General features: G+C 68.5%; 108 protein-coding genes (2 of these 108 only partly in view). 52 read left to right on the forward strand and 56 right to left on the reverse strand.

The window, feature by feature from the left end; genetic code table 11:
• Positions 1-586, forward strand: partial view of a beta-L-arabinofuranosidase domain-containing protein gene (locus ACLARN_RS20465; protein WP_409493035.1) — the 3' portion only. The gene continues 1,820 nt to the left of window position 1, outside the view; only the last 586 of its 2,406 coding nucleotides appear in the window; the start codon falls outside the window, past its left edge; its stop codon occupies positions 584-586.
• Positions 587-599: 13 nt separating this feature from the next.
• Here the strand turns inward: ACLARN_RS20465 and glmS are convergent, their stop codons facing one another.
• Both glmS and ACLARN_RS20475 read right to left on the reverse strand, forming a co-directional pair.
• Complete coding sequence (glmS, locus tag ACLARN_RS20470) at positions 600-2,420, reverse strand: glutamine--fructose-6-phosphate transaminase (isomerizing) (protein ID WP_409493036.1); 1,821 nt, start codon at positions 2,418-2,420, stop codon at positions 600-602.
• A 59-nt stretch (positions 2,421-2,479) separates the two neighbouring features.
• On the reverse strand, positions 2,480-2,740 hold the full coding sequence (locus ACLARN_RS20475) for a hypothetical protein (RefSeq protein WP_409493037.1): 261 nt from the start codon (positions 2,738-2,740) through the stop codon (positions 2,480-2,482).
• Positions 2,741-2,920: 180 nt separating this feature from the next.
• Between ACLARN_RS20475 and ACLARN_RS20480 the strand changes: the two genes are divergently transcribed.
• A complete protein-coding gene (locus ACLARN_RS20480) occupies positions 2,921-5,020 on the forward strand; it encodes an ATP-binding protein (RefSeq protein ID WP_409493038.1) in 2,100 nt (699 codons plus the stop codon).
• Here ACLARN_RS20480 and ACLARN_RS20485 read toward each other — a convergent pair.
• Positions 4,986-6,062 carry a M20 family metallopeptidase gene (locus tag ACLARN_RS20485; protein ID WP_409493039.1) on the reverse strand — a complete coding sequence of 359 codons (1,077 nt, stop codon included), beginning with the start codon at positions 6,060-6,062 and terminating at the stop codon, positions 4,986-4,988. The two genes, ACLARN_RS20480 and ACLARN_RS20485, sit on opposite strands and share 35 nt — an antisense overlap.
• A gap of 30 nt (positions 6,063-6,092) precedes the next feature.
• Between ACLARN_RS20485 and ACLARN_RS20490 the strand changes: the two genes are divergently transcribed.
• Together ACLARN_RS20490 and ACLARN_RS20495 are read left to right on the forward strand one after the other, a co-directional pair.
• Positions 6,093-7,280, forward strand: a complete 1,188-nt coding sequence (locus ACLARN_RS20490) for a cytochrome P450 (protein WP_409493040.1) — start codon at positions 6,093-6,095, stop codon at positions 7,278-7,280.
• Positions 7,281-7,314: 34 nt separating this feature from the next.
• On the forward strand, positions 7,315-8,337 hold the full coding sequence (locus ACLARN_RS20495) for an XRE family transcriptional regulator (RefSeq protein ID WP_409493041.1): 1,023 nt from the start codon (positions 7,315-7,317) through the stop codon (positions 8,335-8,337).
• On the opposite strand, the gene ACLARN_RS20500 is transcribed toward ACLARN_RS20495, so the two are convergent.
• The 3 genes from ACLARN_RS20500 to ACLARN_RS20510 all read right to left on the reverse strand — a co-directional run bounded on the left by ACLARN_RS20500 (position 8,324) and on the right by ACLARN_RS20510 (position 11,528).
• Complete coding sequence (locus ACLARN_RS20500) at positions 8,324-9,097, reverse strand: hypothetical protein (RefSeq protein ID WP_409493042.1); 774 nt, start codon at positions 9,095-9,097, stop codon at positions 8,324-8,326. The two genes, ACLARN_RS20495 and ACLARN_RS20500, sit on opposite strands and share 14 nt — an antisense overlap.
• A 9-nt stretch (positions 9,098-9,106) precedes the next feature.
• Complete coding sequence (locus tag ACLARN_RS20505) at positions 9,107-9,778, reverse strand: papain-like cysteine protease family protein (protein WP_409493043.1); 672 nt, start codon at positions 9,776-9,778, stop codon at positions 9,107-9,109.
• Positions 9,779-9,965: 187 nt separating this feature from the next.
• The gene (locus ACLARN_RS20510) at positions 9,966-11,528 is read right to left on the reverse strand and encodes an adenylate/guanylate cyclase domain-containing protein (RefSeq protein ID WP_409493158.1); all 1,563 of its coding nucleotides are present in this window, start codon (positions 11,526-11,528) and stop codon (positions 9,966-9,968) included.
• Between the two features lie 160 nt (positions 11,529-11,688).
• On the opposite strand from ACLARN_RS20510, the gene ACLARN_RS20515 reads away from it, so the two are divergent.
• Together ACLARN_RS20515 and ACLARN_RS20520 are read left to right on the forward strand one after the other, a co-directional pair.
• Complete coding sequence (locus ACLARN_RS20515; RefSeq protein WP_409493044.1) at positions 11,689-11,940, forward strand: hypothetical protein; 252 nt, start codon at positions 11,689-11,691, stop codon at positions 11,938-11,940.
• Between the two features lie 45 nt (positions 11,941-11,985).
• On the forward strand, positions 11,986-12,450 hold the full coding sequence (locus ACLARN_RS20520) for a peroxiredoxin (RefSeq protein WP_409493045.1): 465 nt from the start codon (positions 11,986-11,988) through the stop codon (positions 12,448-12,450).
• Here the strand turns inward: ACLARN_RS20520 and ACLARN_RS20525 are convergent.
• Positions 12,447-13,148 carry a MerR family transcriptional regulator gene (locus tag ACLARN_RS20525; RefSeq protein ID WP_409493046.1) on the reverse strand — a complete coding sequence of 234 codons (702 nt, stop codon included), beginning with the start codon at positions 13,146-13,148 and terminating at the stop codon, positions 12,447-12,449. The two genes, ACLARN_RS20520 and ACLARN_RS20525, sit on opposite strands and share 4 nt — an antisense overlap.
• Before the next feature lie 62 nt (positions 13,149-13,210).
• On the opposite strand from ACLARN_RS20525, the gene ACLARN_RS20530 reads away from it, so the two are divergent.
• A complete protein-coding gene (locus tag ACLARN_RS20530; RefSeq protein ID WP_409493047.1) occupies positions 13,211-13,678 on the forward strand; it encodes a DUF6194 family protein in 468 nt (155 codons plus the stop codon).
• Here ACLARN_RS20530 and ACLARN_RS20535 read toward each other — a convergent pair.
• Entirely contained in the window at positions 13,675-14,223 is a 549-nt protein-coding gene (locus ACLARN_RS20535) for a putative immunity protein (protein ID WP_409493048.1), read from the reverse strand. The two genes, ACLARN_RS20530 and ACLARN_RS20535, sit on opposite strands and share 4 nt — an antisense overlap.
• A 58-nt stretch (positions 14,224-14,281) precedes the next feature.
• On the opposite strand from ACLARN_RS20535, the gene ACLARN_RS20540 reads away from it, so the two are divergent.
• Together ACLARN_RS20540 and ACLARN_RS20545 are read left to right on the forward strand one after the other, a co-directional pair.
• Complete coding sequence (locus ACLARN_RS20540) at positions 14,282-14,995, forward strand: TioE family transcriptional regulator (RefSeq protein WP_409493049.1); 714 nt, start codon at positions 14,282-14,284, stop codon at positions 14,993-14,995.
• A 215-nt stretch (positions 14,996-15,210) separates the two neighbouring features.
• Entirely contained in the window at positions 15,211-16,371 is a 1,161-nt protein-coding gene (locus tag ACLARN_RS20545; RefSeq protein ID WP_409493050.1) for a S1 family peptidase, read from the forward strand.
• A 211-nt stretch (positions 16,372-16,582) separates the two neighbouring features.
• Here ACLARN_RS20545 and ACLARN_RS20550 read toward each other — a convergent pair whose 3' ends face one another.
• The 4 genes from ACLARN_RS20550 to ACLARN_RS20565 all read right to left on the reverse strand — a co-directional run bounded on the left by ACLARN_RS20550 (position 16,583) and on the right by ACLARN_RS20565 (position 19,735).
• Entirely contained in the window at positions 16,583-17,431 is an 849-nt protein-coding gene (locus ACLARN_RS20550; RefSeq protein ID WP_409493051.1) for an SAM-dependent methyltransferase, read from the reverse strand.
• A 264-nt stretch (positions 17,432-17,695) separates the two neighbouring features.
• Positions 17,696-18,667, reverse strand: a complete 972-nt coding sequence (locus ACLARN_RS20555; RefSeq protein ID WP_409493052.1) for an alpha/beta fold hydrolase — start codon at positions 18,665-18,667, stop codon at positions 17,696-17,698.
• Between the two features lie 13 nt (positions 18,668-18,680).
• Positions 18,681-19,145 carry a DinB family protein gene (locus ACLARN_RS20560; protein ID WP_409493053.1) on the reverse strand — a complete coding sequence of 155 codons (465 nt, stop codon included), beginning with the start codon at positions 19,143-19,145 and terminating at the stop codon, positions 18,681-18,683.
• Positions 19,142-19,735: a class I SAM-dependent methyltransferase gene (locus tag ACLARN_RS20565; protein ID WP_409493054.1), complete on the reverse strand. Its 594-nt coding sequence runs from the start codon at positions 19,733-19,735 to the stop codon at positions 19,142-19,144. Before ACLARN_RS20565 ends, ACLARN_RS20560 begins: the two co-directional genes overlap by 4 nt.
• A gap of 68 nt (positions 19,736-19,803) precedes the next feature.
• Between ACLARN_RS20565 and ACLARN_RS20570 the strand changes: the two genes are divergently transcribed.
• A complete protein-coding gene (locus tag ACLARN_RS20570; RefSeq protein ID WP_409493055.1) occupies positions 19,804-20,373 on the forward strand; it encodes a helix-turn-helix domain-containing protein in 570 nt (189 codons plus the stop codon).
• Between the two features lie 22 nt (positions 20,374-20,395).
• On the opposite strand, the gene ACLARN_RS20575 is transcribed toward ACLARN_RS20570, so the two are convergent.
• On the reverse strand, positions 20,396-20,998 hold the full coding sequence (locus ACLARN_RS20575; protein WP_184892688.1) for a response regulator transcription factor: 603 nt from the start codon (positions 20,996-20,998) through the stop codon (positions 20,396-20,398).
• Positions 20,995-22,113 (reverse strand): sensor histidine kinase, encoded by a 1,119-nt coding sequence (locus ACLARN_RS20580; protein WP_409493159.1) that lies wholly within the window; start codon positions 22,111-22,113, stop codon positions 20,995-20,997. Before ACLARN_RS20580 ends, ACLARN_RS20575 begins: the two co-directional genes overlap by 4 nt.
• A gap of 143 nt (positions 22,114-22,256) precedes the next feature.
• On the opposite strand from ACLARN_RS20580, the gene ACLARN_RS20585 reads away from it, so the two are divergent.
• The 3 genes from ACLARN_RS20585 to ACLARN_RS20595 all read left to right on the forward strand — a co-directional run bounded on the left by ACLARN_RS20585 (position 22,257) and on the right by ACLARN_RS20595 (position 25,557).
• Complete coding sequence (locus ACLARN_RS20585; RefSeq protein ID WP_409493056.1) at positions 22,257-23,141, forward strand: ABC transporter ATP-binding protein; 885 nt, start codon at positions 22,257-22,259, stop codon at positions 23,139-23,141.
• A gap of 184 nt (positions 23,142-23,325) precedes the next feature.
• Positions 23,326-24,045, forward strand: coding sequence for an ABC transporter permease (locus ACLARN_RS20590; protein WP_409493057.1), 720 nt, complete (start codon positions 23,326-23,328; stop codon positions 24,043-24,045).
• A 48-nt stretch (positions 24,046-24,093) separates the two neighbouring features.
• Positions 24,094-25,557 (forward strand): alpha/beta hydrolase, encoded by a 1,464-nt coding sequence (locus ACLARN_RS20595; RefSeq protein ID WP_409493058.1) that lies wholly within the window; start codon positions 24,094-24,096, stop codon positions 25,555-25,557.
• A gap of 2 nt (positions 25,558-25,559) precedes the next feature.
• Here ACLARN_RS20595 and ACLARN_RS20600 read toward each other — a convergent pair whose 3' ends face one another.
• Positions 25,560-27,023, reverse strand: a complete 1,464-nt coding sequence (locus ACLARN_RS20600; RefSeq protein WP_409493059.1) for an alpha/beta hydrolase — start codon at positions 27,021-27,023, stop codon at positions 25,560-25,562.
• 48 nt (positions 27,024-27,071) lie between these two features.
• Entirely contained in the window at positions 27,072-27,794 is a 723-nt protein-coding gene (locus ACLARN_RS20605) for a DUF2306 domain-containing protein (protein WP_409493060.1), read from the reverse strand.
• Positions 27,795-27,877: 83 nt separating this feature from the next.
• Between ACLARN_RS20605 and ACLARN_RS20610 the strand changes: the two genes are divergently transcribed.
• Positions 27,878-28,648 carry a TetR/AcrR family transcriptional regulator gene (locus ACLARN_RS20610; protein WP_409493061.1) on the forward strand — a complete coding sequence of 257 codons (771 nt, stop codon included), beginning with the start codon at positions 27,878-27,880 and terminating at the stop codon, positions 28,646-28,648.
• A 133-nt stretch (positions 28,649-28,781) separates the two neighbouring features.
• Here ACLARN_RS20610 and ACLARN_RS20615 read toward each other — a convergent pair whose 3' ends face one another.
• The 5 genes from ACLARN_RS20615 to ACLARN_RS20635 form a co-directional block, all read right to left on the reverse strand.
• A complete protein-coding gene (locus ACLARN_RS20615) occupies positions 28,782-29,570 on the reverse strand; it encodes an ABC transporter permease (protein ID WP_076157578.1) in 789 nt (262 codons plus the stop codon).
• On the reverse strand, positions 29,567-30,517 hold the full coding sequence (locus tag ACLARN_RS20620; RefSeq protein ID WP_409493062.1) for an ATP-binding cassette domain-containing protein: 951 nt from the start codon (positions 30,515-30,517) through the stop codon (positions 29,567-29,569). The genes ACLARN_RS20615 and ACLARN_RS20620 overlap by 4 nt, the downstream gene beginning before the upstream one ends.
• A 32-nt stretch (positions 30,518-30,549) precedes the next feature.
• Positions 30,550-31,395, reverse strand: a complete 846-nt coding sequence (locus tag ACLARN_RS20625) for a DUF4097 family beta strand repeat-containing protein (protein ID WP_409493063.1) — start codon at positions 31,393-31,395, stop codon at positions 30,550-30,552.
• Positions 31,396-31,447: 52 nt separating this feature from the next.
• Positions 31,448-31,966 carry a toxin-antitoxin system HicB family antitoxin gene (locus tag ACLARN_RS20630; RefSeq protein WP_409493064.1) on the reverse strand — a complete coding sequence of 173 codons (519 nt, stop codon included), beginning with the start codon at positions 31,964-31,966 and terminating at the stop codon, positions 31,448-31,450.
• A 130-nt stretch (positions 31,967-32,096) separates the two neighbouring features.
• Positions 32,097-32,519: a hypothetical protein gene (locus tag ACLARN_RS20635; protein WP_409493065.1), complete on the reverse strand. Its 423-nt coding sequence runs from the start codon at positions 32,517-32,519 to the stop codon at positions 32,097-32,099.
• 374 nt (positions 32,520-32,893) lie between these two features.
• Here ACLARN_RS20635 and ACLARN_RS20640 point away from each other — a divergent pair, with 374 nt between their 5' ends.
• Positions 32,894-33,463, forward strand: a complete 570-nt coding sequence (locus tag ACLARN_RS20640) for a response regulator transcription factor (RefSeq protein ID WP_409493160.1) — start codon at positions 32,894-32,896, stop codon at positions 33,461-33,463.
• A 9-nt stretch (positions 33,464-33,472) separates the two neighbouring features.
• On the opposite strand, the gene ACLARN_RS20645 is transcribed toward ACLARN_RS20640, so the two are convergent.
• Entirely contained in the window at positions 33,473-34,105 is a 633-nt protein-coding gene (locus ACLARN_RS20645) for a response regulator transcription factor (RefSeq protein WP_409493066.1), read from the reverse strand.
• Positions 34,106-34,219: 114 nt separating this feature from the next.
• On the opposite strand from ACLARN_RS20645, the gene ACLARN_RS20650 reads away from it, so the two are divergent.
• Positions 34,220-36,454 carry an ATP-binding protein gene (locus tag ACLARN_RS20650; RefSeq protein WP_409493067.1) on the forward strand — a complete coding sequence of 745 codons (2,235 nt, stop codon included), beginning with the start codon at positions 34,220-34,222 and terminating at the stop codon, positions 36,452-36,454.
• 91 nt (positions 36,455-36,545) lie between these two features.
• On the opposite strand, the gene ACLARN_RS20655 is transcribed toward ACLARN_RS20650, so the two are convergent.
• A complete protein-coding gene (locus tag ACLARN_RS20655; protein WP_409493068.1) occupies positions 36,546-37,991 on the reverse strand; it encodes an amidase in 1,446 nt (481 codons plus the stop codon).
• A gap of 173 nt (positions 37,992-38,164) precedes the next feature.
• On the opposite strand from ACLARN_RS20655, the gene ACLARN_RS20660 reads away from it, so the two are divergent.
• From ACLARN_RS20660 to ACLARN_RS20670, 3 genes are all read left to right on the forward strand, one after another.
• Positions 38,165-38,812, forward strand: a complete 648-nt coding sequence (locus ACLARN_RS20660) for a TetR/AcrR family transcriptional regulator (RefSeq protein WP_409493069.1) — start codon at positions 38,165-38,167, stop codon at positions 38,810-38,812.
• Positions 38,813-39,062: 250 nt separating this feature from the next.
• Entirely contained in the window at positions 39,063-39,728 is a 666-nt protein-coding gene (locus ACLARN_RS20665; protein ID WP_409493070.1) for a helix-turn-helix transcriptional regulator, read from the forward strand.
• A 99-nt stretch (positions 39,729-39,827) separates the two neighbouring features.
• Entirely contained in the window at positions 39,828-40,238 is a 411-nt protein-coding gene (locus ACLARN_RS20670) for a LysR substrate-binding domain-containing protein (RefSeq protein WP_409493071.1), read from the forward strand.
• Here the strand turns inward: ACLARN_RS20670 and ACLARN_RS20675 are convergent.
• Positions 40,226-40,807, reverse strand: coding sequence for a TetR/AcrR family transcriptional regulator (locus ACLARN_RS20675; protein WP_409493072.1), 582 nt, complete (start codon positions 40,805-40,807; stop codon positions 40,226-40,228). The genes ACLARN_RS20670 and ACLARN_RS20675 overlap by 13 nt on opposite strands.
• An 87-nt stretch (positions 40,808-40,894) precedes the next feature.
• Between ACLARN_RS20675 and ACLARN_RS20680 the strand changes: the two genes are divergently transcribed.
• Both ACLARN_RS20680 and ACLARN_RS20685 read left to right on the forward strand, forming a co-directional pair.
• Positions 40,895-42,472 carry an MDR family MFS transporter gene (locus tag ACLARN_RS20680; protein WP_409493073.1) on the forward strand — a complete coding sequence of 526 codons (1,578 nt, stop codon included), beginning with the start codon at positions 40,895-40,897 and terminating at the stop codon, positions 42,470-42,472.
• Entirely contained in the window at positions 42,469-42,948 is a 480-nt protein-coding gene (locus tag ACLARN_RS20685; protein WP_409493074.1) for a universal stress protein, read from the forward strand. The genes ACLARN_RS20680 and ACLARN_RS20685 overlap by 4 nt, the downstream gene beginning before the upstream one ends.
• Here the strand turns inward: ACLARN_RS20685 and ACLARN_RS20690 are convergent.
• The gene (locus tag ACLARN_RS20690) at positions 42,862-43,845 is read right to left on the reverse strand and encodes a DMT family transporter (protein WP_409493075.1); all 984 of its coding nucleotides are present in this window, start codon (positions 43,843-43,845) and stop codon (positions 42,862-42,864) included. The two genes, ACLARN_RS20685 and ACLARN_RS20690, sit on opposite strands and share 87 nt — an antisense overlap.
• Positions 43,846-43,917: 72 nt before the next feature.
• Between ACLARN_RS20690 and ACLARN_RS20695 the strand changes: the two genes are divergently transcribed.
• Entirely contained in the window at positions 43,918-44,832 is a 915-nt protein-coding gene (locus ACLARN_RS20695; protein WP_409493076.1) for a LysR family transcriptional regulator, read from the forward strand.
• A gap of 100 nt (positions 44,833-44,932) precedes the next feature.
• On the opposite strand, the gene ACLARN_RS20700 is transcribed toward ACLARN_RS20695, so the two are convergent.
• Together ACLARN_RS20700 and ACLARN_RS20705 are read right to left on the reverse strand one after the other, a co-directional pair.
• Complete coding sequence (locus ACLARN_RS20700) at positions 44,933-46,102, reverse strand: serine hydrolase domain-containing protein (protein WP_409493077.1); 1,170 nt, start codon at positions 46,100-46,102, stop codon at positions 44,933-44,935.
• A gap of 90 nt (positions 46,103-46,192) precedes the next feature.
• A complete protein-coding gene (locus ACLARN_RS20705; protein ID WP_409493078.1) occupies positions 46,193-46,555 on the reverse strand; it encodes a nitroreductase family deazaflavin-dependent oxidoreductase in 363 nt (120 codons plus the stop codon).
• 62 nt (positions 46,556-46,617) lie between these two features.
• Here ACLARN_RS20705 and ACLARN_RS20710 point away from each other — a divergent pair, with 62 nt between their 5' ends.
• Entirely contained in the window at positions 46,618-47,265 is a 648-nt protein-coding gene (locus ACLARN_RS20710; protein ID WP_409493079.1) for a TetR/AcrR family transcriptional regulator, read from the forward strand.
• Position 47,266: 1 nt separating this feature from the next.
• Here the strand turns inward: ACLARN_RS20710 and ACLARN_RS20715 are convergent, their stop codons facing one another.
• On the reverse strand, positions 47,267-47,902 hold the full coding sequence (locus ACLARN_RS20715) for a TetR/AcrR family transcriptional regulator (RefSeq protein ID WP_409493080.1): 636 nt from the start codon (positions 47,900-47,902) through the stop codon (positions 47,267-47,269).
• A gap of 77 nt (positions 47,903-47,979) precedes the next feature.
• On the opposite strand from ACLARN_RS20715, the gene ACLARN_RS20720 reads away from it, so the two are divergent.
• Both ACLARN_RS20720 and ACLARN_RS20725 read left to right on the forward strand, forming a co-directional pair.
• A complete protein-coding gene (locus ACLARN_RS20720) occupies positions 47,980-48,936 on the forward strand; it encodes a zinc-binding dehydrogenase (RefSeq protein ID WP_409493081.1) in 957 nt (318 codons plus the stop codon).
• Positions 48,937-49,041: 105 nt separating this feature from the next.
• On the forward strand, positions 49,042-50,094 hold the full coding sequence (locus ACLARN_RS20725; protein ID WP_409493082.1) for a hypothetical protein: 1,053 nt from the start codon (positions 49,042-49,044) through the stop codon (positions 50,092-50,094).
• A gap of 13 nt (positions 50,095-50,107) precedes the next feature.
• On the opposite strand, the gene ACLARN_RS20730 is transcribed toward ACLARN_RS20725, so the two are convergent.
• The gene (locus tag ACLARN_RS20730; RefSeq protein WP_409493083.1) at positions 50,108-50,701 is read right to left on the reverse strand and encodes a TetR/AcrR family transcriptional regulator; all 594 of its coding nucleotides are present in this window, start codon (positions 50,699-50,701) and stop codon (positions 50,108-50,110) included.
• A gap of 75 nt (positions 50,702-50,776) precedes the next feature.
• On the opposite strand from ACLARN_RS20730, the gene ACLARN_RS20735 reads away from it, so the two are divergent.
• Positions 50,777-51,601 carry an arylamine N-acetyltransferase family protein gene (locus ACLARN_RS20735; protein WP_409493084.1) on the forward strand — a complete coding sequence of 275 codons (825 nt, stop codon included), beginning with the start codon at positions 50,777-50,779 and terminating at the stop codon, positions 51,599-51,601.
• 20 nt (positions 51,602-51,621) lie between these two features.
• Positions 51,622-51,852, forward strand: a complete 231-nt coding sequence (locus ACLARN_RS20740; RefSeq protein WP_409493085.1) for a pyridoxamine 5'-phosphate oxidase family protein — start codon at positions 51,622-51,624, stop codon at positions 51,850-51,852.
• A 792-nt stretch (positions 51,853-52,644) separates the two neighbouring features.
• Here ACLARN_RS20740 and ACLARN_RS20745 read toward each other — a convergent pair.
• Positions 52,645-53,715, reverse strand: coding sequence for a tartrate dehydrogenase (locus tag ACLARN_RS20745; protein WP_409493086.1), 1,071 nt, complete (start codon positions 53,713-53,715; stop codon positions 52,645-52,647).
• Between the two features lie 72 nt (positions 53,716-53,787).
• Positions 53,788-54,666 (reverse strand): LysR family transcriptional regulator, encoded by an 879-nt coding sequence (locus tag ACLARN_RS20750; RefSeq protein WP_409493087.1) that lies wholly within the window; start codon positions 54,664-54,666, stop codon positions 53,788-53,790.
• Between the two features lie 145 nt (positions 54,667-54,811).
• Between ACLARN_RS20750 and ACLARN_RS20755 the strand changes: the two genes are divergently transcribed.
• Positions 54,812-56,158 carry a GntP family permease gene (locus ACLARN_RS20755; RefSeq protein WP_409493088.1) on the forward strand — a complete coding sequence of 449 codons (1,347 nt, stop codon included), beginning with the start codon at positions 54,812-54,814 and terminating at the stop codon, positions 56,156-56,158.
• An 8-nt stretch (positions 56,159-56,166) separates the two neighbouring features.
• Here the strand turns inward: ACLARN_RS20755 and ACLARN_RS20760 are convergent, their stop codons facing one another.
• The 6 genes from ACLARN_RS20760 to ACLARN_RS20785 all read right to left on the reverse strand — a co-directional run bounded on the left by ACLARN_RS20760 (position 56,167) and on the right by ACLARN_RS20785 (position 62,631).
• On the reverse strand, positions 56,167-56,571 hold the full coding sequence (locus tag ACLARN_RS20760) for a hypothetical protein (RefSeq protein WP_409493089.1): 405 nt from the start codon (positions 56,569-56,571) through the stop codon (positions 56,167-56,169).
• Positions 56,572-56,591: 20 nt separating this feature from the next.
• On the reverse strand, positions 56,592-59,705 hold the full coding sequence (locus tag ACLARN_RS20765) for a WXG100 family type VII secretion target (RefSeq protein ID WP_409493090.1): 3,114 nt from the start codon (positions 59,703-59,705) through the stop codon (positions 56,592-56,594).
• Positions 59,705-60,016: a hypothetical protein gene (locus ACLARN_RS20770; protein ID WP_409493091.1), complete on the reverse strand. Its 312-nt coding sequence runs from the start codon at positions 60,014-60,016 to the stop codon at positions 59,705-59,707. Before ACLARN_RS20770 ends, ACLARN_RS20765 begins: the two co-directional genes overlap by 1 nt.
• Before the next feature lie 5 nt (positions 60,017-60,021).
• Complete coding sequence (locus ACLARN_RS20775) at positions 60,022-60,285, reverse strand: acyl carrier protein (RefSeq protein ID WP_409493092.1); 264 nt, start codon at positions 60,283-60,285, stop codon at positions 60,022-60,024.
• Positions 60,278-61,927: a fatty acyl-AMP ligase gene (locus tag ACLARN_RS20780; RefSeq protein ID WP_409493093.1), complete on the reverse strand. Its 1,650-nt coding sequence runs from the start codon at positions 61,925-61,927 to the stop codon at positions 60,278-60,280. Before ACLARN_RS20780 ends, ACLARN_RS20775 begins: the two co-directional genes overlap by 8 nt.
• 161 nt (positions 61,928-62,088) lie before the next feature.
• Positions 62,089-62,631 (reverse strand): DUF6801 domain-containing protein, encoded by a 543-nt coding sequence (locus ACLARN_RS20785; protein WP_409493094.1) that lies wholly within the window; start codon positions 62,629-62,631, stop codon positions 62,089-62,091.
• A 469-nt stretch (positions 62,632-63,100) separates the two neighbouring features.
• On the opposite strand from ACLARN_RS20785, the gene ACLARN_RS20790 reads away from it, so the two are divergent.
• The 7 genes from ACLARN_RS20790 to ACLARN_RS20820 all read left to right on the forward strand — a co-directional run bounded on the left by ACLARN_RS20790 (position 63,101) and on the right by ACLARN_RS20820 (position 70,784).
• On the forward strand, positions 63,101-64,225 hold the full coding sequence (locus ACLARN_RS20790) for a S1 family peptidase (protein WP_409493095.1): 1,125 nt from the start codon (positions 63,101-63,103) through the stop codon (positions 64,223-64,225).
• Between the two features lie 107 nt (positions 64,226-64,332).
• Positions 64,333-65,382: a hypothetical protein gene (locus tag ACLARN_RS20795; protein WP_409493096.1), complete on the forward strand. Its 1,050-nt coding sequence runs from the start codon at positions 64,333-64,335 to the stop codon at positions 65,380-65,382.
• Between the two features lie 178 nt (positions 65,383-65,560).
• On the forward strand, positions 65,561-65,707 hold the full coding sequence (locus ACLARN_RS20800) for a hypothetical protein (RefSeq protein ID WP_409493097.1): 147 nt from the start codon (positions 65,561-65,563) through the stop codon (positions 65,705-65,707).
• Entirely contained in the window at positions 65,704-66,969 is a 1,266-nt protein-coding gene (locus ACLARN_RS20805; protein ID WP_409493098.1) for an MFS transporter, read from the forward strand. Before ACLARN_RS20800 ends, ACLARN_RS20805 begins: the two co-directional genes overlap by 4 nt.
• A complete protein-coding gene (locus tag ACLARN_RS20810) occupies positions 66,966-68,282 on the forward strand; it encodes an ATP-grasp domain-containing protein (protein WP_409493099.1) in 1,317 nt (438 codons plus the stop codon). The genes ACLARN_RS20805 and ACLARN_RS20810 overlap by 4 nt, the downstream gene beginning before the upstream one ends.
• Positions 68,279-69,538, forward strand: a complete 1,260-nt coding sequence (locus ACLARN_RS20815; RefSeq protein WP_409493100.1) for an acyl-CoA dehydrogenase family protein — start codon at positions 68,279-68,281, stop codon at positions 69,536-69,538. The genes ACLARN_RS20810 and ACLARN_RS20815 overlap by 4 nt, the downstream gene beginning before the upstream one ends.
• A complete protein-coding gene (locus ACLARN_RS20820; protein ID WP_409493101.1) occupies positions 69,531-70,784 on the forward strand; it encodes an ATP-grasp domain-containing protein in 1,254 nt (417 codons plus the stop codon). The genes ACLARN_RS20815 and ACLARN_RS20820 overlap by 8 nt, the downstream gene beginning before the upstream one ends.
• A 247-nt stretch (positions 70,785-71,031) precedes the next feature.
• On the opposite strand, the gene ACLARN_RS20825 is transcribed toward ACLARN_RS20820, so the two are convergent.
• Genes ACLARN_RS20825 through ACLARN_RS20840 form a run of 4 tightly spaced genes read right to left on the reverse strand, consistent with a single transcriptional unit; the run spans position 71,032 to position 76,196 of the window.
• Entirely contained in the window at positions 71,032-72,336 is a 1,305-nt protein-coding gene (locus ACLARN_RS20825) for an FAD-dependent oxidoreductase (RefSeq protein WP_409493102.1), read from the reverse strand.
• Positions 72,337-72,355: 19 nt separating this feature from the next.
• Complete coding sequence (locus tag ACLARN_RS20830; protein ID WP_409493103.1) at positions 72,356-73,390, reverse strand: NAD(P)/FAD-dependent oxidoreductase; 1,035 nt, start codon at positions 73,388-73,390, stop codon at positions 72,356-72,358.
• The gene (locus ACLARN_RS20835; RefSeq protein WP_409493104.1) at positions 73,390-74,916 is read right to left on the reverse strand and encodes a class I tRNA ligase family protein; all 1,527 of its coding nucleotides are present in this window, start codon (positions 74,914-74,916) and stop codon (positions 73,390-73,392) included. Before ACLARN_RS20835 ends, ACLARN_RS20830 begins: the two co-directional genes overlap by 1 nt.
• The gene (locus ACLARN_RS20840) at positions 74,916-76,196 is read right to left on the reverse strand and encodes a SidA/IucD/PvdA family monooxygenase (protein WP_409493105.1); all 1,281 of its coding nucleotides are present in this window, start codon (positions 76,194-76,196) and stop codon (positions 74,916-74,918) included. The genes ACLARN_RS20835 and ACLARN_RS20840 overlap by 1 nt, the downstream gene beginning before the upstream one ends.
• A 293-nt stretch (positions 76,197-76,489) precedes the next feature.
• Here ACLARN_RS20840 and ACLARN_RS20845 point away from each other — a divergent pair, with 293 nt between their 5' ends.
• The 6 genes from ACLARN_RS20845 (at position 76,490) to ACLARN_RS20870 (ending at position 80,346) form a co-directional block, all read left to right on the forward strand.
• Positions 76,490-77,254 (forward strand): response regulator, encoded by a 765-nt coding sequence (locus tag ACLARN_RS20845; RefSeq protein WP_409493106.1) that lies wholly within the window; start codon positions 76,490-76,492, stop codon positions 77,252-77,254.
• A 106-nt stretch (positions 77,255-77,360) separates the two neighbouring features.
• Complete coding sequence (locus ACLARN_RS20850) at positions 77,361-77,762, forward strand: cupin domain-containing protein (RefSeq protein ID WP_208619174.1); 402 nt, start codon at positions 77,361-77,363, stop codon at positions 77,760-77,762.
• Positions 77,755-78,078, forward strand: coding sequence for a hypothetical protein (locus ACLARN_RS20855; protein ID WP_409493107.1), 324 nt, complete (start codon positions 77,755-77,757; stop codon positions 78,076-78,078). The genes ACLARN_RS20850 and ACLARN_RS20855 overlap by 8 nt, the downstream gene beginning before the upstream one ends.
• On the forward strand, positions 78,078-79,457 hold the full coding sequence (locus ACLARN_RS20860; protein ID WP_409493108.1) for an FAD-binding oxidoreductase: 1,380 nt from the start codon (positions 78,078-78,080) through the stop codon (positions 79,455-79,457). The genes ACLARN_RS20855 and ACLARN_RS20860 overlap by 1 nt, the downstream gene beginning before the upstream one ends.
• Positions 79,454-80,116, forward strand: coding sequence for a DUF6875 domain-containing protein (locus ACLARN_RS20865; RefSeq protein WP_409493109.1), 663 nt, complete (start codon positions 79,454-79,456; stop codon positions 80,114-80,116). Before ACLARN_RS20860 ends, ACLARN_RS20865 begins: the two co-directional genes overlap by 4 nt.
• Before the next feature lie 17 nt (positions 80,117-80,133).
• Entirely contained in the window at positions 80,134-80,346 is a 213-nt protein-coding gene (locus ACLARN_RS20870) for a hypothetical protein (protein ID WP_409493110.1), read from the forward strand.
• A 92-nt stretch (positions 80,347-80,438) separates the two neighbouring features.
• Here the strand turns inward: ACLARN_RS20870 and ACLARN_RS20875 are convergent, their stop codons facing one another.
• Positions 80,439-81,425, reverse strand: coding sequence for a hypothetical protein (locus tag ACLARN_RS20875; RefSeq protein ID WP_409493111.1), 987 nt, complete (start codon positions 81,423-81,425; stop codon positions 80,439-80,441).
• Positions 81,426-81,637: 212 nt separating this feature from the next.
• Here ACLARN_RS20875 and ACLARN_RS20880 point away from each other — a divergent pair, with 212 nt between their 5' ends.
• Positions 81,638-82,273, forward strand: a complete 636-nt coding sequence (locus ACLARN_RS20880) for a DUF1345 domain-containing protein (protein WP_409493112.1) — start codon at positions 81,638-81,640, stop codon at positions 82,271-82,273.
• 6 nt (positions 82,274-82,279) lie between these two features.
• Here the strand turns inward: ACLARN_RS20880 and ACLARN_RS20885 are convergent, their stop codons facing one another.
• The gene (locus ACLARN_RS20885; protein WP_409493113.1) at positions 82,280-83,143 is read right to left on the reverse strand and encodes a 3-hydroxyacyl-CoA dehydrogenase family protein; all 864 of its coding nucleotides are present in this window, start codon (positions 83,141-83,143) and stop codon (positions 82,280-82,282) included.
• A gap of 157 nt (positions 83,144-83,300) precedes the next feature.
• Between ACLARN_RS20885 and ACLARN_RS20890 the strand changes: the two genes are divergently transcribed.
• Entirely contained in the window at positions 83,301-85,007 is a 1,707-nt protein-coding gene (locus tag ACLARN_RS20890) for a cation:proton antiporter (RefSeq protein WP_409493114.1), read from the forward strand.
• A 221-nt stretch (positions 85,008-85,228) separates the two neighbouring features.
• A complete protein-coding gene (locus ACLARN_RS20895) occupies positions 85,229-85,969 on the forward strand; it encodes an SAM-dependent methyltransferase (RefSeq protein WP_409493115.1) in 741 nt (246 codons plus the stop codon).
• A 32-nt stretch (positions 85,970-86,001) separates the two neighbouring features.
• Here ACLARN_RS20895 and ACLARN_RS20900 read toward each other — a convergent pair whose 3' ends face one another.
• Positions 86,002-86,349 (reverse strand): YceI family protein, encoded by a 348-nt coding sequence (locus ACLARN_RS20900; protein ID WP_409493116.1) that lies wholly within the window; start codon positions 86,347-86,349, stop codon positions 86,002-86,004.
• Here ACLARN_RS20900 and sigJ point away from each other — a divergent pair.
• On the forward strand, positions 86,348-87,256 hold the full coding sequence (sigJ, locus tag ACLARN_RS20905) for an RNA polymerase sigma factor SigJ (RefSeq protein ID WP_409493117.1): 909 nt from the start codon (positions 86,348-86,350) through the stop codon (positions 87,254-87,256). The two genes, ACLARN_RS20900 and sigJ, sit on opposite strands and share 2 nt — an antisense overlap.
• A gap of 3 nt (positions 87,257-87,259) precedes the next feature.
• Here sigJ and ACLARN_RS20910 read toward each other — a convergent pair whose 3' ends face one another.
• The 5 genes from ACLARN_RS20910 to ACLARN_RS20930 form a co-directional block, all read right to left on the reverse strand.
• Positions 87,260-87,694, reverse strand: coding sequence for an ester cyclase (locus ACLARN_RS20910; protein WP_409493118.1), 435 nt, complete (start codon positions 87,692-87,694; stop codon positions 87,260-87,262).
• 17 nt (positions 87,695-87,711) lie between these two features.
• Positions 87,712-88,182: a carboxymuconolactone decarboxylase family protein gene (locus tag ACLARN_RS20915; RefSeq protein WP_409493119.1), complete on the reverse strand. Its 471-nt coding sequence runs from the start codon at positions 88,180-88,182 to the stop codon at positions 87,712-87,714.
• Between the two features lie 84 nt (positions 88,183-88,266).
• Entirely contained in the window at positions 88,267-91,611 is a 3,345-nt protein-coding gene (locus ACLARN_RS20920; protein WP_409493120.1) for a S8 family peptidase, read from the reverse strand.
• 568 nt (positions 91,612-92,179) lie between these two features.
• Complete coding sequence (locus tag ACLARN_RS20925; protein ID WP_409493121.1) at positions 92,180-92,623, reverse strand: GbsR/MarR family transcriptional regulator; 444 nt, start codon at positions 92,621-92,623, stop codon at positions 92,180-92,182.
• Complete coding sequence (locus tag ACLARN_RS20930; protein WP_409493122.1) at positions 92,620-93,426, reverse strand: alpha/beta fold hydrolase; 807 nt, start codon at positions 93,424-93,426, stop codon at positions 92,620-92,622. Before ACLARN_RS20930 ends, ACLARN_RS20925 begins: the two co-directional genes overlap by 4 nt.
• 141 nt (positions 93,427-93,567) lie before the next feature.
• Here ACLARN_RS20930 and ACLARN_RS20935 point away from each other — a divergent pair, with 141 nt between their 5' ends.
• Positions 93,568-93,978: a hypothetical protein gene (locus ACLARN_RS20935; protein ID WP_409493123.1), complete on the forward strand. Its 411-nt coding sequence runs from the start codon at positions 93,568-93,570 to the stop codon at positions 93,976-93,978.
• Positions 93,979-93,993: 15 nt separating this feature from the next.
• Here ACLARN_RS20935 and ACLARN_RS20940 read toward each other — a convergent pair whose 3' ends face one another.
• Positions 93,994-95,205: a peptidoglycan-binding protein gene (locus ACLARN_RS20940; protein WP_409493124.1), complete on the reverse strand. Its 1,212-nt coding sequence runs from the start codon at positions 95,203-95,205 to the stop codon at positions 93,994-93,996.
• 34 nt (positions 95,206-95,239) lie between these two features.
• Positions 95,240-95,554, reverse strand: a complete 315-nt coding sequence (locus tag ACLARN_RS20945; protein WP_409493125.1) for a hypothetical protein — start codon at positions 95,552-95,554, stop codon at positions 95,240-95,242.
• 520 nt (positions 95,555-96,074) lie between these two features.
• Between ACLARN_RS20945 and ACLARN_RS20950 the strand changes: the two genes are divergently transcribed.
• From ACLARN_RS20950 to ACLARN_RS20960, 3 genes are read left to right on the forward strand one after another with little or no spacing between them, the layout of a single operon-like run.
• Positions 96,075-98,363, forward strand: coding sequence for an FdhF/YdeP family oxidoreductase (locus tag ACLARN_RS20950; protein WP_409493126.1), 2,289 nt, complete (start codon positions 96,075-96,077; stop codon positions 98,361-98,363).
• Positions 98,360-98,965: a hypothetical protein gene (locus tag ACLARN_RS20955; RefSeq protein WP_409493127.1), complete on the forward strand. Its 606-nt coding sequence runs from the start codon at positions 98,360-98,362 to the stop codon at positions 98,963-98,965. The genes ACLARN_RS20950 and ACLARN_RS20955 overlap by 4 nt, the downstream gene beginning before the upstream one ends.
• Before the next feature lie 11 nt (positions 98,966-98,976).
• Positions 98,977-99,378 carry a hypothetical protein gene (locus ACLARN_RS20960; protein WP_409493128.1) on the forward strand — a complete coding sequence of 134 codons (402 nt, stop codon included), beginning with the start codon at positions 98,977-98,979 and terminating at the stop codon, positions 99,376-99,378.
• On the opposite strand, the gene ACLARN_RS20965 is transcribed toward ACLARN_RS20960, so the two are convergent.
• The 3 genes from ACLARN_RS20965 to ACLARN_RS20975 all read right to left on the reverse strand — a co-directional run bounded on the left by ACLARN_RS20965 (position 99,362) and on the right by ACLARN_RS20975 (position 103,176).
• Positions 99,362-100,546: a PucR family transcriptional regulator gene (locus ACLARN_RS20965; protein ID WP_409493129.1), complete on the reverse strand. Its 1,185-nt coding sequence runs from the start codon at positions 100,544-100,546 to the stop codon at positions 99,362-99,364. The two genes, ACLARN_RS20960 and ACLARN_RS20965, sit on opposite strands and share 17 nt — an antisense overlap.
• A gap of 59 nt (positions 100,547-100,605) precedes the next feature.
• Complete coding sequence (locus tag ACLARN_RS20970) at positions 100,606-101,214, reverse strand: hypothetical protein (RefSeq protein ID WP_409493130.1); 609 nt, start codon at positions 101,212-101,214, stop codon at positions 100,606-100,608.
• Positions 101,215-101,370: 156 nt separating this feature from the next.
• Positions 101,371-103,176: a serine/threonine-protein kinase gene (locus ACLARN_RS20975; protein ID WP_409493131.1), complete on the reverse strand. Its 1,806-nt coding sequence runs from the start codon at positions 103,174-103,176 to the stop codon at positions 101,371-101,373.
• Positions 103,177-103,542: 366 nt separating this feature from the next.
• On the opposite strand from ACLARN_RS20975, the gene ACLARN_RS20980 reads away from it, so the two are divergent.
• A complete protein-coding gene (locus ACLARN_RS20980; protein WP_409493132.1) occupies positions 103,543-106,524 on the forward strand; it encodes a glycosyltransferase in 2,982 nt (993 codons plus the stop codon).
• Here the strand turns inward: ACLARN_RS20980 and ACLARN_RS20985 are convergent.
• Positions 106,495-108,516, reverse strand: a complete 2,022-nt coding sequence (locus tag ACLARN_RS20985; protein WP_409493133.1) for an NB-ARC domain-containing protein — start codon at positions 108,514-108,516, stop codon at positions 106,495-106,497. The two genes, ACLARN_RS20980 and ACLARN_RS20985, sit on opposite strands and share 30 nt — an antisense overlap.
• 186 nt (positions 108,517-108,702) lie before the next feature.
• On the opposite strand from ACLARN_RS20985, the gene ACLARN_RS20990 reads away from it, so the two are divergent.
• Positions 108,703-109,914: an amidohydrolase family protein gene (locus ACLARN_RS20990; protein ID WP_409493134.1), complete on the forward strand. Its 1,212-nt coding sequence runs from the start codon at positions 108,703-108,705 to the stop codon at positions 109,912-109,914.
• Positions 109,915-109,924: 10 nt separating this feature from the next.
• On the opposite strand, the gene ACLARN_RS20995 is transcribed toward ACLARN_RS20990, so the two are convergent.
• The gene (locus tag ACLARN_RS20995; RefSeq protein WP_409493135.1) at positions 109,925-111,559 is read right to left on the reverse strand and encodes a purine-cytosine permease family protein; all 1,635 of its coding nucleotides are present in this window, start codon (positions 111,557-111,559) and stop codon (positions 109,925-109,927) included.
• Positions 111,560-111,976: 417 nt separating this feature from the next.
• On the opposite strand from ACLARN_RS20995, the gene ACLARN_RS21000 reads away from it, so the two are divergent.
• Positions 111,977-112,687, forward strand: partial view of an FAD-dependent oxidoreductase gene (locus ACLARN_RS21000; protein ID WP_409493136.1) — the start only. 768 nt of this gene lie beyond the right edge of the window; only the first 711 of its 1,479 coding nucleotides appear in the window; the start codon lies at positions 111,977-111,979; its stop codon lies off the right edge, out of view.

A 112,687-nucleotide genomic window follows, 5' to 3' on the forward strand; every position in this document is an offset into this window, starting at 1 on the left:
GCGGATCGACGCCTGGCAGGCGGGCGAGCAGAACGTGATCGACGAACTGGCCGACAGCCCGGTCGCCGTGAACACGCCGGTCCAGCGCGTCACCCTGATCCCTATGGGGGCCGCGCGACTGCGGGTGACGTCGTTCCCTCGGACCGGCGGCTCCCGCCCATGGCGGACCGGCTGGACCCGGATCGAGAACCGCAACTCCGGCAAGCTCCTCGGCGTGGACCGAATGTCCACAGCGGACTCCGCACAGGTCGTGCAGTTCCACGACAACGGAACCGCGGACCATCTGTGGCGCACCGTCGACAACGGCGACGGCTGGTTCCGCGTCAAGAACCGCAACTCCGGCAAAGTCCTCGGCGTTGACCAGATGTCCACCGCGAACTCGGCACGCGTCGTCCAGTTCGACGACAACGGCACCGCGGACCACCTCTGGCGGTTCCTGGACAACGGGGACGGCTGGTTCCGGCTCCAGAACCGCAACTCCGGCAAGGTTCTCGGCGTCGACCAGATGTCCACGGCGGACTCGGCGATCGTCGTGCAGTTCGACGACAACGGGACCGCCGACCACCTGTGGCGCCTGCTCGACTAGCGCGAGTCCAGCCTCACTCCACGGTGACGGACTTCGCGAGGTTCCTCGGCTTGTCGATGTCGTGGCCGAGGAGCAGCGCGGCGTGGTAGGCCAGCAGTTGCAGCGGGATCGTGAGCAGGATCGGGTCGAGTTCCGGCTCCGAACGCGGGACCACGAACCGCGGCACGTCGAGGTCGCCGAAGTCCACGTCGTCGTGGGTGATCGCCAGGACCTGCCCCTTGCGCGCCCTGATCTGCTGCATCGCGGCGAGGTTGCGGTCGGCGAGATCGTCGGACGGCACGATCGCGACCGTCGGCAGCTCTTCGTCGATCAGCGCGAGCGGGCCGTGCTTGAGTTCCGAAGTCTGGTAGGCCTCCGCGTGGCGGTACGAGATCTCCTTGAACTTCTGCGCGCCCTCCCGCGCCACCGGGAAACCCCTGACCCGGCCGATGAAGAACAGGCTCCGCGCGTCCGCGCAGATCTTGGCGTGCTCGGCGATCTCCGCTTCCGCGGCCACGATCTCCGCGACCTGCTTCGGCAGGGCACGGATCGCCGCGACGATCCGCTGTCCGTCCGCATTGGACAGATCGCGGACCCGGCCGAGCGCCAGCGCGATCATCGCGAATCCGACGGCCATGTTGGTGAGCGCCTTGGTCGAGGCGACAGCGATCTCGGGACCCGCGTGCAGGTACAGGCCGCCCTCGCAGGCCCGCGCGATCGTCGAGCCGACGACGTTGACGAGGCCGACCACCCGGCCGCCCTTGCGCTTGACCTCTTCGACGGCGAAGGCGGTGTCCGCGGTCTCGCCGGACTGGCTGACCGCGATGTAGAGAGTGTCCGCTTCGATGATCGGGTTGCGGTAACGGAATTCGGACGCGGCCTCCGCGTCGGCCGGGACCCGCGCCAGGTCCTCGATCATGGTCGCGCCGATCTGGCCCGCGTAGTACGCCGAGCCACAGCCGAGGATCTTCACCCTGGCGAATCCGCGCAGGTCACGGGGAGTCAGGTTCAGACCGTCCAAACGGGACACTCCGAACCGGTCGTCGAGGCGGCCCCGGATCATCCGCTCCAGGCATTCCGGCTGCTCCTGGATCTCCTTGTACATGTAGTGCTGGTGACCGCCGAGATCGAGGTCGTCGGCCTTGATGTCGATCGCGGTCGCGGCCTTGCCGGTGTCGCTCTCGTCGACGGTGAAGGTGCGGTAGCCGGTGGCCGAGACGCTGGCGAACTCGCCGTCGTCGAGGTGCACCACCTGTGAGGTGTGGCGGACCAGCGCGGACAGGTCGCTGGCCACGAACATCTCCCGGTCGCCGACGCCGATGATCAGCGGCGAACCGTTACGCGCGACCACGACGCGGTCGGGGTGCCCGGTGTCGGTCACCGCGATCGCGTAGGTACCGGTGACGCGGGAAACGGCCTCGACGACAGCGTCTTCAAGGGTTTTCGCGGCCGACCGCGCGATGAGGTGGGCGAGCACCTCCGTGTCGGTCTCGGAGGTCAGCGTCACCCCGGCCTGGCTCAGTTGCTCGCGCAGGCTGTCGGCGTTGTCGATGATCCCGTTGTGCACCACGGAGATCCGGCCGTCCTCGGAGACGTGCGGATGGGCGTTCGCCTCGGTCGCCGGGCCGTGCGTCGCCCACCGCGTGTGCCCGATGCCGACCTTGCCCGCGAGTCGCTTGGGCAGGGCAGCCGTCAGATTCCGCACGCGCCCCACGATCCGGTGCACCTGGGCGCCTTTGCCGCCGAGGACGGAGATCCCGGCCGAGTCGTAGCCTCGGTACTCCAGCCGCGTCAGCCCCTCGATCAGGATGGGGGCCGCGTTCTGGCCGCCGATGTAGCCGACGATTCCGCACATGACGAGTCAACCTCACAAAGAAAACGGACGGATTTCACGCGAAGACCGGCGTGGTCTCCTCAGCCGTAGACGATGCGGCGCAGTTGCCGCTCGGACAGATCTGGAGGCGCGACGAGCCGACGGCTCAGTTCCCCGGCGATGAGCGGGAAGATCTCGGGGTTCTTCCTGCCCTCTGCCTGCAACTGGGCGTGCCGCGACCGGACGTAGTGCTCGACCGGTTGCCGGTAGAACGCCAGGACGTCCTCGACGACACGTGCGGCGATGGCCGTCGACAGACCCGTCGACAAGGCCACCTGCTCGACGATGTCCGCGTCCTCCACGCCCTCATCATGCACAGCGAAGGCCTGAAACACCAGTTCTTGCCCGAAATCGGGCAAGAACTGGTGTTTCACCGTCCGGACAACAGAGGTTGTTCGGCACCGAACAGACCTGGTGCTCCATCGGAGTGGCGGTCCCGATCCGTGCTACTGCCGGCGCGTTCTCGCGGCCAGACTGAAGACATGGCCGGTCAGCCCGACTCGCGAAGAGAATCCCGTCGAGGCCTCCTCGCCCCCGCCGAGCCGATGGTGCCGAGGCAGTTACCGCTGGCGGTCCGTGACTTCACCGGCCGCGCCGGCCATGTGGCCGCCCTCGACGCGCTCCTTTCCGAGAACGGACCGGGCAGCAGCACGGAAGCGGTGGTGATATCCGCCTTGGACGGAGCCGCCGGCATCGGCAAGACCTCCTTGGCGGTGCACTGGGCGCACCGGGTCCAAGGCCGTTTCCCCGACGGAACCCTGTATGTGAACATGCGCGGCTACGGCCCCGGTGAACCCGCCAGCCCCGGCGAAGTTCTGGACGGTTTTCTCCGTGCCTTGGGCACCCCGCCCGGTGACCTGCCGCAAGGCGTCGAGGCACAGGCCGGGCTGTACCGATCCCTGCTGGCCCGTCGGCAGATCCTGATCGTGCTGGACAACGTGAACAGCGCGGACCAGGTCCGGCCACTCCTGCCCGCCACCCCCGGCTGTATGGCCGTCGTGACCAGCCGGGACAGTCTCACCGGCCTGGTCGTGACCGAGTCCGCCACCCGGGTCACCTTGGATCTCCTCAGTTTCGCCGAGGCGCTGCAACTGGTGACCGGGATCGTCGGAGCGGGGCGGGCAGCGGCGGAGCCGGTCTCGGTCGCCGAGCTGATCAGACTCTGTGCGCGGCTCCCCCTGGCGTTGAGGATCGCCGCCAGCCGGGTCGGCAGCGACGGACAGACCAAGGTCGCCGACGTCGTCGCCGAATTGACCGATGACCGCGGCCGCCTCGACGTCCTGAGCAACTCCGGGGACGAACGTGCCGCTGTCCGCGCGGTCTTCGACTCGTCGTATCAGCGGCTCACCGCGGACCAGGCGTCGTTGTTCCGGCGATTGGGTCTCCATCCCGGCCCGGACCTGAGCCTGCACGCCGCGGCGGCCATCGGCGAACTCGACCTAAGGGAAACACGCAGACTGCTCGGCGCCCTCGCGGCGGCGCACCTGATCGAACCCTCCGCCGGCAACCGCTACCGTTTCCACGACCTTCTGCGCGCGTACGCCGCGGAACAGGCAATGGCCGTCGACAGCGCCGAAGAGCGCGATGAACTCCTGAAGTCACTGCTCAGGTGGTACGTGCACGCCACCCACACCTGCGACGTCCTCCTCTTCCCTGGTCACCTCAGGCTGCCTCCGCCGTCCGCCACGTCGAGCCCGCGGTTGCCGTTCGATGATCAACAAGGAGCGATGGCCTGGATCGAGGCCGAACGCTTCAACTGTCTCGCCGTCCTCCGGCTCGCCGCGGACACCGAGCTGCATCGGCACGTGATCCACCTCGCCGAAGGGTTCCGATTCCTGCTGCTGCTCGGCAGGCTGGACGAATGGCTCGAATGCGGGATAGCCGGACTGGAGGCCACTCGAAGATCCAACGACAGCGCCGCTGAAATCAGATTGCTACTCAATACCTCCGAGGCGCTCACACTGCTGAAACGCTGGAATGAGGCGCTGATCGAACTCGACAAGGCTATGGCCCTGTCGATCGAATTCGACGACGAGTACAACCGAGCGGCGGTTCTCAATGGGATCGGGTTGCTTTACTACGAGCGAGGACAATTCGACCGTGCGCTAAATCCCCTCTACGAAGCACTGCGCGTGATACCCGATGGCGAACGCATGGAAGGCGTCATCGAAGGCAATATCGGCCGCGCACACGCCGGACTCCAGCAGTATCGACAAGCGTTCGAGCATTGCGAGCGGGGGCTCGCCCTGCGTCGCCGCGTCGGCGACCGGACCGGGGAAGTCGGCGCGCTGAACGGGCTCGCACAGCTGTTGCAGAAAGTCGGCGACCACCGGAAGGCCGTCGAGGTGTGCCGGACCGCCATCGCGCGCGCCAGGGAGATCCGCGCACCACTGTCGATCGCCTATCCGTTGGACACGCTCGCCGATTCCCTTCTGGAGCTGGGCGAGACACCGGAAGCCGTCGAGTGCTTGCACGAGGCCGCCGTGCTCTTCGCCAGGTACGGCAACGAACAACACGCCGACCGAGCGCGTGAGCGCATCAAGAGGATCACCGACCCAGAATCACCTTCACCAGGCCGGTGACCAGATTCGCCCGCTCCGCCATCGACTCGACCAGCAGGTACTCGTGGTCCGCGTGAGCACCGCCGCCGACAGCGCCCAGACCGTCGAGGGTCGGGACGCCGATCGCGGCCGTGAGGTTGCCGTCGCTCCCGCCGCCGACGGCCACCCCGGCGACGCCGGGCAGCAGTCGTTCTGCCACGGCGAAGAGGCTCGCGGCGGCCGACTCGGGCATCGGGGGCCGGTGGATCCCGCCCCGCACGGTGATCTCCGCGCCGTGGAGACGCGGGGTCAGCGCGGCGAATCCCGCCTCGACGCGGTCTTTTTCGGCGGCGGTCTCGACCCGGACATCGACCACGACGGTTGCGGAGGCGGGGACGACATTGCTCGCCGTTCCCGCCGAAGCGACGGTCGGGGTGACGCTCGTCCCGCTCTCGGGCCTGCCGAGCGCCGCGATCTCCAGCACCTGGTGCGCCGCTTCGGTCAACGCGTTCACGCCGGCTTCGGGTTCGAGGCCCGCGTGCGACGCCCGGCCGGTGACGACGACCTCGAACGTGCCGCATCCCTTGCGGCCGATCTTGAGCCCGCCGCCGTCGGCCGCGCCTTCGAACACGAGCACCGTGCCGCACGCGCGGGCGCGTTCCTCGATGAGCGCCCGGGACGCGTGCGAGCCGGTTTCCTCGTCGGCGGTCACCAGGATCTCGACGCCGGTCAGGTCGTCGAGTGCCGCCAGGCCGTGGATCGCCTGCACCAGTCCGCCGAGCATGTCGAACACCCCGGGTCCGCTCACCCGGCCGTCGGCCACCGCGAACGGACGGCGTGCCAGCGTGCCGATCGGGAACACGGTGTCGTGGTGCCCCAGGATCAGCACGCGGGGCTCACCACCGCCGGTCCACCGGACGTGGGGCCCCGCCGCGCTTTCGACCAGGGTCGCCGTTCCGCCGAGGCGGGTCTCGACGAGGGCGGCGACCGCCTCGGCCGATGCCGTCAAAGCCTTGAGGTCACCCGAAGGCGACTCGATTTCGACGAGTGTCCTGAGGTCTTCGATCATCGCGTCGACAGTCATGCGAACAACCTTCGCGCATAAGATCGGGAAATGCTCGAAAACCTGCTCACACCGGAGACCAGGACCGATCCGTACCCGTTCTACCGCCAGGTCTTCGCCCGCGGCCCGGTGGTGAAGGCCGCCGACCGGTTCTTCGTGGTGAGCGGGTTCGAGGAGGCGTCCGCGCTGCTGCGGAACCCCGCGTTCGGGCACCCGGAGCCGGAGGTGCTGCCGGACCCGCACGAGAACGAGCCGGTGGACGATCAGGGCCGGGTGATCCGGTCGTTCCTCGCGCTCGACCCGCCCGACCACACGCGGCTGCGGCGGCTGGTCTCCAAGGCGTTCACGCCGAGGATGGTCGAACAACTCGCCCCGAGGGTCGAGGAACTGGCGAAGGAACTGGTCTCGAAGGCGCTCGAAATGGGCGAATTCGACCTGATGGCCGAGATCGCGAGGCCGCTGCCGGTCGTCATCGTCAGCGAGATGCTCGGCGTACCCCTCGCCGACCGTGACCGGTTCGAGGGATGGTCGCACGCCATGGGACGCGCGCTCGACCCGTCCTTCCTGATCGAGAAGGAGACCGTCGCCGCTGCTGTCGCCGCCCGGCGCGAGTTCGTCGCCTATTTCCGTGAACTGGCGAAGGAACGGCGGAAGCGGCCGACCGGCGATCTGTTCTCCGATCTGGTGTCGGTGTCCGACGAGGGCGACCGGCTCAGCGAGGGCGAACTGGTGATCACCGCGATGCTCCTGCTCGTCGCCGGGCACGAGACGACGACCAATCTGATCGGCAACGGGATGCTCGCGTTGCTGAACCACCCGGAGCAGCACCGGAAACTGGCCGAGGACCGGTCGAAGATCCCGAACGCGGTCGAGGAGATGCTCCGGTACGACTCCCCCGTCCAGCTGACCACGAGGATCGCCCTGCGGGACGCGACCGTCGGCGGCGAATCCGTCGGCGAAGGCGACCAGACGGTGGTGTTGCTGGGAGCGGCCAACCGCGACCCGCGCGCTTACGAGGCCCCGGACCGGTTCGACGTCGACCGCCCTTCGCCGAGGCATCTCGCGCTGGGGCAAGGCATCCACTTCTGCCTCGGCGCCCCATTGGCACGACTGGAGGCCCGGACCCTGTTCGAGACACTGCTCGGCACCGGTCATGCCTTCCACCTGACCGCTGATCCGGTCTGGATGAAGCAGGTGACGCTGCGCGGCCTCGACGGTCTGCGGCTCGAGTTCGCCTGACGGGGCGGAAAGTCCGGTTCTCGACCTTCGACGGTTGCCGTCGGCCGCCGGACTGCGCATGCTGTGCGCCAACCCGGCGTTGGTGGGGGTGCCTATGTACCAGGAACGCAAGGAGCCCGGCACGGCGAACACGGCCCGCCGATCGGTCCCGGACGCCGTCCGGTCCGGCCCCTTCCATCGCGCGCTCTCCGAAGCGGTGGAGCATCGCGGGCTTTCCCTGTCCCGTATTCGCGCGCATCTGGCGGCACGCGGTGTTTCCGTGGCCGAATCGACCTTGAGCTACTGGCAGCGCGGACTCCGGCATCCGTCGACGCCGCGATCGCTCGACATCGTCCGCGCGCTCGAAACGGTGCTCGGACTTCCCGCGGACAGCCTGGTCGTCCTGATCGGCCCGCAGCGAAGATCTCCCGGCGAAGGTGACCGCCGGCCTTCGGTGGCGGAACTGCGGCAAAGCTGGGCCGAAACCTGCTCGCTGCTGGATGAACTGAGCGAGTCACCCGGTGCGGCGGGAAACGCGAAGCTCGACGTCGTGACCGTCGTCGACGTGCTGACCATGACCTCGGAAGGACGGATCGCGGAAATCACCTCGACGATGGTGGTGCGGGCACGGGAGCCCGGCGCGGACGGCTTCGTGGTCACCCATCAGGACGAACCCGGCACCGACATGGAGGCCACGACGGTCTTCGCCGCCGACGGCTGCCGAAGAGGCAGAGTGCGCCGAAGCACCTCTTCGCCGGGAATGGTGTTCGAGCTCCTCTTCGACCGCGGCCTGGCCGAAGGGGAAACACACACCTTCGCGTTCGCCTTGCGCTTGGCCGCGTCTGTCCGTTCGACCTGTTTCCACCGGACAGTGCGGTCTCGCATGTCGGCCTACTTGCTTCGGATACGTTTCGACGTCGACGCGATTCCCGCCAGATGCGTCAAAACCGTGCGGGAGCGCGAAGAACTCGATCCCGTGGTCAGCGAACCACTGCACCCCGGGCCGGGTGCGACGGTCAGCGCCTACTTCGAGGATCTCGGCGTGGGGATCGCGGGGATCGACCTCATCTGGGAGTGAGGCGGCGCTTCCGCGACACCAGGAACACCACGATTCCCAGCCCGGCGATCCCGGCGGCGATCAGGCCGGCCACGATCGAGACGGGCAGGCCGGTGTCGGCGGGCGGAGGCGTGGCCTGCGCGAAGCCGATTCCCTGGTTTCGCTGGTAGTCCGAACCCGGCAGCTTGTCGGCGTAGCGGCCGTGCACTTCTCGCTGATAGTCGGAAAGCGAGAGGAACTTCCCCACCGGTGTCTGGGGAAGACTCGCTTGCAGGAGCACCACACCGTCGGGGCCCAGCTCGTACCAGCCGTTGATCTGCGGCTCGTTGAGCAGGACCGAACCGGGCCGGAGCCGCCCGCTCAGCGTCTCTTCGTCGTTCCCGGAGAACACGCTCGCCGCGACCCACGTTCCCGGACTTTCCGGCATCGCCTGAAGCGTCGCCTTCTGGCCGGAATCCGCGGTGGCCGTCACCGCGACGGATCTCAGCACACCGGCCGGCGCCCCTGCCGTGCCTCTGACGAACTCGGGATTGAGGGTGTAGACGGGGATTCCCTTCTCCCCCATCGTGATCCGTCGCGGTTCGATATGGTCGACCTGCCGGAAGTTCGATTTCGCGAGACCGATCGCGCCCGGTTCGCCCGCGACGCGCACCGCGGCCGCGAGATCGTCGGCCGAGGGCGGGACGACTCCCTCACCGGCCGCGGCGGGCGACGTGGCGGGCAAGAGGACCGCGACGGCCACCACGAGACAACTGGAGAACTTCCGGCAGATCTTGTTCATGACCGCTTCTCAGCCCTTCCGGATGTTGACGATGGTGTCGTTCCAGCGGAACTGGCCGTTGCTGCGGTACTGGTTGTAGTTCCAGGTCTGGTAGCGCTGGTAGGTCGGCCACGGGTCACCGACCATGATCGACTGGTTCGCCGAGTCGTAGCCGTAGATCACCTCGGCGTGGCCGCCGCCGGAGGTCCAGTAGATCCCTGTCAGGTTCAGGATTCCGGCGTCGACCTGGGCGACGACGGAGTTGAAACCGATGGGACCGCCCGCGTCCTGCGCGGAGAAGCCGGTGCCGCGGAAACCGCGGATGATCTCGGGGATCTGGGCGGGTTGATTCGGGCAGTACCCGGCCGACGTGCCCTTGCCCGCCGCGCAGAACTGGGCCTGGGTGGCCGTGCCGCCCTGCGACCGCTCGATGCTCGAACCGTCCGCCGCCCAGCACCACTGGTTGTACTGCTGGACCTGCTGGGTGTAGTTCAGCTGCTTCGAGGCCGCCGTCGCGGCGATCGTCGTCGCGGTCCCGGCCACCGGGGCGATCTCACGCACCTGGGTGTGGGTCTGGGTCTGGATCAGGCCGTTGGGCCGGTCCCCGGCATCGCCGGGCTGCGCGAGAGCGGTGGCGGGCAGCATGCTCAGCGCGAAGACGGCGGCTCCGGTGGCCAGCGCGGCCCTCGAAAGGCTCTTCACAGATGTCTCCTTTGGCATGGGGATGGGGAGATCACCGTGCGCTGACCCGTCTCCGGGGACAACATCCTCAAGGCGCGCCAAAGAAACGCTGTGATCGTTCACAGGAGCCGTGGTGGGGCGGGCGCGGTCTTCGCGCAAGATTCACGGCCCGTTCACAAAGGATGTGAATCCACCACGGGCCGGGTTTTCAGTTCCTTGGTGTCGCGAGTGTGGTGGGCCGGGTGCGGCCCCGCAAGGTGACGTCCTCCGTCGCCTTCCAATGCTCGGCCTCGGTCTCGGCCGCCGACTCGACCGCCGTCCACGAAGCGAGCAATCGGGCTTCGACGTTCTTCGCCAGCTCCGTCAGCCGGGCGGCTTCGTTGACCGGGTCGCCGATCACCGTGTACTCGAACCGCCGTGGGTCGCCGACGTTCCCGGCCACCACTTCGCCCGTCGCCACGCCGATCCCGGCCGGGCATTCCGGCACCTCCGCCGCCAGCCTGCGCCCGATCGCCCGGCCGGCGGACAGCGCGAGGGTCGCATGATCCGCCAGCCGCACCGGTGCGCCGAAGATCGCGAGGGCAGCGTCACCGACGAACTTGTTGACCAGCCCGTGGTTGCGGTCGACCTCGTCGACCACCACCGCGAAGAACCGGTTGAGCAGGCCGACGACCTCCTCGGGCGGACGGCTGGCGGCCAGCGTGGTCGAGCCGATCAGATCGACGAACAACACCGACACCGTCCGCACGGTGCCGCCGAGTTCGGCGGACGTCCGCATCGCCTCGATCGCGACGTCCTCGCCTACATGCCTGCCGAACAGGTCCCGCAAACGTTCGCGTTCGGCGAGACCGGCGGTCATCCCGTTGAAGCCTGCCTGCAGCAGTCCGAGTTCGGTGCCGTCGTAGACCGGGATCTCGACGGCGAAGTCACCGGCCCGGACCCGGCCCAGCGCGTGCTGCACCGACCGGATCGGGTTCACCACGGCGCGGGCGGTGAACACGGTCACCAGCAGGCCGAAGCACAGCACCACCAAACCGAGCGCGATCACCGAGATGGCGAGCTTCGTGGTCGAGACGTCGCCGCGCACCCACGCCAGCACGGCCGTGACGACGAGCCCGGCCACCGGCACTCCGGTGCCGAGGCACCAGAACAACAGCATCCGCAGGTTGACCCCGCCGCTGAGCGGCCGCGCCGGCGAGGTGCCCGACAGGGCCAAAGCCGCGTACGGCCGCAGGATGAACTCTCCGGCCAGGTAAGCGATCGCGCAGACGACGACGCCGGCGAAGGCGACGACGAGCAGTTCGGTCAGCACGACCCGCGGCTGTACCAGCGCGGCCAGCGCGCCGAACACCACGGTCGCGACGCCCCACAGCACCGCCTGCACCAGCGTCAGGCGCAACGGGACCCGCAGGCTGGCGGCGCGTTCCGCGTCGGTCGGCGTCCGGCCGTCGGCCGCCCAGCGCAACGTTCGCAGCGCGCCGCGAGTGCCCCACAGCGCCCCCACGACGACGGCGGAGACCACGTAGACGGGAACCGCGATGGCGGTGACGCGGACGAGGTCGCCGGACATACCGGGAGCGGGCATGAGCAACGCCGCCAGCCCGACCACGACCAGCGCGCCGATGACGTTGGTCGCGATGAGCGTCCCGGTGAGCAATCCCTGGACGCGACGGCGCAACACGGCCGCGTCCTGATCGAGCGGGCCGAGCAGCCAGGAGCCGAACGGCCCTTGCCCGCGGCCCCGCGCAGAAGAGTCCTTGACTGGTCGCACCCGTACCCGCCGTTCACCCGGTTTGAGTGAACGACTGTACACCGAAACTCCTCGAGCCGAAGACCTGGTGCGACGATATCCGTTTTACGACGGACGGCCGCAGCGGCAGCGCCCATCCAGCGGGCGAACCCCGCGGCACTCCGGTTCTAGCGTGGTAGCCATGAGAAAAACATTGCTCGCGCTGCTCGGCGCGGCCGCCATCACCGGCACGATCGCCACTCCCGCTTCCGCGAGTGCCCTGGAGACGAGGGAATTCATCGGCTACGGGTCGAGCGACTTCGGCCTCGAACTCATCTACGCCCGGCATCACGCCAGGAACCAGGCGATTTGGGCCGGTTTCACGGACTGCGTGGAGTACGACAAGATCCTTTCCCCGTACAACGCGAGGGTCTTCTGGCGCTGCACGCGCTGAGCCCCGGGGACCAATCCGGCGTGCGCCATGCTCCGAATGCCGGGTATGGACCAAGGAGACCTCGCCCCGGACTTCACCCTGCCCGACGACAAGGGCCAGGACCGCACGCTGTCGGACTTCCTGTCCTCCGGACCGGTCGCGCTGTTCTTCTACCCGGCCGCGATGACCGGCGGCTGCACTTCGGAGAGCTGCCACTTCCGCGACCTGGCCGCGGAATTCGGCGAAGTCGGCGCACACCGCGTCGGGATCAGCCCCGACGGCATCACCAAACAACGCGAATTCTCCGCCCTGCACGGCTTCGACTACCCGTTGCTGTCCGATGTGGACGGTACCGTCGCCAAGCAGTTCGGCGTCTGGCGCCGGTTCAGCCCGTTGCACGCCAAGCGGCGCACCTTCGTCATCGACACCGACCGCAAGATCATCGAGGTCGTCAAAAGCGAGCTGAAGTTCGACGTCCACGCCGACAAGGCGCTCGCCGCCCTGCGCGAACGCACGACCAAGGACGCCTAAGCGATCAGCGAAAGCGCGGCTGTACCGTCGAAAAGCGCCCGCGAGCGGGCCGTGATGCCGGCGTCCCGGGCGGCGAGCGCGGAGGCGACGTCCTCCAGCCGCCGGGATCGCCGCAACTCCGGCATCAGCGCGCGCAGGGGCTCGACGCGGTACCCGGCCAGCCGCAGCTGACGCACGATCCGGGCGTCCCGCACCTGGGACGGCGTGTACCGCCGTGTCCCCCGCTGATCGCGGCCGGGGACGACGAGCCGTTCCGTGTCCCAGTGCCGCAACGTCGACGGACGCAGTCCGAGGGCCGACGCGAGTTCGGACACGCTCATCGAGTCCGAGCCGCGCACGTCTTCGATCGGTTCGCGGGAGATCATCCGGACGGCTTCCCTCGCCTCCCGCAGATCCGCGCGCTCGGCGTCGAGCCCGGCGTGGGCCGCGTCGAGGAGTGCGAGCACCTCGGCGAACGGGTCCCGGTGAAAGGCCCGGACGATCTTCTTGGCCTCGACCGGCCCCACCCCGGCGGCGAGCGCGCGGTAGGCCAGCGCGGAGCGGAGATGGATCTCCTCGTAGCTCCGGTACCCCGAGGCCGTCCGCGTCGCCGCCGGGAGCACACCGTCGCGTTCGAGGTTGCGCACCTGCTGGACGGAATACCCCGCCCGCCGCGCGATCGCCGCGGTACGCATTCCGGCTGATTTGAGACTTGGCACCTTCACTCCATCGAAAACAGGCTCGAACCCTCCATAAGCACTTTAATGTGACGCTTGAGCACATGACCATCGACGAGATCATCCGTTTCGTGTCCGGCCTCGACGGCGTCCTGGCCCTCACCCCGGCACCCGGCGACGACTGGCCCGAGCTCAGCTGGGGCGACGCGTTCTTCTACTACTCCCCCGACGGCGTCGTCCCGACGAACATCCAGCCCTTCGCGACGGTCGTGACCAAGAACTACCCCGGCGACGAGGCCTCGCGCCTGGACCGGGCGGACACCTTCCGCGTGAACATCCACGCCGGGAAGGACGAGTTCGTCCGGCGACTCGGCCGTACGCCTCGGGAAGCGGCCGAGACCGACGTCGATCCCGGCGCGGCCGACACCGTGCTCGCCCATCCCGTCTACGGGACCGCGGGCTGGCTGGCGGTGGTGAACCCGGCGTCACGGACCGAGACGGTCACCCGCGAACTGCTCGGCACGGCCTATCACCGAGCGCGTGCGCGCTACGAACGACGTGATCGCGATTAGGGCCGCAACAAGACGTCCAGCATCCGCAGCAATTCCCCCGCCCGGCGGCCACCGGCCGGGGCGTCCGGATAGCGCTTCAGGACGTCCGCCACGACGGGACCGGCGAGCCCGGCCATCTTCTCGATGTATCCGGCGCCGACGGCGGGATCGTCGCCGGCGTCGAGTTCGAAGGCGCGGGCCGCGTTGGCAGCGGCACCGAGGATGTGCGGGACCTGGGTCGCTTTCGCCAGCGGGTGCAGATACGCGGACGCTCCCGCGTGACCGGCGGCGCGGGCCGCGTCGAACGCGGCTTCACGACCGTTTTCCCGGGCGACCCGCGCCGCCCGGTGCGCGTCCAGCGCGGTCACCCGCAAGGCCTTCGTCCGCTTGCCCCCGGCCGCGAACCCGCGTGCCTCGTCGAGCACGGCCCGCGGGCGCGGGTCATCCGGGCACTCACGCTCGAAGATCACCAGGGCGGGCTCCGCGCAGGCCACGGAGAAGGCCGTGACCGCACGCAGTTCAGCCAGGTCGAGGTCGATCATGAGGTTCTTGTCCGCCGCCGTCATTCTCTCGACTGTATCGTTGAACCGCCGGTTGGTACTTCAGAGCGATGGTGGCAGGACAGTGGGCCGAAACCTTCAAACCCGTGAGCGGCTCAGGCCGGTCGATCTCGCGCGTGAGCACGGTCTGTCCACCCAGGCTGTCCGCAACTACGAGGCGGACGGGATCCTCCCCGCCGCCGAACGTAGCCCGCATGGATATCGCACCTACACACCGCTGCACGCGCAAGCCCTGCGCGCGTTCCTCGCCCTCGTGCCGGGGCACGGTCACGCGACGGCGTCGTCGATCATGGCGGCGGTCAACCGGGACGCGATCGAGGAGGCGCTCCGGCTCGTCGACGAGAGCCACGCCCAGCTACTCGACGACCGCCGCACCCTCCAAGCCGTCGCTGCCGCGCTCCGCGACCTCGAACCCGTGCCGCAGGAACGGGGCGACCTGTTCGTCGGTCCGCTGGCCCGGAAACTCGGCGTCCGGCCCGCCACCCTGCGCAAATGGGAACGCGCCGGCCTTCTCCGGCCCGAACGTGACCCGCGGACGGGCTACCGCGTCTACAGCGCGGCCGACGTGCGCGACGCCAAACTGACCCATCAGCTCCGGCGGGGCGGCTATCTCCTGGAGCGGATCGCGCCGCTGATCGAGCAGGTCCGCTCGGCCGGCGGCGTCGTGCCGCTGGAGACGACGCTGCACGACTGGCACACCCGGCTCTCGGCAAGGGGCCGCGCCCTGCTCTCCGGCGCCGCCGCTTTGGACGCCTACCTCGGCTCGCAGAATTCCTGACACTTTTGTGACAATGACACTTCCGCGCACTACGCGGGCAATTCACGTTTTACGCCTACGAAAGTAGGAGTGCCCCGGCGGAACCTACTTTCGGCGCTACGGCGCGATAGTCGGCCGCTCGTACTGTTCGTCGCGTCGAGATGAACCGCCCGGTCCCTGCCATTTCCGAACATATTCCGGCGGTTCGTCATTCCTCCTTATCGAAGGAAATTCGCATGCGAATTCGCGGACCCGTCATGCTCACTCTGCTGAGCGTCTGCGCCGGAATCGGCGCGCTCGCCGTCCCGGCGACCGCCGCTCCGGCCGCCGCCTACGACCAGACGATGCTCGAGACTCTCGCGTCCCAGCTCGGGGTCAGCCCCCTTCAGGCCGCGCAGAAGCTGGACCACGAGAAGAACCTGATCTCGTCGCTGGAGAGCATCAGAAACCGTGGCCTCCACACCGACGGCGCGTACTTCGACGACGCCGGCGCCCTCGTGGTGAACGCCGCCGACGCCGGGTCCGCCCAAGCCCTCCGCTCTGCCGGGCTGACGCCGCGCACCGGCGCCCGTGGCGAGAAGGCGCTGAACACCCTGTCCGCCACTGTCGGCAGTGTGATCGGCGCAGATGTCACCCAGGTGCAGTCCTGGGGCCCGGAACTCGCCGTCGACCAGGTCGTCGTCACCGTGCAGCCGGGCGCCGACCGCGCCCTCGTCCAGCGGCTTTCGGCGCTGTCCGGCGTGACCGTCCGGACCGGGGTCGCCAACGGCAACACCACTCAGGCCGACGTCATCCCCGGCCAGATCATGGACCTCGACCCCGGCACCAACTGCTCCCTCGGCTTCCCCGGCACCACCAGCGACGGCGACAACGTGCTGCTCACCGCCGGACACTGCGTCGAAGGCAACCCGGACATCCTCAACCGCAACGGCGTGCACATCGGCCGGGGCGTCGCCACCGAATTCCCGTCGGCCGACATGGGCCTGATGGACATCGACGACGAGGACACCGGCCGCGGCTACGTGGACACCCGCAAGGGCACCACGGTGCGGATCACCGGCAGCTCGAAGGCGCCGGTCGGCACCACGCTGTGCAAGGCGGGCAACACCACCGGCTGGACCTGCGGCAAGATCACCGCCTACAACCAGACCGTGCGCTACAGCGGGGAAAGCGTCGCCACCAGCGGCCTGGCCAAGTCCACTGTCTGCACCGAAGGCGGCGACAGCGGCGGTGCCTACATCGCGGGCAACACCGCGCAGGGCATGACCTCCGGCGGCCCGAACGACGGGCACGACTGCGGCTACAACCAGGGCTCCAACGCCACCGGCTCGTACTCCTACTACCAGCCCGTCGTGGACGCGGCGTACAACTACGGGGTCACGCTGACCCGGTCCTGACGCGTTATGCCGGGGAGCGGCGGTCGCTCCCCGGCCTCGTCGTTTCCGGTCTTGGCATGGACTGTGTGGATTTTGGGATGTTATCGCCTACCTGCTCCGGACCGGCCCGAGGTTGACGAGGCCACCCCGGCGCCGCCTGAGAAATCCGCATCACTGTGGTCGTCGCCACGAAACGGCAAAGGAAGCCTTCGACATATCAACGAACACGACATCAGGGTTTAAGAGCGACGCCCGCCAAACCGCGAGACCCCACCAAACCGTCCAGCTCAGGTAATTCGCTTTCAGACCGCCATTCCGGTAACCACACCAGGCCGGGCTCGACCAGCCGCAGTCCGGTGAAGAACGCGGCGATCTCCTCCCGCCCGCGAAGCGTGACGGCGCTGTTGGTCCGGCGGCGATAGGAATCGACGACGCCCTCAGACCGTTCGTGCAGCGCAGTGTCCTCGGCCGGGACATGGATATGCGAGAGCGCCATGAAGCTGCCGGACGGCAACCGCTCCAGGTATCCGCCGAGGGTGGCGTGCGGAGTGGTGTCGTCGGGCATGAAATGCAGCAACGCCACGGCCAGCAGGCCGATCGGCTGACCGGGATCGATCAGCCCGGTGTCGATCACCTGGTTCCACAACCGTGGGCCGTCGTGGAAATCGCCGTCCAGCGCGGTGTGCCGGGCCGGGTCGGCGGTCTGTTCCAGCAGGATCTCGGCGTGGGCCTGCGCGATCGGTTCGTTGTCGATGTAGACGACCCGGCATTCGCCCGGCGCGGCATCCTCGGCGACTTCGTGCACGTTGCCTTGGGTCGGCAGACCGGAACCGATGTCCACGAATTGCCGGATGCCCTGATCGACCATGTAGCGCACGGCGCGACCGAGAAACGCCCGGTTGGCACGCGCGAAATCCCGCATCGACGGGATCAGCCGTAGCTGTTCCTCGGCGAATCGCTGATCGACGGCGTAGTTGTGCACCCCGCCGAGCAGGTAGTCGTACACCCGGCCGACCGACACCTTGTTCACCGAATCCGCCAGCCGCTGCGCCGCGTCCCGGGCGCTCGCTTTCTCCCCCATGGGCCGAAGATAGCGGATCCGGCGAGAACGGAGTCTCGTGAATGGCAAGGACGGTTGGTGAGGGGAAGGGCAAAGGTGGCGCGCCTGCCCGCGCGGTCGCGACGAGAGCCGCTGCCCCCAATGCCGCATTGGAGACGCTCAGTGGCGGGTAGCGAAGGACTCTTTCACTACCTTCAGGGTAGGCAAGGAGGCCTTCGCGGCCAGGTGAAAGCGCGCGCAGGGGCGGCGGAACACCACCCGCGGCCACTCACGACCACCTTGTGCTCAAGACTTCAGGAACCGGACCAGTTCGGCGCTCACGAACTCCGGGTTCTCCTCGGCGAGCCAGTGCCCGGCCCGCGGCACCTCGACCGCGCGGGCGAGGTTGGCGACGCGGGGTGCCAGCGTCGCCTTTTGTGGTTCGAGCAGTCCTTCGGCGGTCATCAGCAACGTCGGAGTGGTGATGGGCTTCGCGCCGACGTTCGCGGTCGCGTCCTGGCCGAGCGTCCGGTAGAGCTCGAAGCCGCCGTGCAGGACCTCGGGCTTGCTGTAGGTCCTGGCGTATTCGCCGATCTCGGCCTCGTCGAAGGGCGACGGCGCCCCGGGCCCGCCGAAAGCCGTTCCCGAGTAGGCGACTTGGGGATAGAACAGGGAAAGGTACTCGCGGACGTCATCGCCGACGACCGCCTCGGGAACCGTTTTCTGCGAGTGAAAGGCGATGTGCCAGCTCAGGTTCCGGTAGGCCGTCGCGTCAAGCGCGGGGCCCGGCAGCGGGAGGTCGAGATAGGCGAGGTGCGTGAGGTCGCCGGGGAACTGCGCCGCGTACTGGAAGGCGACCGCGGCACCGAGATCGTGGCCGACGATCCGGGCGTCGCGCAGGCCGAGGCGTCCGGCGACGAGGCCGTGCACATAGCGGGCGAGGGTGGCCTTGTCGTAGCTGGGCGGTGCGCCGGTGCTGTCACCGAGGCCGGGGAGATCGAGTGCGTACACCGTGAAGTGTTCAGCCAGCGCGGGCATGACGCGGTGCCAGCCGTACCAGGTCTGCGGCCAGCCGTGCAGCAGGACGAGCGGCGCGCCTTTGCCACCGGTGACGTAGTGCATCTTCACGCCGTCGACGTCGGCGAATTCATGGCGGAACTGGTGCGCGAAACTCGCGTCGCCGCGGGTGATGTTCTCGTAGGGCGGGGCCTCCGGCGGCGAACCGCAGGCCGTCATGAGGACGAGGGCCGCGAGGAGTGCGGCGGCTCGGTGAAGCATGGAAGTCTCCTTTTCAGCGCCCGGTGGCGCCGTCGATCAGTTCGCGCAGGATGTCGGCGTGTCCCGCGTGCCGCGCGGTTTCCTCGATCAGATGAGTCAACGTCCAGCGCCGCGAACCCCGGCGAGGGCCCGCTTCGGCGAGGTCGTCCCATGACGCGATTTCGTCGTTCGCTTCGGCGATGGTTTCCCGGTAGGCGGCGAGAAGCGACGCCGTCGTGTCGTCCGGGGCGGGATGGAACGTCGCTTTCCAGTCGGCGACGTCGTGGCCGAGCAGCCAATGGCGTTCCACATGGGTCAGGTGTTTGACCAGGCCGAGCAGATTCGTGCCGGAGGGCACGCCGGGGACCCGGGCTCGATCCTCCGGCACCCCTTCGGCTTTGGCCGCGACGGCGGCACGCAGGTAGTCGAGGAAACCGGCGAGCACGTCCTTCTCGCCTGCTCCTGTCGACGGCGGCCCGGCGTCGCGTTTCCACCTCATCGCTCCCCCCGCCAAAGCACCAGGATGTGGTCGACGACGGTCGCGGTCCGGCCACCGGGGCCGGTGGCGCGCCGTTCCGAAGCCTCCGCGCGCTCGACCGACCACTCCACGGGATCGAGGGCCAGCTCAGCGGCCACTTCGAGTGGTGTGGGGTACCGAGCATCCTGGTCCCACGACCACGGTGCGGCCGAGCCGTGATCGACGACGACCAGCCGTCCACCGGGGTTCACCGACTTCGCGGCGGTCCGCAGCACGCTGGCCCGGTCCAGCGCGAAAGGCGTGTGGAAGTACTGCGCGGACACCAGATCGAAGGAGCCGCCGGGGAAGTCTTCGGCGAGATCGACGCGGAGGGCCGTAATCGGCTCACCGCGCGCTTGGAGCGAGCGCACGGCCGCGCCGGAGATGTCGACCGCGGTCACTCGCCACCCTCGAGCGGCCAGCCACATCGCGTCTCCCCCGCCGCCGCAGCCGAGATCGAGCGCCGCGCCAGGGGCCAGCGGGCCGGCTATCTCGGCCAGTCTCGCGTTCACCTCCGGCGTTCCGGCGGAACGCCGCTCGTAGAGCCCGTCCCAGAATTTCGTTGCGTTCATGGTCGCCACTGTCGCCTCGGGCGACGCGAACTGGCACGGAAACTTGCCGACCTGGCAAGATCGACGGCATGGCGGACGAGACGGACGAGGTACTGGAGGCGGTGGGGCCCCGGCTGCGCGTCTTGCGCAAACACCGTGGGCTGACCTTGGCCGAGTTGTCGGCGGCGACCGGGATCTCGGAAAGTACCCTGTCTCGGCTGGAAAGCGGCGGACGGCGGCCCACCTTGGAACTACTGCTGCCGCTGGCCCGCGTGCACGGCGTACCACTCGACGACCTCGTCGGCGCCCCTCGGACCGGCGACCCGCGGATCCATCTGGAGCCGATCCACCGGCACGGCATGACCTTCCTGCCGCTCACCCGCCGCGCCGGCGGGGTGCAGGCGTTCAAGATGCTCATTCCCAGCCGTCCGGAACCGGCGGAACCCACTCCGCAGACCCACGGCGGCTACGAATGGGTGTATGTCCTCAATGGACGGCTGCGGCTGGTGGTCGGCGACCGTGACCTGGTCCTGCCGCCCGGGGAGGCCGCCGAATTCGACACCGCGCTGCCGCATTGGCTCGGCTCGGCCGACGGTCGCGTCGTCGAGACGCTGGTCCTTTTCGGACCGCAGGGCGAACGCGCCCACGTCCGGCGCTAGTTCGTGCGCTGAAGCAGGAGCGCTAGAGCCAGTCGTGTTCGCGGGCGTACCTCGCCGCCTCGTGCCGGGTCTGGGTCTGCGTCTTCTGCATGGCGTTGGACAGGTAGTTGCGCACCGTGCCCTGCGCGAGGTGGAGCTGGGCGGCGATCTCGGCGACGGAATACCCCTCTCCGGTCACCCGCAGGACCTCGAGTTCACGCTCGGTGAGCGGACAGTCGTCGACGACGGCGAGTGCCGAGACGTCCGGGTCGATCCAGCGTTTGCCCTGGTGCAGTGCGGCGATGACGAACGTGATGTGCGAAGGTTCGGCCGCCTTGCTGACGAAACCCTGGACGCCGAGTTTGAGGGCTTTGCGGAGCACCCCGGGTTTCGCGTGCCGGGTCAGCATGAGGATGACCTGGTTCGGCCGGGTACGGCGAATTTCGGCGACCGCGCCGAGCCCGTCCACACCGGGCATTTCGAGGTCGATGACGAGGACGTCGGGCTCGTGCCTCAGCGTTGCCTCGACGGCCTCCTCACCGTTCTCCGCCTCGGCGAGCACGGTGATCTCGCCCTCGAGCGGGAGCAGCGCGGCCATCGCCTTGCGGAGCAGGGCCTCGTCGTCGGCGAGCACCACCGTGGTCATCGTTTCTCCAGTGCTTCGGAACGCCTGTGCGGGAAGGCCGCGGCCGTCAGGAACTGCCCGTCCTCCTGCTCGACCGTCAGTTCACCGCCGTCCGCGACGACGCGTTGTTCGAGCGCGGCCAGCCCCCGGAGCTCGGGCAGCGGCGCTCGCTGGGCGCCGTCGTTGACGATGGTGATACTCCACTCCGACAGCGTGATCCGCACCCGGGTCGCCTGCGCGTGGCGCAGGATGTTGGTCGTGGTCTCGCGGAGAACCTGGCCGAGCACCCTGCCCGCCCCCGGATCGACGTCACCCTCTCGGTTGATGCGCACGCGGATGCCCGCGGCTTCGAAGAGGTTCCTGGCGTTTTCCAGTTCGGCGGAGAGGTTGAGTCGCCGCTGCGCGTAGGCGAGTTCCTTCGTCTGGGTGATCGTGTCGCTGACGAGCGCGTGGATCTCCCCCAGTTCCTGCTTCGCCCGCTCGGCGTCGATGTCCACCAGCTTCCTGGCGAGCGCGGTCTTCAGTTTCACCACGTGGAGGGTGTGGCCCTGGATGTCGTGCAGGTCGCTCGCGAACCGGACGCGTTCCCGGATGACGGCCAATTCCGCCTCCCGCTCCCGCGACTCCTCGAGTTCGTGGACGACGTCGTAGAACCTCTTGTTGGGGAACATGAGCCCGAGCACGATGGCGGTGAGCGCGGCCGGGACGAAGACGAACTTGACCAGCTCTTCGGACACGTCTTCTTGCGTGACCAGCAGTCTCGTCGCGCCCACCGCCGCGATGTACGCGACGAGCGTGATCGCGGCCGCGATCCGGTGACGGGGAAGTTGGGGAACGACGAAAGAGCCCACGATAAGGATCCCGAAGAACGCCGAACCGCCGCCGACCACCAGCACGGAGAACGGCCACACGAGGGCCGTGACGACCAGGCACGGGATCGCGACCCGCATGAGCTCACCCGACGTCCACCGCACGAAGGCGACCATGGCCGCCAGCACGCTCGCGCTCAGGACGACCACGTGCCACCAGGTCCGCGCGTCCGACGCCACCACGATCACCCCGGCGACGGTGAACAGCGGGAGGAACATGGTGAGGTTGAGCTTGCGCAGCTTTCCCCGCGCCGGCTCGGTGTCCACATCAGACATGGACCCAGTATCGGCCCTCCAGTGCGGCGGGCAACAGTGACACCGCGTCATGGGTTCACCCCAACGAATGTCATGGGTCGATCATGACGTGACCGCACTGGCCGGGAAGTGCCCGAGACGTTGTGATTCAAGGCATGACTTCGACACCAGTGATCGACGTTGACCGCCTCAACCTGAAGTACGGCGACTTCCACGCCGTGAAGGATCTGTCCTTCCAGGTCGGGCGAGGCGAATTCTACGCCCTGCTCGGCACGAACGGGGCAGGCAAGACCTCGACCCTGGAAACCCTTGAAGGACACCGGACTCCGACGTCCGGCACGGTCCGCGTCCTGGGGAAGAGCCCGCGAGACCGCGCCGCCGTGCGGCCCAAGATGGGCATCATGTTGCAGGAGAGCGGGTTCGCGCCGGATCTGACGGTGAAGGAATCGATCCGCCTGATCGGGGCGCTGACCCAGCGCACGGACCGGCTCGAACGCGTGCTCGGCGTCGTGGATCTGACGCGCAAGGCGACCACGAAAGTGTCACAGCTGTCCGGCGGAGAGAAGCGGCGGCTGGACTTCGCGACCGCGGTGTACGGCTCGCCCGAGCTGGTGTTCCTAGACGAGCCGACGACCGGTCTGGACATCCAGTCGCGGGACGCGCTGTGGGACGCGGTCGACAAATTGCGCGAGGACGGTTCGACGATCGTGCTCACCACGCACTACCTGGAGGAAGCCCAGCAGCGCGCCGACCGCATCGGCCTGATGCACCGGGGCACCTTCCACCAGGAGGGCACGGTCGCCGAGCTGACCAGGACGCTGCCGGCCGTGATCCGGTTCAGCCTGCCGCCCTCGGCTCCGGCGCTGCCGTTGCAAGGCAAGCGGGAGCACGACGGGAAGTTCGTCATCGAGACCTTCGGCTTGCAGAAGGACCTGCACACGCTGCTGCGGTGGGCGCAGGACAACGCGATCGAACTGCGGGACCTGGAGGCGGGCCCGACCCGGCTCGACGACGTGTTCCGCGCCATCGACAACGACTAGTTACGCGTGATCAGGCGGCGATCTCGCGTGATCAGGCGGCGGTTACGCGTGATTGGACGGAGATCTCGCGTGAAGGCGTGAGATCTCCGCCCAATCACGCGAGATCGCCGTCCAGTCACGGGTAAGACCCGCAGGATCACGCGACGACTAGCCCACCTTTCCCTTTACGCAAAGGAATCCAGTCATGCTTTCGATAGCCCGTAGCGAGCTGATCCAGATCTTCCGGAACCGCTCGGTCCTGATCACCAGTTTCGTGATGCCCATCGCGATCTGCGCGTTCTTCGTCTATCAGCACGAAATCTTCGCGAAGATCGGCAGTCTCGGCTATATCGCGGCGATCGTGATGTTCACCGTGTGCGCCTTCGGCCTCTACACCAGCGCGGTGACCACGCTGGCGTCACGCCGCCAGAACCTGTTCCTCAAGCGGCTGCGCTCCACCGCCGCCGGTGACGCCTCCATCCTGACCGGGCTGGTCCTGCCGGTCACCGCCATCGCGCTCGTCCAGGTGGCCGTGATCATGACCGTGCTGGGCGTCGTCACCGGTTCACCCGCCAACATCGGCCTGCTGGTGCTGGCCGTCCTCGCCACCGTCGCGATGATGATCGGGCTCGGCCTCGCCACCGCCGGACTGACCAACTCCCCCGAGCACGCCCAGGTCACCACGCTGCCGGTGACCCTCGGCGTCATCGCGGTCGCCTCCTGGGTCGGTATCTCGGGCACCGACGACCTCACCTTGCTCAAGCGCCTGCTGCCGGGCGGGTCGGCCACCGAACTCGTCGTCAACGCCTGGAACGGCGGCGTCGCCGTCTCCGAATCGCTGCTCCTGCTCGCCCCGACCCTGGCCTGGGTCGTCGTCGCCGTGGCGCTGGCCTCCCGGCTCTTCCGCTGGGAACCGCGCCGGTGACCGTCCGAAGTGGACTTCCGTTTTCGTTGACCCGAGGAGGAAAACCCCATGCGTAAAGCCTTGCTTCCCGTTATCGCGGCCGCGTTGGTGACCGCGGCGACACCGGCGGTGGCCGCGGCGTCGCCCCCGCCGAAGTGGGGGCCGTGCCCGGCGGAGGCGGCCGGTCTCGGGCTGGAGTGCGGCACCCTCGACGTCCCGCTGGACTACCGTGACCCCGGCGGGAAGACCATCGAGATCGCGATCTCGCGCCTGGCGAGCGCCAAGCCGGAGAAGCGCCGCGGTGTGCTGCTGACCAACACCGGCGGCCCCGGCGGTGAAGGACTGGCCTATCCGGACATCCTCAAGAAGCTGAAGATCCCGCAGGAAGTGCTGGACAGCTACGACGTGATCGGGATGGACCCGCGCGGTGTCCACAACAGCACCCCGGTGACCTGCGGGCTGACCGTCGCGGAGCATCCGTCCAACATCCCGAGGTACGCCCGGAACTCCGCCGACGTCACGAGCGAGGCCCAGCGCGTCGCCGCCGCCGCCGCGAAATGCGGCTCGTCGGCCACGGCGTCGCTCCTGCCGCACATCACCACCGCCAACACCGCCCGCGACATGGACCGGGTCCGCGAGGCGCTGGGCGAGAAGAAGATCAACTACTTCGGGATCTCGTACGGCACCTACCTCGGTTCGGTGTACACCTCGCTGTTCCCCGAGCGCAGCGACCGGTTCCTGATCGACAGCGCGACCGGCCCCGGCGGCTGGGACGCCTCCTTCTCGCGGTTGTTCGGGCAGGGCGTTGAAGACCGGTTCCCGGACTTCGCGAAGTTCGCCGCCGCGAAGCCCGAATACGGACTGGGCCGGACACCCGCGCAGGTGACCGCGAAGTACTTCGAACTCGCCGCGCGACTGGACAAGACGCCGAGGCCGGACGGCTACAACGGCCAGATGTTCCGCCACGTCACATTCGCCGATCTCTACTACGACAGGAACCTGCCGAAGCTGGCCGAGACGTGGCGCGCGCTCGACACCGGGAAGCCCGTGCCGCAGCCCGCGTCCACCGGGCAGCCGCCCGCCGGGTCTCCGTACCCGACGGACAACTACATCGCCAGCCAGCTGCACGTGATCTGCAACGACTCCGACTGGCCGGAGGACGTCGGGACGTACCGGCGCAACGTGGCGATCGACCGGTTCCGGCACCCGCTGTTCGGCGCGGCGGCCGCGAACATCACACCGTGCGCGTTCTGGCCGTCCGAGCCGGTCGAACCGCCGGTGAAGATCACCGACCGCGGCCCGTCGAACGTGCTGATCGTGCAGAACCTCCGCGACCCGGCGACGCCGCTGGCGGGCGCACGGAAGCTGCGTGAGGCCTTCGGCGACCGCGCCAGGATGGTCACCGTGGATCAGGGCGGGCATCTGGCCTACCTGTTCAAGGACAACAAGTGCGCCAACGACCTCGCGACGGATTTCCTGGTCACCGGCGCGCGGCCGCGACACGATCTCGCCTGCGGGGCCCAAACCTCCTGAGGTCAGCGGCAGGTCCGATCCGCGGGGAGTTCACCGCTCAGCAGGTAATCCCGCACCGCCGCGTCGACGCACCCGTCGCCCTTCAGGAACACGGCGTGCCGGAACGCTCCCGCCACGGTCACCAGGCGGGAACCGGCGAGCGCCCTACGCATGGCGAGTTGCCCCGCGTAGGGCGTCGCGGGGTCGCCTGTCGAGCCGAGGAGCAGGGCCGGCGAGGTGTTGTGGATCCGGGTGGCGGGTTCGGCGGGCGCCACCGGCCAGAACGCGCACGGCGTGATGTTGCGGGCCAGCGGACCGAAGAGCGGCTCGGCGGCGCGATGGTCCTGAATGTCCCGGTAGTACGTCGCCGGGTCGCGGGAGGCCGCGCGATCGGCGCAGACGACCGGCGTCCCGGCCCGGTCGGTCGCGGCACCGGATCCGGTCGTCAAGCCATCGAGGAGCGCGGCCAGTGAGGGCGAAGGCGTGACGTGACGGCCTGCTGCGGCGTCCCGGAGTGTCCGCATGACGCCGACGAACTCGGCTTGCGAAGCGGGTCGATCGTCATAGAGGTTCGCGAAGAACAGATACGGCGCCATGTGACCGTCCACTGTGTACTGACCGACGCGCAACGGCCGCCGTTCGGCCGACCGCGCGACGTCCCGCACGGTCGCCAGGACCTCGTCCACGGTCTCCCCCAGCCCTTGCCCCGTGGCGGTTCTCGCCCAGTTCCGCAACGCCGCATCGAGCGCCGGAGCGGTCGGGCGGAGCAGACCCGGCCCGAACACCCTGGGATCCACGGACGAATCGAGGACGAACCGATCGGCCCTCGGGCCGAACATCTGGAGATACACCGCGCCGAGGTAGGTCCCGTACGACGCGCCGAGGTACGAGATCTTCCGCTCACCGAGCGCGGCACGCACGACGTCCATGTCCCTGGCGGTGTTGCGGGTCGACGCGGCGCGTAGCAACTCGTGATCGTTGCCCGAGCAGCCGCGCGCCAGCTCCTTCGCGAACGCCACGCTCTCGCCGAACGTCCTGAGGTCCGGCCCTGCCGAGCGGGCGAACGTGTCGGTCTTCCAGTCGCAGCTCAGCGGCGAACTGCGGCCGACGAACCGGGGATCCATTCCGACGAGGTCGTACCGGGCCGCGATCTCCGGCATGAGCGACCCGGCCAGCACCAACTCCCTGGCCGGACCGCCAGGCCCGCCCGGATTGAGCATCAGCGTGCCGCGCCGGCGCGCGGGGTCGGTGGCCTTCATCCGAGCCAGCGCGACGGTGATCTCGCGCCCCCTCGGACGACGGTAGTCGACCGGCACGACGACGTCGCCGCATTGCGCACCGGCCTTGTCCAACTCCGCGCCCAGGCCGTCTCCCGGACCGGTCGCGCAGCCGTGCCAGGTGAGCGACGGGGTCGCGGCGGCGGGCGTCGCCGGTATCAACGCCCCGGCGACGAGCAGCGCCACCGCGATGGCTGTTTTCCTTGGCAAGACGAACTCCCTGATATCAAAGGTTTTCTCGATATCAGGCTAGGGGCGTTACACCCGCGAGGGCGTCCGTCTCCGGTCGGACGCGTCTACCCCACTGGGGGGCTTTTTCGGGGTTTTGCGCCGCTCCAGCACCAAATCCGCGATGACCAACATGAGCAAGGGACCGAGCCAGGCCCCGATACTCACGGCGCTGTACCGCAAGAGCACTTCGTTACCGCCGAAAGTGGTGTCGAGCTGCGGTGTCAGGACGATCGTGGCCACGACGTTGATCACGCGGCTCAGCGCGATCGACATCGTGAGCGCGAAACTGCGGGACATCCACCGGCGATGGTCGGCGTAACGACGTTGCCGCGCCATCCGGATCCCGATGATCGTGATCGTGATCCACAGCACCGAACCGACGAGGTTGGCCACCCGCACGGACGGACCGGCCGGGGTGTTCCAGCCGATGTACAGGCCGAGCAGCCCTGCCGGGAGCGCTCCGGCGAAGACGTAGATCCGGCCGGTGATCCGGTGCCCGCGCCGGTAGCGGGCGCGGAACGCTGGCCAGATCTGGAAGCAGGCGGTGACCATGGCGACCGTGCCGAAGAGGACGTGCCCCACGAGCAGCGGGTAGTAGAGATCGTTCCCCGGCGGCGGTTCCAGCCGGGATTCAGCCGGGTCGAGCGTCAGATACGGCGGTACGGAAAAGGCCAGGAAGGCCACCGCCACCAGCATCAACGGCACGATCCAGGGGCGCCGCCACCAGCGGGGCGCATTCGACGAGGTCATGGTGATCCGTTCAGGAGAGACGACCAGAAACTATTTACACCATACACATAAACGTATGACGTACATAGTTTTAGGATGGTCAGATGGCGACACGCGACAGCAAGGACCCGGATCTCCAGCGCAGCCTCACGCTGCTGTGGGCCGGGCGCACCCCCGGTAGGCGAGGGCCACGACCGCAGCTCACCGTGGAGCGCATCGCCATGGCCGCGATCGAAGTCGCGGACACCGACGGCCTGGACGCGCTCTCCATGCAGCGCGTCGCGACCGAACTCGGCTACTCGACGATGTCGATCTACAACCACATCCCGAGCAAGGACCTGCTCCTCGAAGTGATGGCCGACTTCGCAGCCGCGAAACCGCCCGAACTCGACGACACGGACGACTTCCGCCACGCGGTCCGGCAATGGGCCTGCGCGCTCTGGGCCGGTTTCCAGACCCGTCCCTGGCTGCTGCGCGTCCCGCTCGACCACTCCCCGATCGGCCCCAACCACCTCGCCTGGCTGGACCGGCTGCTCCGGCCCCTGCTCCGAGCCGGACTCGCCCCCGGCGAGGCGAGGGCCGCGGCCTTGCACCTGACCGCCGTCATCCGCGGCGCGGCGCAGATCGGCATGGACATGAACAGCGCGCACAAGACCGACGGCGGCCGCCCGCGCACGGAAACCGAACTGGCGCAAGCGCTGGCCGAGCTCGTCGACCCGGCCGAATACCCGGCGCTGGCCGCCGTCCACGCCGCCGAGAGCACTGTCCAATCAGGACACGAGCTGTCCAGCGGCGGGACACTGCCCGCCGATCTCGGCTTCGGCGTGGACAGGTTCCTGGACGGCATCGACGCGTGGGTGGCGAAGAACGGCTGAGGGACTCGCTCAGGACACGAGAGAACGCGCGAGCGAGGTGGCCCCCACGCCACCTCGCCCTCTACACAACGTCCCGGGCCGGAACGGCGAGGCGTTCCGGCCCGGGACGACCCCCAGTCGCGTCGACCTCAGGTCACCGGTCGCGTTCCTTGGCGAACAAGGACTTCGACCACAGGTACCCCACGATCGAGAGCACGGCGCACCAGCCGACCGCGAGCCAGCCGCTGTTGCCGATCGGGGTACCGAGCAGCAGGCCTCGGATCGTTTCGATGACCGGGGTGAACGGCTGATACTCGGCGAACCAGCGCAGCCAGGCCGGCATCGAGTCGGTGGGCACGAAACCGCTGCCCAGGAAGGGAAGCAGCATGAAGACCATCGGGGTGTTGCTCGCCGTCTCGACACTCTTGGCGGCCAGCCCGAGCGCCACCGACAACCAGGTGAGCGCGATGGTCAGCAGCGCCAGCACGCCGACGGTCGCGAACCACTCGCCGACGCCCGCCGTCGGCGAGAAACCGACGAGCAGCGCGACCCCGAACACGACGGCCAGCGCGAACGCCGTCTGGATGAACGCGCCGACGACATGGCCGGTCAGCACGGAGGCCTTGCTGATCGCCATGGTGCGGAACCGGGCGATGATGCCCTCGGTCATGTCCGTCGCGACGGAGATGGCGGTGCCGAGGGCGGCACTGCACACGGTGATCAGCAGGATGGCGGGCGTGACGTAGCCGACGTACTCGGCGCGGCCGCCCGCGCCGCCGAGCCCGTTCCCGAGGGTGCCGCCGAAGACGTAGACGAACAGCAGCAGGAACACGATCGGCTGGCCGACCAGCATCAGGGTGAGCGACGGATACCGTTGCATATGCCGGATGTTGCGGCGCAGCATGGTCGCCGAGTCGCGCATCGACAGGGCAAGGGTGCTCATCGGGCCATCTCCTTGGTCGCTTCGGTCCGGTGACCGGTGAGGCTGAGGAACACGTCGTCGAGGTCCGGGGTGTGCACGGTGAGGCTGTCGACCGCGACGGCTTCGGCGTCGAGCCGGTCCAGCACCGCGCGAACGGCGGCGACGGTGCCGTCGGTCGGCACGCGGAGCGCCAGGCTCTCTTCGTCCGAAGTGGACACTTGAAGCACACGGGTCGCGTCACGCAGCGAGACCGCGTCGGTGAACTTCAGCTGCATGTGCCCGCCGGGCACGCGTCGCTTCAGTTCGTCGGGCGTGCCCAGTGCGACGACCCGGCCGCCGTCGAGCACGGCGACCCGGTCGGCGAGCTGGTCGGCCTCCTCCAGGTACTGCGTGGTGAGGAAGATCGTCACCCCGCCGGAGACGAGGTCCCGGATGATCTGCCACATCGTGCGGCGGCTGCGCGGGTCGAGACCGGTCGTCGGCTCGTCGAGGAAGATGACCTCGGGGTCGCCGATCAGCGTCATCGCCAGATCGAGTTTGCGGCGCATGCCGCCCGAGAAGGTGGCCGGTGTCTTCTTCGCGGCGTCGGCCAGTTCGAACCGTTCCAGCAGTTCGGCGGCGCGTTTGCGCCCCTCCCGGCGCGGCAGATGGTGCAGATCCGCCATGAGGAACAGGTTCTCCTCACCGGTGAGGAGATTGTCGACCGCGGAGAACTGACCGGTGAGACCGATCGCGGCGCGGACGCCGTCCGGGTCGGTGGCCAGGTCGGCACCGGCGACGGTCGCGCCTCCGGCGTCCGGGCTGACCAAAGTGGACAGGATGTTGACCGTGGTGGTCTTGCCGGCGCCGTTGGGGCCGAGCAACGAGAAGACGGTGCCGGGCGGGACGTGCAGGTCGATGCCGTCCAGTACGACCTTGTCGCCGTAGGACTTGCGCAGTCCGGTCGCGGAGATGGCCGGGTGTCTCATGTGGGTTCCCCTGGTGTGTAAGGACTTGCGAGTCAGGAACGGTGGACGGTGATGTCGCCGAGGGAGGTGCTGGCGCGCACTTCGAGCTTGTCGGTCGTGGCGCCGGGTTCGGCGGCGGAGTCCATGTCGTTGACGACGCGGCCGAAGGTGGTGTTCACGTCGAGCCAGGCCGCGGTGCCCTGACGGATGCCGACCTCGATGTCGCCCATGGCGGTCTCGAGGGTGAGCGTGCCCCTCGCGGCGTCGAGCACACGGACCGAACCGTTGGCGGTCTTGGCTTCCACCCCGTCCTCGGCCTGGTCGACGGTGATGTCGCCGTTGGCCGCGCGGACGCGGAGCGCGTCGCCCACCGTCCCGATCGTGGTGGCGCCGTTGGAGTTCTTGACCACGCCGGTGCCCGTGATCGCACCGATGTGCACCCGGCCGGAGCTCGTGCTGATCTCGGCGTTGCCTTCGACGTGGTCGACGATGATGTTCCCGGCCGCGGTGTTCAGGTTCAGCTCGCCGACGTGGTCGAGCTGGACGCTCCCGGCGCCGGACTTGAAGCGGCAGTCGCCGAGCCGCCCGGTCACCCGGAGGTCGCCGAGACCGGTCTTCCCCTGCAACCGCGAGCCGGCGGGCAGTTCGATGGTCACGTCGATCGACCTGGTCCGCTTGGAGAAGTCGAACAGGCGCATTTTCGGCGCCTGGACCGACAGCGTGCCGCCGGAGAACTCGACGACGGTCCGCGCCGCGGCCTGGACGTCGGAGTCGTCGTTCTTGTCGGACGGAGCGACCTCCACGACCGTGTCGGCCCGGTCCCCGGCGACGATACGGACGTCGCCGACGACGGGGTCGATGTCCACGAGAATGGGTTCCGGAGTGGCGAAAGTAGGCATGGTTGTCCCCTCAAAGGTGTGATGATCGGTGTTTGTACTGGTCAGGTAAGTGCTATTGGACCCAGCCGGTGTAGCGCTGCGCGACGCGATGACCGCCGTTCGCCGGGGCGGCCCGGCCGGCGGGCTCCGACGGCCGCAGTGCGGCGGACGCGGCACGCACGAGCCACGCGTTGACCGAACGGCCTTGCGCGGCCGCGGCCTCTTCGACGCGTGCCTTGAGCTGCTCCGGCAGCCGGAAGTTGATCCGGGCCGTCGCTCCCTCTTCGTCCGGCAGCACCGGCTCCGGGGGCTCCGGCACCGAAGCCGTGACGGGCCCGGCCGCCTCGACCGTGGGAACCGTGACGGCGAAACTGGCTTCCCCGGCACGCAGCCGGACCTCGACCGAACCGGGCGCGAGGTCCCGTGTGATCTCGTCCGACGCGGCGGACAACGCGTCCAGCAGCGCGAGACGGATGGCCGACGCGAGCGGCGCGGTCAGTCGTTCGGCGAGGGCGCTCGCCTCGGCTCCACCCGCCTCGGCGGCGACGGCGAGTTCCCGGCGAACGTTGTCCACAAAGGGCGTCAAATCCATGATGCCATCATGGCACCACGATGGCGCCACCGCAAGTGCCAGTTGGCGCCACATGGTGCCAAAGTGGCGTTTGAGCAGCTCAGGGCCCTGAAGGTGGCGCCTGTTGTCCCCAATGTCGCATTCGAGACGCTCAGCGACTCAGAGACGACATTGGGAACAAGGACCGGGGTTGCTCCACCGACGGGCACGAGAGCCCCTTCTTCGGCGCTTCCCCGCACAGGTGCGGAGACGGGAGCCGCCAGTCACCGCACCAGATCGACGGCGCCGAGCGATTCACCGGCTCGGGCGCCTTGCGCGCCGAAGCCGATACGGCGCCCACTCCGTCCCGGAAACGCTTCAGCTCTTGGCCGAGATGGCGCCAATCCGCCAGATTGGTGAGAGAGAAGTACAGCTGTGTCGTCATGTCGTGGAAATCGAACTTCACGTCCGTTCCCGGATAGACAAGGGTGTCTTCCTTGGCTTTCTCACGAAGTTCGCCGTAGACCTTCGCGGCCCCCCGCCCGTGCAACGCAACGGTGACCGCGCCGAGAAGGAGAACCCTGCGAACACTCATACGCTGCGGGTCCGTTTCTCTCGAACGACAGCGGAGACGGAAGTGCCCATTCGGCCATTCTCCGCTGGCGGGGAAACCAGGACCCGGTCGAATACGTTGCCGCTGCTTTTCCGGCGGACGAGAATGCCAGGAGCCGCACAAAAAAGGGAGCGACCCACTGTCGGTGTGGGGGTCACCGAAGTAGGTCGCTACCCGATACCACCGTACAAGAAGCCCGCTGGAGCAAGCGGGCAAGGCTTTCTGTCCTGGCGGCTCTTGACAATCGAGGATCCACAGTGGACACGAATCCCTTCCGGCCGCCACCGGCAAGAGAGGTACGCAGGCGAGCGGTCCGGGTGAGCGTATGCGCGCTCGACCCCATCACGAAGGCCGGAATGGCCGACCTCCTCGAGGCACGGGCGTCGGTGCAGGTGGTCGACGGCCGGGCGCGCTTCGAAACCGAGGTCGTCGTCGCCGCCTTCGACCGGCTTTCGCCCGACGCGGTCACCGAGTTGCGTGGCGTCACCGCCGAACTCGGCAAACCGATCGTGCTGGTGACCGACCGGATCGAGGAAGGCGGGCTCGCGGTCGCGGTCGAGTGCCGGGTGGTCGCCATCCTGCCGAGGTCGGCGGCGACCGACAACCGGGTCGCCGACAGCGTCCGTTTCGCCGCGTCAGGTGGGGTGAGCCCGCCGTCCGACCTGCTCGCCAGGCTGACCGAGCACGCGGAGCGGCTCCACCGGGAGATACTCGAGCCGAGCGAGCCCGCCGGTGCCGGTCTTTCCTCGCGTGAGATCGACGTCCTGCGCCTGATGGCCGACGGGCTCGACACCCAGGAGATCGCCGCCGAACTGTCCTATTCGGAGCGGACGGTGAAGAACATCATCTACGCCGTCACCGACCGGCTGCGCCTGCGGAACCGGTCGCACGCGGTGGCCTACGCGATACGCGAGGGGGTCATCTGAGAACGCGCGTCAGATGAGGCCCTCACGGAGCGCGTACGCCACGACATGTGTGCGGTTGCGCAGGCCGAACCGGCTGAGCAGGCCGTGGAGGATGTTCTTCACGGTCCGGTCGGAGTAGGCCACCCGCCGGGCGATCTCACCGGTGTCGTAGCCCTCCGCGAGCAGCCGGAGCACTTCGGTCTCGCGGGGTGACAGTCCGCTGAGCGTGAGTTCGCGCGGCTCGAGAACTTCCTTGTGCAGCCGCGAAATCCCGCGGAGCAGGCTGCCGAGCTGGTCGGCTGGCAGATCGCCTCGACCGGCGTGGGCGTCGAAAACCGCGCGCAGCAGCCTTCCGGGGGTCGCCTCGGAACGCGCGACGACGACGGCGAGCCCGCGTTCCACCGCGGCCCACAGCTCGGCCTGGTTGGGCTCGTCGGCGACCAGCACCAGCCGGGCGGGCCCGGCCGGGATCCGGTGCGGGTCGTTCCCCGCGACCGCGACGAGGACGTCGGCCGATCCCGGGTCGTCCCGCAGCGCGATGCCTTGGCCGGCACCGAGCGCGCTGCGCAAGCCCGCTCGAACGAGCGGGTCGCCGGCGTACACGGCGACCTGGATCTCCCGTCGCTCCTCGGTCCGGACGACCGGCCGGAGGGGCGTCGTCATGATCGTCGACATGCCTTCCAGATAACCGGCTGCGGAGAAGGCGGGACAAGCGGAAGCAGGGGGCAGCTTTTCGCCACCGGAAGCCTGCCGGTTGAATGGACCGCGGTGGAGCCGGTGGAGGAGAACGAGAAGCGGTCGGTGTTCGGCAAGCTCCTGCTCGAACACCGGCGAGCCGCGGGCTGGACGCAGGAACGGCTGGCCGAGGCCTCCGGGCTCAGCGTCCGTGCCCTGCGCGAGCTGGAACGCGGCCGCGCGCGAGCGGCCCAGCAGCGCTCCGCCGAAGTGCTCGCGGACGCGCTCGGCCTGACCGGCGGCGACCGGGAGTTCTTCCTGACCGTCGCCAAACAGGGACGGCGCCGGAATCCGGCGCTGGCCGCCCACGTCGCGGCGACCTGCGCGCTGCCCGCGCCCCTCACGGATCTGTCCGGCCGGGAAAGCGAGCTGGAACAGCTGTCCGTGAAGATCACCGAGGGTGGCGGCGTGGTCGCGATCGTCGGGCAGGCCGGGGTCGGGAAGACCGCGCTCGCGGTGACGGCGGCGGACCGGTGGCGCACGGATTACCCGGATGGCTGCTTCGCCGTCGACCTGCGGGGGATGGACGAAGAACCCGTGAGCGCCCGAACCGCGCTCGACCGGCTGCTGCGCGCGCTGGACGTCGCACCAGGGCAGGTACCCGCCTCCGAAGGTGATCGGTCCGCGTTGCTGCGGATGCTGCTCGAAGGCCGGAAGATCCTGCTGCTGCTCGACAACGCCGCCGACGAGGCGCAGGTCCGGCCGCTGCTGGTCACCGGGCCCGGTTGCCTCACCCTGATCACCTGCCGCCGCACGCTCGCCGGGCTCGAAGGCGCCCGCTGGCTGAGTCTCGAACCGCTTTCGGACGGTGGCGCGACCGGTCTGCTCGCCAAGATCGTCGGCGAGGACCGCGTCCGCGCGGAGCCCGCCGCCGCGCGGGAACTCGTCGAGCTGTGCGGGTATCTGCCGCTCGCGGTCCGGATCGCGGGCAACCGGCTCGCCACCCGGCCGCAGTGGTCACTCGCCCAGCTGGCCGACCGGCTGCGCGACGAAAGCACCCGGTTGCGCGCGCTCGCGGCGGGCGATCTGCAACTGCGTTCGGCGTTCGACCTGTCCTATCGCGGGGTTTCGGCGGGGGCACGGCGGCTCTTCCGGCGGCTGGCGACCGTGCCGGGCGCCGACTTCGGCCTCGAACTCGCGGCCGTCGTGTCCGGCGCCTCCGACGCCGACGTCCGCGAGCACCTCGACGAACTCTTCGACGCCAGTCTCGTTCAGTCCACGGCCGTGCCGGAACGCCACCAGTTCCATGACCTGATCCGCCTGTTCGCCGAGGAACGGTTCGAGGCGGAAGAAGACCCTGCGGCGCGCGACACCGTGCTCGCCCATCTGCTCGACAAGGCGGCCGAGGCGGCGCGGCTGTTCTATCCCAAGGCACCGGAGTCCGGGCGCTTCGGCTCGCGGGACGAGAACGCGCGCTGGCTGGACGTCGAAGGCGACAACTGGGTCGCCGCGCAGCGAGTGGCGGCGCGGAAGGGCTGGCACCGGGAGGTCAGCGGCCTCGCCGTCGCGCTGCACTGGTACTCCGACGGGCGGAGCGGGCAGCGGCCGTGGTGGGAGATCTTCTCCCTCGGCGCGGCCGCGGCGAACGCGCTCGGCAACGCCGCGGACGAGGCCAAGCTGCTCAACTTCGTCGGCTGGGCCAGCAGTGTCTGTTTCAACGACGACGAAGGTGCCGTCGAGGCGCACCGCCGCGCACTGGACATCGCCACCCGGATCGGCGACCGCACCCAGCAAACGTGGGCGTCCATCTACCTCGGCCAGGTGCTGCGCTACGTCGGGCGGGAAGCCGAAGCGTTCGAATACGCGGAACGCGGATACGAATCGGCGGGCGAACTGCCGTTCTGGGACGGACAGAGCTCGGCCCGGAACGTCTACGGGCACACACTTCTCGCGGCCGGGCGGCATTCCGAAGCGCTCGCCGTCCACCGCGCCGTCCTCGCCGACGCCGAACGGCTGGCCGACGAGACGTACCCCGGTCTCTACCGGATGCTGAGAGCGCTGGCCCTGCGTGCCATCGGCGACGTACTCGCGGATCTCGCCGAATGGCGGGAAGCGGCGGGCTACTACCGCACCAGCCGGTGGCTTTCGTGGGAAGGCGGCTTCGGCGTCATGGAAGCGATCTGCGCGCTTCGCGAAGGGCGGGCGTGGCGGGAAGCGGGCGCCTTCGAGGAGGCCAGGGAGTGCCTCACGCTGGCCGTCGAACTCTCCTCCGCGCCGGCGTTCAGCGCGAGGCGGAAACAGGCGCTGGCGGAACTGGCGCTGCTGCCTTCTTCGTAAGTGGACGGCTGCCTGACCGCCCGGTGGCCGTGTCGCGAAAGCCACTTTCGGGACATCAGACGTCCCGAAAGTGGCTTTCGCGACACCCCACTCACGAGACCGATTTGGGGTGCCGATCCGACCAAGGCGCCGCTTCTTCGAGCTGAGCGGCGAGCCGGATGAGGACGTCCTCCCGGTTCTGGGCGGCGACGAGCTGGACGCCGATCGGCAGTCCCTCGGCGTTCCAGCACAACGGCAAGGAGATCGCGGGCTGTCCGGTGATGTTGAACGGCGCCGTGAACGCCGCGCCGACCGCGATTCCGGCGGCCAGTTCCTCGGGGGACTTCGCGTCCGGGGCCAGTTCGCCGAGTTCGGCGGGCGGCGCGGGCGAGGTCGGGGTGAGGAGGACGTCCAGTTCGTCCTCCCAGAGCGCCGCCACACCGCGGGCCCATCGCTGCGACGAGAGAGAGGCGGCGACCCACTGCACGGCGGTGACCGATCGGCCCGCTTCGGCGAGCATCGCGTTCATCGGTTCCAGGACGGACGAGGGCAACTGTTCGCCGAGGCGCTCGGACCAGGCGTCGAGTTCCCAGGTGACCACGGCCGCGAGCAGCGCGGGCATGGTGTCGAACATGCCGGGCGCGTCCAGTGCGGCCGCCGCGCTGGGAGTGACCTGGTGGCCAAGAGATTCGAGCACACGGGCGGTCCGCTCGACCGCGGCGACGCAGTCGGCGTGCGCGGTTTCGCAGGTGCCCGGCGCGGTGATCCGGAATCCGATCCGCAGGCTGCCGGGATCGGCGCCGACCTCTGTCCGATAAGGACGGTCCGGAGGCGGTGCGCGGTAAGGGTCTCCTGGCGCGGCACCCGCCGTGACGTCGAGCACCGCCGCCGTGTCCCGGACCGACCGGGTGAGGACGTGTTCGTGGGTGACCTGGCCCCAGTATTCGCCGAACTCCGGCCCGAGGCTGGTCCGCGCGCGGGTCGGCTTCAGCCCGACCAGCCCGCAGGCGGCCGCGGGGATCCGGATCGAGCCCGCCATGTCGTTGCCGTGGGCGACGGGGACCATGCCCGCGGCCACCGCGGCGGCCGACCCGCCACTCGACCCGCCGGGCGACCGCGCCAGGTCCCATGGGTTCCGCGTCGCGCCTTGTGCGAGGGGTTCGGTGGTGATGCTCGTCGCCAGTTCCGGCGTGTTCGTCCTGCCGCAGAACAGGAAACCCGCGTCCCGCAGCCGCGCGGCGAGATAGGAGTCCGACGGCGCCCGCCAATCCCGGTCCCGCAGAACCCGCATGCCGCCGTACACCGGATCGCCCGCGGTGTGACAGAGGAAGTCCTTCAGCAGCATCGGCACGCCACGGAACGGTCCTTGCCCGCGCGCCGTCACCGCCTCGCGCCGCGCCTGCTCGAACCGCGTACTGACCACGGCGTTGAGTTCGCCGTCGAGCTTTTCGATGCGCGCGATCGCCGCGTCCAGCAGCTCCAGCGGTGACACCTGTCCCCGGCGGACCAGTTCCGCCTGCGCCGTCGCGTCCAGCCAGGTGAAATCATCGCCAGCCATCCGGCACGCCCTCCCCCGCTCAGAGATCCAACGACGTCATTGTCGATCACCCGCGGCCGGGCTTCCGGCGATTCCAGTGGATCAGGGCGGTTCGCGCAACGGATCATGCCCCTTCGATTCCTCATCGCCGGGAGCTGCAACTAAGCTTCGGGCCGACGGAGGCGGGAGGGCCGATGACGAACGCGGACGGGCAGAGCCCGCGGGAACGTTACCGCGACCAGGTGCGCGCGGAGATCAAGCAGCGCGCGTGGGAGCAGATCGCCACCGCCGGGGTCCCCGCGCTGTCGCTCAACGCGATCGCCAAACAGGTGGGCATGAGCGGCCCGGCGCTGTACCGGTACTTCGCCAGTCGCGACGACCTCATCACCGCGCTCATCCGCGACGCCTACCGAAGCCTCGCCGACACCGTCCGTGCGGCGTTCGACTCCGGTGCCGATCTGTCCGGGCTCGCCGTCACCATCCGGGACTGGGCACGGAGCGACCCTCAGCGCTACTTCCTCATCTACGGCACGCCCGTCCCCGGCTATCACGCGCCCGACGACACCACCGCCATCTCGCGCGAAGTCATGGCGGTGCTGCTGGAGGCGTGCCACAGGATCACCGTGGACAAGCCGGAAACCCCGTTCGACGAGCATCTGGACAGCCACCGCGAGTGGGCGGGCGACCATCCCGCCACCTCCGCGACCCTGCACCGCGCGCTCACCTTCTGGACCCGCCTGCACGGCGTGCTGTCGCTCGAACTCGCCGGTCAGTTCACCGGTATGAAGTTCGACCCCGATCTGCTGATCGCGGACGAGATGGACGACCTCACGACGCGGTGACCGGCCTTTTCCCGAGACCGATCACGTTCGCACTGAACCTTTCACGTACTTCGGGCGTCTTGCCCTGTGACGCCGCCGTCATCCGTGGGAAGCAGGATCTCCGCAGTTGACATACAACGTTGTAACGTTATAGCTTCTAAGTAAAGCGAGAGCCAATTACAGGCAGAGGGATCGGCCGCCACCGACGGCAGCCGTCCGATCCTCCTGCCCGATTCCGGGTTTCCGAACGCTTCGGGAGGGGGCTTCGATCATGAACCGCGGAGGGAAGAGCACCAGAGGACTCGATCGTGTCCGGGTCGCCGTACACGCCCCGGATCTACTGGCAGGACTCGGCACGACGAGCATTCTCGGTGCCGACGAGCGACTGAAAGTACTGTCCGAGACCGACCTCGGGCTGGCCGAGGTGATCGTGACGGTCGGGGATTCGATCGGCGACGGGGTTTTCACGTTCCTGCGCCAGGTTCGTGCCGCGTCGACGCTCAAGGCGCCACCCCGGTGCGTGATCGTCACCGACCATTTCCCGGTCCAGGTCCTGATGACGGCGATCGAATGCGGCATGGCCGCGTTGCTGCCACGACGCGACCTCGACAGCGAGCACCTGGTGCGGACGATTCTCGCGGTCAGCCAGGGAGCCGGCGCCCTGCCGCCCCGTTTGCAGGGCAGCCTGCTTTCCCAGCTCGAGCGCATCCAGGAAGATCTGCTGGCGCCCAACGGTCTCGCCCTGTCCGGACTGTCCGACCGGGAACGGGAAGTCCTCCGCCTGCTGGCCGACGGCCACGGTACGGAGGAGATCGCGGCCAAGCTCGCCTACTCCGAAAGCACAGTGAAGAACGTGCTCCATCGGGTGATGACACGCTACGGGCTCCACAACCGCACACACGCTGTCGCCTACGCACTGCGCACCGGCTCGATCTGAACGCGAGATCCGCCTCCAAGCACGCGAGTCACGCCTCCAAGCACGCGAGTCACGTCTCCGAGCACGCGAGTTCGGCGAACGGGGTCACCGTGCTTGCCCATGTACGACCGGCTTGAGCACCTCCTCGCACCACTGACGGAAGCTCGTCGGCGTCGTTGCCTCCGGGGTCCGCGGCTCGGCGTTGTCGAGGCCCGCTTCCTTGGCGGCCATCATGTCGACCAGGGCCCCTCGACCGGTCCGCCCGCCGCCGTGGTGCCCTACGGTCCGGTCTCGGATCTGACACAGATCCTCAAACTGGTCGAACTGGGCAGCGTCGTCTGTTTCCTGCCCGTGTCGGTGGCGGATCGCTACCGCAGGCCGGGCATCGCGTATCTGCCCGTCGACCATCTGGAGCCCACGACACTCGCCGTGATGTGGCCGCAGGATTCCCGTTCACCGGCCGTCGCCGCCTTCGTCCGCGCGGCCACCACGGTGGTGACGTCCCTTTACGCCCTCGGTCAGCGGAGCTGAACGCGGCTCAGCACCCGGTCCACGACGTCGGGAAGCGGCTGATCCTCCGGACCTTCCAGCCACAGCACGTTCCCGGTCCGCAAGGTGGCGAGGAAGGTCGCCGCGGTGAGCCTGGCCAGCTCCTGATCGAGGCCGTGGCCCCGGGCGAGCAGCACCGCGATCAGGTCACGTTCGAGCGCGATCTGGTCGCCTGCCTGCCGCGCGAGCAGCGACGGATGCCGCCGCAGCAGCCGTAGCTGCGCCACCCATTCGCGATCGGGGACGGGATGCGCCCGGTACAGCTCCCGGCACGCCGCGCGCAGCGCCTGCCACGGTTTCTCACCCGGCGGCCTGCCTTCGACCAGCGACACCAGCAGCCCGGTCCGCTCACGGTCGGCGTGCAGGATCGCGTCTTCCTTGTTCGCGAAGTAGTTCGAGAACGTCCGCCGGGACACCCCCACCGCGTCGGCGATGTCCTCGACCGTCACGCCGTCGAGACCGTGCTCCATCGCCAGCCGAAGCGCGGCCTCGTGCAGCGATTGCCGCGTCGCCGCCTTCTTGCGGGTGCGGAGCGTGTCGAGGGTGTCCACCAGGACAGCGTAGCGAGGGGAATAAAGTTCTCACTGTGCAAGTTTGCACAATGGGCAATAATTGCCGGGAACGCTCGAAGGGACGCCATGAAGACCGATGGAACGACGGTGGCGGCGCCGTCCGGCGCGATGGGGCACCGCCAGGTGCTCGAGTCGCTGTCCGGACTGCTGCTCGCGCTGCTCGTGGCGATGATCAGCTCGACGGTCGTGTCGACCGCCCTGCCGTTGATCATCGGCTCGCTGAACGGCTCGCAGACGCAGTACACGTGGGTGGTCACGGCCACCCTGCTGGCGGCGACGGCCACCACCCCGATCTGGGGCAAGCTCGCCGACCTGTTCAACAAGAAGACGCTGGTCCAGATCGCGATCGTGATCTTCGTGATCGGGTCGATGATCAGCGGGTTCAGCCAGAACACCGGACAGCTGATCGCCGCCCGCGCGTTCCAGGGCATCGGCGTCGGCGGCTTGCAGGCGCTGGTCCAGGTCGTGATCGCGGCGATCATCCCGCCGCGTGAACGCGGCCGTTACAACGGCTACCTCGGCGCCGTCATGGCGGTCGCGACGGTCGGCGGTCCCCTGCTCGGCGGCCTGATCGTGGACGTGCCGTGGCTGGGCTGGCGCTGGTGCTTCTTCGTCGGCGTGCCGATCGCGGTGGCGGCCTTCATCGTGTTGCAGCGGACCCTGAAGCTCGAAACCGTGCGCCGCGAGAACGTCAAGGTCGACTACCTCGGCGCCGGTCTCATCGCGGCGGGCGTGAGTGTCCTGCTGATCTGGGTCTCGTTCGTCGGCAACACCTTCGACTGGCTGTCGTGGCAGACGGCCGTCATGGTGGCGGGTGGCGTCGTGCTCCTCGCGCTCGCGCTGATGGTGGAACGGAAGGTCCGCGAACCCGTCGTCCCACTGCACATCATCACCCAGCGCACCCCCGCGCTGGCGATCGTCGCGAGCCTCGCGGTCGGCATGGCGATGTTCGGCGGCGCGGTGTTCCTCGGCCAGTACTTCCAGGTCGGGCGCGGCTACTCCCCCACCGAGGCCGGTCTGCTGACCATCCCGCTGATGGCGGGTGTGCTCGTTTCCTCGACCGTGTCCGGGCGGCTGATCAGCCGCACCGGCCGGATCAAGCCGTACATCGTGGCGGGCACCATCACCCTGGTGATCGGTTTCCTCGGACTGGGCACCGTCGACCACGCGTCGCCGCTGTGGCTGGTCGGCATCGCGATGGCGATCGTCGGCATCGGCGTCGGTATGACGATGCAGAACCTCGTGCTGGCCGTGCAGAACACCGTGCCGTTGCGGGATCTGGGCGCGGCGAGCGCTTCGGTCACGTTCTTCCGGTCGCTCGGCGGCACCATCGGGGTCTCGGTGCTGGGCGCGGTGCTCGCGAACCGCGTCACCGCCGACCTGTCCACCGCACTGCACGTGCCGGCGGGCCAGGCGTCGACGGGAAGCGTCAGCGCGCTGAACCTCAAGGCGCTGCCGCCGGAGGTGCAGACGATCGTGCACACCGTGTACGGCGACGCGACCGCGCACATCTTCCTGATCTCCGCGGCGGTGGGCGTCGTGGGCGTGATCGCGGCACTGCTGCTCAAACCGCTCACCCTGCGCACCACCCTCGACGTGGAGACGAAGACGGAAACCCCGGCGTCCGACCCGGTCGCGGGATGAGCACACCTGGGGCTTTCGAGTCCACTGTGGAGCGTTTCGGCCCGCCCCGGAGGAATTCGGGGCGGGCCATCCTGGCCGGGGTCGACGGCTCCGACACGGCGATGCGGGCGGCCGCCTTCGCCTTCGGAATGGCACGACGCGAAGGCGGCAGGCTGATCGTCGCCTTCGTCGTATCCCGCACCGCACTGACGAACCTCGGGCCGGCGGTCGCGACGACTGTGGAGCACGACACGACACTTCAGCTGTACGCCGAACTTCGCGAGCAGATCCGGGAGGCGGCCGACGAACTGGAAGTGCCGGTCAGTTTCCTGAAGACCTACGGCGATCCGTACACCGCGCTCCGCGACACCGCCGACCGCAGCCAGGTCGACACGGTGGTGGTCGGCGCGTCACAGAAGGCGGGACACCGGTTCGCGGGGTCGGTCGCGACGAAGCTCATCAAGACCGGGCACTGGCCGGTGCTCGTCGTTCCCTGAAGACCAGCTCCGTGACGGCCTGCCGCCCAGGAACGAAACGGCCCCGGCCACCACGACGACGAGCGCGCATCCCGCCAGCTGCACCGGGGTCGGCCACTGACCGAGCAGGGCGGCCCCGAAGAGGATCGCGGCGGCGGGTTGCAGCATGAGCACGGCGGATCCGCCGCTCGCCGGGAGCGCGGACAGGGCCTTGCCGATCAGCAGCCAGCCGATCACCTGCCCGGTCACGGCCAGTACGAGCAGCCACAGCAGCGCCGAAGCCGTCGGCGTGACGTCGAGGTTTCCCGCCACCAGCCCGGACAGGCCGCCCACACTCGCGGAGGCCGCGGTCGCCGTCGCGAGCATCGTCGTGCGGCCGCCGCCCTCGGTTCCGGCGCGGCGCAACAGAATGAGGTAACCGGCGTAGGCGACCCCCGCCAGCACCGCCATGACGGTGCCGTACCAGGGATCGCTGCCCGCGGCCCCGCCGTCCGCCAGTCCGCCCGCCAAGGCCGTCCCCGCCAGCATGAGCGGGATCGACAGCCAGAAGAGCCGCGACGGCCGTTCCCCGAACCACAGCAGTCCGGCCAGCGGGACCAGCACGACCTGGACGTTGACCAGCGCCGTGGCGACACCCGCGCCGACGGACAGGATCGCTTCGCTCCACAGCACCATGTCGATCCCGAGCAGGACGCCTGCCAGGATGTGCCGTCCGCGCGCGACCAGGCTCGGGCGGTGTCCTCGTTCCCGCGTCCGCGCCAGCACGACGAGGATCGGCAACGCGAACAGACAGCGGAAGAACGTCGCCGTCGTCGAGCTCACGCCGGACAGCGCGACGAGCGGGGCGGACAGGGCGATCGCGAGGGCGCCGAGCACTCCCTGCGCGCGAGGACCGGCGAGAATTCCGTGGTGGGCCATGGGTTCGATTCGACCGTACGGCGACGGGGAGGACCAGCGAGATCCTCTTACCACGACGGTTAAGCTCGGCTAATGAGTGGCGAACTGTCCAATGTGGAGCGGCTGCGGATGCTGCACGCGGTGTGGCGGCGGGGATCGCTCGCCGCGGCGGCCGAACTGCTGCACGTGACGCCGTCGGCGATCTCCCAGCAGCTGACCAAACTGGAACGGGAAGCGGGCACCGAACTCCTCGTGCGGCACGGTCGCGGCGTCCGGCTGACCCCGGCGGGACTACTGCTCGCGCAACGTTCGGACCGGGTCCTCGCCGAACTCCGGGCGGCGCGCGCCGATCTGGACTCCCTCACCGGCGAGATGACCGGCGTCGTCGAGATCGGCGCCATCCCGTCCGGGGTGCACACGTTCATCACCCCCGCGCTCACCGGCCTCGCCGTCCGCCACCCCGGTATCGAAGCCCGGCTGCACGAGGTCGAACCGGAAGAGGCCCTGCCCGCGCTCGCCGACGGCGTCTTCGACGTCGTGGTCGTCGAGAGCTGGGAGAACCTGCCGCTCACCCGGCCGCCCAAGACTCGCTGGACCGTCCTGCGCGACGACTCGGCGATGATCGTGCTCCCGGCCGGGCACCCGCTGGCCGGCGCGGACTCGGTGCCCGCCGAAGACCTGGCGGACGAGATCTGGGTCGCCTGGGCGCGGCCAACCCTGGCGAACACCTGGCTCCGCCAGACCCTGCGCGAGCGCGGCATCGAACCGACGGTGCGGCACACGGTCAGCGGCTTCGGCACCCAGTTCGCCGTCGTCGCCGGGCTCGGCGCTGTCACGCTGGTGCCGAGCATGGCCACCACCATCGCGCCGCCGACCGTGGTGTGCACCGCGCTCGAACCCGCCCTGCACCGGCAGCTCTACGCCGTACAGCCTCAGGGCGAAACCCGGCCCGCCGTCGCCGAATGCGTCACGGCGATGGTCGAGTCCGCTCGCGCCTGGGGTGGCTGAGCGGTCACCGTTTCCGGTGCCGCCCTTGTCCGCCTGAAGTACATGAAGGCCCCCTTCCTTGCGCCTAGGTACAGGAAGGGGTCCTTCATGTACTTGGGCCTCAGCCGCGACCGCAGAGGGCGTGGTCGATCACCGGGTCCATTGGGTTCCCCTCCGGCAGTTCGGCGCCGGGGTTGTACGGCGTACGGGTGTTCAGCGACACCATCACGCTGCGCTTGCCGTCCTCGGTGACGCCGTTGCCCGTCAGGTAGCCGGGCAGCGCACCGCCGTGGCCCCAGTAGTCGCCGCACGAGCTGCTCTGCCGCGTGAGACCCAGTCCGTACGCCCCGAGGCCCGGCGCGGGCACGGTCTTCTTCATTTCAGCCAGCAACGCGGGGGCCAGCACCTTGCCACCCAACAGCGCCTGGAGGAATTTGTTGCCGTCCTCGGTGGTGCTGTTGATCGAACCGTCCGCACCCCCGCCCGCCGACGGATTCATCAGCGTGACGTCCACGCGCCGTCCGAGCTGAGGCGGGTTCGAGCCGTCCACGACGAACCGGTCGTAGCCCCGGGCGTGCGGGGCGGGGATGAACGGCGACGTGTAGGGCAGTGAGGTTTCCCGCAGGCCCAGCGGGCGGATGATCCGCTCGGTGATCTCCTTCTGCCAGTCCCTGCCGGTCACCTTCTCGGTCACCATCCCGGCGAGGACGTAGTTGGTGTTGGAGTAACCCCAGCTCGTCCCCGGCGCGAACTCCGGCGCCTTCCCGACCGCCAGCTTCACCGCCTCGGACGCGCTGAGCTTGTCGAAGCGATGGCGCAGAAAGCCTTCCTCGGTGAAGATATCGAGCTCCGCCATGTAGTCGTGCAGGCCGCTGGTGTGCTGCAACAACTGCCGGACGGTGATCGTGCGGCCGTCGTTGCCGTTGCCGCTCACCACGCCGGGCAACCACCGGTCCACCTTGTCCTCCAAGGAAAGCCTGCCCTCGCCGACAAGCTGGAGCATCGTCGCCGACAGGAAGGTCTTGCTGAAGCTGGCGATCCGGAAGTGCCCGTTCCACGGTACCGGGGTCTTGGCCCGCAGATCGCCATGGCCGCTGCGCACCTTGACGCTGCCCTTGGCCGTGCTCAGCTCCACGAGAACTCCCGGCGAACCTCCCGCCACGAGCGCGTCGGCGTCACGCTGAAGAGTTCGCCGCACCGGGTCTTGCGCTTGTGGCGTCGCGGACGCGACCGTCGGGGAAACGAGCGTAGCCGCGCAAAATACGGCGATGACCGCTGAAGTTCGTTTCATATCGGCAAAACTACGAAGCATCGCTACCCACTGGCATCGGCTTCAAGGACCACACCCAGCTACCTCCAAGGTATTAGCCAGGCTCAGGGTTCACCCTGGGACGAGATCCATCCGGAGGAATCCGGTGATGCGGAGCAGCTTCGGCGGACGGGTCACGGTACTGGGCAGGTCGTCCTCTCCGACGAGCCGCGGGGCGGCGAGTTCCACCTCCTTCCCGTCGATCCGGAGCCGCGCTCCCCGTGCCGCCAGCACGTTCCGCACCCAGTCCGATTCCGGGCCGTACACCAGGACGAACAGGTAGCCGCCGTCGACAGGATGCGCGTCGAGCGGCGTGCGGTAGGTCGTTCCCGAGGTGCGGCCGACGTGGATCAGCACCGGGTACTTCCCTCCCGCGATCGCACGGGGGTTGAACACCCGTTTGTTGAGGTGTCCCCACCATCTCGGCATCGGCATCGAACTCTCCTCTCGATAGCCTTACGCTCGTAAGGCTGACTTACGCCTGTAAGGTTGTCAATATGCCGCCTCGCCGCTCGCTCACCAGGGAACGCGTAGTGCAGGCCGCGATCCAGGTCGCGGATCGCGGTGGCGTGGAGGCGATGACGATGCGGCGGGTGGCGCAGCACCTCGGCGTGGAGGCCATGTCCCTGTACCACCACGTGCCGAACAAGGACGCGATCCTCGACGGCGCCGTCGACGCGGTCTTCGCGGCGATCGAGCTGCCCGACGCGGGAAACGACGATTGGCGCGAGGCGATCCGCGCACGCGCTGTGTCCGCACGCACGGTTCTGTCGCGGCACAGCTGGGCTCTGGGGCTCATGGATTCCCGCCGTAATCCGGGAAAGGCGACGCTACGCCACCACGACGCCGTCCTGGGAGTCCTGCGGCGAGCGGGTTTTTCACTCCCGATGGCCGTGCACGCCGTCTCGCTCATCGACAGCTACATCGGCGGGTTCGTCCTCCAGGAGTCGAACCTCCCGGCGAGCACCCGGAAGGACGTCGAACAGGTGGCGGGCGATCTCCTCGAACACCTGCCACCGGACGAATTCCCTTATCTCACCGAGGTGATCGCAGACCACGCCCTGCGGCCGGGCTACGACCACACGAGCGAATTCGCCTACGGCCTCGACCTCATCCTGGACGGCCTCGAAGCCCGCCGGAAGTGACTCAAAGCGTCATACCCGGCATCACCAGCGCCAGCCGGGCCACCGGTGGCAACGGCGCTTGTTCCGGCGCGGCTTGGAAAGCCTGGATCACGAACGCGGCGAACCGCCGGGACGCGGCGACCTGCGCGGCGGGCGAACTGGCTTGGATCCCGTTGTTGGCCATGAGCATGAGGACCAGGTCGTCGAGGACGAAGTCGGAGCGCAGTTTCCCGGCGTCCTTGGCCCGGCCCGCCAGTTCGGCGATCGCCTTGAGCGCGTAGTCGCGGTCCGCGGTGAAATCCACCGCCCTGGGGAAGGTCGACACGAAGGCCGCGGTGAAACCCCGATCGCGTGAGTGCAGCTCGCAGATTCTCTCGATCACGGAACAGAAGCCATGCCAGGGATCCGGGTCGGCGAGCCCCTCGTCGACGACGTCGTGGCACACCCGCATCTGGTCGGCGAAGGCCTCCGTCGCCAGGATCTCCTTGGTCGGGAAGTGCCGGTACAGGGTGGCGGGGCCGACATCGGCACGCCGCGCGACCTCCCTCAGCGGCACGTTCAGGCCTTCGGTGGCGAACAGCGCGCGAGCCGCTTCGAGGATGCGTTCGCGGTTGTCTAGGGCGTCGGAGCGCGGGATCCGAGACAAACGACTGGTCACCACTCTCACTTTAGCGAAACGGACGGGGGCGTCCGTTAGCGTCCGCCTGGCCGAAGATCAACGACAAGGGAGACGAAATGCGAGCAGTTGAGATCCGGAAGTTCGGTGCACCAGAAGGCCTGGCGGTCATCGACCTTCCCGCCCCCGTTCCCGCCGCGGGCGAAGTGCTGATCGACGTCGAAGCGATCGGCGTCGGCGGTGTCGACACCGTGATCCGGAGCGGCGCGCTCGCCGGCTTCGGTTTCCAGGAAGGACATATTCCCGGCAATGAGGTGGCGGGCACCGTCACGTCGGTCGGCGACGGCGTCGACCCGGCCTGGACCGGGCGGCGTGTCTGGGCGTTCACCGGTGAGAGCGGCGGCTACGTCGAGCGGACGACCGCCTCCGCCGAGAAGATCGTGCCCCTCCCCGAAAACCTGTCCACCGCCGACGCGGTGGCCATCGGGACTTCCGGCATGGTGGCCCATTTCGCCCTCGCCCATGCCCACTTCGCTCCCGGCGAGTCGGTGCTGGTGCGCGGGGCGGCGGGCAGCATCGGGATCATGACGGTGCAGCTCGCGGCGGCCGGTGGCGCGAGCGCCGTGGCGGTCACGACGTCGTCCGCCGAACGCGGCGACCGGCTGCGCGCACTGGGCGCGACCCACGTACTCGACCGCTCCGGAGACGGCGACGGTCCCGCGGGATACGACGTCGTCATCGACGTCGTCGCCGGTGCGGACCTGCCGTCCTTCTTCGACAAACTCACTCCGAACGGCCGCATGGTGACCGTCGGCGTGGTCGCGGGCATGCCACCGGTGGACTTCAGCGCGAAGGTGATGGCGTCGTTCCGGAAGTCCCTGTCGTTCGCGGCCTTCAGCGCGGACTCGGTGCCCGAAGCCGATCGACGGACGGTGGTGGCGGCGCAGTTCTCCGCCGCGGCCCGCGGCGAACTGCGCGCGGTGGTCCATGAACTGCTGCCACTGGAGAAAGCCGTGCTGGCGCACCGGAAGATGGACGACGGCGAGGTGGTCGGCCGGATCGTGCTGACTCCGTAGCGGGTCCTTTGTGGAGCGGGCGTCCGGCTCCGATGAGGACACTGCTTCACCCGGTCAGTGCAACTTTCCCCGCCGCAAGCGATCCTCGCACTAGGCTGCGCTCTCGTGCCCGATCCGATGCCTGGCTTCACCGCGGTCGACCTACGGCCGCTCGCCGGCGGTGAGGGCACGAGCGCCTACTGCGTGAACGACGCCGGGGTGATCATGGGCGAGTCGGGGTCGCGGCCGGTGCGCTGGGATCGTGAAGGCCGCCCCACTCCCTTGCCGATCGTCGACGGCTATTCCGGCGGCCGTGCCGTCAGCGGCAACTCCGCGGGTGTCATCGCCGGCACGCTCTACACCGGCGAAAGTCTCCGGCCCGTGTGCTGGAAACCCGACGGCCGGGTGCACGTGCTCGAACTCCCCACCGGCATGCTCTCCGGCACGGCGAGCCGGGTGAACGAACGCGGGTCGATACTGGGGAACGCGATGCGGCCGGGCTACCGCTGGCGGGCGTTGCGCTGGGAACCCGGCGGCGAAGCGGTGGAACTCGACACCCTGCCCGGCGATGGCGAGACCCAGGGGCACGATCTGAACGGGCTGGACGAGGTCGTCGGCTCCGCCAAGGACGGCACGGGTGCGCGGACCGCCGTGCGCTGGACCCCCTCGGGGCGGATCTGCAAACTGCCGCCGCCCCGCCGCGCGACCGCCTGCGGTATCACCGACTCCGGCGCCATCCTCGGCGACGGCGTCGTATGGGACCGCGACCGGGGAACCACTCTGCTGACCGGCGAACCGGAGTTCACCGCGGGGCAGGTCGTCCGGATCACCGGACAGGGTGTCGCCATCGGCTGGGGCGTGACCCCGGACCGGCGCGACACCTGCGCGCGGTGGGATCGCGACGGGCGGCCGACCGTGCTCCGGCCGCTGCCCTCGGACGTCGCCAGTACGTGTTTCGACATCGATGACGCGGGGACGGTCGTCGGCGAGTCCGTGAGCCACGGAACCGTGCGGCCCGTCCGCTGGGACGTCGACGCGACACCGTTCCCGCTCCCGTCTCCTCGCGGCCTCAACGCGATCGTGGCCCAGCACATCAACGCGAGCGGCGCCGTCATCATCGGCTACGGCTATGCCCCGGACAGCTCAACTTATCGCGGGATCGCCTGGCACCGCTCGTGAAGACGACGGTTCGTCAGGCCGTCACGAGATCGATCGATCGCCGCATCGCGTCGTCGAGTGGAATCCCCTTGCGCACGGCCGTTTGAGCGGCGGCGAAGACGGCACCGGTGACGGCGCCGACGAGCGCCGCGGCGTCGATCTCGTCCAGTTCGCCGTCGCAGGCCTGGCACAGCGCGGCCGAAAGCCGCTGCTGAGCGTCGAACGCCCGCTGTAGTGCCGTCGCGCGCAAGGACGGCACCGACGTGATCAGCTCCAGGCGGATTCGCTCCGGCTCGGCCGCCGGGTCGCGGATCCCGGCCCCCGCCTCGGCCAGCATCCTGTGCATCGCGCGCCGCAGAAGCCCCGCCACCGCCTCGCCGTCCTCGCGCGCCGCGAGCACGTCGAGCCCGGCGCGCAGGATGTGCTCGCCGTCGTCGGTGAGGAGGAGGTCTTCCTTCGTCGCGAAGTGATTGAAGAACGTCGCGGTGGACACCTCGGCGGCCGCGGCGATCTCGGCGGTGGTCGTCCGGTCGTAACCCTGCTGCTCGAAGAGCCGGTACGCCGTCTCGATCAACGCCTTCCTGGTGCGCCACTTCTTCCGTTCCCGCAAGCCCACCGGTTCGGTCATGGGCTCAGCGTACTGGATCCGCACCACAATTACAGCTACTCTAATTTTAGAGTCACTCTATTAAATGGAGGCACCATGACGCTCGACGCGTTCCTCGCCCGGGTGGAGTACCGCGAGCCCGTCCGGCCGGATCTGGCCACGCTGCGAAACCTGCATCGGGCGTGGCGGCTGCGGGTCCCCTACGAGAACCTCGACATCCAGCTCGGCAGGCCGATCCTGCTCACCCCGGACGCGCTGCTCGACAAGTTCACGCGTCGCGGCCGCGGCGGGCTCTGCTACGAAATGAACGGCGCACTCACCCTCCTGCTTCGGGCGGCCGGTTTCACGGTGACGATCGTGGAGGCCGCGGTGCTGCGCGCGACCCGCGGCGATGGTCAATGGGGCAACCACATCGCCCTGCTGGTCGACGTCGACGGCGAGTCCTGGCTCGCCGACACCGGCATCGGGGACGCGTTCCTCGAACCGCTGCCGTTACGGGAAGGCACGCACTGGCAAGGAAAACTGCCCTACCGGATGGAACGCCTCGACGCAGGCACCTGGCGGGTGCACCACCATCCGAACGGCACGATTTCCTCCTGCGACTTCCGCACCAAGCCCCGCGAACTCGCCGAATTCGCCGAACGGGCCCTGCTCAGGGATCCGGCCTCCCCGCTCAACAGAGTGCTTGTGGCGCAACACCATCGCTACGGTCAAGAGCTGGCCCTTCGCGCGCGCACGGTCACCCGCGACGGCACCGATCGCCGCACACTGTCCACTCTCGACGAGTTCGCCGAGGCGCTGACGGAATTCCGCGTCCCGCTGGAAGACATCGGCGCCGACGAACTGGCGGCGCTCTGGGAAAAAACGGAGGAGCAGCACGAAACCTGGCTGGCCATCCAGGCCAGGGTCGCGCGGACGTGAGCGTCGCTTAGCCTGGCGCGGTGGACCACAGCGAGATGATCGAATACGTGCGCGCGCAACGGACGGGCGTCGTGTCGACGCTCGGCCCCGGCGGTGCGCCCCAGGCCGCCTACCTCCCACTCGCGGTGACCGATCGCGGTGAACTCGTGTCCGACGCGAAGCCGGATTCCCGCAAGGTCGCGAACCTGCGACGCGACGGACGGATCGCGATCGTCATCGGCGGAGCGGACGGCACGACACTGCAATGCTAAGGGATCGCGGACGTCCCGGGCGGCGACGACCTCGAGCGGTGCACGGCCGCCTACCTCGCGGCCTTCCCGGAGTTCGCTGACTCGATCGGCGGCGGGGGTGTCGTCGTGCTGCGCGTCGCGCTCAACTGGGCGAGGTACGGCGACTTCCGTGACGGGGCCTCGGAACTGCGGGAGATCCGGCTTCGGGCTTCGGCTGGTCGTGGGTCCGGTCCGTGAAGGCCTCCTTCCCTACCCTGAAGGTCAGGGTCCCGGCAAAGTCGCAGAGCTGCTGGTCAGCGCTGCTTTTGGTAATCCGGGCTTGATATCGCTAGTGCCCGCAAGGGTCGAGCGGGGAGGATTCCGGACGTTCAACGTCCGGAATCCTCCCCGCTCAGGGGGCTCCGCAACCGGTGTGCCCGCTGACGGTGAATAGCCACCTGACCTGCAAGATCTCGACTTTGCCTGGCCCCTGACTCTGAAGGTAGGAAGGAGGCCTTCACGGACCAACCAGTCTCCCCTGTGCCTCAGCAACATCACCAGTCACAACGATGGCGCGTGAAGGCCCCCTTCCCTCGGCTCAGCCGAGGAAACGCGACCTTCACACCTTCCCCAGTACGTGAAGGCCCCTTCCTTGCGCTAGGCACAGGGTCCCGGCAAAGTCGCAGAGCTGCTGGTCAGCGCTGCTCTTGGTAATCCAGACTTGACATCGCTAGCGCCCGCAAGGGCCGAGCGGGGAGGATTCCGGACGTTCAACGTCCGAAATCCTCCCCGCTCAGGGGACTCCGCAGGCCACCAACGCAACCCCACGCCTCACTAACCGCCCGCGTCGGCCGGGGAACCAACCCGGTCCAGCACCGCGCGCGTGTACTCGGCCGTGTCCGCCGTTCCGCCGAGATCGGCGGTGCTGACGCCGTCGGCCAGCGCGCCGAAAGCGGCGGCCAGCACTTCCTCGCCCGCTTCGGGATGACCCAGGTGGTCGAGCATCATGGCCGCGGACCACAGTGCGCCCAACGGGTTCGCTTTGCCCTGTCCGGCGATGTCGGGTGCGGAGCCGTGCACCGGCTCGAACATCGACGGGAACTCCCGTTCGGGGTTGAGGTTCGCCGACGGGGCGACACCGATGCTCCCGGCCACCGCTGCGGCCAGGTCGCTGAGGATGTCACCGAAGAGGTTGGAGCCGACGATCACGTCGAACCGTTCCGGCGACAGCACGAGCTTGGCGGCGAGCGCGTCGATGTGCTCCTTGTCGGTGCGCACGTCCTCGTGCCGCCGCGCCGCCGCTTCCACCAGTTCGTCCCAGAACGGCATCGTGTGGACGATCCCGTTGCTCTTCGTCGCCGACGTCACGTGGTTCCGGCGGGTCGCGGCCAGCGTGTAGGCGTATTCGACGACGCGGGTGACTCCCTTGCGGGTGAACACCGCCTCCTGCACGGCCAGTTCGTCTTCGGTGCCCCGCCCGAGCCGCCCGCCGATCTCGGAGTACTCGCCCTCGACGTTCTCCCGCACCACGACGAGGTCGACGTCCCCGGCGGAGCGCAGCGGGCTGGGCACCCCGTCGAGCACCTTGACCGGACGCAGGTTGACGTACTGCCGGAAGCCGCGCCGGATGGGGATCAGCAGCCCCCACAACGACACATGGTCCGGCACTCCCGGCCAGCCGACCGCGCCCAGCAGCACGGCGTCGTGCCGCCGGATCCGGTCGAGGCCGTCGGCCGGCATCATCGCGCCCTCGGCCAGGTATCGCTCGCAGGACCAGTCGAAGGAGTCGTAGGTGAACTCGATCCCGTGCCGCCTGCCGACGGCGTCGAGTACCGCCTGTGCCGGGGGCAGCACCTCGGTGCCGATGCCGTCGCCGGGGATGAGCGCGATGCGGTAGCTGGTCATGGGTCCAGTGGACGTCGAGCCTGCCCGGTACGTCCAAGACCCAGTTCTTGCCGCGCTGAAAGGCTGCGCCTATCAGCCGGATTCCGCCAAGTCGTGGAAGGCCGCCGCGGCCGGGCTCAGCCGCCCCTGCCGAGACACCAGGGACACTTCCAGGGAGTCGGCGCAGTCCAGCGCCCGGACGGCGGCGCCCGCCGATCTCGCCAGCGCGCGCCAGGAGTCGCTGACCACCGCGATGCCCACCCCGGCCAGGACGAGGGGCAGGACGGCTTCCCGGTGTTCCACCTCGACCACGAACCGGCTGCCCGGCGCTTCCCGGAGCACGACGTCGGCCACGCCGCGCATGCCCGTGCCCTGCTGGCCGACGATGAGCGCGGCACCGGCGAGGTCGGCCGGGCGGACCGGATCCCCGGCGGGAAGTGCCGCCTCGTCGCGGCCCAGCACGGCGAAGCGCTGGGTCTCCAGATGCAGCGCCCGCAAACCGGGCTGCGCCGCGGCCGACGGAGAAGCCGCCACCACGCCGAGTTCGGCGTCGCCGGTCGTGAGCATCTTCCGGACGTCGGCGGGGGTGTTCGCCGCTCGCACGGAAATCCGCACGAGCGGGTTGACGGCGGCGAAAGCGGCGATCAGGCCGGTGAGCGGACTGACCGATTGCGACGGCATCGAGGCGATGACCAGTTCCCCACCGAGGAGACCGTCGACCGCCTCGACCGTGGCCCTCGCCAGGTCCAGCCCGCGCATGACCTCGCGGGCGGGCTCCACGAGAGCGTGTCCCGCGGCGGTCAGCACCAGACGGCGGCCGGTCCGGTGGAACAGCAGGCTCCCCAGATCCCGCTCGAGCGTGCGCACGGCCTGGGAAACCGAGGGCTGGGCGACAAAGAGCAGCTCGGCGGCCCGGTGGACGCTTCCGGCGTCCACGACGGCCAGGAAGTACTTCAACTGACGGGCGTCCACTCCGAGCCTCCTGCTGGCCGATAGCCGATGCCTATCACCTTGCCAGCAACCCGGTCTTGGACCGGCGCCCCGCCGACGGGGCTTACTGGGTCGCTACGAGGGACGGCAACGGCGCCGGCCCGCCGCGAGTCCCGAGGAGGGCACCGTGTCCGATGCCTGGCTCCTTGCCCACACCGGTATCGCCATCGTGGGCATCGTCGTGCTGATCACCTGGCTCAAGACGCCGCCGATCTTCGGCCTGCTGATCGGCGCCACCTACCTGGGGCTGGCGACGGGGCTCGGGGCGGGCGGCACGACCGAAGCGCTGGCCGCCGGATTCGGGGACGTGCTGGCCGAGATCGGCATGCTCATCACGTTCGGCGTCGTCATCGGCTCACTGCTCACCGCCACGAACACCCTGCATCGCGTACTGGAACGACTGTTGGGCGTCTTCGGGGAGAAGCGTGTGCCGATGGTGTTCGCCGTCTCGCTGTCGACGGTGTTCACCTCCATCTATTCCGATGTGGTCCTGGTGCTCACCGCGCCGCTGGCCCGGCGCCTCGGCACCCGGCTGGGCACCCGGGGCGTCGCGCTCATGGGCGGCGCGCTGACCGCCGGGATCGAGGTCGGCCTGGTCTTCGTCGTCCCCGGGGTCGCCGCGCTCGCCGTCGCGGGGCTGCTCCGCGTGCCACTCGGCGAGATGTTCCTGTTCGGCCTGGCCGTCGGCCTGCCCACCGCCGTGCTCACCACGCTGGTCTTCACCGTGCTGCTGCGACGGCTGCTGCGCTGGAACCCGGCCGCCGACGAACTGGAGCGCGATCACTCCGAAGAGGACGTGGTCGTCCTGGCACCGGACGAAAAGACCCAGCGGCTACCCCTGGCGCTGGCCGTCTCACCGGTGCTGCTGACGCTGTCGCTGATCGCCCTCGGCGCGCTCTCCAACGCCTTCCGCTTCCCGTTGGGGCCGGTGTCGCTGCTGAGTGAGCCGGTGATCGCCATGGCGATCGGCGCCGGCCTCGCGCATTTACTGGCCCGGCGCGTCCTCCCCCGGCACGAGGTCAACGCGGCGGTGGGCAAGGCGCTGGCACTGGCCGGACCCATTCTCGTGCTGTCCGGGCTCTCCGGCTCGGTCGCCGAGGTGATCGGGAAGTCGGGACTGCGAGACGTGCTGGCCGGCTCGTTCGGCACCGGATTCCTGCCGCCCCTGGTACTCGTCTGGCTGATCGCGGCCATCCTGCACATCGCGATGGGGTCCATCTCGATCTCCGCGATCACCGCGGCCGGCATCCTCGCGCCGATCGCGGGCTCACTCGGCGTCCCGGTGGTACTGGTCGCCCTCGCCGCCTGCTCGGGCGCCCTGTTCCTCCCTCACGTCAGCAGCAACTTCTTCTGGATGTTCCAGTCCCTGCTCGGGTTGAGCACCCGGGGCACGTTCAAGACCCACACCGTCGCCATGTCACTGGCCTCGGTGATCTCGCTCCCGATCGTGCTGCTGCTCGACATCGCCGTCTGACCGCGAGGTCACTCTCGCCAGCGGTTGTTGAGGAAGGCGTCGTCTTCGTCGTCCACCGGCGCCGGACGGGAACGAGGGGCACGACGGGGTGTTTCTCGTCCTGGCCGGGCGGACGGCTCCGGGGTGAACGCCGGAGCGCCGTCGTCGAAGCCCGGCGTTTCCTCGAACGCCGACGCGTTGCCCGGCTCCGCGTGCGACCTGTCGGTGCTCCAGCCGGACTTCGTCTTGCGCTGCCCCAGTTCCCGCCGGTGCTCGACGTAGCGCTCAGCGGTGTGGACCTGCTTGGTCATGAACTCCTGCGCGCTGGCCTTGATCTCCTTCACGCGCTGGTCCCGCAGGCCTCGGCGCTCCGCCTGCTCGCGGACGAGGCTGTCCAGGGTGGTCCTCATACTCGAGGTGTCGTCGGCACTCATACGTTCTCCCCTACCCTGGCTCACCGCTTGCGGGTGACCGACTGTTCCTCATCGTCCAGCAGCGAACCGGTGATCCGGCCGGTGGGTTCGTTGATCTGGTCGAACACCTCGCCCTCGATCCGGTACGCGCGGTTGGTCCGCTCCTGATCACCGCCACCTGCACCGCCCGCGCCACCGCCGCCCATGCCACCCATCGGTGGCATCGCGCCGCCACCCGCGAACGACTGACCGGCCGGTCCACCCATCGGTGCGGACGGGGCACCGGAAGCCACGGGTTGCGGCTGATGCATCCCACCGCCGGTGTGCACGCCTTCGGTCAACGGCTGGCCGGCCGCGGGAGTCGCGGTTTCGAAGGGGGTCGCGATCCCCGAGCCACCGCCACCTCCGATGCCGCCGCCTCCGCCACTGATACCGCCACCGCCGGTATTGGTCCCGCCACTGCCGAAACCGTCGGGAACGGTGCCGCCGCCACCGTGGTGCGGGGTGAGACGGGGCTCCGGCTGCACGGTCCCGGTGACGGGAGTGAGCGGGTGCGCCGCCTTGTCCGTGCTGGGTTTGTCCTCGCCGAGGGTGTACGTGGTCGGCTTCCCGGTGCCGTCGTCGACGGTGACCGTCGTCGGGCCGTTCGGACCGTCGGGACGTTCTGCGGTGATCTTCAGATCGCCGTCCTGGATGTGGATCTTGCCGTCCGGACCGGGGCGGTGGACACCGTCCTTGCCCGGCTGGCCGTCCTCCGTCCCCGGGGTGGAGCCCAGCTTGGACTCGTCACCGTCGCCGGTCCAGTCGAGCTTGAAGTCCTTGGCCGGTCCGGAACCGTCACCGACCTTGATGCCCATCTCGCCGTCTTTGTCCGGCTCGGTCATCTCGAAGGTCGTGTCGCCCTGCTTGACCTTGAGGGTTTCGCGTTCGCCGTCCTCGGCCTTGTCGCCGTCTTCGCCGGGCTTGTCGCCGACCAGCTTGTCGTCGTCCCCGCCGGGCTGGTCTTCACCCAGCTTGTCCAGCGCTTCGGAGGCCTTTTTCTTCGCGTCTTCGGAAGCCTTCTCGGCTTCGTCTTTCGCGTCGTCATCCTTACCCCCAAGAGGGGCGTCGCCCATCTTGTCCAACGCTTCCGCAGCCTGCTTCTTCGCGTCTTCGGTGGCTCGCTCGGCCGCCGCCTTGGCCTCGTTGGCGGCGTCCGTGCCGCCGCCCCCTGAGCCACCGCCGATACCGCCACCGGTACTTCCGCCAGTGCCGGAGCCGCCACCGACGTCACCGCCGGGAACGTCACCCATCTTGTTCAGCGCTTCGGTAGCCTGCTTCTTCGCGTTCTCGGCAGCCGCGGCGGCTTGTTTCTTCGCCTCTTCGGCGGCCGCTCGCTGCTCGTCACCGGACGACGACGAGCCCGAAGGCGACGTTCCGTCCTTGGTCGAGTCCGGCCCGGAGCCCGAACCGCCCGACGCTCCCCCACCGGAGCCGCCTTCGGGGATGGAGATGTCCGGGACCGGCGGGGGCTTGTACTGACCGCCGCCCGCGCCGGAACCGCCCGAACCCGAGCCGCCGCCAGTACCCGAACCGCCGCCGGTCCCCGAACCGCCGGTGGAGCCTGAGCCGCCACCCGCGCCATCGCCGGATCCACCACCCGGACCGGAGCCACCCGAACCCGAGCCGCCCTCGGGGATCGAGACGTCCGGAATCGGCGGCGGCTTGTACTGACCGCCACCCGAACCGGAACCGCCCGAACCCGAGCCACCGCCGGAACCACCGGTGCCGGAACCATCCGGACCGCCGCCGGAACCACCGGAGCCGCTGCCGGAACCGCCCTGGCCACCGCCGTAGTTCCCTTGGCCGCCACCGTTACCCGAGCCGCCGCCGTTACCCGAGCCGCCTCCTGTGCCGGAGCCATCACCGGAGCCCGAGCCACCGCCAGGTCCTCCACCGGTACCGCCACCGGCGCCACCGCCCGGTCCACCCGGTCCGCCGTCGCCGCCCTTGTCCGCGCCTTCGAACTCGTTCTTGACCTTGCCCATCATCTTGTCGAGTTCGTCGTAGGCCTGGTCGACGAACTCCTTGGTGTCCTTGCAGCTCTTGGCGAACTTCTCGTAGATGCCGTCCCACATCTCCGGGATGAACTGCCGCTGCACCCACTGCTTGGCGAGGTTCTGGCCCGCCTTCTTGAACTCGTCGTCGTCGCAGCAGCCGTCGTTGTTGAGGCTCTGGACCAGGTTGGAGCCGAAGTTGGCGTCCATCCAGCCCGCGATCGCGCCGAGGTCCTCTTTGCCGCTCTTCTCGCCGCTGGCGATGGCGATGACCTTCTGCGCCATCGGGAAGTCGGCGCGGCCGACGATCTCCTTGTACAGGTCGATGACCTCGTCGGCCTTGCCTTTGCACAGTTTGAACACCGCGGCGCTGGTGCTCAACGTCGTTTCGCTCGCGTGGTTCAGCGTTTCCGCGAGTTTTTTGGCCTTGGGCAGGATTTTCTCGTTGTAGTTGTCCGACGAGGCGTCCGCGGCGTCGCCGGTCCAGGTCCCGTAGAGGCCGTTCAGCTCGGAGCCGGTTTCCTGGATGGTCCTGTCGACGGTCTTCGAGCCGGTCTTGAAATGGGCGGCGTCGTCGACGAAGTTCTTGAAGCTGATGCCGCGCTGCTCGTCGAAAGGCTTCTTGATGTCCTTCTCGAAATCGAGCGCGCGAGTGGTCCCGCGGCAGTCCTCCGGGAGCTTCGCCAGCAGCGAGCCGAAGGTCTGGAAGACCTTGAGCGCGGGTTCGGCGGCGTCGAAGATCTCGTCCGACGTCTTGGTCCCGGCGCCCTCCGCGGTGGGCTCCTTCGTGCCGTCGAGCTTCTTGTTGCCCTCGTCGACGGCCTTCTTCTCTTGCTTCGTGTTGTAGCTGGCCTGATCGCCGGCGGCCTTCGCGCCCCCGTAGACCTTTTTGGTGTCGTCGTCGTAGGGCATGAACGGCAAGGCGTTGAAGGTTTCCGCGTATTTCGCGGCTTCCTTGCGCTTCTGCTTGATCTCCTCCGGCTCCTGGTCCGCCGTCCAAGGCGGCGGCGCCGGATGCGTCTTGATCCACGAGCCGATGAGCGCGGTCTTGTTCTCGGGCGGCACGCTCGGGTTGTCGAGGACGGCCTTGACGTCGGTCCAGGTGAGTTCGTCGGCCACTAGCGCATCCCCGTCTTGGTGATCTTGTTCTTCTGCTCGTCCTCGTTGGCGCCGTAGGTGGTGCCCGCCGTGCCGAGGTTCGTCCCGAACGCGCCGAGAGTGGAGCTGTAGCCCTGGACCGAGGCCCACAGCGCCGTCACTCCGGCGGTGTACTTCGCCGCGTGGGCGCCGTGTGCCTGCCCGAAACCGGCCGCGTTCACCGGTGTGCTCGACAGATCCGGGTTGTCGTCCAGCAACCGTTCCGTCAGCTTTCCGACGTTCTTCGACGCCGATGAAAGCGCATCGGTCGCCGCGGTGAAGCCCCCGCTCATTCTTTTCAGCGCCTTTCGTCGGATCCGTCGGCCTTATCGCCGAGTGCCTCGCCGAGCACTTCGGCCACCGACTCGATGTCGGTGAACCGGTCCAGCTGGTCAAGGTCAATTCTCACGTCGTGGTAGATCTCCAGCGCGGACAGGAGTTTTATCCGTCCCTTGGAGTCGATACCCAGCTCTTCGAGCGTTGCGTCGGACTCGATTTCGGCGGGATCAAGCCGAAAAGTCTCGCTGACGACCTTCACGACCTCCGCGCGGTGATCACCCACGGCGCCGACTATAACGCGCCTTCGCGGCCGCCCGCGCAACCTTGCCACTGGAAGTGCGCGGAAGGTCACCGGAGGGAACCAGATGGACAGATCGCAACGTCAGATCATGTTCGCGTGACACCGCGCGTAATACCACCCGGGTGACTTCTTTGACATCCGCTTCGGCGTTCTTTGCCCATTCGGCTACCAACATCGCCCCTTCACCCTCTTTGTCCGTCACACCGAAAGCGGCGACGCGGTCGCGGCGGATCGCCGGATGCGCTTCACCCGCCACCGCTTCGATGTCCTGTGGGTGGAAGTTACGGCCGTCGATGACGATGAGATCCTTGAGCCTGCCGGTGATGTAGAGGTCGCCGCGGTGGAACACGCCGAGGTCACCGGTGCGCAGCCAGCCGCCGACACCGTCGAGTTCTCCCCCGAAGGCGGCGGCGTCGCCACGGCCCCAGTAGCCCGCCGCGACGTTCGGGCCATGGACCCAGATCTCCCCGGCCAGGCCGTCGGGCTGTGCCACCCCGTCACGGACGATCCGCACCCGCTGCCCGAGCGGACGGCCGACCGACACGAGTCCCTGGCCGTCCGGCACCTCGACCGCCCGGCCCTGCGCGAGGGCTTCCCGGTCGAACACCGCGCCGCGCGGTCCTTCCGCACCCGCGCTCGCCACGTACACGGTGGCCTCGGCCAGGCCGTAGGACGGGCGGTGGGCCTCCGGCCGGAACCCGTGCGGACCGAAGACCTCCTGGAACCGCGCGACCGTGCGCGGCTGTACCGGCTCGGCGCCATTGAGGGCGACACGGACGTCAGAGAGGTCGAGGTCGTCCCCTGCCTCTCCGGCGGCGTCGGCGGCCAGGTCGAACGCGAAGTTCGGCGCGGCGGTGAACACGGCCGGGTGATCCGCCAGCTGACGCAGCCACCTCGCGGGCCGGTGCACGAACTCGGCGGGTGACATGAACACCGACCGCGCGCCCGCGAAGACCGGCAGGCACAGGAGCTGGATCAGGCCCATGTCGTGGAAGAACGGGATCCAGCCCGCACAGGTCGTCCCCTCGTCGACCGCGTAGGCCTGGCTCGCCTGCCAGCAGGCCGCGGCGACCGCCCGGTGCGGGATCACGGCACCGGCGGGCTCCCGCGTCGACCCGGACGTGTATTGCAGATAAGCGGCGCTCTCCGGCGTGACCGGGAGCGGATCGACGCCCGGCCCGGAAAGTTCATCGACCAGGACCAGATGGTCGGGTGTCCCGGCCTCGCGCGTTTTCGCGGCGGCGGCCGAGGACGTCAGCCAGACGCGTGCACCGCAGTCCGCCAGCACACCGGCGAGCCTGCCTCGCTGGGAATGGCTGCCGGGCGCCATCAGCGGCACGGCCACCAGGCCGGCGGCGAGTGCGCCGAAGAACGCGAGGGGGTAGTTCAGGTCCTGACCGGTGAGCACGGCGACGCGATCACCCGGCCGTGTGATCGGGCGCAGCGCCCCCGCGACCTGCCGCACCCGGGAGACGAACTCCGCCCAGGTGACCGTGTCGTCGACGCCGGCACTGTGGTCCTGATGCGTGAACAGCGGTCGCGGGTCGGTTTGGCGAGCGAACAACCGCTCGACGATCGAGGTGCGCAGCACCTGCTCCGGAACATCCACCGGCGACGCGGTCATGTCCGGCAACCTACTGGAACCGCCGAGCGGCCGCTTACCGCCCCGGATGGGTCGCGAGGGGCGCCTCAATTCACTGTCCCCAATGCGACATTGGAGACAGTGAGCGTCTCCAATGTCGCGTTGGGGACATCAGGCACGCGGGCCCGCGAGGCCGGCTCGGGTCAGTTCACCGTCACGGTCGCGAGCGCGGCGTCCTGGCCGGGATCCATACCGCACGGCAGGTCGAACGTGCCGAGATCCGTCGGCGTACCGTCCGCGCGCTTCGGCGTGACCTTCCCGACGAAGCTTCCGCCCACGGTGAAGGCGACCGAGCCGGGCTTCTTCACGGTGAGGCCGGGGATCGGGCCGGTGATGACGATCGCCAGCGGGCCGTCCTGCGGCACGGGGGTGACCGGGAAGCCGAGGCCGTTGAGCGTGACGCCGAGTTCGGTGCCGTTGTAGTCGACGTCGACGTTCGCCGACGCGGTGCCCTCGATCGTCGCGGCGCCGATCAAATTCAGCGCGGTGACGGTGTCCCCGTCGAGGGAGACGTTCACGGAAAAGCCGGTGACGTCGATCGGGGAACCGGCGGTCACCGCTTCGGGAAAGGTCGCGGTCACCGTCGCGGCGACCTGCTGCGCTCCGATGAGCGGCATTTCGCAGGTGAAGGTCAGGTTCTTGGTCACCGGCCCGGCGAGGGGAACGGCGCTCGCGGTGGCGGGCACGGCCGCGACGGTTCCGGCGAAAACAAGTGCGGTGGCAATCCAGGCAAGGGGTCTCAAAGGCGAAACGCGCGTCATGGAATCCTCCGGTCGGGAATTCGAGAAAAGGAACGGCGAAAGCCGGAAAAATTGGTTCTTTGGGAACATTACGACGCCGTGAACCGGCTAACAACACGCCACCGTGCTCGGATCGATTCAGGCGACCGGGTCCCGATTCTTTTTGTCATTCGGCGACGATTCCCCGGCCGAGTTCTTCGCCTGATCACGCGAGTTCTCCACCTGATCACGCGTGATGCCCGTTCGGACACGCGAGTTGCCCTTTTTGACACGCAAAAGCAGGCCCTGGCGGGACAAAGTCGTTCACTCTCGGGAATTTCGGACAGAAGACCGGACATTTCTCGCCTACCCGCGAGCCTTGGCCGCACACTCGGCGGGCAGTGTGTTTCTTTCCCCCGGCCTTGGAGGAGTCACCATGCGTCGAAGAATCGCCCTGGCACTCGGCGGCGCCGCCGTCCTGACCGCGAGCCTCGCTTCCGCCGCCCTCGCCCCTGTCGCACAGGCTTCCCCCGGACTGATCGCCGCCATGCAGCGAGACCTGGGACTCACCGCCGCGCAGGCCTCGACTCGCCTCACCCAGGAAATGACGGCGACGCGCGTGATGCCCGCCGCCCAGCAGGCGGCCGGTGCGGCCTTCGGCGGCGCCTGGTTCGACCCGGCACGCGGCAAACTCGTCGTCGGGGTGACCGACCCCGCGGCGGCGTCCGCCGTCCGGCAGGCCGGTGCCGAACCCACCGCCGTCGCGATCAGCGCGGCGCGACTCGACGCCGCGAAGGCGGAAATCGACTTGTCGGCCAAGACCCGGCCCGCCCCAGCGGCCGTCAGCGGCTGGCGCGCCGACCCACGCGGCGGCAGCGTCGTGGTCGCCGTGCGGCCAGGCGCGTCCGGTCCCGACATCGACGACTTCCTCACCAGGGCACGGAAAGCCGGCCCGGTCACGGTGGTCACCGCACCGACGGCCGCCCCGTTCGCGGCGGGCACCGTCGGCGGCGACCCGTACTACATCAACGGGAACACCCGCTGCTCGATCGGGTTCTCCGTCCACGGCGGATTCGTCAGCGCCGGTCACTGCGGCGGCTCCGGCAGCTCGGTCGTCGGCTGGGACGGCTCGGCGATGGGCAGCTTCGCCGGATCTTCCTTCCCCGGCAACGACTACGCGTTCATCCGGATCGGCAACGGCTGGTGGACCGCGCCGGTCGTCCTCGGCTGGGGCACGGTGAGCGACGCCCTCGTGCGGGGATCGTGGGTCGCGCCGGTCGGCACCTCGGTATGCCGGTCGGGCTCGACGACACACTGGCACTGCGGCACCGTGCTGGGACACAACGAGACCGTCAACTACTCGCAGGGCGCGGTCCACCAGATGACCCGCACCAACGTCTGCGCGGAACCCGGCGACTCCGGCGGTTCCTTCATCACCGGTGACCAGGCACAGGGCGTCACGTCCGGCGGCTGGGGCAACTGCCGTTCCGGCGGCGAGACCTGGTTCCAGCCGGTGAACGAGATCTTGCAGACCTACGGCCTGTCACTCGTCACCGCTTGACATCTACTGAAACAGCTTGCTCAACGGAAGATCGGGGACGTCGAGTGTCCTCGATCCTCCGTTGATCAGGGACCGGTCCCGACCGACCTCGGCTATACACCCCTACCGTGACTCGACATGGTGTGCTGTGGCTCGCGCTGTGCGCCGCGGTCTTGGCCGGATGCGGGGACTCAGCCCCGACACAGCCCGAATCGCGACCACCGGAGCCGACGGTGGGCGTGGCCGACTTCGAGCAGCGGCTCATCGAGCACGTCCGCCGCTTCGGCGACGCGGTGTTCGAGCCGGAGGCCGACGTCGCGCCGCCGACCGTGACCACGACGGCCGGCTGTCCCGGCGGACCGGCCTGGGGTGTCGTGCCGCACGCCGAGTCCACCGTGAAGGCCGCCGCCCCGCCGCGAAAGCAGCTGCAAGACCTGGTGAACTGGTTGCTGCGCAACGATTTCGACCAGGATATCGACACGAAGAGCACCGTGCCGCCGGATGTGGACCGCACGCTCGTGCACCCTGACGGCACTCGCCTGCACCTGACGGTTCCGCAAGGCGAACCCCCGCTCACCATGGCGCTGACCGGTCCGTGTTCTTGGCCGGCCGACCGGCCGGGTGGTCCGGCTCCCGGCAGTCTCAAGCCGTTGCGCGCGCCGTCCGGTCCGATGAGCGCGGGGCCCCACGAGGTGTGTTCCTCACCGCGCAACTACGTCTACAACCGGGACGCGCCGGCGTTCGCCGGACCTGGTCCGCACCCGATCGCGTTGATCGATCTGGACGACAAGGAGGGTCCGGAAAAGCCCGGATACCCGTTGTTGCCCGGTTGGGAGCCTCGACGTCCGGGAAAGCCGGACATCGAGACGGCCAAGGTGCAGCTGATCGCCTGCGTGCACAGTAAGGAACTGCCTGAAGGCGCACAGGAGGTCACCTGCCGGTTCGACGAAGGCCCGCTCACCTTCACCCTGCTCGAGGCCACCTATCAGGTCACCGTCCGGGAAGCGCGTACCGGCAACGAAGTCGCCGCTGTCACCCTCCGCGGAACGCAGACCGGCGCCCAAAGCTGCCCGGCGGCGGTGATCTACCGCAAGGGCGTCACTCCCCGGCTGCTCCGCGGCATAGACGTCGCGGGTTTCCGAGGCACACTCCGTCCCCTGATCGAAGGATCTCGTTAGTTTTCAAGAGATTCCCGAGCCGACGGGAATAGTTCCCCTACCTACCGGGAAAGCGCCGAACCTAGCCTTTGGGCCACCGGTCGGCCATGTCGGCGACGCTCGCTGCCACACCATGGACTGGGCCCGCGCCGGTGCGCTTCGTGAACCACCGCGGGTATCCGAAAATGGAGGTGGATGTGTGACTGAGCAAGAAACCGGCGAACAGGCGATCGACACTGAGCCGAACAGCCAGAGCGACCGCGCGGAAAAGGACGATTCTTCCCCGGGGCGCGCTGTACCGGCCGAGGCGTGGCCGCGGGCGTCGATGAGGGACGTGGTCGGATGACCGGCGTCAAGAGGACCGGTGTCTTCGCCGTGCTGCGGGAGACCCCGGCCCCGGTCAGGTACCTGCTCGGCGGCATGCTCGTCAACCAGCTGGGCGCGTTCGTCCAGACCTTCCTGATCCTCTACCTGACCTTCCGGGGTACCTCGGTCGGCTTCGCCGGGATCTGCCTCGCCGCGTACAGCGTGGGAGCGATCTTCGGCGCCATGCTCGGCGGCGAACTGACCCACCGGTTCGGCGGCCGGGCGACGATCGTGACGGTGATGACGTGCGCGGCGCCGCTCATCGCGTCCATTCCGCTGGTCTGGGGCATGCCTTTGGTACTGCTCGTGGTGATCGCGCTTTCGGGGCTGTCGATCCAGGCGTACCGGCCGGCGGCGGCGGTGCTGCTCGCCGAGCTCATGCCGGAAGAGCACAAGGTCATGGGTTTCTCGATGATGCGCATCGCGCTGAACATCGGCGCCGCCGTGGCGCCGCTGCTCGCGGCCGTACTCATCCAGATCAACTGGGACCTGCTGTTCTGGCTGGACGGCGCGACCGCGGCACTGTGGGCGTTGCTGGCGTTCGTGTTGCTGCCGAAGCGGGTCGCGACTCCGCACAGTGCCGAGTCCGATGGCGCGTCCGTGCCCGCTATGAGTGCCCGCGCGGTGTACGGGACGCTGGTCCGCGACACCCGTTTCCTGTGCTACCTGGTGGCGGGCGTGTTCGGCATGATGGTCTACGCCGGGTCGATCGCGGTGCTGCCGTTGAACATCGTGTCCGCCGGTTACCCGGTCGGGTTGTACAGCACGGTGCTGGTGATCTCCTCGGTCGTGCTGATCACCTGCGAACTGAAGATCACCACGTACATCGTGCGGATTCCGAAGTATCTCGCCGGTTTGTTCGGCAACCTGGTCAGCGGGCTCGGATTCGTCCTTTATGGACTGATTGCCGAGCATCCATTCTTCGTGGTGGCGGGCGCGTTGCTGGCGGTGTCCGGGCTGATGATCCACGGACCGAGTACGGCCGCCCATCCGGCCACTTTCCCGGTGGAGCTGAGAAGCCGCTACATCGCGACGAAGGAGACGTTGTCCGGCCTGGCCGCGACGATCGGCCCGATCCTCGGACTGTTCCTCTGGAGCACTTTCGGCGGGCCGGTGTTCTGGGGCTTCTGCGCGCTGCTGTCCTTCATCGCCGGATCGATGCACATCTACGGCCTCGGGCAGCCGCCCGTGCCGGTTCCGGTGGCCGAGCCCGAACCGGAAGTCGTGGGAGAGCGACCATGAACGAAGCCAACGGTGTGCTGCTGGTCATCGGCAGCGGGCTGAAGCTGTATCGCGAGTACCTCGTCTCGTCCATCCACCGGTGCGCCCGCGCGGCCGGTCTCGGCCTCGTGCTGCTGAACAATCTCAAACCCACCTGGCAGCACGCCTACTTCGACGAGATCGTCCACACCGACGTGTTCGACGCGGACGAGATGCTCGCCGCCGCCCGCGAAGTCGCCGGACGGCACCGGATCGCCGGCCTGATGTGCTGGGACGAACCGGTCGTGCTCGCCGCGGGCGAACTCGCCGCCGAACTCGGGGTCCCCGGATTGAGCGTGGACGGTGTCCGCGGCTGCCGCGACAAGAACCGCACCCGGACCGTGCTGACCGCCGAAGGACTGCCGCAACCGGGTTACGCCCTGACCACTTCTCTCGACGAGGCCCGCGCCGCGGCCGCCCGGATCGGGTACCCGGTGGTGCTCAAGCCGAGGGCCATGGGCGCGAGCATCGGCGTGGTCTTCGCCGCCGACGAGTCCGAAGTGGACGCCGCGTTCGGCGTCGCCATGGGCGCGGCCACCGTCGACCAGAGCCGCTACGGCGGGGGCGCGATCGTGGAGGGCTACGTCTCCGGTCCGGAGATCAGCATCGACGCCGCCGTGCACAAGGGCGAGTACCTGCCGATGTTCGTCGCCCGCAAGCAAACCGGCGACCAGCCGTACTTCGAGGAGGTCGGGCACGTCGTCGACGCCGACGATCCACTGCTGCACGACACCGAACTGATGGACGTCCTCACGCGGGCGCACCACGCGCTCGGCGTGGCGGACGGCATCACCCACACCGAGGTCCGGCTGACCGACCGCGGCCCGCTGATCATCGAGGTCAACGGCCGACTCGGCGGCGACCTGATCCCGTTCCTCGGCCGGACCGCCACCGGTATCGACCCCGGCGAGATCCTGTTCGCCGTCACGACCGGACAGCGCCCGGTCGTCACCCTGACCCGGCACGCGGTCGCCGGCATCCGGTTCGGCTACCCGGACCACGACTGCCTGGTCCACGAGGTCACGGTCCCGGACGAAGCACCCGGTCTGGTCCTCGCGTCGCCGATGATCGACCCGGGTAGCACCTTGCGACTGCCGCCCGGCGGCTATCTGGCCAGGCACTCGTTCGTGGTGTGCGAGGCAGGCGACCGGGAAACCTGCGCGCAGCGACTGGACACGGCCGCCGCCCTGGTGCGGATCGACGCCGATCCGGTGGACCCACCAGCACCCGGTACCGCCTTCGAGATGCCCGCCGGGCTGCTCGACGTCGACGAACACGAGGGAGTTTCCGCATGACCATGACCGAGCCCGTCCGCACCGATGTGCCGCTGACCGGCGCGCAGATCCTCGCGAACGCCAAGGCACTCGCGCCGATCCTGCGTGAGCGGGCCGCGGAGATCGAAAAGAACCGGAGCCTGCCCGCGGACGTGGTCCAGTTGCTGCGCGACGCCGGTGTCTTCCGCATCGGCTTCAGCCGCGACTGGGGCGGGCCCCACATGACCTCGATGGAGCAGACCGAGGTGATCGAGGCGCTTTCGCACGGCGACGCGTCCGTCGGCTGGTGCGCCAAACTCGGCTCGGACATCGGCCTGCACGCCAACTTCATCGACCAGGACGAGGCGCGCCGGATGTTCACCAGCCTCGACATGCACTCCGCGGGGGTGCTCCCGGTGACCGGGCGCGCGGAACGGGTTCCCGGTGGCTACCGGCTCACCGGCCGGTGGGGGTTCGGCAGCGGCTCGACCCACGCCGACTGGGTCGCCTCCGGCGCCATGGTGTTCGAAAACGGTGAGCCCTATGCCAGCCCGGACGGCAGCAACCCGCACGAGTCGCGCCTGTTCATGGTGCCGGGCGACCAGATCGAGTCCGTGGACAACTGGTACACCCTGGGCCTGTGCGGCTCCGGCAGCAGCGACTACACGATTACGGACGTTTTCGTTCCGGAGAACCATTCCCTGACCTTCGACAACCCGAAGGTCCCCAATGGACCGCTGGTGCAGCCGGACGTGATCCAGCGCAGCATGTGCGGCGTCCCGCTCGGCGTGGCGAGAGCCGCGCTGGACTACGTCCGCGGTCTCACCATCGAGCGGGTCGACATGCTGAAGGGCTCGCCGTGGCGGATGAGCGGGATCGCCTGGAAGGACAACGAACACATCCAGATCACGCTGGCCGAATGCGAGGCGGACTACAGCACGACCCGCGCCGGGGTGTACCGGGCGCTGGAGCGGCAGTGGGAGGTCACCGCCGACGGGATCGGCACGCTGGACGATCTCACGCCCGACGAGCGGGTCGCCCCGGCGCTGACCGGCTGGCAGGCGTTCCAGATGTCCAAGCGGGTGGTGCAGCGGCTCGCCGATCTCCTCGGCACCGCGGCGATCCGGTCGGGCGACCCGATGAACCGGTGGCTGCGGGACTCGATGACCATGGCCATGCATCCGACCGCGCGGGACCGCGTCACCCAGACGGTCGGCGCGCATCTGGTCGGTGCCAGGCCTTCCATGCGGTTCATGCTCGGCATCGTGGACAAGCCCAAGACAGAGTCCGATGAGTGAGCGGCCCATCCTGGTCGTCGGGTTCGTGACGCCGGTGCTGCGGGCACTGATCGGTGTCGAACCCGACGGCTCGGTCATCCTCGTCGAAGAGCCGGACGTGATCCGCAAACGGGACATACGCGCGAAACTGGCCGGGTCTCCGCTCGTCCGTGAACTGATCGAGTGGGAGCACAGCAAACCCGGCACGGCCGACGCGTTCCACGCCACCCACCGCGACCTGAACCCGGTCGCGGTGGTCCCGCTCATCGAGTACGCCACCCCGTTCGCCGCCCGGCTCGCCGAACGTTACGGCGTGCCGGGCGCGAGCCTTGGCGCCGCGCTGACCTTGCGGGACAAGGCTTTGCTGCGGCAGGTCAGCGCGGCCGCCGGGGTGCCGAACCCGGAAAGCGCCACGGTGACCTGCCCGGCGGACGTGCTGGCGTTCATGCGTGCCCGTCCCGGCCCGGTGGTGCTCAAGCCGTCGAACCGGCAGGCCGCCGTGGGCACCCAGATCGTCCAGGACCCGGCCGAGGTCGAGCAGGCCTGGGCGAACTGTGTCGAGCAGGACGAGGGCGTCTTCGTCCCCGACCGGCCGATGGAACTGCGCATGCTGGCCGAGCGGTACGTGCCCGGACCCGAGTACAGCGTCGAAATGCTCGTCCGCGATGGACGGCAGTTGTTCGCCAACGTCACCGGCAAACAGCTCTACCCCGGCCCGCGGCCGGTGGAGCTGGCGCATATCGTGCCCGCCGACATTCCCGACGACCTCACCGAGACACTGGCGGAAGTGACCCGTCAGGTCGTCGCGGCCGTCGGGTTCGTCGACGGAATCCTTCACTGCGAATGGATCGTCGCCGACGGCGTGCCGTTCCTCGTCGAATGCGCGGGCCGGATCGCCGGGGACGGCATCCTGGAGATCATCGACCACGCCTACCCGATCAAGCTGCTCCGTTCGTACTTCGCCATGATGCGCGGCGAAACCCTGCCCGAGCTGCCCCGCCGCGCCACCGGCGGCGCGGCCGTGCGGTTCGTTCCGATGGAGCCCGGGGTGATCGACGCCGTGCTGGGCATCGAGCAGGCCCGTCAGGTGGAAGGCGTGTTCCTCGTCGACCTCCAGGTTGGCCCCGGCCACCGGTCCACCGCGCTGCGCAGCTCATGGGACCGCTCGGGCCTCGTCATGGCGGAGGCGGACACCCCGGCCGAGGCCCTGCAACGCGCCGAGAAGGCCGCGGGCCTGGTCCGGATCGAGGTCCGTCCCGAGCCCTGAAGCACGTGAAGGCCCCCTTCCTGGTGCCGGGAAGGGGGCCTTCACGTACTTCAACCCGGATCTCGCGTGCTTGGACGCGTAACTCGCGTGTTTAGACGGAGATCACGCGTGTTTAGACGGAGAACTCACGTGATTGGACGGAGAACTCACGTGGCGGGGCCAACCACTCGAGATCTCCGTCCAATCACGCGTGATCTCCGTCCAAGCACGTGAGATCGCCATTCAAGCACGTGAGTTACGGGTTTGGTCAGCGGCGGAGCAGGCGGAACGCGGCGGTGGTGAGCGCAGCGAGCGCGGAGGCGCCCGCGTACTTGAGGATGCGGTGCTGTCGGGTGGCACGGTGCTGGGCCTGGGCGTACGGGATGGTGGTGTTGGTGACCATGGCGTGGAGCGGCATCCAGCGGTGGCGGAGCACCTTCTCCAGGAGGGTGTCGCAGGCCCGCTCGAGGCGGACCGCCGGGGAGCGCACGGTGTCGCGGAGTTCGGCGAAGTTGCGGTGGGACATGGCGGCCAGTGCGTCGGTGTTCGGCTTGCGGCGGGTGTAGTAGCGAACCAGCGCCGCCGGCGTGTCACCGGTGTGGTGGGTGAGGCTGTCCGTCAGTTCCAACGCGTCCTCGAAGGCCGAGTTCATGCCCTGCGCCAAGAACGGGTAGACGGCGTGGCAGGCGTCACCGATCAGTACCACCTTGCCCTCGTGGATCCACGGGGCGGTGCTGACGGTGACGAGGTTGAAGGTGGGTTGCCGCAGGAACGTCTCGCCGAGGTCGGGGACCAGCGACAGGACGTCGGGAAAGTACTCGCGGAACAAGGATTCCACGTCCGACGGCGTCCGCAGCGAGTCGAAGCCGTGGGTGCCGTGGAACGGGAGGACGCAGGAACAGGTGAAGGAGCCGTCGCGGTTGGGGTGGGCGAACATCATGATGTCGCCGCGGGGCCAGAGGTGGAAGACGTCGTCGGCCATGCGGTGGGTGCCGTCGGCGGCCGCCGGGATGTGGAGTTCGCGCCAGCCCCATTCGAGGTAGTTCTGCGAGAACTCCGCGCGTTGATCGTGGTGCATGGACCGGCGGACGGCCGAGAACGCGCCGTCCGCGCCCACCACGACATCCGGCTTCACCACGAGACTCCGCCCATCAGGGTCCACAAAGGACACCGACGGCAGATCCCGGTCCACGCCCGTGCACCGCGTGTCGAACACGAACCGCACACCCGGGACCCGGCAGGCCGCGTCCACCAGCAGCGCACTGAGGTCCTGGCGCTGGATGGCCAGGATGCCGCCCTCGCCGTAGGCCGAGAACCGCAGTCCGCCGTCGAGGTTGTGCAGCATCCGCCCGTGCATCGGCACGACGAGCCGCTTCACCTCCTCCGACAACCCCAGGCTGTCCAACGCGGCCAGGCCCCGCCGGGACAGCCCCAGGTTCATGGACGTCACCGCGCTGGCCGTCTCGCGCGGATCCGGCCTGCGGTCGTACACCGTCACCGCGTGGCCTTGCCTGCCCAGCGAAAGCGCCAGGAACGCGCCCGCCATGCCGGCACCCACAATCGTGAACTCCACTACTCACTCTCCTTGTCGTTCACGCACTGACCTCCATGACAGCGCCGAGGACTTCCTTGGCGACAAGTGGTGCGGTGCCGAAGCCGGACCCTCCGCAAGCCGGCCGGGACCACACCGACGGGTGGACCCGGGTGAGCACCGGGCCGCCGGTGCCGGGATCGGTCGCGTAGTGGCAGTCCCGTACGGCGACCACGGTGTAGTCCGCGGCGTCGGTGAGGATCGGCTCGGCGAGCAGCCGGTCGGCCCACGGCTCGCGGTCCGGGTCCACAGTGGACTCGACCGCTCGGCACACCGCGTCCGAGCTGATCTTGAGCAGGGTGCCGCCGCCAGGAGGCAGCAGCCAGGCCCGGCGGTCGGCACCGATCCGGCCGACCCCTGGGGCCGACGCCCACCAATCGGCCAGGTGCCGCGGCGGGCGCAGGTAGACCATCGTCTGGCGGTGCAGCGCAACGGGCGGACCGGTCAGCTCGGTGGCCCACGGCCCGGCCGCGACCAGCACGAGGTCCGCGCCGAGGACGCTGCCGCCGGCCAGCGCCACCCGGTGGTCGTCGACGGCGTCGACGACACAGCCCGGCCGCAGCACCACCGCGGGATGCGCGGCGAGCCACTCGGCGGCCGCGCGCAGGAACCGATCGGCCAGCAGTACCCCGGCGCCGGCATCGCGCACCCCGCGGTTCCCAGCCGGGAACACCACGGGCGGCAAGGCGTCCGGCGTAACGACGGTCGCGGCCACCCCCGCCCGCCGCGCGGTGTCGAGTGCCCGCCCGAGCTCGTCCGGGGTGCCCGCGGTGACCACGCCGACCGGCCGGAAGATCCTGGTCCGCAGCAACGCTTCCAGCTCCAGCCACCGGCGGCGGGCCTCGGCCATCCGCAGGGTGCCGTCGACGTCGTCCGGCCGCAGCACCCGCAGCACCCGGTGCTGGTCGGACGACGTCGACGCGGGATTCGGGACGGGACCGCGATCGAGCACGGTGACGCGGTGGCCCGCCCGTGCGCAAGCGATCGCGGTCACCAGTCCGGTCACCCCCGCCCCCACGACGACGACCGTGGCCATCAGCCGGTCAGCCGGGGCAGCCGCTTCGGGGTGACCGTCTCGACGTCCATCTGTCCGGGCAACGACGTGTCGGGCAGCGCTGCCGCGGCGAGATCGATCAGGATCGGCGCGGCACAGCGCAGGAACACGTCCACCTGATGGCAAAGATCGCCCGCGGTCTCGGCGGTCACGGTGGCGGCCAGCCGGTCCAGCCTGCCGAGTTGTTCGGCGAGGGTCGACGCCACGGCCGTCACACTGAAGCGTCGCAGCTCGTATCCGTCGGCGAACCGGTCGGCCATCCGCAGCGCTGTTCTCCTGGCTTCCTCGGAGACCGGCAGCGGACCACGGTCCACCCAGGCGTCGACCACCGCCGCGACCCGGTTCCACGGTCCCGTCAGCCGTGTCTCGCTGACCCGGAGCAGGGCCTCGTGGGTGAAGTCGGTGCGCTGGTACTCGGGGCTGGTGGCGCAGAGGTGGAAGCGGATGAGATCGCGTGGCACCTCGGTGGCCAGCTCACGGCCGGACACGACGTGCCCGCGGCTGGTGGAGAACTTCTCGTTGGCCAGCTCGTAGAACTCGTTGGTGACGTACCGAGACGGCAGCACGTGGCCGCCCAGCGCGGTGAGCATCGCCGTACCCACGATCGCGAACGGGTAAGTCGCGTCCAGGCCGAGGAAGTACACCACGGTCGAACCGGAATCCGTCTGCCACAGTTCGTCGTCGGCGGTCAGCACCGCGCCGCGTTTCTCGGCGGCGAGGGCGGTGGTGAACATGCTCCACGGCATGCCTTCCATATGCGGGTAGATCACCTGCCCCGGCACTTCGGGGAACGGCGCCGGGATACCCCACGACGTCGGCTGGGTGATCGGGAAGTCCGGCAGAGGCCCCGCGAGCGCGGACTCGATGAGCTGGGCCATACCGGGCCGCATCGGCGTGCGGGCGAAGTACGCCTCTAGCTCCGCGCGGTACCGCTCCACCGGGAAGACGAGGATGTCCGCCTCCCGGTATTCCAGCGGCTCGTCCGGACGCAGCGTCGAACGCGGGCCGATCAGATCGCCGGGCGCGACCGGCAGACCGCAGCTCTCGCAGATCCCGGCGTACCCGTCGGCGAGGCAGAACGGGCACCCACCGGTGACGTAAGCGTCCATCAGATACTCGCCGGTGCTTGGCAGGTAAGGGAAACGGGCCGTCCGCAGCTCCAGCGCGCCCATGCCGTGCAGGCGGTCGTAGAAGTCGATGACCAGTTTGGTGAACCGGTCACCGATGCAACCGAACCCGTCGACCTCGATCCCCATCGCGGCCAAGGTCTGCTGGACCTGTTCCGCGGAACGCTCCCGCAGTTCTTCCGGTGCCACGCCGAGACGCGCGGCCGCGGTGACGATGTAGTTCTGGGTGAAGTGCATACCGGTGCCGTACAAGGCTTCCCGGCCGGTCGCGCGGGCGTACCGGGTGCAGACGTCCGCGGCGAGGAAGGGCCCGGCGAGGTGGCCGAGGTGCAGGTCACCGTTCGCCGTCGGGGCAGGCGAGATCACCACCAGCCGGTTCATCAGGCGGTCCTCGGCTCGACGGCGCCGCGGCGGGCGAGCAGGTCGCCGACGATGTCTCGGGACCGGTGGGCCAGCACGCTGATCAGCGAGTCGGCGATACCGTGCGTTGCTTCGTTGATGCCCTGCAGATACACCGCGCCCCAGGCGGAATCGCCGAGGTCGACCCGGTAGCAGCGGCTGACCGAGACCTCCGACAGGCCGACGCGGTCGGCCAGGTCGCGAACCATCGCGGGCATCCGCTGGTCGAAGCCGGTGCCGAGGAGCACCAGGTCGCAGTGCAGCGGCTCGACCTTGCCGCTGGTCCGGTCGCGCAGATCGAGGACGACCTCGTCGTCTTCGACCCTGGCGCCGACGACCTCGGTCAGGGTCCGCACCTCCGAACGCTGCTGGCCGATGCCGCGCTGCTGATAGAGCGTGGTGTAGATGTGGTCGAGGAACGGCGGGGCGGCGCCGGCGTAGTTCGTCAGGCGCATCTCGTCCAGCACCTGCTGGCGAATCTCGGGCGGGCTGTCGTAGAAGCGGTCGACGAACGACGGGAAGAACAGCTCGTTGACGAACTTGCTGGTCTGATAGTTCTGCGGGCCGATGGACCGCACGATCATGGTCCGGGTGCTGTTGGGCAGATTGTCGTGCAGTGCCATGAACATCTCGGCCGCGCTCTGCGCCCCGCCCACCACGACGGCGCGCAGCGGCGCGTCCGCGGGCAGCTGCGCGATCCGGCGCCGGTACTGGGCACTGTGGATGAGCCTGTCGGACGGCAAACCGGCGAAGACGTCGGGGACATGTGTGTCACGGCCGCCACCGACGACCAGGTCACGGCAGCGGATCGTGTCCCCGTCGGTGAGCGTGGCGACCCAGCCGGTGATCGACCCGTCGGCGCCACGCGCGGGCTCGATACTCTGAACCCTTGCGTCGTAACGGATGCGGACCTGATCCAGCGACTTCGCGACCCATTGCAGGTAGTCGGAGAACTCCCACCGGAACGGGTGGAAGGTGCCGAGGTTGACGAACTCGTCAAGCCGGTTCTGGTCGTACAGGAAGTTGAGGAACGAGAACTTGCTGCGCGGATTGCGCAGGGTCACCAGATCCTTCAAGAAGGAGACCTGGCTGCGCGCCCACGGCATCAGCAGATCACGTTGCCATTTGATGTCCGGACTCTGCTCCAGCAGCAGCGTCTGCTCGGCCAGCTCCGGGTTCCCGGACTCTTCGATGGCCACCGCGAGCGCCAGGTTCGCCGGTCCGGCCCCGATTGCCAGCAAACCCACCTGTATTTCAGTCACAGATACACCCCGTTCGTCCAGAATAGGGTGCCGATACTAAGGACCGGCTTTTCCCCGGCGACAGGGTCGGTTTTCCCGAAGGCCGGGGAACCTCACTGATAATTCCCCGCGAAGAGGGTAATTTTACCCTTGCCGACAGGGAAACCCGCCGGACCACGACCTAGCCGCCATTGATCGGGTACTCCACCGTTCAGCGGCTTAATTGATCGCGATCAATTTCCCATAACGGTCATACGGATCCGTTCGATATGCAGGACATACGCTCACCTTCAGCGGTAGGCATAAGGGGAAAGATGAATCATCACGCCCGTAACGGCAACACCGCTCGTTTATGGCCGGTCGAACGCCCTGACCAGCGGCACACCGCGATCCTGCTGCCCGATCACACCACGAGTGAAGAAAACGGCGACCCCGCGCCGCTGACCGTTCTGATCGCCGACAACCAGCCCTCGGTCCGCCATCAGGTCCGATCCGCGCTCGAACTCGTCGGCGGCATCGACGTCGTCGGTGAGACGGCGACGGCGAACGCCACGATCGCCGAAGTCTTCCGGCACCAGCCGGACGTGCTGGTCATCGATCCACAGCTCGGCGAGTTCGCGAACGTCGACGTGCTCAGCCGGGTTTCGCGAGTCGCACCGGAAACCAAGGTATTGGTACTGAGCGCCGTCGATGACGACACCGCCATCAGGGCGGCCATTCAGGCGGGCGCGCGCGGCTATCTGATCAAAGACGCCGATCCGGACCAGGTTGTCCGCGGCGTACAGGTCGTGGGGGCGGGTGAAGCGATCGTCGGGAAGGCGATCGCCGTCCGGTTCAGTGCCTTGATGCGGTCGGCCGCCGGACCGGAGCCGTACCCGTTTCCTCAGCTGACGACCAGGGAACGGGAAGTGCTCGACCGCATCGCCGCCGGCAAGTCGAACTCGGCCATCGCGCGCGAGCTCGCACTCGCGCCGAAGACCATCAGCAATCGCGTTTCCGCGGTGTTCGGCAAACTCGGGGTGGCCGATCGCGCACAGGCGATCGTGCTGGCCAGGGACGCCGGTCTCGGGCGCGGCTGATTCACCGCCGATCGGGAATAGTTCCCCTATACCCGGGAAACCGGCCGAATATAGCCTCGATCAGCACCGAACGCCCGGCAAGAAAGCACGCTGATCGGAGTGGGATGTGACTGACCTAGACCAAGCTGTCGTGGACATCCGCAGGCTGGAGCACGAGAACCTGACGCGGGCCTACGGATTGGACATGAAGCTGCTCTATCCGTGGGCCGGTTTGACCGCACCGTTTCGAGGAGCCTGGTGCGTGCTGCGTCCTGGTGACGTATCGGTTTCCCACGCTCATCACGAACACGAGATCTTCATCGGAATGGCCGGGAGCGCCGACGTGGTCGTCGAGGGCGAACGGCACGAGTTCGTGGCCGGGGACCTCGTGTTCTTGAAGCCGGGGATCGAACACAACCTCGTCAATGACCACGACGAGGACTTCTCCTACTACGCGATCTGGTGGGACCGTGCGATGTCGGACGAGTTCATCGCCGCCGAGACCGGCCGGGCCGAGTCCCATGATTGATTACGACGGGCGGAAATTCCGGAAAGCGGGCGGCGACGCCAACGCGATCGCCGTTTACCGGCAAGAAGGCGACGTCGTCTGGGCCGAGTTCGCCGGCGGTGACGTGCGACGCGGATCGATCGCGGGCACCCAGCGGGAAAACGGGGCCCTCGATCTGGGTTACACGATCGTGCTCGCCACCGGTGAGGTGATCTGCGGGCGCACGGTGAACACGCCGGAGGTGGCCGAAGACGGCCGCCTCCGATTGCGAGAGGCGTGGGAACGCTACGGCCCGCACGCCGCCACCGGCGTTTCCTACCTCGACGAGGTGAGCTAGTGTCCCGCAGCCCATCCGACGCGGACTGGCGACGCCTCGACCACGCCGTGGCAGGCCGCGTACGGCGATCCGGCGAGGCCGGGTTCCGCGAAGCCAGTGTGCCGTTCAACAAGAGGTTCGCCGGGATCACCCCCACCGGTGTCGTGTCCGTGACGAACACCGCGGACGTGCGGATCGCCATCGAGTGGGCACGCGATACCGGCGTCGACATCGTCGTGCGTAGCGGAGGGCACAGCTACGCGGGACATTCGGTCAACACCGGCCTCGTCATCGACCTCAGCGCGCTGAACACCGTGTCCGCCAACGGTTCGACCGGACTCGTGACAGCTGAGGGCGGCGCGCGGATGGCGGACGTCTACGCCGCCATCCAGCCCCACGAGATGGCGTTCGCGCTGGGCAACGGTGCCTCGGTCGGCATCTCGGGTCTCACTCTCGGAGGCGGCTGCGGCGCCACCTCACGCGTACTCGGGCTCACCGCGGACGCGCTGGTGGCGACCACGGTCGTGACCGCGGACGGACGACTGCTGCACTGCGACGCGAACACCAACGCCGACCTGTTCTGGGCTTGCCGCGGTGGCGGCGGCGGGAACTTCGGCGTCAACGTTTCCTTCACCTACCAGGCGACACCGGTCACCGACTGCGCCAGCTACTTGCTGCTGTGGGACCGCGCGGACGCGCCGAAGGTCTTTTCGGTGCTGCAGGAGATCGTGCGGCAGGCACCGGACGAGTTCGCGACCAGGATCGGCGTCAGCAGCGCCGGTGGGTCGGAGCCCGTCGTGTCGGCCATCGGACAGTACTTCGGTCCTGCCAAGAAGTTGCGGGAGATTCTCGACCCCGTCCTGTCCGTCGCCAAGCCGATCCGGATGGACATCGCCGACCGGACCTACTGGCAGGCCCAGGACGACATGCTGCACGAGACGGCCGAAGGCGCGTTCGCGGTACGGACCAACATCGTCACCCAGCCGCTGCCCGACGAGGCCATCGCCACGCTGCTGTCGGCCGTCGATCGCCTGCCCAGCAGCGGAAACCCGGACGGTGGCGGCGCGGCCCTGTTCTCCTGGGGCGGCGCGATCAACCGGATGGGCGCGACCGAAACCGCGTTCGCCCACCGGAACGCGATGTTCCTGCTGTCCATGGACACCTCGTGGGCCGAGAACGACGAGCCCGCCGTGGTCGACGCCAATCTCCGCTGGCTGGCGGAACTGGGGAACGAGATGTCTCCGTATGTGACCGATGGCGCTTTTCAGAACTTCATCGACCCTGACCTTCCGGACTGGCGCACCGCCTATTACGGCGTCAACTATCCGCGGTTGAAGGAGATCAAAAAGCGGGTCGACCCGGACGGTGTCTTCACCTTCGCGCAAAGCATCGGATCATGATCGGCGACAACAAGGTTCTCATCTGGACGGCGGCCGAGGTCGAGAACGGCGCCACCCCGGCCGAGCATCTACCGTATGTCCGGGAAATCCTGGCCTGGGCCGGCCGCTACCTGGTCTCCCCGAACCCGGAACTGGGTCGCAACGGCCCAGTGTGCCCGTACGCTCAGCCTTCACTCCACAAAGGACTCTTTCATCTGGCGTCCCTGACCGCCACGAACGGCGAGACGGACGTACGAGACGCGATCCAGAGCCTGCGTTCGTGGTACGAACGGCTGTCGAACAGGATTTCGCCGTCGGACCGGGAACTGCTGACGATCCTGCTCGTGCTGCCGCAGCTGGACTATCAGGACTCGACGGCGTTGGACGAATTGCAGCGCGAGGCGAAGGACGAGTTCGTCGCCGACGGTCTGATGATCGGGCAGTTCCATCCGGTCTGCGACCAGCCCGGCCTGTGGAACGAGAAGTTCAAGGCACTGCGCGCCCCGGTACCGTTGCTGGCCATCCGCAAGCTGGTCGTCTTCGACCTGCCGTTCCTGATGGACAACGCGGTGCACGCCGAGAGCTACTTCCGGCGGTTCGCCCCGGACATCCCGCCCCGCATCCGCGGCCAGCTGGTCAAACGGCTGGCGGGTAACGAAAAGTCCCTCCAGACGGCCTGATCACCTCGGGAGTACACATGCGGCACTATCTCATGGTCAGGCCGAGTCATTTCGACGCCGAGTACTCGATCAACCCGTGGATGGATCCCGGCAAACCCACCGACACCCAGCTCGCGATCGCCCAGTGGGAATGGCTGCGCGACCTTCACGTCGAACTGGGCCATCCCCGCTGCCCCCGGACACTGACCGCGGGACGTTCCCGTGTCACCGAGAGTCACAACGGCGGGTAGCGAAGGCCTCCTTCCCTACCTTCAGGGTAGGCAAGGAGGCCTTCACGGCCAGGTGAACGCGTGCACGGGGCGACCACCCGCCGCGATCCCGATCAGACGTCGGTGTACCAGTGCACGGCGATCGTGCCGCGGTTCGCGACCCGGTGCTGTGCCTCGACCCCGACCCAGCCGCGGAACCTGCCCGAATCGTCGATCACCTGGAGCTGCGGCTTGAGGTGCGAGCCGCCGTTGTAGCACTTGCTGTCACCCTGCAGCAGACAGGTGCAGAAGTGCTCGTAGAAGTTCTTCCGCCCGCCCTCGGAGGCCATGTAGTACCGGATGGCCCTCTTCTCACCGGGTTTGCAGGCCGTGCAGGCGGTCGAATTCGGATCGGTGATCTCGACGGCCGCGCTCAGGCAGTTGTCGTTGCACTCCTTCCACTGCGGCAGCGAGAGGTTGATCCCGGAGGTCCCGGTGCCGGAATACAGCTTCCCCGTCTTCACGTCATAGGCGTTGTACGCGTAGCGGCCCGGGTAGTACTTCTTCGGCATTTCCTTCAGCGGCACGGAAACGGTGGTACGGACGTTGCTGCCGTAACCCTGGCCCACGTTCGCGCCGTAGCTCGAACCGGTCAGGGAGATCACGGCGATCCCGGTCTCCGGGCTGGCGACCGTCCAGGCCTCGGTGGAGCCGTTGTCCCAGGTGATGGCGAGCTTGGAGCCGGTGGTGGTGTACTTCCCCCTCAGCTCCTTGACCTCGGCGCCGGCCTGGAACCCGCCGGCGGTGTGGATCGCGCAGTTGTCACAGCCCGCCGACGTGCTGCGGATGGTCGCCGCCGGGTATCCGATGCTCCAGCTCCAGAACCAGAAAGCCTCCCGGACGGTGCCGTCGGGGTCGAAGTAGTACATCGCCAGCCGCGAGAACTCCTTGCCCGTGGGCGTGGTTCCGGTCGGCGCCACCTGTCCGATCGTGACCGCGTAACTCTCCTTGCCGCCTGGCCTCTCCACCACCGCCGACGCGGTGCCGGGCAGCGCCACCGCGGTCAACGCGAGAATCCCCAGTACGACGAGCCATGACCGCAGCGACCTGCGTTTCGACACCGTCCCTCCCGATGCCCCCGCACGCGCCGCTTGCCGAGTGACGTTCATGGCTCCCCTCTCGTTACCGGCGTGGCCCGGCCGGTCCGGACCTGCCCGCGACTACCACGCCCGGCGCATCGCCCCGCGTTGCCGTTCGATCACCCCTATCACCCGAATGGGCCCCGAAGGCGGGCCCCGGGTGCCTTCCGCCCGCCCCGGCTACGGTGTGGCTCATGAAGAGTCGGAGGCCTCTGTCGGCGGTCACGCGGCTCGCTGTCGCCGTGGTCGTCGGAGCCGCGATCGGCGCGCTCGTCGGCGTGGTGACGCATGGATCGCTGGGCGTCCTGGTGGGAATCGCCGTCGCGGCGGCGGCCTTCGTCATCGCGGGCTGGACGGTGCTGTGGCCGCTGGACGCCACCGCCACCCGGCGGAACGCCCACCGTGAGGACTTCCGCCCCGTCACCGAAGAACTCGTCATCGTCGGGGCGGCCCTCAGTGGACTGGTCGGCGTGGTGGGGCTGCTGGTCTTCGGGGAGTCCAGCAGCGGGGACGCGACCGCGGCGACCGCACTGGGTGGCGTGTTCATGGCCTGGGCGGGGCTTCACCTGATGTACGCCACCCGCTACGCGCACCTCTACTACTCGACGCCCGAAGGCGGAATCGATTTCAATTCGGACGATCTCCCTACCTATCGGGACTTCCTCTACTTCAGCTACAACCTCGGCATGACCTACCAGGTGTCGGACACCGCCGTCTCGAGTTCGACGATCCGAGCGGTCGTACTGCGCCACACCCTGCTGTCCTACCTGTTCGGCACCGTCATCCTGGCGACCACGATCAACCTGGTGGCCGGGGTCGTCACCGGCTGAAGTCCGTTATGGATAGAGGTAGAAGCCCTCGCCGGTCTTGACGCCGAGTTTGCCGCCGTCGACGTATTCATGCAGCAGTTCCCGGGGGCCCGCGGGCAGGTCGGGGTTTTCCTCCGCGTAGTGGTTTTCGATGTCGAGCACGACATCCAAACCGACCTGGTCCATCATCTGGAACGGCCCGACGGGCATATGCCAGTTGATCCGGAACATCCCGTCCACGTCCTCGGGGCGGGCGACGCCCTCGGCGACGACCGCCAGCGATTCCCGTTTGATGGCCGCCCAAATGCGGTTGAAGATGAACCCCACGCTTTCCTTGCGCGCCTCGAACGGGTGAATGTCGAACTCGGGAAGCACCGACAGCAAGGTGTCCAGCAGGCCGCGGTCGGTCTCGCCGTCGGACATGAGATCGACGGCCGGGGAGCCGGGCGGCATGTAGAAGTGCATATTGCACAGCCTGGACCTGTCCCGCACCTTCTCGGCCATCGTCCGCGACGGGTAGGACGACGAGTTGGTGGCGAAGATCGTGTCCGCGGGCGCCGCCTTGTCGATCTGACCCCACAGGGGGATTTTGATGTCCAGCCGTTCCGGCACCGCTTCGACGACCAGCCAGGCGTCTTCGAGGGCCGCTTCCACCGAGGTCACGGCTTCCGCGCGGCCGACCTCGCCGTGGCCACGCTCGGCCACCACGTCCGGCAGGGTCCGCGCCACGTAGTCGACCGCCGCGGCGCCCTGCTCGGCACTCGGGTCGTAGATCCGCACCGTCCCACCCCTGGACGCGAACATCAGCGCGATCCGCCGTCCCAGCGTCCCCGCCCCGAACACCGCCACCGGACGATCGCGGATGTCGTCGAACTCGTGTGTGTACGCCATGCCGATCCGGCCTTTCGTTCCTTGGTCAGTCACTGCCTGCCGGTTGATCATCCGATACGAACCTCCCGCCATCGGCTAGAACGCGCGCGACCGGCCGAGTTCGGGCAAGCTGCACCCGATCGGTGAACCCTCAGTGCCAGGAAGGCGAGATACGGGCATGCAGGAACTGGCGTTGCTCGCCGTGGTGGCGGTGCTGATCATCGTCGTGGTTTCGTACGCCGCCCCGAAACTCGGGGTCGCGGCACCGGTGCTGCTGGTGATCGTGGGGATGGTGTGCAGCCTGATCCCCGGTGCTCCGGAGCTGTCGGTCGACCCCGATCTGATCCTCGTGCTCGTGCTGCCGCCGATCCTCTACGCGACAGCGGTGAACGTGCCGGTCATGGACTTCCGCCGGGATCTCGGCACGATCGGGGCGCTGTCGGTGCTGCTGGTCGTCGTGTCCGCGTTCGGCACCGGACTGCTGATCTGGTGGCTGATCCCCGACATCGGCTTCGCCACCGCCGTCGCCCTCGGCGCGGTCATCAGCCCGCCGGACGCGGTCGCCGCGACCTCGATCGGCAAACGCCTCGGACTACCGCCCCGGCTCGTCACGATTCTCGAAGGCGAGGGGCTGGTCAACGACGCCACCGCGCTGGTGCTGCTGCGGACCGCGGTCGCCGCGATCGCGGGCACCGTCTCCTTCTGGGGCGCGCTCGGTGACTTCGCCTTCGCCGTGTTCGTCGCCATCGCGGTCGGGGCGGTCGTCGGTTTCGTGTCGGTCCGGGTCCGCTCCCGGATCCGCGACCAAGCCGTCCTGACGACCGCGATCTCCTTCGTGGTCCCGTTCCTGGCCTTCATCCCGGCGGAGGAACTGCATGCCTCCGGCGTCATCGCGGTCGTGACGACCGGGCTCATCACCGGCCACCAGAGCGCGAAACGCTTCACCGCGCACGACCGCATCTCCGAACGCACCAACTGGCGGACGATCCAGCTGCTCCTGGAAAACGGCGTCTTCCTCCTGGTGGGGTTCGAGATCACCGCGGTCGTCGCGGACGTCCACGCGTCGGGTCAGGGGGTGTGGGCCACGGTCGGTCTCGGCCTGCTCGCGACGCTCACCCTCATCGTCCTGCGTGCCACGTTCGTCGTCCCGCTCATCGCGGCCCTGCGACGGCAACAGCGTGGGGCGGGCGAGCTCGGCGACCGGATCGAGGCGGCGCTGGACGGGCTCAGCGAACGAGGTCCCCACCCCGGCAAGCAACGCCGGTACGCGACGGCGAACCGGGTCCTCCGCCGTCGCCACGCCGACTCCGCGTTCTACGCCAGTGAAGGACTCGGCTGGCGTGGCGGCGGCGTCCTCGCCTGGTCCGGGATGCGGGGCGTCGTCACCGTGGCCGCCGCGCAGTCGCTCCCCAGCGACGTGCCCCACCGGGCCGAACTGGTGCTGATCGCCTTCACCGTCGCGATCGTCACCCTGCTCCTGCAAGGCGGCACGCTCCCGATCCTGGTGAAACGGCTCGGCATCCAAGGCACCGACGCCGAACACGAACACCGCGAATTCGCCCGGCTGGCCATCGAGATCCAGGACGCCGCGCAGGCGCTGCTCGACAGCCCGGCCCTGCGCCGCGAAAACGGCGAGCCCTTCGACGAGACGATCCTCGACCGGACCCGCGAACGCGTGCTCGCCACCGCCGAGGCCATCGAGAAGATGCTGAACGAACGCGACCCCGACAGCCCACTGCACCAACGGCGGGAACTGCAACGCCTCCTCATCGACGCGCAACAGAACGCGCTCCTCGACGCCCGCTCCGGCGGCACCTACAGCTCACACACCCTCGAACGCGCGCAGAACCTCATCGACAACCAGGCGGCCCGGTTCACCTCGTGACTCGCGTGGATAAGGGTTTGCCCGTGCGGACGCCGGGCGGCTACAGTCGCCCGGCCGCCGCGAGGGCAGGCCCCATCGTCGAGGAGGTGTACGGCACATGCGCACAGAAGCCGAGCTGTCGAACCAGGTTCCAGCCCCTGTCCCGCCGCACCTCACCGATCGGTCCTGACGACACGCCGGTGAGGGCGGCAGGCGCTTCTGTCCTCGAAAGGCACCATCACTTGAACCGCGAACAGATCTCCCGTATCGCCCATACCGAACACCCGATCAAAGCGCCGATCGACAACGCTTCCGTCGATCGGCTCCTGGCCCGGGGGCTTCCCCGGGGTGACGAGCGCGTCCTGGACCTTGGTTGCGGGAGCGGGGAATGGCTTCTGCGTGCTCTGGCCGCGCGACCGCACCTTCGAGCCGAAGGCGTTGACGTCTCCGAGGACGCCTTGGCACAGGCTAGGCACGCGGCGAACGACCGCGGTGTCGCGGACCGTCTCGTCCTCCACCACCAGGAAGCCGACGCTTTCGTCTCGGCCCATCGGTTCGGCCTGGTGATCAGCGTCGGCGCCTCCCATGCCTTCGGCGGCCTGCTGCCGACACTGGCCGCGGCTCGCCGTCACCTGGCTCCCGGAGGCCGTGTCCTGATCGGAGACGGATTCTGGGAGCGGACCCCTTCGCCGGAAGCCATCGAGATGCTCGGTGACCACACCGACCTGGCGACCACGATGGACCGGGTGGCCGCCGACGGGTGGACCCCGGTCCACGGACACGTCAGCACGCGCCACGAACTGGACGACTACGAATGGTCGTGCTGGGGGTCATTGGCCTCGTGGGCGCTCGACCGGCCCACCGATCCGGACAGCGCGGCAGCGCTCTCGACGGCGGGCCTCCGCCGGACCGAATGGTTGCGCGGCTACCGGGACTCCTTCGGCTTCGTGTCCCTGGTCCTCGGACGGACCCCTGGTCACTGACGCTCAGGTCAGCCCGGCGGTGAACCGCAAGGTCACTTTCGGGCTGACCCGGCGGGCCTGCCGCCGACCTCGAACCGGGTGCCGCCGAGATGGCGGACCCCGGTCGAGACGAAGGTGATGACGGGGTGGTTTTCGACGTCGAGGAACGCCGCGCGCAGATGGTCGTCGCGCCGCTGGTTGCCGGTGACGATGCTCGCGGCCTTGACGGTGAACCGGACACTGGACCGCGACGGGTCGTCCCCGTCGAGGTGGGCGCTGCCCTCGAACTCGTCGAAATGGCCGGACACCCGGCTGGCCATGGTGAGGCGCGAGACGACCTCACATCCGGCGGTGGTGTCTCGTCGTACCCGGGACAGCACGCGAGCAGGAGGCAGTCCCATGAACGATCCGTCCGAGCCCGGCCTGAGCGCGATCATGAAAGAACGTCGTCAGCTGATCGGGCTCGCGTATCGCCTGGTCGGTTCCCTTTCGGAGGCCGAGGACGTGGTGCAGGAGACCTACACCCGCTGGTACGCCATGTCCCCCGCCGCGCGGGAGGCGATCGACTCCCCCGGCGCCTGGCTGACCACGGTCGCCAGCCGCATCTGCCTCGACCTGCTCGGCTCGGCACGCGCGAGGCGGGAACGCTACGTCGGCGAGTGGATCCCCGAACCGTTGCCGGGGCAGGTCGAGTGGACGACCGGCCGCCCGTCCGCCGGCGACCCCGCCGACCGGATCACCCTCGACGAGTCGATCAACATGGCGTTTCTCGTCGTGCTCGAGTCGCTGACCCCGGCCGAACGGGTCGCGTTCGTCCTGCACGACGTCTTCCGTTACGCCTTCGCCGAAGTGGCGGAGATCGTCGGCCGCACTCCCGCGGCCTGCCGCCAGCTGGCCTCCTCCGCGCGCCGCCGCATCCGCGCGACACAGGTTTCCCCTGCCCCGATCACCCGTCAGGCCGTCCTCGTCAAGGACTTCAAGAAGGCGTGGGAAGCCAAGGACATCGAAGCGCTCATCAGTCTCCTCGACCCCGACGTCAAGGCGGTCGGCGACGGCGGCGGACTCGTCAAAGCCGCGCTCCACCCCTTCGAAGGCAGCGAGCAGGTCGCGTCCTACCTCTTGGAGGTGGCGGACAAGACGTCCGAACTCGAGCTGCTGGAGCGGACCGTCAACGGACGGCCCGGCCTCGTGCTCCAGCAGGCCGGGCTGACCGTCGCGGTGTTCGCGTTCGACGTCGCCGACGACCGCATCCGGCGCATCTGGGGTGTGCGGAACCCCGAGAAACTCCGGTCGTGGACGGACGCCTGACCGCTACGCCGGGAGGGCGCCGAGTTGCCGCAGCTGGGTGAGGACGTCGACGACACCCCAGATCTCGGTGATCCGCCCTCCGGCGAACCGGAAAATGAAGATCTCGCTGTAGGAAACCGTCTTTCCGGTGGCCGGGAGGCCCCTGAACTCACCCCGGTGGGTGCCGGTGACGGTGTTCCGGCAGACGACCTTGTCCCCGTCCGCGAGTACGTCCTCGGCCGTGACCCGCAGGTCGGGGAACGCGCGAAGCAGCACTTGCCACACTTGTTTGAGGGCCTGTGCCCCCGTCGTGTCCATCGGCACCGGGGCGTGGAACACCACGTCCGGTTCGACGACCTCGTCGATCATCGCCGTGATGGCCTCGACGCTGCCGGTGTTGGTCGCGTCGTGAAAGCGGGCGAACGCCGTCCGATTGCGCGCTGTTTCGGTGGTGGACATGATTTCTCCTCCAGTGGTCAGGCGAACTGCCCGGCCCGGTAGTCGCCCGCGGGGTTCTGGACCATCACGTTCACCCGGTTGAAGGCGTTGATCAGCGAGATCACCGCCACCAGCGCGGCGAGCTGGTCCTCGTCGAAGTGCTTGGCGACGTTCGCCCACGCCTCGTCGGTGACTCCGCCGCCGTCGGCCATCCGGCAGGCCTGCTCGGTCAGCTCCAACGCGGCGCGCTCGGCTTCGGTGAAGACCGTCGCCTCCCGCCACGCCGCGACCAGGTTGACCCGGACGTCCGACTCACCCGCGGCGGCGGCTTCCTTGGTGTGGATGTCCAGGCATACGGTGCATCCGTTGATCTGGCTCGCGCGCATCCGCACCAGTTCCTGGACCGTCACCGACAGCGGTGAGCCGGCCAGCGCCCTCCCCGCCGAGATGATGGTCTTCATGAATTTTCCCCCGACCGGGTTGCCGAAGTAGTCGAGCCGGGCTTCCATCGCGATCTCCTTTGTCGTAGTGGGTGTTCTGCCCAACCGACGACGCAGCCCCGCGAGATGTGAGCCCGGCCCGGCTACCGGCGCTCACCGCAGGCGGTAGGCGTTCGTGATCGTCTGTGTCACCGAGCCTCCGCCGAAGTCCTCGGCGGAAAGTCGCAGCGACACAAAGGGGGACGGGCTGTACAGCGGCGCCACGACATAGGCCTGCCAGTGCTCGCGGGCCCCGGCGACGAACTGCCGGTGCCAGGTCTTACCGCCGTCGAACGACGCTTCGGCGGTGACCTGACGGACGGTGCCCGTCGTTCCGGCGGAGCGCTCGATCCCGATCGGCACGGCGAGCGGGAGCAGGCGCCAGGCGTCGTTGGCCGGGCCGAGTGCCGGGGTGGCCCGGAGGACCATCAACGGTAGTGGCGCCTCCCCTTCCGCTCGCTGCGAGCGGAAGTTCCACGAAGTGACCACCTTGCCGGACAACTCGGCGTTGCTGTCCGCCGGCCGTTTCGCGTCGATGGTCAGCGTGTAGTTCCCTGCCTCCGCCGGAACGGTGAAGGCCACCGGGCCGGCAGGCCACAGGTGACCGGGAACCTTCGGCACGGAACCGATCTCCTGGCCGTTTCGCGCGAGCCGGGTGGTGCCCTCCACCGCCGTCAGGCTGACATGGTCCCCACTCGCCGCCAGCACCGGCAACTGGACATTCAAGGTGTCGCCGGTGCGCACCGTCTTGGCCGTTCTCGCCAGCGACGGGCCGACGACCGCACGATTCCAGTCCTCTTTGGACCGCTGTCCGGCGTGGTATTGGACGCCTGCCGCACTTTCCTGGGTATCGCTCCAAGTCCCGTTGGTGCCCGCCCGGTCCACGAACAACCGCTTCAGCCAGCGGACCTTCCCCGTGCTGTAGAACTCCTCCCGGGTGGCGGGCAGCTGGGCCTGTGCGGTGAGGAACCAGGCGTTGCCGAGGTCGGCCTCGTTGTCGTAGGGCGACGGCAGCACGTGCAGGTTGCCCCATTGCTTGCCGGTGGCGGCATAGGTGGCGTTCACCTTGGCCAGTTCGTGGTCCCGCACCTGATACCGGGAGACGTCGGGAACCTTGCCGTTACTGGGGAACTGCAGGTTGTAGAGGTACGGGCTGTTCTCCGACCTGCCGTCGTCGGTCTGCTTGCTCAGCATGGTCGTGACGAGGAAATCGAAGTCGGGCACGTCGGTGCGGGTGGGGGCGACGTAGGAGTACTGGTTGTCGTTGAAGAGCCTCGGCTCGTACCACGAATGGCTCGTGACGCCCCGGCCCGCGACCTTTTCGTAGAAGGCGACGATCTGGCCGTTCGACCGCGCGTCCCGGCGATCGGTCCGCACCTTCACCGGTTTCGCCAAGCGCCCGTCCAGCACCACTTCCCGGTCCCGATCCAGGACGAACTCGGGCTCAGTGACCAAACTCGCCCCGGCACGGTCGGGGCTCGGTGCTTCGTCGATCTGCGCGACGAACAGATACCGGCCGCGTGGCAGCCGAATCTCGCCACCGCCGCCGGTCCCGTCGTAGATCTTCATGTCGCCGGTGTCCACATTGGTCACGATCAGGATGCCGCTCGGTCCGCTCGGACCGGGTCCGTTGCCCTTTCGGTCGAAAAGCTTGACATCGGCCGTGTAGATCTCGCGTTCGAGGTCGGCTCCGACCAGACTGCGTACCGCGACACCGGTGGCGGACGTGGCGAGCAGGGTGCCACCGTAGGCGGCGCGGGGGTTTTGCCCGGGATTCACCGTGATCACGGCGGTCGCGGTCGCGCCGGCGGGCACCGTGACCTTGGGCCGGTCCACTGTGAACAGACCGTCGGCCGCGGGCTTCCCGGTCTCGTCGCGGACATCCAGCCGCAGGTCGAGGTCGACGGGGGCGTCACCGCTGTTGCGGTAGGTGATCTCCCGGGTCAGCGGTTTCGGGTCGGTCCTCGGGATCGTGCCGAAGGCCACCGTGGTGACGTCCGCGCTCACGCGCTGGACCGCTGCTTTGGCGACGTCGACCCGTCCCGCTCCTTGCTGGAAGACGGTCAACCCTTCGGCAGGCTTCGCGCTGCTGGTGAGCCCGGACTTGATCTGCTCGGGCCGCCAATCGGGATGCTGCTGGACGAGCAGTGCCGCCGCGCCCGCGACATGCGGTGTCGCCATCGAGGTGCCCGACATCGGCTGGTACGGCTCGGCGGGCGCACCGCCCGCCTTCGCCGCCACGATCCCCACGCCCGGCGCGGTGATCTCCGGCTTGACCGCGTTGTCGCCCAGCCGTGGTCCCTTTCCGGAGAACGACGCCAGTGCGTCGGCCCGGTCGACCGCGCCGACGGTGAGTGCCGCGTCGGCGCTACCCGGCGAACCCACCGTGCCCGCGCCGCGCTCGCCGTCGTTGCCTGCCGCGATCACGAACAACACGCCGTTGTCCTTGGTGAGACGGTTCACCGCCGCTTCCAACGGGTTGACACCCTCGTCGTCCGCGCCGCCGAGGCTCAGGTTGATCACCTTGGCGCCCTCGGCGACCGCCCATTCCATCCCGCTGATGATCTCCGACCAGCCGCCGCTGCCGTCGTCTCCGAGCACCTTGCCCGCGAGCAATCCGGCGTCGGGCGCGACACCCTTGAGCCGCCCGGCGGACGCCGCGCCGGAGCCGAGGATGGTCGAGGCCACGTGCGTGCCGTGGCCGTGCCGGTCGGTGGCGTCCTGCCCACCCGAGAAATCCTTGGCAGCGAGCACTTTGCCCGCCAGGTCCGGGTGACCGGCGTCGACACCGGTGTCCAGCACCGCGACCTTCACGCCCTTGCCGGTGAACCCGCTCCGCCAGACCTCCGGCGCGCCGATCTGCGGCACACTCCGGTCGAGACTCACCTTGACCTCGCGGTCGAGCCACACCTTCCGCAGTCCCGTCGCCCGGGGACCGGCCAAAGTGGACCAGAACTCGCCCGCGCGTTCCTTGGGCTGGGCGAACGCGGTCGCGCCGACACTGTCCAGCCGCCGCACCGCGGTCGCGCCCGCCCCGGCGATCGCCACGTGCCCGGCGTCCTGCTGCACGATCAGCGGGAGGGTCGACCGCGCGCCGTCGTCATACCCGTCGGCGAGCAGGCGATCGATCCGGAAGAGCCGTTCGTCCAGTACGCCCTTCGCCACCAACGGCAAGGCGTCGGCGGGGAAGACCGACCAGCCGTCCTTTCCTTGGCTGCGCTGGAAACCCATTCGCTCACGGCCGGGCCCCGGCTCGACCGAAAGGGCAGGCACGTTGCCCTTTCTCGCCTGCACGGTGATCCGGTCGCCGGTGATCAGGGTGAGGGTGCGCGGGCCAGGCATCCCCGCGGCACTCTCCTGTGGTGCCGGGCCGGCAGCGGCCTGCGCGGCGGGCGCGTTCGCCACCCCGACGACGGCCACCACGAGCAAACCGGCCAAGGCATGTGCTCTTCGGCGCATGCAACACTCTCCCTATGCTGTTTTTCGATGAATGACAACGTTGACAATGCGCGCGACGGATCCGTTCGGGAATTTCCGCGACGAGCGGCGGTCATCAGAAAGTCGACGATCGAAAGAGGTGAATGGGATCCGTCGGGAAACGTGCCAACCGGGTTGAGCGTAGGGCATCCCCGCACCCCCGGAACCGACCGAGTGGATCAAGATCAAGCGTCCGTTCGGCCCAGTCCCGCCCTCGGTGACGGCAGGTCATGGGGACACTCGCCAGTGCTGCCGGTGACGAAGGCGCCCCGGTGGCCGAGATTCTCGTCGTCCACCGGCGCGATCGGCAATGATCAGTGCCCAGGGCGGATCCGGCTGATTCTCGCTTTGCCTGTTCGGCCAAGGGAAGGTGATCGATCAGGCAACGGTGACGTCGGGTGAGGGGTGTGTGGAAATAGGGACGTTGAATGTCCCTATTTCCACACAACCCCCGATCCGGTCGTCACAGGGACTTCCGTGCGGGACTGGGTGGATTTCGGGTCATCCAACGCACCAAAATCCACACAGTGGGTGGCCGCGGACTTGGGCTTCAGGGATCGCGCCGACTTCGCAACATCTGCTCCCCCGCGTCCACATAGGACTCGAAGAAGTCGGCGACCTCCGAAAGCCGGGCCTCGGCGTACTCGTCCTCGGCGGATCGCGTTCCGCTCCGGAGCACCCGGATGAACGCGCGAGTCCGTTCGTGGCTGGCGGCGAGGAGTTGCTCGAACCCGCCCACCGCCTCGACGAGCAGGCGGCGGCTGCCGGGTTGCGGGATGGTTCGAGCGAGTCCCCAGGAGACCAGTTCACGGACGGCCACGCTCACCGCCCCTTTGCTGAGGCCGAGTGCCGCGCCGAGGGTGTCCAGTGACGCGGGGCTGGAGTCGAGCAGAAGCTGCCCGTAGACACGCCCTGTCGCGCGCGACAGGTTCCACGACGCGAGGAAGTCACCCATTGCCGTGACGAACACGGCGCGGTCGTCGCCGGTCGTCACGCCGCGTCCCAGCCGTCGATGATGCCCCTGATCGCCTTCGTGGTCGCGTCCGCCGCATCGACGGTGACCACGTGTCCGGCATCGGGAACGACGTGCTCGGTCACCCCTTCGGCTCGTGCCCAGCGGGGCATCGCGACCGCGATGTTGCCGGTCCGGTCGCGGTCGCCGCGAATGAGGCCGAGCGGAACAGGCGTGCGGTAGCCCGGTTGCGGGTCGACGAGCGACACGGTGGCTCGCCAGACGTCGAGGAAGACGCGTTTGGGCATCCGCGCGAACGTCGCCTCGCACTCGGCGATCCCGTCCGGCGTCACCGCCGAAGCACGGGCCATGATGCCTGGAAGCCGCGAGGCGGGGATGAGCGCCAGCGACGGGGCGGCGAGTCTCAGCAGGAGCCGCTCCGCCGCGGTGAGCGGGCCGGCGTTCCAGGTGGAGTCCACGACGATGAGGCCGTATGCGCGCTCGGGAAGGCGACGGACGAGTGCCTGCACGAGGTTTCCGCCGAGCGAGTGTCCGACGAGGATCGGCCGGTCGAGGCCGAGGTGATCGAGGAGAGCGATCAGGTCGTCGAGCGCGCTCGACGCCGTGAACCGGGCGCCCGGTTCGAGACTCGACTCGCCGTGTCCGCGCTGATCCCAGCTGACGACCCGGTGGCCCGCCTCGTGCAGGGCGACCGCTTGCGCGTCGAACATGCGGTGATCCAGACCGGCGCCGTGGGTGAGGACGACTGGGCGCCGCTCCCCCGCGAGGTCGCCGTAGCGCAGCTCACCACCGTCCCGCTCGAGCACCAGGCTCATATTTACCATATTCTAAATATAGCGTAGATAAACCACGGCGGGCCTGCCCGAAGTCAGGACTGGGCTCACCACAGGCGGTAGCATCACCGGGGCCAGCTGGTCCGGTCACCGCCGTCGACCGGATCGCTGCCCGCTATTGGGAGGTAGCTGATGTACACCCCGTCCACACGGTCCTTTCCGGTGTCGCTGAACCCCGGTGACCCGGTCCGGGAAGCGGCGCTCCAGGCCGCCACCGCACGACTCGACGAGTTCTTCGGCGATCGTGTCCGGGTCGAGGTGGAACGTCTCGACCGCATCGGGCCCTGGGTGTTCCTGCAAGGGACGATGCGCACCACGGATGCCGGCCGTCCGTACTACGCCGGGACCGTCTACGAGGCACGCCGCGCCGACGGCGTCATGTCCGACGTCTACGTCGCCCTGCTCAAGAAGGCCGACGAAAAGGGTGCCGACAACGACGCGCGGTCCTGGCGCTTGTCCAACTACGCCGTCGGCCCGACTGACGTGGCCTGGCTGACGTGGCCGGACGAGCACGAGGCACCGCGCGCGTTGTTCGGCTTCTGACCCCTGCTAACCGGCTCAGGTCGGCGGGGTGAGGATCTTGACGAGGCCTCCCCCGCCACCCATGCTGATCTTCTGCGAACCGTCGGGATTGACGTTGTTCGATCCGATGAACTGACCGTCTCCCGCGTACAGCACGACGTGTCCGCCGCCGTTCGAGATCACCACGTCGCCGGGCTTCGCCTCGGAGAGCGGGACGGACTTCCAGCCGTCCGCCTCGAGGTTGGCCGACAGACCCGCGACCGAGGCGCTGGCCTGGCTCTTGTCGATCAGGCCGGACGCCTCCAGGCAGCCGGAGACGAAGTTCGCGCAGTTGACGTTGTTGGGCACCCATGACTGCATCGCGGGCAGCTCACCGCTGCCCTTGAGGTCACCGGCGTTGCGGCCGAGGAACTGCTCGGCGATCTTGGCCGGGTTGTCGCCCTGGGCGTCGATCGGCTTGGCGGGCCTGCCGTCGCCTTGGACCCCGGCGACCCCACCGCCACCGCCGCCGCCTCCACCGCCGCCGCCGTCCCCGCCACCACCGTGATTGACGGGTCCCCCGACCCGGGAATCGACCGGAGCGGCGTTGACGCTGGACGCCGTGGTCTGGCCGGTGTCGGCGGGCACCAGCTCCAGGAAGCCGCCCTCGATTTCCAGGCCGAGCGGCTTGAGAAGGTCGTCGATCTGCTTCTCGGCGTCATTCAACGCCCGCTCGATCTCGTCCTTCTTGCCGTTGGAGTCCTTCTCGTTCAGCTGCCGGAGCCGTTCGATGTCGGACGCGGCCGCGGCGATCTCGTTCTCGTCCTCGGAACTGTTCTTCCGCTTCCGCGCCGCGCCGATCAGGGCGCGGTTGTCCGCGTCCTTGTCGTTCGCCTCCTGCGCGAGTTGCGCGACCTTCTTCTTGACGTCGTCCAGGATCTCGGACACGCGCTGAAGGATGTTCTTGGCCGCCTCGGCCTTGTCGCTGACCTTGTAACTCGCCTTGACGAGCTTTTCGAGGTGCTCGGCGACGGCGTCGGCGTCTTTGCCGTCCCATTCACGCAGGACGTCGTCGCGGAAGACCTTGAGATCGTCTCCGAGATCGTTGGACCGGGTGGCGGCTCCGCCGACCTTCACCGCCTGGTCGTTGACCGCGCTCGAGTTGAGCTTCTGCGCCTGTTGGGCGTGTTTGTCGATGGCGTCCAGCGACTTCGGACGGTCACGCGACGGGTCGTCAAGCTCACCCAGATTGGGTTCTGTGGTGGTCATCGGTAATTCCCCTGGTCCCCGTCCTCAGTCCGAATCAATCCCGCTCGCGGTTGCCGTTACCGAGGACGTGCACGCCCTCGGCCTCATCGTTCCGCATGCGCTCGGCGGCGTTGGCCAGCGCTTGCGAAGCGGCGTCGACGAGTTTCGCGGCGGCCGCCATCTCGGCGTTCACGCTGCTGTAGAACTTCTGGGTCGTCTTGCCCGAGTTGGCCGCGTTGCCCAGGTCGCCGTACGCGCCTCCGGGATCACCGTTACCCAAGTCCGTGCTCGTCTTGCTGTAGCCGTCCTTGAGCCCGCCGACCTTCTTGGCCAGCGCGGCGATCTGCTCTGGATCGAATCGGCGAGTCATTGAGTGATCCCTCCAGTCTCGGCGTCTGCGCCCGTGCTTTACCCGACCATGCTGCCCTACCCGCACAGCCTATGAGTTCGCAGCCACCCGTGCGCACGTTTCGCGAAACGCGATGACGACGTTTCGTGTACACCGACGCACCCGGCCGCGCCTCGGTTCCCCCAAGTCGGACACAACCCAGGAGAGACCCTGGCGAGCGCATCACCCACATGGGTGGTCGGCGTTGATCGCCGCGATGCAGACGCTGCCGCCCGTCCAGCGGGTCGTGCTGCCGCTGCGGGACGCGCTGGCCGACGTCGATGCTCGACCACCGTGCTCCGTGCGGACTCCACGCTCGTACCGCGCCTCGACTGAGTCGACTCGAATTCGCCTCTCGGGAATTGTGGAGTAACACTTTCCTACGCCCATTGTGGGACGCCACAGAAATGTTTGTCACCCGGTGACAACACGCCGTTCGCAATTCGACTCCGTGATGCCCGGCGGCGGCTTCCGTGTTTCAATCGACACCAGGAACAGCGGTATGGCCGAGAGGGTGACGGTGAACGAGCGACACGGGGACGGGCCGGAGTTCGAGCCCTACCACCATCCGGCCGCGGGCTGGGGTGCGGCGAGGAGCGTGACGAAGTTCCTTGTGCAAGAAAGGGAACTGCTGGCCGGCCCGCGCGCGATCCTGCGGATGAACCACGAGAACGGCGGCTTCGACTGCCCTGGCTGCGCGTGGCCGGACGACACCAAGGGTCTCCACCTGGACATCTGCGAGAACGGCATCAAGCATGTCGCGTGGGAAATGACCAGGAAACGGGTCGGCCGGGAATTCTTCGCCGCGCATACGGTAACGGAGCTCCGGGAATGGAGCGATACCGATCTCGAAGCGCAGGGGCGGCTGACCGAGCCGATGCGCTACGACGCCGAAACCGACCGATACGTCCCCACTTCGTGGCAAGAGGCGTTCGACCTCGTCGGCTGTACGCTGCGCGGGCTGGATTCCCCGGACAGGGCGGCGTTCTACACCTCCGGGCGGCTCGGCAACGAGGCCACGTTCCTGTACCAGTTGTGGGTGCGGGAGTACGGCACGAACAACCTCCCGGACTGCTCGAACATGTGCCACGAGGCCAGCGGGCGGGCGCTGCAGGCCGCGATCGGCACGGGCAAGGGCACCGTCGACATCGGCGACTGGGACGAGGCCGACGCGCTGTTCATCCTCGGCGTCAACGCCGCCTCGAACGCGCCGCGGATGCTCACCGCGCTGGCCGAGGCGTACCGCCGGGGCGCGCAGGTCGTGCACGTCAACCCGCTCGTCGAGGCGGGCGCGACCCGCACGATCATCCCGCACGACTTCGCCAGGATGGCCACGTTCCGCGCCACCCCGACGTCCACCCTGAACCTGCAGCCGCGGATCGGCGGCGACATGGCGCTGCTGCGCGGGATGGCGAAAGCGCTGCTGGAGCTGGCCGAAACCGATCCGGAGGCGCTCGACACCGAGTTCATCGAGACCTACACGTCCGGATTCGAGAAGTACCGCGCCGCCTGCGAGGGGATCTCCTGGGCGGAACTGGAACGGCAGTCGGGCCTGCCCGAGTCCCGGATCCGGGCCGCGGCCGGGATCTACCGCTCGGCCGGGCGTTCGATCATCAGCTGGTGCCTTGGCGTGACGCAGCACGAGCACGGCGTGGACACCGTACGCGAGATCGTGAACCTGTTGCTGCTGCGCGGCAACATCGGCCGCCCGGGTGCCGGGCCGTCGCCGGTGCGCGGGCACAGCAACGTCCAGGGCAACCGGACGTGCGGCATCGACCACCGGCCGGCCGCGGAGTTCCTGGACCGGCTGGCCGAGGTCTGCGGGATCACGCCGCCGCGGCACCACGGTCTCGACACCGTGAACACGATCGAGGGGATGCACCGCGGCGAGGTGACGGTGTTCGTCGGCATGGGCGGCAATTTCGTGCTCGCCGCGCCGGACACCCCGTACACCGCCGCCGGGCTGCGCGAATGCGAGCTGACGGTGCAGGTCAGCACGAAACTCAACCGCAGCCACCTCGAACACGGTAAGCAGGCGCTGATCCTCCCCTGCCTCGGCCGGACCGAGAGGGACATCCAGGTGGCAGGGCCGCAGGCAACGTCGGTCGAGGACGCGATGAGCATGGTGCACCTGTCCGTCGGCAAACGGCAGCCCGCGTCACCGCGGCTGCTGTCCGAACCGGCGATCATCGCCGGGATGGCCCGCGCGACGCTGCCGGAGAGCGGCACGCCATGGGAGGACTACGTCGGGGACTACGACCGGGTGCGCGACACGATGGAGCAGGTGCTCGACGGGTTCGAGAACTTCAACGAGCGGGTGCGGGAGCCGCTCGGGTTCCGCCTCCACCAGCCCGCCAGGGAACGGGTCTTCCTCACCCCGTCGAGCCGGGCGGAGTTCTCCACCGCGGACGTCCCGGACGTCGTCCCGGCCCCGGGAATGCTCGCGCTCGGCACGATGCGCTCGCACGATCAGTGGAACACCACGATCTACTCGGACAACGACCGCTACCGCGGCATCAAGAACCTGCGCACGCTGGTGTTCCTGAACGCTGAGGACATGCGGGACCGCGGCCTCGCCGAGTTCGACGAGGTCGACATCACGAGCACCGCCATGGACGGTACGACCCGTTCGGTGCACCGTTACCTCGCGGTGCCGTACGACATCCCGCCCGGCTGCGCGGCCGGGTACATGCCGGAGATGAACGTGTTGTGCGCGATCGGGGACTACAGCACGCAGAGTGATCAGCCGCTGATGAAGCACCTGAAAGTGACGGTCGAGCGGTCCGCATGAACGAACTCCACCGGTCGCGGAACGATGACGAAGCACTGCTGAGACGAATCGAAATCCTGTCCATCTGGACGAGCTGCCTGCAAAGCGAACTCAGCCGGATGCGAGAACTCAACGTGCGTCTGCGCCGCCAGCTGTCCATCGGGAACGCCGGATTCCCCGGTGACGAGGGAAGTCACCACCCGCACCTTTCCCTCCGCTTCGCCGATCTCCTGCAAAAGTCCGGCCTTCGCCTGATCGCGGCGTCGCTCACCAGGAACGGCGTGACACCCGGCTCGGAGCAGATCGCCGTCGAACTGAGCAAGATGACCCGGATCCTCCTGTCCAGCGCCGCCTCACCCGCCGACCTGTGCGATCACCTCGACCTTGACTTCGAAACGCACGGACCCGAACTCGCCGACCTGCTCGGCCGGATAGCGGGCCTCGCCGACAGACTGCCGAGCGCGCGGTGGGACTTCCAGGCGACCATCGGCGCCCGGCTCGACGCCCTTTCCCAAGAACCATGGGAATCCTGTGATCCGGGAGCACCGGTGAAGTTCGTCGTGACCCCTTCCTGGCGCTCCGCCCGGCATGTCCACATCAAGCAGACCGTCTTCACGGGCTGACGCTTTCGCTGGTGAGGATTCAGGCTGACCGCGTCGCTCCGGCGCCGGGCGACTGGCCGCACGCGTGCCGGGTCGCGATCGGGCTGCTCGTCCCCGGGCTGGCCTTGGTCGCCGCCGGGCATCCGGAACTGATCATCTCCACCGTGGTCGCGTTCGCCTTCGCCGGGGCGCTGATGACCCTCCGGCTCGACCTCACTCCCCGCGGGCCCTTCTTCGGGATCTTCGCGCTCGGCGCCACGGCCACGGTCCCGAGCCGGGTCCCACCTCAGTGCGACGTCGCTGGCCGTGATCGTGATGGTGCTGCTGTTCCCCACCGAGTTGTTCATGAGCAGGCATTACGGGCTGGCGCTGGGTTTCTCGTCCGCGGGCCTTGCCGATCGACCTTCCGGCGAGGGCCTATCGCGGACGGCTGAGGCTCAGCGCCTGTACCGCGGTCACCAGTTCCGCCTGCTCATGGGGGTCGGTCAGGGACTTGCCGGTGAGCTCGCGGATCCGGCGCAGCCGGTACCGGACGGTGTTGGCGTGGCAGTGCAGGGCTTGGGCGGCGCGGTCCGTCGAACCGCCGTGCCCGAAATAGGCACGCAGGGTTTCCAGCAGCATGTCGCGTTCCTCCGGTGGGAGGTCGAGTACGGCGCCGAACACCTCGGCGGCGAGGCGGCGTCCCTCGTCCGGGTCATAGGCGACGAACGCGGCGAGCGGGCTGGAGCCGAACGCGCGCACGTTGGGTTCACCGGGTGGTAGTCCGGCGAGCGCGGTCCTGGCGAGGTGCAGGGCACGCGGGGTCTCGGCCAGTGACCGGTACAGCGGGCTCACCCCGGTGCGGGTCACCGCCACGTCCTTCACGATCGACATCATCGCGGCGTGCTGCTCGTCGCGTACGGAGACCACACCCGTTTGCATCGTGGGCGTGAGCTGCCACGCCGAGACCATTCCGACTTCGGCGAGCCGCTGCTCGACGCCGTGCAGACTCTCCTCGGCCAGGCCACGGGTCTCCGCGGCCACCACGACCAGCTGCCCGTCCACGGCCAGGCCGAGGAGCCTGCCCGCTTCCCACGCCCCGGTGTCGAACGCCCGTTGACCAGTGAACAGCGCTTCGGCCAACGCCGACCGGCGCCGCTGCTGCACGACCAGCAACTCCGCGCTGGCCGCCCGGTACGCCTCGGTCAGCCGCACCGCGTGCTCATCGGCGACCCGCCACAACTGACTCGCCACGTCGACGAGGCCGTCGGTCGTGTCGAGACCGCCCCCGTCCCTGGCGTGCTCCACCAGAAGGTCCCAGAGCGTCGCGCAACCGATCCGGTAGACCTGTAGTACCTCCGGCAGCGGCGCTCCCTGGCGGGCGCGACGGCGGCCCGTCTCGCCGGGTGCCGCCTCTTCGATCGTCCTGGCGGGATCGCCGAGCGCGCCGACCATGAACCGCAGGTTGACCGCGATCGAATGGTGCAGATCGTCCCGCGGCACGATGTTCTCGTCACGGTAGAGCCCGATGCGGTCACGAACGGCGGCGAAGACCTCGTCGATCAGCCGGGGCAACTGCGTTTCGACCCAGGCGACGAGTTCGGCGAACGCCGGGTTCCTCATGACACGACCCCTCACGATTGCTGCGACCGCGACAGCGTAGTCGAAAGAGAAATCGGTGCTCAGTAAGCGTCACGAATGCTGAATGTGGTGATGCAGAACTCGTCGGCGTCTTTGCGATCCGCGATCATCGTGCCTTTGACCGCCCGGCCTTCGGCGGTTCCGGTGACGTCGGCCAGTACGAACCTGGATGTTCCGCTGGTCTTGGTGATCTCGACCCGCGAGCCCAGTGGCAGCAGGGAATCGATCTTGTCGTCCATGAACCTCTTCTGCTGTTCACAGGCCAAGCCGATCGCGCCCACCCGGTCGCTGCCCGCGATCTTGCCGAGGAAGTCCTTGATCACCTGGACTCCCTTCTCGGGAGCCTGAGGGGCGGGGCGCCTGGTCACGGTCCTCGGGCGACTCGACCTGGTGGTGCTCATGCTGCTCGTGGACGCGGAGGTCGGCGCCGGACTGGACGACGGGACCGGTGCCACGATTTCGCCACTCTTGCCGAGCAAGAACCCCGGAGCGGCGAAGCCGGTGACGCAGAAAGCGATCAGCGCGACCACGGCGATCAAGATCCCCACGGCCAGTCCGGTCCTGCCGTTGGCGGGTGGCGCCTGCCGCGGATACGGCTGCCATTCGCCCGGTTGCCGAGGATTCTGTTCTGACGAACCTGGATAGACCATCGGATTCACCTTCCACGCTGGGCCTGGAACTGAAGGTGCGACGGGCACCGGAAGGTACGGGTTCCGACCTTTCGGTGATATTACGGATACTCGAATCCCATTCCCAAATAGGGACCAGTGTGTTCGGAACCGCGAAACCGGCTACGAGAACTCGACTCAGAGCGGCGGCAGCCTGCCGGCCATCGAGTTGGCCAGGCCGACGGCCAGGTCGCAAAGTCTTTCCGCGCTGATGTTCTCCTTGGTCTCCACGGTCACGTCGGCCACCTCGACCCGCTCGCCGTTCACCGGGTCCGCCACCCGATAGGACCGGTGGACGATCGTGATCTCGCAGCCGGTGTCGCCGTCTCCCTCTTTTTGGCCTGGTTCGACGAAGGCATCCCGGGAACCGGCTTTGATCCGATTACCGTCCGGTCCTTCGACCTGGGGGCGACTGCGAAAGAATTCGACGGTTATCTGAAGCGGCGCGTGTTCCCAATAACAGGTCCACTGACCGAAGTCCGGCTCCGGTTTGACCCCCTCACTCCCGAGGACAGCGGCCGTTTCGGACGGCCCGAGCAGGTCGCACGCGTTCAGACCGCGCAGCGAATTTCCCGGCGCCGGCGGCCTGCGGGGGATTTCTCCCGCGGCGAGTTCCGTCACCACACCGCCGGCCACGGCTTCGGCCATCCCGCACAGGTCGGCCGGTCGATTGTCCGTATGCCTGGCGAAGACACCGACCTCGTGTCCGTCCGGCATCCAGATGTACCGCGAGCACTCGCCGTTCTCCGGAGCCGGCCGCTGAATGGGCCCGAGTCGCCCAAGCCGGTGAGCGGGCGGAGGGGGATCCAAGACGCCTCGCAGTTCCACCCGTACCTCGGCGACATCAGCGACGTCCGATCCGAGTCGCACCAGGGCGAAGCAGTTGTAAAAGGGCCCGCGGTCGAAGTCCGGTATGACGTCTCCGAAGCGGGCCAGTGAAGCCAACTCGAGCAGGGAACAGGGATCGGCGGTGCGCTCGTCTCCCATGGTGCCGACCGGAGATCCGCGCTCGGCCGTGCGCGTCTCGGCAGTGGAGGCACGCCACGCGAATCCGGCCGCGAATCCCAGCACCAGCGTCATCACCACACCGAGACAGACGAGGAGCACCCGCTTCGAGACCGTCGGGCGGCCGCTTCCGGGCCCCGCCAAGGGCGTCAACGGCGCGGCGTCACCGACGATCTCCCCGAGCGATTCCTTGGCCGTCCTGGCGTCGGGCCGTTGGGCCGGAACGGTTTCCAGAAGGGCCGTCAACACCGGTGTCAGCGGTCCGACCTCGGGCACCCGGTCGATCTCCCCGGAGGCGGCCCGGCGCAGCTGCGCCATCGGGCCTTGTTCACTGCCACCCCAGGGAGAACGTCCGGTCACCGCGGCGAACAACGTGGCACCGAGCGAAAACACGTCGGCCGCGGCTTGGGCTTCCCGTCCGTCGGCCACCTCTGGCGCGAGGTAGCCGGGCGTGCCGCCGATCTGCCCGCCTCCGGACTGGGTGACCTCCGCCCATCGGGCGATGCCGAAGTCCGTCAGCTTCGCGGTGCCGTCCTCGGCCACCAGCACGTTGCTCGGCTTGACGTCGCGATGCACCATGCCTCGCTCGTGCATGGCGGCCAGCGCGTTCGCCAGCTGTACACCGATCCTGGCCGCTTCGATCGACGGCAGGCGGCCGTCCGTCTCGATGATCTCCGACAGGCTTCGCGACGGCAGGTATTCCATGATCAGCCAACGGACACCGTCGTCGATCACCACGTCGAAAACGGTGACCACATTCGGATGATGCAGCCCGGCGCCGATCCGTGCTTCTCGCCGAATCTGCCCGCTGTCACCGGCCTGGGACTGCTTGAGCGCCACCACCCGGCCGAGTTCCAGGTCGAAAGCACGCCACACGACACCCATACCGCCGGCACCGACAAGTTCATCGAGCCGATAGCGCCCCACGACGACCTGCACGGACGAACTTTAGCATCAGCTCCCGGCGAATCCGCCCGATACGAAATGCTCGTCCGGAATTCGGGGCACGGCGGAATTCGCCGAAATTCCCGAAGCCACCTGGCCGGGTCCGGGCAGCCGAGGCAGAATCGGACGGCCTCGGCCAGGTTCGCCGCTCGCGAATCGTCGGGCCGGTAGGACCAAAGGTTCGTGACGTAGCCGAAGCCGACACCGGCATCGGGGTCGGCGAACCCGATTCGATCCGCCGGAGCCCGGATGACCGAACGAGCCCGGCCCGACGCGACCGTGATCAGCAGGATGCCGGGCAGCAGGTATCGCGTAACCCCCTCCGTCGATCCCGTCGCCGGGCCGTAGTGAGATGGTGGGATGTCCCGCCGTCCGACCATCGCGATCGCCCTGCACGACGGCTGGTACGGATCCGGAACCGGAGCGGGCCACGCGAACTTCGGGTTTCTGGAAACCCTGGTGGACCTGATCGACCCCGGAACCCGTCTCGTCGTCCTGCCGCTGTTGCTGCGTCCCTCGAGCCACGAGCATCACCCGCACTGGCATGCCCGCGCCCGAACCCTCGTCTCGGCAAGGGACACGACGGTCCTCCCGGTGGACAACGGCACCGACGGCCTCGACCGCTGGGGGACGGTCGAGAACTTCCGGCGGCTGGCCGCGCACACCGCGGATCGGATCGAGCGAGAAGTGCTCCCCCTGGCCGGGCCGCTCCTGATCGTCGCCTTCGACGTTCCGTTCTTCGGGCTTCCCGCGTTGCTGTCGGGTGAAGCGCGGGCTCGCACCGTGCTGGTTCCCCGCTCGACAGGACGGATCCACACCCCGCTCGACCGCTCCCGCATCCGCTGGGAAACGGAAGGACTGCACGCTGGCCTCGCGGACGGAACGAGAATCGGGACCATCTCCTCATTCATGGCACGCCATCTACACACGGACTACCGCATTCCCCGCTCCGCCCTGCTGCCGATTCCCGACGGCCTCGCCCCTTCCGACTGGATTCGCGGCGATCAGCGGCACGAAAAGCTCGCGTTGCCCTCGGAGTTCCTGTTGTCCATGGGACGGGCCGAGCCCTACAAAGGCTTCGACGATCTGCTCGACGCGATCACGATCCTGCGGGACGACGGAATCGAGGTCCCGCCTCTCGTGTTGGCCGCCACCAGCGAAGCGCCGCTCCCGAGCGGCTACCAGCGGCACCTGATGGCCCGGTCGCGACGGCTCGGCCTCGCCCACACGGTCCTGACCCGGTTCAGCCCCGCCGTCGCGAACCTGCTGAGCCATCCCGGCCTGCGCGGTGTGGTCGTGCCGTCCCGAGCCGAACCGTTCGGGCGGATTCCCATGGAGGCCTTCGCCGCCGGTGCCGCACCCGTGATCAGCACCACAGCAGGCGGGCTCGCCGATCAGGTCACCGACGGACGAACCGGCTTCTCGTGCCCACCCGGCTCTCCCCCGCAGCTGGCCGAGGCCTTGCGCCGTGCGCTCGCGATGGACCGGTCAGGGCGCTCCCACCTGCGCAGACGGGCCTACCGGCAAGCACTGCGCGACTTCGACCATCTCGACGCCGTGCGCCACTTCCTGACCGCGACCGCCCCGTGGCTCGGGCTGCCCGACGCCGATGATCGGCTACGGTGGCTGAGCACCACAGCACCACCCGTTCGCGCAGGGAGTCCCGTGTCCACCGTGTCCCCGGTCAAAGTGCCGATCAGCCTCCAGGCACCGCACTGGATCACCGTCGAACCCGAACGGCTCGTCCTCGTCGTCGCCCACCACGTCACCTCACTGCTGAGGCTGCTCGACGTGATCACCGTGTTCGACTCCGATCCCCGGGTGCAGGTGGTGTTCAGCTGGAACGGATCGGACCCTTTTCAGCACGACGTCCACCGGCTCCTCGAGCACCTCGGAACCGTCGTCATTCCCTGGCATCAGGCGATCGACACCGAATTCGATCTGGTCATCGCGGCCAATCACGGCGGGCTCACCGAAATGACCGCGCCGCTCGTCGTACTCCCGCATGGCGCGGGATATGGTAAGAATTCTCCCGGAAACCGGAAACCGGAAACCGGAAACCGGTCCGTGTTCGGGCTCTCACCGGAGTGGCTGCTCTACGACGGCAGGCCCATCGCGACGTCCTTGGTGCTGTCACACGAAGAGCAGCTCGCCCGGCTCGAGGCCGCTACTCCTGCGGCGGTTGAAACCGCCGTCGTAGCCGGAGATCCCTGCTTCGACCGGATGCTGCGTAGTACTCACCTTCGCGATCAGTACCGCGCCCAGCTCGGGTTGGCCCCTGGGCAGAAGCTCGTCACCATCACGAGTACGTGGTGGAAACGGTCGCTCATGGGGACCTGGCCTTCCCTTTTCCGCGAAGTGCTCGCCTGCCTTCCGAGCGACGAGTACCGGGTGGCCGCCACGATTCACCCGAACGTCTGGCACGGCCACGGCCCGTGGAGTGTGCACACCTGGCTGGCCGACTGCGAACGCGCGGGCATGCTGCTCGTCCCACCGGAAGAGGGCTGGCAGGCGATGCTGATCGCGTCCGATCTGGTCGTGGGAGACCACGGCGCGACCACCTGCTACGCGGCGGGACTGCTGCGACCGGTACTGCTGGCGGCTTTCCCCGAGGAAGACGTCGCCGCCGGTTCCCCGGCCGATCTAGTCGGCCACGTGGCACCACGCCTGCGCAGGCGTGCCTCTTTGCGCGACCAACTGGAAGACGCGCTCCACCAAGACGTCGAGCCGTATCGGGTCGTCCGGGACTCGGTGACGTCCTGTCCCGGCGAGTCGACGGCCCGGCTCCGCACCTTGTTCTACCGGCACCTCACCCTTCCCGAGCCCGCCGCGGCCGCCCTCGTCCCGGTGATCCCGGTCGATGCCCTGAACGTCATGGGACGTCCGGAGCGCACGGCGGATCGAGTCGTCTGCTCCTTCGACGAGGTCACGACCGCGCGGCTCGCCCGCTACCCGGCCGACGTGGTATCAGCCCGGTCGAGCGTGGCGATCGACGATACTTTCCTTGTCGCGCACGAGGATCATCCGCAACGTGCGCTGCTGGACGAGGCCGAGGTCGTCCTGATCGGCCCGACCGCCGACGCTCTGGAGGACGCCCTCCGGCGCTTCCCGGGAGCTGCGCTCGCCGTCACCACAGGCGAGAACTGCGTCGTCCGTGTCCGGGGTGGCGGCCAGATCGTTCTCGACACCACCGATCCGGTCGTCGCGGGGTCCCTGATCCACACCTGGCTGCTCGCTCAGCGGCCCCTGCGCGAGCTGCCGCCGGTGATCACCGTGATCGCCGGCCCGCGCGTGGTCAAGGTGCGGATCACGTCACCGCTGACCGAGGCGGTCCCTGAGTGATTGTGCTTTCCGGTCGTCCAGAATCGTGAACAGCTCCTCGGCACGTCGCAGGAAAGGCGTCGCCTCCGCCGAGCGGCCCGTGTGCTCGAGCAAGTCGGCGAGCGTGGTGCTGGTGTCGGCCTCCCAGAACTGCATACCCAGCTCGGAGAGTGCTCGCAACGTGTCGCGCAGCGTGCGCTCGGCCTCGTCGTGGTGCTCCGTCCCGGCCGCCGCGAGGGACGAACCGAGGTTGGCGAGCGACTTCGCCAGGTTGAATTCTTCTTTCCCGCCAGCGAAATACGCCACCGCCGCGCGGCCACGGGCGATGGCGTCGTCGATTCGCCCCGCCGAAGCCAGCATCGGCCCGCCGTTCAGGTCGAGCAAAGCACGCTCCCGCGCGCGGCCGTCCTCGGGAAATCCGGGATCGTCCACAAGGGACCGTGCCGCGTCGATCGCCCGGACCGCGGCCGCGAACTCACCCCGGCGCTGATGGACGAACGACTTCCACTGGAACATCTTCTCGCGGGTGAACAGCACCTCGCCGGATCCGGGCAGTCCGTCGGCCAGCTCGGCCGCGGCCTCGAACTGTTCCATCGCGGCCTCGTCGTCCTCGGCCGAGAAGTACGCGGTCCCGAGCTCGGTCCGCATCCGCAGCACCGGCCGGGCGTCCCCGGTCTCCTCGCGTACCGCGATCGCGGCGGCCAATCCGAGGCGGTGCACGGCGATCGCGTCGTCGAACAGGTCGCGCTGGAAATAGAAGGTCGCGAGTGCCTCGCACAATTGCCAAGTCAGCGCGTGAAGACCTTCCTCCGCGGCGGCTCTCACCACACGCCTGAGATTCGCTCGTTCGGCTTCCAGCTCCGCCCACGCGTTGGCACTGTCGGGTGACGGCGCGACCCGCCCGTCGAAGTAGTCCCCGAACCGGGGCCGGTCACTGATCGCGAGCTGGCGCGCCACCACGAACCGCAGGTACCACTTCACCACCCTTTCCACCGCCGCCTGGCACTCCTCAGGCTGTTCGACGTGCTCCGCCAGCCCCGCGGCGTGATCACGGACGAGACTGTGGAACTCGTACCGGCCGCGGTGGGCCTGGGTCAGCAGATTCGCGACGACCAGTGTCTCCAGGTCGGCTTCGCCGGTGACGTCGAGCAGCGCCTGGGCCGCACCGGCGCTGAACCGGTTGCCCGGATGAAGACTCAGCAGCCGGTACGCCCGCTGGGCCTCGGACGGCAGATCCTGGTACGAGACCTCGAAAACGGCCTCGACCACGGGACGGCCATCTTCGGTGAGCTTCTTGACCACCGATCGCGCCGTCCGCAGCTGACCGACGTACTCGGCAAGGTGGCCATCGTGACGGCCACTGAGCTGGGCGCCGGCGATGCTCAGGGCGAGCGGCAACCGCCCGCAAAGCTCCACCAGCGCCTCGATCGCTTCCCTGTCAACGGGTTCACTCGCGGCGGTCAGATCGGCGGACAGCAACTCCACCGCACTCGACACCGAGAACGGGGGAACGTCCACCACCGTGAACCGTTCCCGCCGGAACCCCTGCGACCGTTTACGACTGGTCGCCAGCACCACACTGCGCGACGAGGACGGCAGCAGGTTCGTCAGCTGTGCCGCCGACTCGACGTCGTCGAGCACGATCAGCAGGGCCAGGTCCGCGGTGACCGTCCGGAACGCCGCGCGCAACCCCTGCGACGTCGACGGCGGTGTCTCCACGCCGAGCTGGGTGAGGAAAAGGAAAAGAACGTCGTCGACGGAGACGGACTCCGAAGAACTGCCCAATTCGGCCCACACTTGGCCGTCCTGGAACAAGTGCCTGACGCGGTGCGCGCACCGATTGGCCAGCGTTGTCTTACCCACTCCGGGCAAACCCGTCAGGACCACGACGCCGACACGCTCCGAAGCCAGCGAGTCCGTGATCTCCCGCTCGATCAGCTCGAGTTCGGCTTCCCGATTGACGAACAGGCGAGGATCGGCCGCCAAGGCCTTCGGTACGAGCCTTGTCCCCATCACCCTCAACAACCCCCTCGCGTCGACCCGGCCACCCTACCGAGAACCGGAACGGCCCGCGTGACCGAACGAGTACCAGCCGTATCGGGCGCGGATGGTGCTGCTCACTCCGAGTTGCCCCACCTCCGACAGCTTTGGTATACCAAATCGGGGCGCTTCGGGACCCCGTCGAGAAAGGTGCTCGCCGTGTTGATCCGTGACGTCCGCCCCTGGGGTGGACAGCACAGTGACGTCGAAGTGGCCAACGGCCGGATCACCGCGGTGCGGCCGCACGATCCCGCCGCCGCACCGGCGCCGGACACGGTCGAAGGGCGCGGGCGGTTGCTGTTCCCCTCGTTCAGCGACGTGCACGTCCATCTGGATTCGACGCGTATCGGCCTGCCGTTCCGGCCGCATACGGGCGCACCGGGCGTGTGGGCGATGATGCTGAACGACCGCGAGAACTGGCGCGACGCCGAGGTTCCGCTGCCCGAACGCGTCGCCGGGACGCTGGAGCGGATGATCGCCAACGGCACCACGCGGGTGCGCAGCTACGCGCAGGTGGACGTCGACTGCCGACTGGAGAAGCTCGACGCCGTCCTCGCCGCGAAGGAGCGGTTCGCTGGGCACGCGGACGTCGAGGTGATGGCGTTCCCGCAGGCCGGGATCCTGCGCGAGCCCGGCACCGTGGACGTGCTGGAGGCCTCGCTGCGCTCGGGCGCCACGGTCGTCGGCGGGATCGACCCGTGCTCGCTGGACAAGGACCCCAAGGGACATCTCGACGTCGTGTTCGGGCTCGCCGAGAAGTACGGCGTGGAGGTGGACATCCACCTCCACGAGCCAGGGCACCTGGGCGTGTTCTCGACCGATTTGGTGATCGAGCGGGTCCGTGCGCTGGACATGCGCGGCAAGGTGACCATGTCGCACGCGTACGAACTGGGCTCGATCTCGGAATCGGTGAGCCGCCGCCTGATCGACACCTTCGCGGAACTGGACATCGCGATGGCGACCGTCGCGCCGTCCGTCGACGGCCAGTTGTCGCTGGCGGACCTCACGACCGCGGGTGTGCGCGTCGGCCTGGGAGAAGACGGACAGCGGGAATACTGGAGCCCGTACGGCAACTGCGACCTGCTCGACCGCACCTGGCAGCTGGCCTTCACCCACGGTTTCCGCCGCGACGACCTGATCGAACTGGCACTGGCCGTCGCGACGATGGGTGGCGCGTCGATCATGAGCCACGACGTCCCCCGGCTGGCCGGCATCACCGACCGCCCCGGCGTGGCCGTTGGCGACCGCGCCGACCTGCTGCTGGTGGACGGCGAAACCCCGACGAGCGCGGTGATGGACCGCGGTAAGGACCGTACGGTGCTGCACGACGGTGTCGTCGTCGCGGACGGCCTGTCGGTGGTGCGTCTCTGATCTGCTCCGTTCACCGTGCCTGGGCGGGAAGGACGTGATCGCCGCCGCGATCCGTGCTCAGGCAGAGCGAACAGATCGTTCCCCCTTCCGGTGACGCGGCCATGTCGGGCCGTTCGTAGGACTCACCGCACACCACGCAGTCGAAGTGGGTCCCGCTCGGGTTCCCCTCGGCGTCCAGTAGTGGCTCGGCGATGCCGTCGTCGGTGCGGCGCAAGTAGAACCGGCCTCGGGTGAGGATCGCCATCACCGGTGTCAGCACGACCGCGATCCCCACCGCCACCAGCGGCGAGTACGGCCTCAGCGTGTCGCCGAACAGTCCGAAGTAGACGGAGATGGACAGGAGGGAGGAAGCGAGGAACGACACGACACCCACCGGGTTGACCGCGTAGAGCATGCCGCGGCGGAACTCCGGCCGTTTCGGCGACAGCTTCAGCACGAACTTGTTGATCGCGATGTCGGTGGCGACCGTGACGACCCACGCCATCGCGCAATTGGAGTAGAAACTGAGGATGTTGTTGAGGAAGCTGAACATGTCCGCTTCCATCAGGATCAGCGCGATGGTCAGATTGACCAGCACGAAGACCAGCCTTCCCGGGTAACGCCTGGTGATCCGGGTGAACGAGTTGGTCCAGGCGAGGGATCCGGAGTAGGCGTTGGTCACGTTGATCTTGACCTGGCTGAGCACGACCAAGACCAGCGCGAGCGGCACGACCAGCCAGGGCGGCATGAGTTCGGTGAACACGCCGGTGAACTGTTCGATCGGCTCGATCGCCGCCGCGGTGCCGACCGCGCCGAGGATGTAGACCGCCATGAACACTCCGATGGCCTGCTTGACCGCGCCGAAGATCACCCAGCCGGGGCCGGCCAGCACCATCGACGTCCACCAGGCGCGCCGGTTCTCGTCCGTGCGCGGCGGCATGAACCGCAGATAGTCGATCTGCTCGCCGATCTGTCCCATCAGCGAAAGGCACACCCCGGCCCCCAGCATCACCGCCGCGGTGCTCAGCCCGCCGCCGTTCCGCCCTTCGTGGGACAGCCACCGCTCGACCGAACCGGGATCCTTGACGATGAGGAACACCAAGGGCGCGACCATCAGCAGCAGCCACAACGGGTTCGTCCAGCTCTGGAGTTTCGCCAGCACCTTCATCCCGTAGATCACCAGCGGGATGATGACCAAAGTGGACACCAGATAACCGAGCCACAACGGCAGTCCCACCGCGTAATCGAGGCCCTGCGCCATGATCGAACCCTCGAGCGCGAAGAAGATGAACGTGAAACTGGCGAAGATGACACTGGTGATGACCGAGCCGTAGTACCCGAACCCCGAACCGCGGGTGATCAGGTCGAGGTCGAGGTTGTAGCGGGCGGCGTAGTAGGCCAACGGGAACCCGGTCACGAAGATGATCACCGCGGCCAGGCCGATCGCCAGCAACGCGTTCTGCGTACCGTGGGTCAGCCCGATACCCGCGCCGATCGAGAAGTCCGCCATATAGGCGATCCCGCCCAGCGCGGAGGCGCCGACGACGCCGGGGGTCCACCGCCGGTAGGTCCGCGGGGCGAACCGCAGGGTGTAGTCCTCGAGAGTTTCCTTCGAGGCTCCCAAAGCGGACACCTGCGTGCGTTCGGCGACGTCGTCGACGGTCATCGTTCGTGAACTCCTCGGGGAAGGGCTTGTCCAGAAGGCGTCGGCGGGCAGGGTCTACGGGGCTGCGTCCGTGGGCCGGAACGCTAGAAACACCAGATTTCGACCGACCGCTACGGATATGACGGGAGTGTTTCGCCGTGTAACCGGGAGCAGCGGCCCTGGTTAACGTGGTGGCTGGGTCGGGACCGCGGTCCGTGAAGGGCCCCTTCCCTCGGCTCAGCCGAGGAAACGCGACCTTCACACCTTCCCCAGTACATGAAGGCCCCCTTCCTTGCGCTAGACACGCAAGCAAGGGGGCCTTCATGTACTTCAGACGACGCCAGCACCGAGAGGGTCGCGTCGGCGCCTTGACACGCGCCAGCCGTCATTCATACAGTTGCCGTTACTTTGTATGAATGACGTGGGGAGTTGATCCGGATGCGGCTCGGCACTACCGCTGTCGTCCTGGGTGGCAGCGCCGCCGGTCTGTGCACCGCGGGCGCGCTCGCCCCGTACTTCGACCAGGTGCTGGTGCTGGAACGCGACGAGCTCCCGGCGGAGGCCGAGCATCGGCGCGGGGTGCCGCAGAGCAAGCATCCACATTTCCTGCTGAACTCGGGCCGTCGCGCGATCGGGGCGCTCTTCCCCGGTTTCGAGGACGACCTCATCGCCGCTGGCGGGCTGCACCTGATGCCGTCCATGGACGCCGCCTACCTCGACGGGGAAGGCTGGTCGGCACGCAAACGCGGCACGATGACGATGATCTACGGTTCGCGGATCCTCATCGAGCGGGTGCTGCGCGACAAGGTGCGGGGCCTGGCCAACGTGGTCATCCGCGAAGGTGTCGCGGTCAACGGCTTGACCATGCGCGACGGCGGAGAGGTCACCGGCGTCGCTTTCTCCACGTCCGACGGCGACGAGCACATCGATGCCGACTTCGTGGTGGACGCGATGGGCCGCGGCTCGTCCGTCGGCGGCTGGCTGGTCGCCGCGGGGTGGCCCGAGCCCGAGGTCCAGACCCTCGATGCCAAGGTCACCTACACCTCGCGCTGGTACGACCTGCCGTCACCGGCGGAGCGGCCGCCGTCCTGGTGGTGGCGTCACCTGGTGATCATGCCGACCCCGGACAAGGGCGAGCACCCGGCCGAG

Origin of the sequence: Amycolatopsis sp. cmx-11-12, assembly GCF_046269425.1 — a bacterium.
Lineage (GTDB): Bacteria > Actinomycetota > Actinomycetes > Mycobacteriales > Pseudonocardiaceae > Amycolatopsis.

Bases quoted from the DNA above. Each gene is read 5' to 3' on its own strand.
- ACLARN_RS20660 (WP_409493069.1), top strand. From the start codon at position 38,165: ATGACGAACGCGGACGGGCAGAGCCCGCGGGAACGTTACCGCGACCAG.
- ACLARN_RS20830 (WP_409493103.1), bottom strand. From the start codon at position 73,390: ATGGCCACGGTCGTCGTCGTGGGGGCGGGGGTGACCGGACTGGTGACC.
- ACLARN_RS20985 (WP_409493133.1), bottom strand. From the start codon at position 108,516: ATGGGGACAAGGCTCGTACCGAAGGCCTTGGCGGCCGATCCTCGCCTG.
- ACLARN_RS20560 (WP_409493053.1), bottom strand. From the start codon at position 19,145: ATGAGGTGGAAACGCGACGCCGGGCCGCCGTCGACAGGAGCAGGCGAG.
- ACLARN_RS20585 (WP_409493056.1), top strand. From the start codon at position 22,257: ATGACTTCGACACCAGTGATCGACGTTGACCGCCTCAACCTGAAGTAC.
- ACLARN_RS20480 (WP_409493038.1), top strand. From the start codon at position 2,921: ATGGCCGGTCAGCCCGACTCGCGAAGAGAATCCCGTCGAGGCCTCCTC.
- ACLARN_RS20565 (WP_409493054.1), bottom strand. From the start codon at position 19,735: ATGAACGCAACGAAATTCTGGGACGGGCTCTACGAGCGGCGTTCCGCC.
- ACLARN_RS20690 (WP_409493075.1), bottom strand. From the start codon at position 43,845: ATGGCCCACCACGGAATTCTCGCCGGTCCTCGCGCGCAGGGAGTGCTC.
- ACLARN_RS20575 (WP_184892688.1), bottom strand. From the start codon at position 20,998: ATGACCACGGTGGTGCTCGCCGACGACGAGGCCCTGCTCCGCAAGGCG.
- ACLARN_RS20865 (WP_409493109.1), top strand. From the start codon at position 79,454: ATGATCGGCGACAACAAGGTTCTCATCTGGACGGCGGCCGAGGTCGAG.
- ACLARN_RS20545 (WP_409493050.1), top strand. From the start codon at position 15,211: ATGCGAATTCGCGGACCCGTCATGCTCACTCTGCTGAGCGTCTGCGCC.
- ACLARN_RS20485 (WP_409493039.1), bottom strand. From the start codon at position 6,062: ATGACTGTCGACGCGATGATCGAAGACCTCAGGACACTCGTCGAAATC.
- ACLARN_RS20935 (WP_409493123.1), top strand. From the start codon at position 93,568: ATGTACACCCCGTCCACACGGTCCTTTCCGGTGTCGCTGAACCCCGGT.
- ACLARN_RS20870 (WP_409493110.1), top strand. From the start codon at position 80,134: ATGCGGCACTATCTCATGGTCAGGCCGAGTCATTTCGACGCCGAGTAC.
- ACLARN_RS20685 (WP_409493074.1), top strand. From the start codon at position 42,469: ATGAGCACACCTGGGGCTTTCGAGTCCACTGTGGAGCGTTTCGGCCCG.
- ACLARN_RS20490 (WP_409493040.1), top strand. From the start codon at position 6,093: ATGCTCGAAAACCTGCTCACACCGGAGACCAGGACCGATCCGTACCCG.
- ACLARN_RS20890 (WP_409493114.1), top strand. From the start codon at position 83,301: ATGCAGGAACTGGCGTTGCTCGCCGTGGTGGCGGTGCTGATCATCGTC.
- ACLARN_RS20570 (WP_409493055.1), top strand. From the start codon at position 19,804: ATGGCGGACGAGACGGACGAGGTACTGGAGGCGGTGGGGCCCCGGCTG.
- ACLARN_RS20615 (WP_076157578.1), bottom strand. From the start codon at position 29,570: ATGAGCACCCTTGCCCTGTCGATGCGCGACTCGGCGACCATGCTGCGC.
- sigJ (WP_409493117.1), top strand. From the start codon at position 86,348: ATGAACGATCCGTCCGAGCCCGGCCTGAGCGCGATCATGAAAGAACGT.
- ACLARN_RS20760 (WP_409493089.1), bottom strand. From the start codon at position 56,571: ATGAGTGCCGACGACACCTCGAGTATGAGGACCACCCTGGACAGCCTC.
- ACLARN_RS20790 (WP_409493095.1), top strand. From the start codon at position 63,101: ATGCGTCGAAGAATCGCCCTGGCACTCGGCGGCGCCGCCGTCCTGACC.
- ACLARN_RS20645 (WP_409493066.1), bottom strand. From the start codon at position 34,105: ATGACGACGCCCCTCCGGCCGGTCGTCCGGACCGAGGAGCGACGGGAG.
- ACLARN_RS20770 (WP_409493091.1), bottom strand. From the start codon at position 60,016: ATGAGCGGGGGCTTCACCGCGGCGACCGATGCGCTTTCATCGGCGTCG.
- ACLARN_RS20640 (WP_409493160.1), top strand. From the start codon at position 32,894: ATGGCCGACCTCCTCGAGGCACGGGCGTCGGTGCAGGTGGTCGACGGC.
- ACLARN_RS20520 (WP_409493045.1), top strand. From the start codon at position 11,986: ATGGACCAAGGAGACCTCGCCCCGGACTTCACCCTGCCCGACGACAAG.
- ACLARN_RS20500 (WP_409493042.1), bottom strand. From the start codon at position 9,097: ATGAACAAGATCTGCCGGAAGTTCTCCAGTTGTCTCGTGGTGGCCGTC.
- ACLARN_RS20805 (WP_409493098.1), top strand. From the start codon at position 65,704: ATGACCGGCGTCAAGAGGACCGGTGTCTTCGCCGTGCTGCGGGAGACC.
- ACLARN_RS20670 (WP_409493071.1), top strand. From the start codon at position 39,828: ATGTACGACCGGCTTGAGCACCTCCTCGCACCACTGACGGAAGCTCGT.
- ACLARN_RS20950 (WP_409493126.1), top strand. From the start codon at position 96,075: ATGGCCGAGAGGGTGACGGTGAACGAGCGACACGGGGACGGGCCGGAG.
- ACLARN_RS20720 (WP_409493081.1), top strand. From the start codon at position 47,980: ATGCGAGCAGTTGAGATCCGGAAGTTCGGTGCACCAGAAGGCCTGGCG.
- ACLARN_RS20995 (WP_409493135.1), bottom strand. From the start codon at position 111,559: ATGACCGTCGACGACGTCGCCGAACGCACGCAGGTGTCCGCTTTGGGA.
- ACLARN_RS20620 (WP_409493062.1), bottom strand. From the start codon at position 30,517: ATGAGACACCCGGCCATCTCCGCGACCGGACTGCGCAAGTCCTACGGC.
- ACLARN_RS20745 (WP_409493086.1), bottom strand. From the start codon at position 53,715: ATGACCAGCTACCGCATCGCGCTCATCCCCGGCGACGGCATCGGCACC.
- glmS (WP_409493036.1), bottom strand. From the start codon at position 2,420: ATGTGCGGAATCGTCGGCTACATCGGCGGCCAGAACGCGGCCCCCATC.
- ACLARN_RS20550 (WP_409493051.1), bottom strand. From the start codon at position 17,431: ATGGGGGAGAAAGCGAGCGCCCGGGACGCGGCGCAGCGGCTGGCGGAT.
- ACLARN_RS20630 (WP_409493064.1), bottom strand. From the start codon at position 31,966: ATGGATTTGACGCCCTTTGTGGACAACGTTCGCCGGGAACTCGCCGTC.
- ACLARN_RS20845 (WP_409493106.1), top strand. From the start codon at position 76,490: ATGAATCATCACGCCCGTAACGGCAACACCGCTCGTTTATGGCCGGTC.
- ACLARN_RS20820 (WP_409493101.1), top strand. From the start codon at position 69,531: ATGAGTGAGCGGCCCATCCTGGTCGTCGGGTTCGTGACGCCGGTGCTG.
- ACLARN_RS20930 (WP_409493122.1), bottom strand. From the start codon at position 93,426: ATGGTAAATATGAGCCTGGTGCTCGAGCGGGACGGTGGTGAGCTGCGC.
- ACLARN_RS20595 (WP_409493058.1), top strand. From the start codon at position 24,094: ATGCGTAAAGCCTTGCTTCCCGTTATCGCGGCCGCGTTGGTGACCGCG.
- ACLARN_RS20515 (WP_409493044.1), top strand. From the start codon at position 11,689: ATGAGAAAAACATTGCTCGCGCTGCTCGGCGCGGCCGCCATCACCGGC.
- ACLARN_RS20835 (WP_409493104.1), bottom strand. From the start codon at position 74,916: ATGAACCGGCTGGTGGTGATCTCGCCTGCCCCGACGGCGAACGGTGAC.
- ACLARN_RS20920 (WP_409493120.1), bottom strand. From the start codon at position 91,611: ATGCGCCGAAGAGCACATGCCTTGGCCGGTTTGCTCGTGGTGGCCGTC.
- ACLARN_RS20885 (WP_409493113.1), bottom strand. From the start codon at position 83,143: ATGGCGTACACACACGAGTTCGACGACATCCGCGATCGTCCGGTGGCG.
- ACLARN_RS20980 (WP_409493132.1), top strand. From the start codon at position 103,543: ATGTCCCGCCGTCCGACCATCGCGATCGCCCTGCACGACGGCTGGTAC.
- ACLARN_RS20880 (WP_409493112.1), top strand. From the start codon at position 81,638: ATGAAGAGTCGGAGGCCTCTGTCGGCGGTCACGCGGCTCGCTGTCGCC.
- ACLARN_RS20955 (WP_409493127.1), top strand. From the start codon at position 98,360: ATGAACGAACTCCACCGGTCGCGGAACGATGACGAAGCACTGCTGAGA.
- ACLARN_RS20695 (WP_409493076.1), top strand. From the start codon at position 43,918: ATGAGTGGCGAACTGTCCAATGTGGAGCGGCTGCGGATGCTGCACGCG.
- ACLARN_RS20710 (WP_409493079.1), top strand. From the start codon at position 46,618: ATGCCGCCTCGCCGCTCGCTCACCAGGGAACGCGTAGTGCAGGCCGCG.
- ACLARN_RS20625 (WP_409493063.1), bottom strand. From the start codon at position 31,395: ATGCCTACTTTCGCCACTCCGGAACCCATTCTCGTGGACATCGACCCC.
- ACLARN_RS20655 (WP_409493068.1), bottom strand. From the start codon at position 37,991: ATGGCTGGCGATGATTTCACCTGGCTGGACGCGACGGCGCAGGCGGAA.
- ACLARN_RS20900 (WP_409493116.1), bottom strand. From the start codon at position 86,349: ATGGGACTGCCTCCTGCTCGCGTGCTGTCCCGGGTACGACGAGACACC.
- ACLARN_RS20780 (WP_409493093.1), bottom strand. From the start codon at position 61,927: ATGACCGCGTCGCCGGTGGATGTTCCGGAGCAGGTGCTGCGCACCTCG.
- ACLARN_RS20810 (WP_409493099.1), top strand. From the start codon at position 66,966: ATGAACGAAGCCAACGGTGTGCTGCTGGTCATCGGCAGCGGGCTGAAG.
- ACLARN_RS20610 (WP_409493061.1), top strand. From the start codon at position 27,878: ATGGCGACACGCGACAGCAAGGACCCGGATCTCCAGCGCAGCCTCACG.
- ACLARN_RS20555 (WP_409493052.1), bottom strand. From the start codon at position 18,667: ATGCTTCACCGAGCCGCCGCACTCCTCGCGGCCCTCGTCCTCATGACG.
- ACLARN_RS20970 (WP_409493130.1), bottom strand. From the start codon at position 101,214: ATGGTCTATCCAGGTTCGTCAGAACAGAATCCTCGGCAACCGGGCGAA.
- ACLARN_RS20915 (WP_409493119.1), bottom strand. From the start codon at position 88,182: ATGGAAGCCCGGCTCGACTACTTCGGCAACCCGGTCGGGGGAAAATTC.
- ACLARN_RS20945 (WP_409493125.1), bottom strand. From the start codon at position 95,554: ATGACTCGCCGATTCGATCCAGAGCAGATCGCCGCGCTGGCCAAGAAG.
- ACLARN_RS20940 (WP_409493124.1), bottom strand. From the start codon at position 95,205: ATGACCACCACAGAACCCAATCTGGGTGAGCTTGACGACCCGTCGCGT.
- ACLARN_RS20815 (WP_409493100.1), top strand. From the start codon at position 68,279: ATGACCATGACCGAGCCCGTCCGCACCGATGTGCCGCTGACCGGCGCG.
- ACLARN_RS20705 (WP_409493078.1), bottom strand. From the start codon at position 46,555: ATGCCGATGCCGAGATGGTGGGGACACCTCAACAAACGGGTGTTCAAC.
- ACLARN_RS20700 (WP_409493077.1), bottom strand. From the start codon at position 46,102: ATGAAACGAACTTCAGCGGTCATCGCCGTATTTTGCGCGGCTACGCTC.
- ACLARN_RS20965 (WP_409493129.1), bottom strand. From the start codon at position 100,546: ATGAGGAACCCGGCGTTCGCCGAACTCGTCGCCTGGGTCGAAACGCAG.
- ACLARN_RS20635 (WP_409493065.1), bottom strand. From the start codon at position 32,519: ATGAGTGTTCGCAGGGTTCTCCTTCTCGGCGCGGTCACCGTTGCGTTG.
- ACLARN_RS20730 (WP_409493083.1), bottom strand. From the start codon at position 50,701: ATGACCGAACCGGTGGGCTTGCGGGAACGGAAGAAGTGGCGCACCAGG.
- ACLARN_RS20530 (WP_409493047.1), top strand. From the start codon at position 13,211: ATGACCATCGACGAGATCATCCGTTTCGTGTCCGGCCTCGACGGCGTC.
- ACLARN_RS20535 (WP_409493048.1), bottom strand. From the start codon at position 14,223: ATGACGGCGGCGGACAAGAACCTCATGATCGACCTCGACCTGGCTGAA.
- ACLARN_RS20910 (WP_409493118.1), bottom strand. From the start codon at position 87,694: ATGTCCACCACCGAAACAGCGCGCAATCGGACGGCGTTCGCCCGCTTT.
- ACLARN_RS20590 (WP_409493057.1), top strand. From the start codon at position 23,326: ATGCTTTCGATAGCCCGTAGCGAGCTGATCCAGATCTTCCGGAACCGC.
- ACLARN_RS20735 (WP_409493084.1), top strand. From the start codon at position 50,777: ATGACGCTCGACGCGTTCCTCGCCCGGGTGGAGTACCGCGAGCCCGTC.
- ACLARN_RS20855 (WP_409493107.1), top strand. From the start codon at position 77,755: ATGATTGATTACGACGGGCGGAAATTCCGGAAAGCGGGCGGCGACGCC.
- ACLARN_RS20680 (WP_409493073.1), top strand. From the start codon at position 40,895: ATGAAGACCGATGGAACGACGGTGGCGGCGCCGTCCGGCGCGATGGGG.
- ACLARN_RS20665 (WP_409493070.1), top strand. From the start codon at position 39,063: ATGAACCGCGGAGGGAAGAGCACCAGAGGACTCGATCGTGTCCGGGTC.
- ACLARN_RS20605 (WP_409493060.1), bottom strand. From the start codon at position 27,794: ATGACCTCGTCGAATGCGCCCCGCTGGTGGCGGCGCCCCTGGATCGTG.